Source organism: Halomonas urmiana (genome assembly GCF_005780185.1).
GTDB classification, from domain to species: domain Bacteria; phylum Pseudomonadota; class Gammaproteobacteria; order Pseudomonadales; family Halomonadaceae; genus Halomonas; species Halomonas urmiana.
Genome location: NZ_VBUI01000001.1, coordinates 164,612 through 265,232, shown reverse-complemented (window position 1 = coordinate 265,232; position 100,621 = coordinate 164,612). Strand labels below are relative to the sequence as shown.

At 67.4% G+C, this 100,621-nt stretch carries 93 protein-coding genes, 1 tRNA gene and 1 pseudogene (1 of these 95 only partly in view); 37 read left to right on the top strand and 58 right to left on the bottom strand.

What is annotated here, in order from left to right:
* Window positions 1-60 precede the first annotated feature (60 nt).
* On the bottom strand, window positions 61-519 hold the full coding sequence (locus tag FEI13_RS01300; protein ID WP_158294500.1) for a helix-turn-helix domain-containing protein: 459 nt from the start codon (window positions 517-519) through the stop codon (window positions 61-63).
* Between the two features lie 34 nt (window positions 520-553).
* On the bottom strand, window positions 554-1,015 hold the full coding sequence (locus FEI13_RS01295) for a transposase (protein ID WP_275668702.1): 462 nt from the start codon (window positions 1,013-1,015) through the stop codon (window positions 554-556).
* Between the two features lie 165 nt (window positions 1,016-1,180).
* Between FEI13_RS01295 and FEI13_RS01290 the strand changes: the two are divergent.
* Window positions 1,181-2,385 (top strand): annotated as a pseudogene (locus FEI13_RS01290) (IS701 family transposase).
* A gap of 226 nt (window positions 2,386-2,611) precedes the next feature.
* The gene (locus tag FEI13_RS01285; protein WP_138178858.1) at window positions 2,612-3,772 is read left to right on the top strand and encodes a cation diffusion facilitator family transporter; all 1,161 of its coding nucleotides are present in this window, start codon (window positions 2,612-2,614) and stop codon (window positions 3,770-3,772) included.
* 855 nt (window positions 3,773-4,627) lie between these two features.
* Here FEI13_RS01285 and FEI13_RS01280 read toward each other — a convergent pair.
* A tRNA-Arg gene (locus tag FEI13_RS01280) sits at window positions 4,628-4,704 on the bottom strand.
* 225 nt (window positions 4,705-4,929) lie between these two features.
* Here FEI13_RS01280 and FEI13_RS01275 point away from each other — a divergent pair.
* Window positions 4,930-5,706, top strand: coding sequence for a c-type cytochrome (locus tag FEI13_RS01275; RefSeq protein ID WP_240036381.1), 777 nt, complete (start codon window positions 4,930-4,932; stop codon window positions 5,704-5,706).
* A 103-nt stretch (window positions 5,707-5,809) separates the two neighbouring features.
* Here FEI13_RS01275 and rep read toward each other — a convergent pair whose 3' ends face one another.
* From rep to pyrE, 3 genes are all read right to left on the bottom strand, one after another.
* Window positions 5,810-7,876 (bottom strand): DNA helicase Rep, encoded by a 2,067-nt coding sequence (rep, locus tag FEI13_RS01270; protein WP_138178857.1) that lies wholly within the window; start codon window positions 7,874-7,876, stop codon window positions 5,810-5,812.
* Window positions 7,876-8,424: a tRNA (uridine(34)/cytosine(34)/5-carboxymethylaminomethyluridine(34)-2'-O)-methyltransferase TrmL gene (gene trmL / locus FEI13_RS01265; RefSeq protein ID WP_240036380.1), complete on the bottom strand. Its 549-nt coding sequence runs from the start codon at window positions 8,422-8,424 to the stop codon at window positions 7,876-7,878. Before trmL ends, rep begins: the two co-directional genes overlap by 1 nt.
* A gap of 94 nt (window positions 8,425-8,518) precedes the next feature.
* Complete coding sequence (gene pyrE / locus FEI13_RS01260; RefSeq protein WP_138178856.1) at window positions 8,519-9,211, bottom strand: orotate phosphoribosyltransferase; 693 nt, start codon at window positions 9,209-9,211, stop codon at window positions 8,519-8,521.
* A gap of 91 nt (window positions 9,212-9,302) precedes the next feature.
* Between pyrE and FEI13_RS01255 the strand changes: the two genes are divergently transcribed.
* Window positions 9,303-10,070, top strand: coding sequence for an exodeoxyribonuclease III (locus tag FEI13_RS01255; protein WP_138178855.1), 768 nt, complete (start codon window positions 9,303-9,305; stop codon window positions 10,068-10,070).
* A gap of 122 nt (window positions 10,071-10,192) precedes the next feature.
* Here the strand turns inward: FEI13_RS01255 and rph are convergent, their stop codons facing one another.
* Complete coding sequence (rph, locus tag FEI13_RS01250; RefSeq protein ID WP_138178854.1) at window positions 10,193-10,930, bottom strand: ribonuclease PH; 738 nt, start codon at window positions 10,928-10,930, stop codon at window positions 10,193-10,195.
* A gap of 140 nt (window positions 10,931-11,070) precedes the next feature.
* Between rph and FEI13_RS01245 the strand changes: the two genes are divergently transcribed.
* Window positions 11,071-11,934, top strand: a complete 864-nt coding sequence (locus FEI13_RS01245; RefSeq protein ID WP_138178853.1) for a YicC/YloC family endoribonuclease — start codon at window positions 11,071-11,073, stop codon at window positions 11,932-11,934.
* Window positions 11,935-11,949: 15 nt separating this feature from the next.
* On the opposite strand, the gene FEI13_RS01240 is transcribed toward FEI13_RS01245, so the two are convergent.
* Complete coding sequence (locus FEI13_RS01240; RefSeq protein ID WP_138178852.1) at window positions 11,950-13,158, bottom strand: MFS transporter; 1,209 nt, start codon at window positions 13,156-13,158, stop codon at window positions 11,950-11,952.
* A gap of 196 nt (window positions 13,159-13,354) precedes the next feature.
* Here FEI13_RS01240 and gmk point away from each other — a divergent pair, with 196 nt between their 5' ends.
* From gmk to FEI13_RS01210, 6 genes are all read left to right on the top strand, one after another.
* Window positions 13,355-13,969: a guanylate kinase gene (gmk, locus tag FEI13_RS01235; protein WP_138178851.1), complete on the top strand. Its 615-nt coding sequence runs from the start codon at window positions 13,355-13,357 to the stop codon at window positions 13,967-13,969.
* Between the two features lie 168 nt (window positions 13,970-14,137).
* Complete coding sequence (rpoZ, locus tag FEI13_RS01230) at window positions 14,138-14,401, top strand: DNA-directed RNA polymerase subunit omega (RefSeq protein ID WP_138178850.1); 264 nt, start codon at window positions 14,138-14,140, stop codon at window positions 14,399-14,401.
* Between the two features lie 72 nt (window positions 14,402-14,473).
* The gene (locus tag FEI13_RS01225; protein ID WP_138178849.1) at window positions 14,474-16,609 is read left to right on the top strand and encodes a RelA/SpoT family protein; all 2,136 of its coding nucleotides are present in this window, start codon (window positions 14,474-14,476) and stop codon (window positions 16,607-16,609) included.
* A 92-nt stretch (window positions 16,610-16,701) separates the two neighbouring features.
* Entirely contained in the window at window positions 16,702-17,091 is a 390-nt protein-coding gene (locus FEI13_RS01220; protein WP_138178848.1) for a RidA family protein, read from the top strand.
* Window positions 17,092-17,112: 21 nt separating this feature from the next.
* On the top strand, window positions 17,113-17,655 hold the full coding sequence (gene thpR / locus FEI13_RS01215; RefSeq protein ID WP_138178847.1) for an RNA 2',3'-cyclic phosphodiesterase: 543 nt from the start codon (window positions 17,113-17,115) through the stop codon (window positions 17,653-17,655).
* Window positions 17,637-18,137, top strand: a complete 501-nt coding sequence (locus FEI13_RS01210) for an acyloxyacyl hydrolase (protein WP_138178846.1) — start codon at window positions 17,637-17,639, stop codon at window positions 18,135-18,137. Before thpR ends, FEI13_RS01210 begins: the two co-directional genes overlap by 19 nt.
* 125 nt (window positions 18,138-18,262) lie before the next feature.
* Here FEI13_RS01210 and FEI13_RS01205 read toward each other — a convergent pair whose 3' ends face one another.
* Window positions 18,263-19,138, bottom strand: coding sequence for an SDR family oxidoreductase (locus FEI13_RS01205; RefSeq protein ID WP_420841546.1), 876 nt, complete (start codon window positions 19,136-19,138; stop codon window positions 18,263-18,265).
* Between the two features lie 114 nt (window positions 19,139-19,252).
* On the opposite strand from FEI13_RS01205, the gene FEI13_RS01200 reads away from it, so the two are divergent.
* Together FEI13_RS01200 and recG are read left to right on the top strand one after the other, a co-directional pair.
* Window positions 19,253-20,173 (top strand): hydrogen peroxide-inducible genes activator, encoded by a 921-nt coding sequence (locus tag FEI13_RS01200; RefSeq protein WP_138178845.1) that lies wholly within the window; start codon window positions 19,253-19,255, stop codon window positions 20,171-20,173.
* Window positions 20,170-22,251 (top strand): ATP-dependent DNA helicase RecG, encoded by a 2,082-nt coding sequence (gene recG, locus FEI13_RS01195; protein WP_138178844.1) that lies wholly within the window; start codon window positions 20,170-20,172, stop codon window positions 22,249-22,251. Before FEI13_RS01200 ends, recG begins: the two co-directional genes overlap by 4 nt.
* Before the next feature lie 146 nt (window positions 22,252-22,397).
* Here the strand turns inward: recG and FEI13_RS01190 are convergent, their stop codons facing one another.
* The 3 genes from FEI13_RS01190 to FEI13_RS01180 all read right to left on the bottom strand — a co-directional run bounded on the left by FEI13_RS01190 (window position 22,398) and on the right by FEI13_RS01180 (window position 24,475).
* A complete protein-coding gene (locus FEI13_RS01190) occupies window positions 22,398-22,754 on the bottom strand; it encodes a hypothetical protein (protein WP_138178843.1) in 357 nt (118 codons plus the stop codon).
* A 69-nt stretch (window positions 22,755-22,823) separates the two neighbouring features.
* Window positions 22,824-23,099, bottom strand: a complete 276-nt coding sequence (locus tag FEI13_RS01185) for an HU family DNA-binding protein (RefSeq protein ID WP_089851221.1) — start codon at window positions 23,097-23,099, stop codon at window positions 22,824-22,826.
* Between the two features lie 215 nt (window positions 23,100-23,314).
* A complete protein-coding gene (locus tag FEI13_RS01180) occupies window positions 23,315-24,475 on the bottom strand; it encodes an FAD-dependent oxidoreductase (RefSeq protein ID WP_138178842.1) in 1,161 nt (386 codons plus the stop codon).
* A 160-nt stretch (window positions 24,476-24,635) separates the two neighbouring features.
* Between FEI13_RS01180 and FEI13_RS01175 the strand changes: the two genes are divergently transcribed.
* The 4 genes from FEI13_RS01175 to phoR all read left to right on the top strand — a co-directional run bounded on the left by FEI13_RS01175 (window position 24,636) and on the right by phoR (window position 28,137).
* Window positions 24,636-25,112, top strand: a complete 477-nt coding sequence (locus FEI13_RS01175) for a chorismate--pyruvate lyase family protein (protein WP_138178867.1) — start codon at window positions 24,636-24,638, stop codon at window positions 25,110-25,112.
* A 36-nt stretch (window positions 25,113-25,148) separates the two neighbouring features.
* A complete protein-coding gene (gene ubiA / locus FEI13_RS01170; protein WP_138178841.1) occupies window positions 25,149-26,045 on the top strand; it encodes a 4-hydroxybenzoate octaprenyltransferase in 897 nt (298 codons plus the stop codon).
* An 87-nt stretch (window positions 26,046-26,132) separates the two neighbouring features.
* Complete coding sequence (phoB, locus tag FEI13_RS01165) at window positions 26,133-26,822, top strand: phosphate regulon transcriptional regulator PhoB (protein ID WP_138178840.1); 690 nt, start codon at window positions 26,133-26,135, stop codon at window positions 26,820-26,822.
* A gap of 1 nt (window position 26,823) precedes the next feature.
* On the top strand, window positions 26,824-28,137 hold the full coding sequence (gene phoR / locus FEI13_RS01160) for a phosphate regulon sensor histidine kinase PhoR (RefSeq protein WP_138178839.1): 1,314 nt from the start codon (window positions 26,824-26,826) through the stop codon (window positions 28,135-28,137).
* On the opposite strand, the gene cysZ is transcribed toward phoR, so the two are convergent.
* From cysZ to FEI13_RS01130, 6 genes are all read right to left on the bottom strand, one after another.
* Window positions 28,125-28,877 (bottom strand): sulfate transporter CysZ, encoded by a 753-nt coding sequence (gene cysZ, locus FEI13_RS01155; protein ID WP_138178838.1) that lies wholly within the window; start codon window positions 28,875-28,877, stop codon window positions 28,125-28,127. The genes phoR and cysZ overlap by 13 nt on opposite strands.
* A gap of 81 nt (window positions 28,878-28,958) precedes the next feature.
* The gene (gene phoU, locus FEI13_RS01150) at window positions 28,959-29,687 is read right to left on the bottom strand and encodes a phosphate signaling complex protein PhoU (RefSeq protein ID WP_138178837.1); all 729 of its coding nucleotides are present in this window, start codon (window positions 29,685-29,687) and stop codon (window positions 28,959-28,961) included.
* 24 nt (window positions 29,688-29,711) lie between these two features.
* A complete protein-coding gene (gene pstB, locus FEI13_RS01145; RefSeq protein WP_138178836.1) occupies window positions 29,712-30,530 on the bottom strand; it encodes a phosphate ABC transporter ATP-binding protein PstB in 819 nt (272 codons plus the stop codon).
* Between the two features lie 32 nt (window positions 30,531-30,562).
* Complete coding sequence (gene pstA / locus FEI13_RS01140) at window positions 30,563-32,104, bottom strand: phosphate ABC transporter permease PstA (protein WP_138178835.1); 1,542 nt, start codon at window positions 32,102-32,104, stop codon at window positions 30,563-30,565.
* Window positions 32,101-33,327, bottom strand: a complete 1,227-nt coding sequence (locus tag FEI13_RS01135) for an ABC transporter permease subunit (RefSeq protein WP_138178834.1) — start codon at window positions 33,325-33,327, stop codon at window positions 32,101-32,103. Before FEI13_RS01135 ends, pstA begins: the two co-directional genes overlap by 4 nt.
* Window positions 33,328-33,395: 68 nt before the next feature.
* Window positions 33,396-34,361: a phosphate ABC transporter substrate-binding protein gene (locus FEI13_RS01130; RefSeq protein WP_138178833.1), complete on the bottom strand. Its 966-nt coding sequence runs from the start codon at window positions 34,359-34,361 to the stop codon at window positions 33,396-33,398.
* Window positions 34,362-34,539: 178 nt separating this feature from the next.
* On the opposite strand from FEI13_RS01130, the gene FEI13_RS01125 reads away from it, so the two are divergent.
* On the top strand, window positions 34,540-34,947 hold the full coding sequence (locus tag FEI13_RS01125; protein ID WP_193555705.1) for an acyl-CoA thioesterase: 408 nt from the start codon (window positions 34,540-34,542) through the stop codon (window positions 34,945-34,947).
* Between the two features lie 84 nt (window positions 34,948-35,031).
* On the opposite strand, the gene FEI13_RS01120 is transcribed toward FEI13_RS01125, so the two are convergent.
* The 3 genes from FEI13_RS01120 to hexR form a co-directional block, all read right to left on the bottom strand.
* A complete protein-coding gene (locus FEI13_RS01120; RefSeq protein WP_138178832.1) occupies window positions 35,032-36,132 on the bottom strand; it encodes a TRAP transporter substrate-binding protein in 1,101 nt (366 codons plus the stop codon).
* Between the two features lie 150 nt (window positions 36,133-36,282).
* Window positions 36,283-38,487: a DNA helicase II gene (uvrD, locus tag FEI13_RS01115; protein ID WP_138178831.1), complete on the bottom strand. Its 2,205-nt coding sequence runs from the start codon at window positions 38,485-38,487 to the stop codon at window positions 36,283-36,285.
* Between the two features lie 269 nt (window positions 38,488-38,756).
* Window positions 38,757-39,614 (bottom strand): transcriptional regulator HexR, encoded by an 858-nt coding sequence (gene hexR, locus FEI13_RS01110; RefSeq protein ID WP_138178830.1) that lies wholly within the window; start codon window positions 39,612-39,614, stop codon window positions 38,757-38,759.
* A gap of 237 nt (window positions 39,615-39,851) precedes the next feature.
* Between hexR and FEI13_RS01105 the strand changes: the two genes are divergently transcribed.
* Window positions 39,852-40,067 carry a PA3496 family putative envelope integrity protein gene (locus FEI13_RS01105; RefSeq protein ID WP_138178829.1) on the top strand — a complete coding sequence of 72 codons (216 nt, stop codon included), beginning with the start codon at window positions 39,852-39,854 and terminating at the stop codon, window positions 40,065-40,067.
* Between the two features lie 95 nt (window positions 40,068-40,162).
* Here FEI13_RS01105 and FEI13_RS01100 read toward each other — a convergent pair whose 3' ends face one another.
* From FEI13_RS01100 to argC, 25 genes are all read right to left on the bottom strand, one after another.
* Window positions 40,163-41,503 (bottom strand): sodium-dependent transporter, encoded by a 1,341-nt coding sequence (locus FEI13_RS01100; protein ID WP_138178828.1) that lies wholly within the window; start codon window positions 41,501-41,503, stop codon window positions 40,163-40,165.
* Between the two features lie 437 nt (window positions 41,504-41,940).
* Window positions 41,941-42,810, bottom strand: coding sequence for a DUF72 domain-containing protein (locus FEI13_RS01095; protein ID WP_138178827.1), 870 nt, complete (start codon window positions 42,808-42,810; stop codon window positions 41,941-41,943).
* The gene (gene glmS / locus FEI13_RS01090) at window positions 42,807-44,642 is read right to left on the bottom strand and encodes a glutamine--fructose-6-phosphate transaminase (isomerizing) (RefSeq protein WP_138178826.1); all 1,836 of its coding nucleotides are present in this window, start codon (window positions 44,640-44,642) and stop codon (window positions 42,807-42,809) included. The genes FEI13_RS01095 and glmS overlap by 4 nt, the downstream gene beginning before the upstream one ends.
* A 12-nt stretch (window positions 44,643-44,654) precedes the next feature.
* Window positions 44,655-46,037, bottom strand: coding sequence for a bifunctional UDP-N-acetylglucosamine diphosphorylase/glucosamine-1-phosphate N-acetyltransferase GlmU (glmU, locus tag FEI13_RS01085; RefSeq protein ID WP_166462109.1), 1,383 nt, complete (start codon window positions 46,035-46,037; stop codon window positions 44,655-44,657).
* 30 nt (window positions 46,038-46,067) lie between these two features.
* Entirely contained in the window at window positions 46,068-47,180 is a 1,113-nt protein-coding gene (locus FEI13_RS01080) for an FAD:protein FMN transferase (RefSeq protein ID WP_138178825.1), read from the bottom strand.
* Window position 47,181: 1 nt separating this feature from the next.
* Entirely contained in the window at window positions 47,182-47,985 is an 804-nt protein-coding gene (locus FEI13_RS01075; RefSeq protein ID WP_138178824.1) for an undecaprenyl-diphosphate phosphatase, read from the bottom strand.
* An 87-nt stretch (window positions 47,986-48,072) separates the two neighbouring features.
* Window positions 48,073-49,443 (bottom strand): magnesium transporter, encoded by a 1,371-nt coding sequence (mgtE, locus tag FEI13_RS01070; protein WP_138178823.1) that lies wholly within the window; start codon window positions 49,441-49,443, stop codon window positions 48,073-48,075.
* Window positions 49,444-49,574: 131 nt separating this feature from the next.
* The gene (locus FEI13_RS01065; RefSeq protein ID WP_138178822.1) at window positions 49,575-50,003 is read right to left on the bottom strand and encodes a F0F1 ATP synthase subunit epsilon; all 429 of its coding nucleotides are present in this window, start codon (window positions 50,001-50,003) and stop codon (window positions 49,575-49,577) included.
* A 24-nt stretch (window positions 50,004-50,027) separates the two neighbouring features.
* Window positions 50,028-51,404: a F0F1 ATP synthase subunit beta gene (gene atpD, locus FEI13_RS01060; RefSeq protein WP_138178821.1), complete on the bottom strand. Its 1,377-nt coding sequence runs from the start codon at window positions 51,402-51,404 to the stop codon at window positions 50,028-50,030.
* Window positions 51,405-51,469: 65 nt separating this feature from the next.
* On the bottom strand, window positions 51,470-52,351 hold the full coding sequence (gene atpG / locus FEI13_RS01055; protein WP_138178820.1) for a F0F1 ATP synthase subunit gamma: 882 nt from the start codon (window positions 52,349-52,351) through the stop codon (window positions 51,470-51,472).
* Window positions 52,352-52,422: 71 nt separating this feature from the next.
* Complete coding sequence (gene atpA, locus FEI13_RS01050) at window positions 52,423-53,967, bottom strand: F0F1 ATP synthase subunit alpha (protein ID WP_138178819.1); 1,545 nt, start codon at window positions 53,965-53,967, stop codon at window positions 52,423-52,425.
* Between the two features lie 16 nt (window positions 53,968-53,983).
* Window positions 53,984-54,523 carry a F0F1 ATP synthase subunit delta gene (locus FEI13_RS01045; RefSeq protein WP_138178818.1) on the bottom strand — a complete coding sequence of 180 codons (540 nt, stop codon included), beginning with the start codon at window positions 54,521-54,523 and terminating at the stop codon, window positions 53,984-53,986.
* A gap of 11 nt (window positions 54,524-54,534) precedes the next feature.
* Window positions 54,535-55,005, bottom strand: coding sequence for a F0F1 ATP synthase subunit B (locus tag FEI13_RS01040; RefSeq protein ID WP_138178817.1), 471 nt, complete (start codon window positions 55,003-55,005; stop codon window positions 54,535-54,537).
* A gap of 75 nt (window positions 55,006-55,080) precedes the next feature.
* On the bottom strand, window positions 55,081-55,308 hold the full coding sequence (atpE, locus tag FEI13_RS01035; RefSeq protein WP_138178816.1) for a F0F1 ATP synthase subunit C: 228 nt from the start codon (window positions 55,306-55,308) through the stop codon (window positions 55,081-55,083).
* Between the two features lie 58 nt (window positions 55,309-55,366).
* Window positions 55,367-56,194 (bottom strand): F0F1 ATP synthase subunit A, encoded by an 828-nt coding sequence (gene atpB, locus FEI13_RS01030; RefSeq protein WP_138178815.1) that lies wholly within the window; start codon window positions 56,192-56,194, stop codon window positions 55,367-55,369.
* Between the two features lie 14 nt (window positions 56,195-56,208).
* On the bottom strand, window positions 56,209-56,595 hold the full coding sequence (locus FEI13_RS01025; RefSeq protein WP_138178814.1) for an ATP synthase subunit I: 387 nt from the start codon (window positions 56,593-56,595) through the stop codon (window positions 56,209-56,211).
* A 228-nt stretch (window positions 56,596-56,823) separates the two neighbouring features.
* Complete coding sequence (locus tag FEI13_RS01020) at window positions 56,824-57,738, bottom strand: ParB/RepB/Spo0J family partition protein (protein ID WP_138178813.1); 915 nt, start codon at window positions 57,736-57,738, stop codon at window positions 56,824-56,826.
* A 41-nt stretch (window positions 57,739-57,779) separates the two neighbouring features.
* Window positions 57,780-58,550 carry a ParA family protein gene (locus FEI13_RS01015; protein ID WP_138178812.1) on the bottom strand — a complete coding sequence of 257 codons (771 nt, stop codon included), beginning with the start codon at window positions 58,548-58,550 and terminating at the stop codon, window positions 57,780-57,782.
* A gap of 31 nt (window positions 58,551-58,581) precedes the next feature.
* A complete protein-coding gene (gene rsmG / locus FEI13_RS01010) occupies window positions 58,582-59,244 on the bottom strand; it encodes a 16S rRNA (guanine(527)-N(7))-methyltransferase RsmG (protein WP_138178811.1) in 663 nt (220 codons plus the stop codon).
* Window positions 59,241-61,145: a tRNA uridine-5-carboxymethylaminomethyl(34) synthesis enzyme MnmG gene (gene mnmG, locus FEI13_RS01005; protein ID WP_138178810.1), complete on the bottom strand. Its 1,905-nt coding sequence runs from the start codon at window positions 61,143-61,145 to the stop codon at window positions 59,241-59,243. Before mnmG ends, rsmG begins: the two co-directional genes overlap by 4 nt.
* A 565-nt stretch (window positions 61,146-61,710) precedes the next feature.
* A complete protein-coding gene (locus tag FEI13_RS01000; RefSeq protein ID WP_138178809.1) occupies window positions 61,711-62,484 on the bottom strand; it encodes an amino acid ABC transporter ATP-binding protein in 774 nt (257 codons plus the stop codon).
* A gap of 12 nt (window positions 62,485-62,496) precedes the next feature.
* On the bottom strand, window positions 62,497-63,168 hold the full coding sequence (locus FEI13_RS00995) for an amino acid ABC transporter permease (protein WP_138178808.1): 672 nt from the start codon (window positions 63,166-63,168) through the stop codon (window positions 62,497-62,499).
* Between the two features lie 110 nt (window positions 63,169-63,278).
* On the bottom strand, window positions 63,279-64,046 hold the full coding sequence (locus tag FEI13_RS00990) for a transporter substrate-binding domain-containing protein (protein ID WP_138178807.1): 768 nt from the start codon (window positions 64,044-64,046) through the stop codon (window positions 63,279-63,281).
* Between the two features lie 113 nt (window positions 64,047-64,159).
* Window positions 64,160-64,513 (bottom strand): iron-sulfur cluster insertion protein ErpA, encoded by a 354-nt coding sequence (gene erpA, locus FEI13_RS00985; RefSeq protein ID WP_138178806.1) that lies wholly within the window; start codon window positions 64,511-64,513, stop codon window positions 64,160-64,162.
* 301 nt (window positions 64,514-64,814) lie between these two features.
* Window positions 64,815-65,849, bottom strand: a complete 1,035-nt coding sequence (argC, locus tag FEI13_RS00980; protein WP_138178805.1) for an N-acetyl-gamma-glutamyl-phosphate reductase — start codon at window positions 65,847-65,849, stop codon at window positions 64,815-64,817.
* Between the two features lie 127 nt (window positions 65,850-65,976).
* Between argC and FEI13_RS00975 the strand changes: the two genes are divergently transcribed.
* The 5 genes from FEI13_RS00975 to FEI13_RS00955 all read left to right on the top strand — a co-directional run bounded on the left by FEI13_RS00975 (window position 65,977) and on the right by FEI13_RS00955 (window position 71,788).
* Complete coding sequence (locus tag FEI13_RS00975; RefSeq protein WP_138178804.1) at window positions 65,977-67,746, top strand: chloride channel protein; 1,770 nt, start codon at window positions 65,977-65,979, stop codon at window positions 67,744-67,746.
* A gap of 9 nt (window positions 67,747-67,755) precedes the next feature.
* Window positions 67,756-68,187 carry a protoporphyrinogen oxidase HemJ gene (gene hemJ, locus FEI13_RS00970; RefSeq protein ID WP_138178803.1) on the top strand — a complete coding sequence of 144 codons (432 nt, stop codon included), beginning with the start codon at window positions 67,756-67,758 and terminating at the stop codon, window positions 68,185-68,187.
* On the top strand, window positions 68,187-69,044 hold the full coding sequence (gene thiD / locus FEI13_RS00965; protein WP_138178802.1) for a bifunctional hydroxymethylpyrimidine kinase/phosphomethylpyrimidine kinase: 858 nt from the start codon (window positions 68,187-68,189) through the stop codon (window positions 69,042-69,044). Before hemJ ends, thiD begins: the two co-directional genes overlap by 1 nt.
* A 178-nt stretch (window positions 69,045-69,222) precedes the next feature.
* Window positions 69,223-70,512 (top strand): glutamate-1-semialdehyde 2,1-aminomutase, encoded by a 1,290-nt coding sequence (gene hemL, locus FEI13_RS00960; RefSeq protein ID WP_138178801.1) that lies wholly within the window; start codon window positions 69,223-69,225, stop codon window positions 70,510-70,512.
* Between the two features lie 28 nt (window positions 70,513-70,540).
* Entirely contained in the window at window positions 70,541-71,788 is a 1,248-nt protein-coding gene (locus tag FEI13_RS00955; RefSeq protein WP_138178800.1) for a P-loop nucleotide/nucleoside kinase family protein, read from the top strand.
* Window positions 71,789-71,866: 78 nt separating this feature from the next.
* Here the strand turns inward: FEI13_RS00955 and FEI13_RS00950 are convergent, their stop codons facing one another.
* Window positions 71,867-72,565, bottom strand: coding sequence for a LuxR C-terminal-related transcriptional regulator (locus tag FEI13_RS00950; RefSeq protein ID WP_138178799.1), 699 nt, complete (start codon window positions 72,563-72,565; stop codon window positions 71,867-71,869).
* A 403-nt stretch (window positions 72,566-72,968) separates the two neighbouring features.
* Here FEI13_RS00950 and rdgB point away from each other — a divergent pair, with 403 nt between their 5' ends.
* From rdgB to FEI13_RS00930, 4 genes are all read left to right on the top strand, one after another.
* Window positions 72,969-73,580: an RdgB/HAM1 family non-canonical purine NTP pyrophosphatase gene (gene rdgB / locus FEI13_RS00945; RefSeq protein WP_193555703.1), complete on the top strand. Its 612-nt coding sequence runs from the start codon at window positions 72,969-72,971 to the stop codon at window positions 73,578-73,580.
* Window positions 73,577-74,770 carry a radical SAM family heme chaperone HemW gene (gene hemW, locus FEI13_RS00940; RefSeq protein ID WP_138178797.1) on the top strand — a complete coding sequence of 398 codons (1,194 nt, stop codon included), beginning with the start codon at window positions 73,577-73,579 and terminating at the stop codon, window positions 74,768-74,770. Before rdgB ends, hemW begins: the two co-directional genes overlap by 4 nt.
* 37 nt (window positions 74,771-74,807) lie before the next feature.
* The gene (locus FEI13_RS00935) at window positions 74,808-75,488 is read left to right on the top strand and encodes a YiaD family glycine zipper/OmpA-like lipoprotein (protein ID WP_138178796.1); all 681 of its coding nucleotides are present in this window, start codon (window positions 74,808-74,810) and stop codon (window positions 75,486-75,488) included.
* A gap of 88 nt (window positions 75,489-75,576) precedes the next feature.
* Window positions 75,577-76,431 (top strand): 23S rRNA (adenine(2030)-N(6))-methyltransferase RlmJ, encoded by an 855-nt coding sequence (locus FEI13_RS00930; RefSeq protein ID WP_138178795.1) that lies wholly within the window; start codon window positions 75,577-75,579, stop codon window positions 76,429-76,431.
* 8 nt (window positions 76,432-76,439) lie between these two features.
* Here the strand turns inward: FEI13_RS00930 and mnmE are convergent, their stop codons facing one another.
* From mnmE to rpmH, 4 genes are all read right to left on the bottom strand, one after another.
* Window positions 76,440-77,810, bottom strand: coding sequence for a tRNA uridine-5-carboxymethylaminomethyl(34) synthesis GTPase MnmE (gene mnmE, locus FEI13_RS00925; protein WP_138178794.1), 1,371 nt, complete (start codon window positions 77,808-77,810; stop codon window positions 76,440-76,442).
* 143 nt (window positions 77,811-77,953) lie between these two features.
* Window positions 77,954-79,645 (bottom strand): membrane protein insertase YidC, encoded by a 1,692-nt coding sequence (gene yidC / locus FEI13_RS00920; RefSeq protein WP_138178793.1) that lies wholly within the window; start codon window positions 79,643-79,645, stop codon window positions 77,954-77,956.
* A 206-nt stretch (window positions 79,646-79,851) separates the two neighbouring features.
* Window positions 79,852-80,265 carry a ribonuclease P protein component gene (gene rnpA / locus FEI13_RS00915; RefSeq protein WP_138178792.1) on the bottom strand — a complete coding sequence of 138 codons (414 nt, stop codon included), beginning with the start codon at window positions 80,263-80,265 and terminating at the stop codon, window positions 79,852-79,854.
* A 13-nt stretch (window positions 80,266-80,278) separates the two neighbouring features.
* Window positions 80,279-80,413: a 50S ribosomal protein L34 gene (gene rpmH / locus FEI13_RS00910; protein ID WP_138178791.1), complete on the bottom strand. Its 135-nt coding sequence runs from the start codon at window positions 80,411-80,413 to the stop codon at window positions 80,279-80,281.
* 563 nt (window positions 80,414-80,976) lie between these two features.
* On the opposite strand from rpmH, the gene dnaA reads away from it, so the two are divergent.
* The 4 genes from dnaA (at window position 80,977) to gyrB (ending at window position 87,214) form a co-directional block, all read left to right on the top strand.
* Window positions 80,977-82,446, top strand: coding sequence for a chromosomal replication initiator protein DnaA (gene dnaA, locus FEI13_RS00905; protein WP_138178790.1), 1,470 nt, complete (start codon window positions 80,977-80,979; stop codon window positions 82,444-82,446).
* A gap of 61 nt (window positions 82,447-82,507) precedes the next feature.
* Window positions 82,508-83,611 carry a DNA polymerase III subunit beta gene (dnaN, locus tag FEI13_RS00900; RefSeq protein ID WP_138178789.1) on the top strand — a complete coding sequence of 368 codons (1,104 nt, stop codon included), beginning with the start codon at window positions 82,508-82,510 and terminating at the stop codon, window positions 83,609-83,611.
* A 55-nt stretch (window positions 83,612-83,666) separates the two neighbouring features.
* Complete coding sequence (gene recF / locus FEI13_RS00895; protein ID WP_138178788.1) at window positions 83,667-84,782, top strand: DNA replication/repair protein RecF; 1,116 nt, start codon at window positions 83,667-83,669, stop codon at window positions 84,780-84,782.
* An 11-nt stretch (window positions 84,783-84,793) separates the two neighbouring features.
* A complete protein-coding gene (gene gyrB / locus FEI13_RS00890; RefSeq protein ID WP_138178787.1) occupies window positions 84,794-87,214 on the top strand; it encodes a DNA topoisomerase (ATP-hydrolyzing) subunit B in 2,421 nt (806 codons plus the stop codon).
* Window positions 87,215-87,323: 109 nt separating this feature from the next.
* On the opposite strand, the gene gmhB is transcribed toward gyrB, so the two are convergent.
* The 3 genes from gmhB to glyQ all read right to left on the bottom strand — a co-directional run bounded on the left by gmhB (window position 87,324) and on the right by glyQ (window position 91,207).
* Window positions 87,324-87,893, bottom strand: coding sequence for a D-glycero-beta-D-manno-heptose 1,7-bisphosphate 7-phosphatase (gene gmhB, locus FEI13_RS00885; RefSeq protein WP_138178786.1), 570 nt, complete (start codon window positions 87,891-87,893; stop codon window positions 87,324-87,326).
* Window positions 87,894-88,178: 285 nt separating this feature from the next.
* Complete coding sequence (gene glyS / locus FEI13_RS00880) at window positions 88,179-90,245, bottom strand: glycine--tRNA ligase subunit beta (protein WP_138178785.1); 2,067 nt, start codon at window positions 90,243-90,245, stop codon at window positions 88,179-88,181.
* Window positions 90,245-91,207: a glycine--tRNA ligase subunit alpha gene (gene glyQ / locus FEI13_RS00875; RefSeq protein WP_138178784.1), complete on the bottom strand. Its 963-nt coding sequence runs from the start codon at window positions 91,205-91,207 to the stop codon at window positions 90,245-90,247. Before glyQ ends, glyS begins: the two co-directional genes overlap by 1 nt.
* 92 nt (window positions 91,208-91,299) lie before the next feature.
* Between glyQ and rfaD the strand changes: the two genes are divergently transcribed.
* Window positions 91,300-92,256: an ADP-glyceromanno-heptose 6-epimerase gene (gene rfaD, locus FEI13_RS00870; RefSeq protein WP_138178783.1), complete on the top strand. Its 957-nt coding sequence runs from the start codon at window positions 91,300-91,302 to the stop codon at window positions 92,254-92,256.
* Complete coding sequence (gene waaF / locus FEI13_RS00865) at window positions 92,249-93,289, top strand: lipopolysaccharide heptosyltransferase II (RefSeq protein ID WP_138178782.1); 1,041 nt, start codon at window positions 92,249-92,251, stop codon at window positions 93,287-93,289. Before rfaD ends, waaF begins: the two co-directional genes overlap by 8 nt.
* A 38-nt stretch (window positions 93,290-93,327) precedes the next feature.
* On the opposite strand, the gene FEI13_RS00860 is transcribed toward waaF, so the two are convergent.
* Genes FEI13_RS00860 through FEI13_RS00850 form a run of 3 tightly spaced genes read right to left on the bottom strand, consistent with a single transcriptional unit; the run spans window position 93,328 to window position 96,801 of the window.
* A complete protein-coding gene (locus FEI13_RS00860; protein ID WP_138178781.1) occupies window positions 93,328-94,950 on the bottom strand; it encodes a sulfatase-like hydrolase/transferase in 1,623 nt (540 codons plus the stop codon).
* The gene (locus FEI13_RS00855) at window positions 94,943-95,716 is read right to left on the bottom strand and encodes a glycosyltransferase family 2 protein (RefSeq protein ID WP_138178780.1); all 774 of its coding nucleotides are present in this window, start codon (window positions 95,714-95,716) and stop codon (window positions 94,943-94,945) included. Before FEI13_RS00855 ends, FEI13_RS00860 begins: the two co-directional genes overlap by 8 nt.
* A complete protein-coding gene (locus FEI13_RS00850) occupies window positions 95,713-96,801 on the bottom strand; it encodes a glycosyltransferase family 9 protein (protein ID WP_138178779.1) in 1,089 nt (362 codons plus the stop codon). Before FEI13_RS00850 ends, FEI13_RS00855 begins: the two co-directional genes overlap by 4 nt.
* A gap of 44 nt (window positions 96,802-96,845) precedes the next feature.
* Here FEI13_RS00850 and FEI13_RS00845 point away from each other — a divergent pair, with 44 nt between their 5' ends.
* Window positions 96,846-97,985 carry a glycosyltransferase family 4 protein gene (locus tag FEI13_RS00845; RefSeq protein WP_240036379.1) on the top strand — a complete coding sequence of 380 codons (1,140 nt, stop codon included), beginning with the start codon at window positions 96,846-96,848 and terminating at the stop codon, window positions 97,983-97,985.
* Here FEI13_RS00845 and FEI13_RS00840 read toward each other — a convergent pair.
* Window positions 97,967-98,692, bottom strand: a complete 726-nt coding sequence (locus FEI13_RS00840) for a 3-deoxy-D-manno-octulosonic acid kinase (protein WP_138178778.1) — start codon at window positions 98,690-98,692, stop codon at window positions 97,967-97,969. The genes FEI13_RS00845 and FEI13_RS00840 overlap by 19 nt on opposite strands.
* Between FEI13_RS00840 and FEI13_RS00835 the strand changes: the two genes are divergently transcribed.
* A complete protein-coding gene (locus FEI13_RS00835; RefSeq protein WP_138178777.1) occupies window positions 98,691-99,788 on the top strand; it encodes a glycosyltransferase family 9 protein in 1,098 nt (365 codons plus the stop codon). The two genes, FEI13_RS00840 and FEI13_RS00835, sit on opposite strands and share 2 nt — an antisense overlap.
* Window positions 99,778-100,621 carry the 5' portion of a bifunctional D-glycero-beta-D-manno-heptose-7-phosphate kinase/D-glycero-beta-D-manno-heptose 1-phosphate adenylyltransferase HldE gene (hldE, locus tag FEI13_RS00830; RefSeq protein ID WP_138178776.1) on the top strand. The gene runs 587 nt beyond the window's last position, so the window shows 844 of its 1,431 coding nt (coding positions 1-844); the start codon lies at window positions 99,778-99,780; the stop codon falls past the right edge of the window. Before FEI13_RS00835 ends, hldE begins: the two co-directional genes overlap by 11 nt.

Here is a 100,621-nt window from a genome sequence, read left to right as displayed (position 1 = left end):
CTGCTCGTCATGAAGGTATTCCAGTCATGCTCGTGCCCATTCAGCTACTTCCTGCTGCCTTCAGGGTCGAGGCACACAATACGTCACATCCCAGCTCCAACAGGTGTTGGGACGTGTCACGCGGTGTCGCTGTGGGTCGCCCTTGGGATGTGGGGCACGAGCGCGGCCACGATGTTGCTGCTCGCCATGTGCCCGGAGGATGCGGTAGTAGCTGGACTCTGACGCCACGTAGAGGCCTTCCTCGTCCAGCAGCCTTGGCACAATCTGCCCGGGCGGCAGGCTGGCAAACTCGGGACGATGGCAGATCTCCAGCACCTGCTGACGCTCCTCAGGTGACAGCGCGTGGCGCGGGACCGGCCGCACGGCCTGAGGTCGGCGGTCCTGATCGCCCCGCACCCAACGACGGTAGGTGTTGGTACCGATGCCGAGCTCCGAACATGCGGCTTGCAGGCGGGCTCCCTCGGCACGCGCCTCATCGATCAGCTGTACGGCGTCCTGGCGATCTGAAGTGCTGATCATTCGTCCTCGTCTCCCCAGATCGCTCGGGCCTTTCCTAAGAAACTCCTTTCTCGAAGGCTTGCACGGGAGCCAGCTCATAGCCCAGCGACTTCGCACGGCGGTGGAGGTTACTCACCAGCCGCTGCCGATACCGTGCTTCATAGTGGTTGGCTCCCGGGTCCTGGTACTGCCAGCCGAACCGGAGGGTGTTGTAGAACAATATCGCCATCTTGCGTGCCGTGGCGGTGACGGCCTTGGCCTTTCCGATGCGGCTGTCGAGTCGGCGATAGAAGGCGCCCAACGCCGTCTCCGTTCGTCCGATGACAGTGGCGGCTAAGCGTAACAAGGCCGCCGCTCGACTTTTGGTCCGCCGCGTTCGCGATGACAACAGCTTGCCGCCTGAGATCTTGTTGCCCGGGGACAGGGCGAGCCACGAAGTGAAATGCTTGGCCGTTGGCCAGCGGGCCATGTCGATGCCACATTCGGCGATCAGCTTGAGCACCAGATAGGCCCCCAACCCATGAATCTATGTCAGGTCGGTGCCAAGAACCTTGTACAACAGCTCGCGCAAGCCGAAAGTCGAGGCGTTGGGCTTATTGCCCACATAGCGCCTAGTACTACAGTCGTAACTGAACAAGCTACAATGTATGTGGTTGATATGGAAGCAATCACAGGGTGAAAGATGCAAGAACTGGATCTCTCTGTCTCAGCATTGTTGGATGACCTGGCAGATCGGTTAGGCCCGCTCTTTCCGCGCTCTGAGACGCGCGATCGTGCCCTACGCTACCTCCAGGGGCTGCTCAGTCCGTGCGAACGTAAGAATAGCTGGTATCTTGCCGAGTGGCTCGGAGATGCCACCCCAGATGGGGTGCAGTACCTGTTGGATCGCGCCCGCTGGGATGCGGAGGTGGCGCGCGATGTCCTCCGCCAATGGGTCATCGATACGCTGGGCTCGCCTGAGGGTGTTCTGGTCCTGGACGAGACCGGCTTTATCAAGAAAGGTCAGCACTCGGCCGGCGTGCAACGCCAGTACAGTGGCACCGACGGCCGTATTGAAAATAGCCAGATCGGCGTCTTTCTTCTCTACGCTAGCCAGGCAGGGCATGCCTTCCTGGATCGCGCCTTGTACTCGCCCAAATCCTGGACACAGGACCGCGAGCGTTGTCGGCTTGCGGGCATCCCCGATGACGTCGAATTCGCCAGCAAACCCGAGCTCGCTCGCCGGATGCTAGAGCGTGCGCTGGACCAAGGGATACCCGCCGCTTGGGTGACAGGGGATAGCGTCTATGGCGGCAACCGCAGCCTGCGCCTATGGCTGGAGGAACGCTCGCAACCCTTTGTTTTAGAAGTGGCTTGCAACGAATCCTTATGGTGGCAGAGCTTTCAATATACGCGAGCTGACGAGATCGCAGCGTCACTGCCGGGTGACGCGTGGCAGACCCTATCCGCTGGATCAGGCAGCAAGGGCGAACGCTGGTACGACTGGGCGTTGGCCCCCCTGATGAGGGTGCAACCCACGGCAGAGGCACGCCGCTGGAGACATTATCTCCTGATCCGACGCAGCCTCTCGACACCGGATGAGTTGGCCTATTATGTGGTTCATGCGCCCAGGGACTGGGTGTCGATTGAGACGCTGGTTCGTGTCGCGGGTCAGCGCTGGAAAATCGAGCAGGGTTTTCAGACGGCCAGGGGAAATGCGGCCTGGATGAGTATGAGGTGAGGCGCTGGGCCAGCTGGCATCGCCACATCACCTTGTCGCTGCTGGCCCACGCCCTGTTGGTGGCGATTCAGCAAGCGAGCCATCAGCAAAAAAAGGTTCTTCGTCACTCCCTCATGAATATCCCGGGGTCTACGCATTCGCTCTGCACTGTTGGGCGCTGTTCCTGAGGCCGGGAGTGGGGGCCATGCTTCAGGTCTTCTTCAAGGTCGCAGATTATCTGCGGCGCACCGCCGTGATGAAGGGTATGTCGCCGGCCGCTCGCCTGAAAGCCTACCAACCAGTTAATGGCAATATGTCATCCAAGTCGGTGCATTGTGCCAATCTGCACCAACCCGGTACCATTTCCCGACACCTCATGGTGGCTTGCACCGCGGAGTGCCAAAGGGAACATTCATGCAGACCAACCTCGCGAAGCATCAGGCGACCCGGCGCATTACCTACCTGTCCGCGGCGATCAACACCCTGCTTGGCGTGGCTAAGATTCTGATCGGTTGGATCGCCGGATCCGCTGCCTTGGTCGCCGACGGAATCCACTCCTTTTCTGACTTGGTGACCGATGGCTTTGTGCTTGCCGCGTCCCACTATGGCCATCAGGGACCTGATCACGATCACCACTACGGCCACGGCCGTATCGAGACCCTGGCGACACTGTTCCTAGGCAGCGTGCTGATCTTCGTAGCCGGTGGTATCGCCTGGTCGAGCCTCGAGCGCCTCGTCTCTTCCGCCGAGATTCCGCCGCCCGGCTATTGGGCGATCCTGTTGACCGCTCTGGCGCTGCTGTCGAAGGAGTGGCTCTTCCATCTGACTCGCCGGGTGGCACGGCGCATCGGCTCGAAGATGCTCGAGGCCAATGCCTGGCACCACCGCAGTGACGTGCTCTCTACTGGCGTGGTGATGGTCGCCCTGATCGGCAGCCAGTTCGGCGCCAGCTGGATCGATACCGTTGCAGCAGTGATCGTCGGCCTGATGGTCGGCAAAGTGGGCTGGGATCTCCTGTGGGAGTCGAGCCGGGAGCTGGTGGATACCGCCCTGCCGGTGGCCACCCAGGAGGAGATGCGCCAGGTGGCGAATAGTGTGGCCGGCGTCGAGGGCATCCACGATTTGCGTACCCGCCAGTCTGCTGGGCACACCATGCTCGACCTGCACGTAGTGGTGTCGCCGCGGATCAGCGTCTCCGAGGGCCACGAGATCGGCAACGAGGTGAGCCGCCGCCTGCGCAACGCCTTTCCCGCTCTCACCGACCTCACCTTCCATATCGATCCCGAGGATGACGCCGGCGAAGGCGACCCCAGCCGCTTCCCAGGGCTGCCACTGCGCCCCGAGGTCGAGGCTGCCCTGACAGCATGCTGGGGGCAGCTGGACGTCTGGGCGGCGATTCGCGAGATGGAGCTGCACTACCTGGAGGGGGCTGTCACGGTGGTGATCTGTCTGGACGAGCACTCACCCTTCGAGAGTGACGCCGTGACCCGACGCCTGGAGGACGGTGTCCGGAACATTGACTGGCTCTCCCACGTCGAAGTGCGACGCCTGGCAGGTACACCATATGCCTGGTGACCGGCTCAGAGCACTTCAATATCCCCATGTGTGCCACTGTGAGGCAGATAACCTGCCGAATACCGCAGATTCTCTTGCCGCCATCACGGACCTGGTTACGTGCAGCCCCTCCTGCTCCGAGACACATTCGCCGCGTAGCGCGTCGTTGGCGGAGCGGCTACTCACTGTCCGGGGTTCAGTAGCTGGGGCGCTGTCGGGCACGGGCGGGAGCGCTCCTGGTCGCGGTGACTGTCCGGGTTTCAGCTGGAAGCCAGACAGTACGCTATCACGCTGGCCCCCGAGAACGGGGGCCAGGTCTAGGGCTTAGCCTCGGATCAAGCGCGCACCGAGCGGTACATGATAGCAGAGTACGGCGCTGTCTCCTGGCGGTGGTTGTTGCCCCGCCAGACAGTTGCGTCCTCGATGCATGCCTAAGCCGCCCGGCCCCGGTAAAACGCGACCTCAAGCCCCCACCTGGAAAGGGGAACTTGGGGCATATACTCGCGAAAAGGCCCTTGGAAGTAATTCGCGACCAGAAACACACAGCAGGGCCGCCTGCTGCCTCGTGGCCGGGTGCCTGAGGTCGCGGACCGAATGCTGCGCTGGAGCAGAGAGCCAGCCCGCGGTCGACCAAAGGCCGACGTCAACACCAATCCTGATTACTCATGTTGATCCGCCATCACACCAGCCAGTGGCTATACAGGAGTCATATGGTAGGTCAAGGAGTTTAAGTGGGGGCAATCGAATAGAGCCACATCGTGTGACCATGCCTTGGCCAGATATAAATTAGTTAAAATGCATATTTTCAGCGTCCCATCAGAGATGGTCACAGACAACGAAAAGGGCCTACGACAGTGTCGTAGGCCCTTGAATTCGTGGCGCGCCCGGCAGGATTCGAACCTGCGACCCTCGGCTTCGGAGGCCGATACTCTATCCAGCTGAGCTACGGGCGCACAGCCTGGCGATGGGTGCCAGGCGGACGCCATCCTACCCGCCCACCAGAGCGCTGTCCAGCCGACATCCCGAGCGGCCCGTCGCGTGCCGTGAGCCGGAGGGATTTTCCAGGCGTTGGCGATGCCGGTATACTGTCGCCCACTATATATGCGCGCCGTGGCGTCCACCGTCTGACGTGATGCCGAGCGTGATTCCGATGACAGGACCGTCGAGAGGTGGTGAGAGTGAAATCCAGCAAGCTGATCATGGGGTGCCTGACCGCCCTGGGCCTGAGCACAGGCATCGCCGTTGCACAGGACGACGCGGCGCACGATGCCATCGCGGAACGCCTGAAACCGGTGGGTGAGCTCTGCCTGCAGGGCGAAGACTGTGGCACCGCCATGGCCGCCGCCGGCGGCGACAGCAGCGCCTCCTCGGGGGGCGCCATCGATGGGGCCGGCATCTACAACAACGTCTGCATGGCCTGCCACGAGACCGGCGCCGCCGGCGCGCCCGTGCGCGGCGACGAGGCCGCCTGGAGCGAGCGCACCGGCAAGGGCTTCGAGACCCTGGTGAGCCACGCCATCAACGGCTTCAACGCCATGCCCGCCAAGGGCGGCAACCCCAACCTCTCCGACGATGAAGTCCAGGCCGCGGTAGCCCATCTGGTCGAACCGGTCATGGACGTGCCCGCTCAGGAGAGCGGCGGTGATACCGCCGAGGCCAGTGCCGAGGGCGAAGCGAGCGAGACCAGCGCCAGCGCCGAGGCCGCCACGGCCGGCATCGACGGCGCCGCGATCTACAACTCCGCCTGCATGGCCTGCCATGACACCGGCGCCGCCGGCGCGCCGGTGAAGGGCAACGCCGAGGCCTGGGCCCCGCGCCTCGAGAAGGGCACCGAGACCCTCTATAGCCATGCCATCAACGGCTTCAACGCCATGCCCGCCAAGGGCGGCAACGCGTCGCTGTCCGATGACGAGGTCAAGGCAGCGGTCGATCACATGGTCGGCGCCGTGCAGTAAGCTTCCGCTCATGGAAAGGCCAGCGGGGCGCCCTTGAGGCGCCCCGCTTGCGTTGGCTCGCTCGATATATTGATCAGGGCTTGCGCCATCGCGCAGCATTCCCTCAGCCCAGTAGAGAGCGCAGCCCGGCGATGGCGTCCTGGCCCCGCGCCTGCTTCTTCCCCGGGTCCTCCCGGTCGGCGCGTCCCTCCCACTCGAGATCGCCCTCCGGCAGCTCGTCGAGGAAGCGGCTGGGCGTGCAGTCCATCAGCTCGCCGTAGGCCTTGCGCTGGCGCGCCAGCGTCAGGGTCAGGGTGCGTCGCGCCCGGGTGATGCCCACGTAGGCCAGGCGACGCTCCTCCTCCACCGTGCCCGCCTCCACGGCGTTGCGGTGGGGCAGCAACTCCTCCTCCAGCCCCATCAGGTAGACGTGGGGAAACTCCAGCCCCTTGGAGGCGTGCATGGTCAACAGCTGCACCCGGTCGGAGTCGTCCTCCTCGGCCTGCTGCTCGAGGATGTCGCGCAGCACCAGCCGGGAGATCGCCGCCTCCACGTCGTCGGTCTCGGTTTCCTCGCTGGCCATGTCCTCGGGGTCACGATTCATGGACTTCTCGAGCTGATCGATCAGGATCCAGACGTTGGCCATGCGTCGCTCGGCGATGGTCGGCGCGCTGGCGTTCTGATAGAGCCAGGCCTCGTAGTCCATCTCGTGGAGCATGCCACGGATGGCCTCGATAGCATCGCCCTGGTCCATGCGCCGGCGCACCCCGTCGATGAAGTGGGTGAAACGCGACAGCCGATCCATCGCTCGCTCCGGCAGCTGCTGGGCGAGGCCCAGCTCGTGACAGGCGGCGAACAGCGAGATCGAGCGCCCGGAGGCCTGATCGTTGGCGTAGTTGGCGAGCTTCTCCAGGGTGCTCGGGCCGATCTCGCGGCGCGGCACGTTGACGATACGCAGGAAGGCGTTATCGTCGGCCGGGTTGATCAGCAGGCGCAGGTAGGCCATGGCATCCTTGATCTCGTTGCGCGAGAAGAAGGAGGTGCCGCCGGAGAGCTTGTAGGGAATCTGGTAGTGCTGCAGCTTGAGCTCCAGCAGCCGGGCCTGGAAGTTGCCGCGGTAGAGCACCGCGAAGTCGCGCCACTCGGCGGACTCCTTGATGCGCCGGGTGAGGATCTCGCTGGCCACCCGCTCGGCCTCGGCCTCCTCGTGGCGGTTGACCACCACACGGATCGCCGCGCCCTCGCCCATCTCCGACCACAGGGTCTTGTCGTAGACGTGGGGGTTGTTGGCGATCAGGGTATTGGCGGCGCGCAGGATGGTGCCGGTGGAGCGGTAGTTCTGCTCGAGCTTGATCACCTTCAGGCGCGGGAAGTCCTCGCCCAGGGTGACCAGGTTCTCGGGGCGCGCGCCGCGCCAGGCGTAGATCGACTGGTCGTCGTCGCCGACCACGGTGAAGGTGGCCCGCTCACCCATCAGCAGCCTCACCAGCAGGTACTGGCTGATGTTGGTGTCCTGGTACTCGTCCACCAGCATGTAGTGGATCTTGCGCCGCCAGCGGGCCAGCGCCTCGGGATCGTCACGCAGCAGCACCACCGGCAGCAGGATCAGGTCGTCGAAGTCCACCGCGTTGTAGGCCTTCAGGTGGCGCACGTAGGCCTCGTAGACCCGGGCGGCGTACTGCTCGTCGTCGTCCTCGGCGTGGGAGAGCGCCGGCCCCGGCAGCAGCAGGTCGTTCTTCCACTGGGAGATCTGCTGCTGCACGGCGTTGATCTGCTCGGCGTCGACCTGGGCATCCTTGTTCATCAGGTCGCGCAGCAGCGCCTTGGCATCCTCCGGGTCGAACAGCGAGAAGCCCGGCCGGTAGCCCAGCGCCTTGAGCTCGCGCCGGATGATGTTGAGCCCCAGGGTATGGAAGGTGGAGACGGTCAGCCCGTGCCCCTCCTTGCCCTTGAGCATGCTGCCCACGCGCTCCTTCATCTCCCGGGCGGCCTTGTTGGTGAAGGTCACGGCGGCGATGCGCCGGGCGCTCATGCCGCACTCCTGCACCAGGTAGGCGATCTTGGTGGTGATCACGCTGGTCTTGCCCGAACCCGCCCCGGCCAGCACCAGGCAGGGGCCGTCGATGTAGCGCACGGCCTCCTGCTGGCGGGGGTTGAGGCCGGCGACCCGGCTTTTGATGGACGTGGACATCAGGAGCTCCTCGCAGAGGCGTGGGAGTCGGTGGTCGGGCGGCCGGCCTCAGAAGAATCGCCGCCTGGAAGGCCGGCCCCCGGAAGCCCGGCGCCCACGAACTCGAGCTGGCGCCACGCCTCGAAGACCACCACCGCGCAGGCGTTGGAGAGGTTCAGGCTGCGGCTGTCGGGCAGCATGGGGATGCGCAGGCGCTGGGCCTCGGGCAAGGCCTCGAGCAGTGCCTGGGGCAGGCCGCGGGTCTCGGGGCCGAACACCAGGGCGTCGCCCTCGCGATAGCCAGGCTCGTGGTAGCCCGTACGTCCACGGGTCGAGACGGCGAAGACCCGCACAGGGGCCACGGCGGCGAGGAAGGCGGCCCAGTCGGCATGCACCCGCACCCGGGCCCACTCGTGGTAATCGAGGCCGGCGCGGCGCAGGCGCTTGTCGTCCAGCGTAAAGCCCAGCGGCTCGATCAGGTGGAGCCGGAAGCCGGTGTTGGCGCAGAGCCGGATCAGGTTGCCGGTATTGGGCGGGATCTCGGGCTGGTAGAGCACCACGTCAAGCATCAACGGCTCCTGATATTAAGGGCTGACAACGCGCTCGGGCCCCGTGCGGGGCCCGAGAATGGATCGCCTGGCGCAGGCAACGCGCCGCTGGGCCTCAGTCGGCACGCACGCCGTAGCGGTCGCGGTAGGCGCGGATCGCCTCGGCGTGGCCGCGGAGCGACTCCCCGGCGTGCTGCTCGAGGTACTCGAGCACCAGGTCCAGGGTGACGATGCTGACCACCGGCATGCCGTAGGTGGCTTCGACCTCCTGGATGGCGCTGCGCGGGTCGCTCTCGTCGCGGCCACGCTCCTGGCGATCCAGGGCGATCACCACGCCGGCCGCCGTGGCGCCCGCGTCGTCGATCAGACCCATCACCTCGCGGATCGCGGTGCCGGCGGTGATCACGTCGTCGATGATCAGGATGCGCCCGGCGAGCTCGGCGCCGACGATGTTGCCGCCCTCGCCGTGGGCCTTGGCCTCCTTGCGGTTGAAGGCGTAGGGCAGGTCGCGGTCGTGGTGGTCGGCCAGCGCCACCGCGGTGGTGGCGGCCAGCGGGATCCCCTTGTAAGCGGGCCCGAAGAGCACGTCGATCTCGAGATCGCTGTCGGCGATGGCCTGGGCGTAGAAGCGGCCCAGCTCGGCCAGGGCGCGGCCGGTGCGGAACAGGCCAGCATTGAAGAAATAGGGGCTGACGCGCCCGGACTTGAGGGTGAACTCGCCGAAGCGCAATACCCCCTGTTCGATGGCGAACTCGATGAATGCCTGCTGGTAGGGTTGCAGGGACGATGCAGTGCGCGGGTCCGCCACGGAGCCTCCTATCACGTTTATCGACTGACGCCATTTACCCAAACGTCGAAACGTCGGGTATCATACACGCGCGACGCAAAAGGGACCACGTATGAAAATCGCCACCATCAATGTCAACGGCATCCGCGAAGCGGTCGGACGGGGCTTCCTCGACTGGCTGGCCAACCAGGATGCCGACGTCGTCTGCGTGCAGAACCTCAAGGCCAAGAGCTTCGAGTTGGACGATAGCATCCTCTATCCGGAAGGCTACGAGGGCTACTTCCTCGATGCGGAGCAGGACGGCTTCTCGGGGGTCGGCCTCTACTGCCGCAAGATCCCCAAGGCCATCATGTACGGCCTGGGCTTCCCCCAGTGCGACCACGAGGCGCGTTTCCTGCAGGCCGACTACGACCGCTTCAGCATTGCCAGCTTCCTGATGCCCGACGGCAGCGACTTCGCCGCCAAGCAGGCCTTCATGGCCCAGTACCAGGAGTACCTGTCGAAGATGGCCCGCAAGCGCCGCGAATACATCATCTGCGGCTCCTGGCACATCGCCCACAAGACCATCGACCTAGAGAACTGGGCCGACAACCAGACCACGCCCGGCTTCAAGCCCGAGGAGCGTGCCTGGATGGACCAAGTCTTCGGCCCCACGGGCTTCATCGACACCTTCCGCGAGATCAACCGCGACGCCGGCGAATACACCTGGTGGCCGAAGCTCGACCAGGAGGTGCCGCGCTCCCGCCAGGAGGGCTGGCGCATCGACTACCAGATCGTCGGGCCAAACTTCCGCCGCCACGTGGTGGACGCCTGGATCGACTACGACGCGACCTTCTCGGAGTTCGCGCCGCTGATCGTCGAGTACGACCTGACGCTCTGAGCCCGCTCCCTTCGTCGCCGTTCCGGCCCGTCCGGAACGCAACACGCCGGTCCGAGGGCCGGCGCGTTGCGTTATGGCATGGCTGACAAGGGCTGGTCTACCCTTCGTGGCCAGCAACTCGCTCAGCCGCGAATCCCCAGCGCCTCGCGCTGGTGGGCGAACAGCTCGGCGCCAGCCTTCTCAGCCAGGTCGAGCATGGCGTTGAGCTCGGCGCGGCTGAAGGTGCCGGCCTCGGCGGTACCCTGCACCTCGATCAGCTCGCCGCCCTCGGCCATCACCACGTTCATGTCGGTATCAGCGCTCGAGTCCTCGGGATAGTCCAGATCGACCACCGGCAGGCCCTTGTAGAGCCCCACCGAGATCGAGCCGACCAGCTGATGGAAGGGGTCGCCCTTGATCAGTTTCTCGCGCTGCAGGTAGCGGATGGCGTCGATCAGCGCCACGCAGCCGCCGGTGATGGCGGCGGTGCGGGTGCCGCCGTCGGCCTGGATGACGTCGCAGTCGACGGTGATGGTGTACTCGCCGAGCTTCTTCAGGTTCACCGCCGCGCGCAGCGAGCGGCCGATCAGCCGCTGGATCTCCAGGGTGCGCCCCCCCTGCTTGCCGCGGGTCGCCTCGCGGCCGCCGCGGGTGTGGGTGGCGCGGGGCAGCATGCCGTATTCGGCGGTCACCCAGCCCTGCTTCTTGCCGCGCAGCCAGCGCGGGACGCCGGCCTCGACGCTGGCATTGCACAGCACCCTGGTATCGCCGAACTCCACCAGCACCGAGCCCTCGGCGTGGCGGGTGTAGTCGCGGGTGAGGCGGATGTCGCGGGACTGGTCGGCGGCGCGTCCGCTGGGACGCCGGATCTCCGAGGTCATGGCAGCTCTCTTGAATCGGGAAGATGACGGGAAGACACCCGTGGAATGGCGGCCATTCTACACGCTCTGGTCTACACGGTCTGGCCGCGGAATCGGGTACACTGCGGGCCCCTGCACACCACGCGTCATCGGGAGGCTCCATGGTCCACAGCATGACCGCCTTTTCACGCCAGGATCGCGACGCCGAGGCCGGCCACCTGCAGCTCGAGCTGCGCTCGGTCAACCAGCGCTACCTGGAGCCCCACTTCCGGCTGCCCGAGGCGTTGCGCGACCTGGAGCCGGCCTTCCGCGAGGCGCTGCGCACGCGCCTGGCCCGCGGCAAGGTCGAGTGCACCCTGCGCTTCGAGCCCTCCGGCGACGAAGCCGAGCCGAGCGTCGACCAGGCCCGCCTCGACGCCCTGGCCATCACCCTGGAGGAGGTGCGCCAGCGTGTGCCCGACGCCGCCATGCCCGATGCCCTGCGCCTGCTCGATCATCCGGGCGTGCTCGAGCGTCGCGCCCCGGACCTGGAGGCCGTCAAGCAACAGGGCCTGGCGCTGTTTCAGGCCGCCCTGGACGACCTGATCGCCGGCCGTGCCCGGGAGGGCGAGAAGCTCGCCGCGCTGATCCGAGAACGCCTCACCGCGGTCAACGCCCAGGTGGCCGAGGTGCGCCGACTGATGCCCCAGATTCTCGAGCGCCAGCGGGCCCAGCTGCTGGAGCGGCTCGCGACCGTCCGCGCCGAGCTCGATCCCCAGCGACTCGAGGCCGAACTGCTGCTGCTCGCCCAGAAGGCCGACGTCGACGAGGAGCTCGATCGCCTCGCCACCCACGTCGCCGAGGTGGAACGCCAGCTCGGCCAGAAAGGCCCGGTGGGGCGACGCCTGGACTTCCTGATGCAGGAGCTCAATCGCGAGGCCAACACCCTGTCATCGAAGTCGGTGGTCGCCGAGACCACCCGCTGCGCTGTCGAGCTCAAGGTGCTGATCGAGCAGATGCGCGAGCAGATCCAGAACATCGAGTAGCGCCGCGTCAGGCGCCTAAATTCTCCGCGTCACACCAGGCCCTTGGTCTGGCGTCGCGCGCTCCCGCGCCAGGGCGATCAGGAAGATCGCCAACCCGGTCAACGCCATGACCATGCCCACCAGTCCGGTGGCCGACCAGCCCAGCCCCACCGTCACCGCCATCCCTCCCAGCCAGGCGCCGAGGCCGTTGGCGATATTGAAGGCGGCATGGTTGAGGGTCGCGGCCATGGTCTGGGCATCGCCGGCCACATCCATCAGCCGGGTCTGCAGCGGCGGCACCAGGGCGCCGCAGGTGCCCACCAGGCCCACGAGCAGCAGGCCGCTCCAGATCCGATCGGCGGCCAGGAAGAAACCCAGCTGCACCAGCGCGGCCCAGATCAGCACGCCGGCGATGGCCCGGCGCTGGTTGGCATCGGCGAGCCGACCACCCACCAGGTTGCCGAGCACCGAACCCACTCCGAAGGTCGCCAATACCAGCGGCCCCAGCGCCTCGGGCATGCTGGCCTGATGGGTCAGGGTCGGCATCGCATAGCTGAACACGCTGAACATGCCGGCGAAGCCGATGCAGGCCACGGCCAGGGTATAGAGCACCCGCGGCCTGGTGATCGCCGAGAGCTCTGAGCGCAGGGAGGCGCCATCATTCGGCGGCTGCACCGGCACCCACAGCCGCACCAGCAACGCGGTGGCGAGCCCCAGGGCGCCCACCAGCACGAAGGCGGCCTTCCAGCCCGCGAGGCCACCGATCCAGGTGGCCAGCGGCGCCCCGGCCAGTATCGCCAGGGTCAGGCCCGCCAGCACCCGGCCGACGGCGCGACCCCGCTCATGGGGCTCGGCGACGTTGGCGGCCACCAGCGCCGCCACGCCCAGATAGACCCCGTGGGGCAGGCCGGCGACGAAGCGCAGGGCGACGAAGCCGTAAAAGGAGGGGGCCAGCAGGGTCAGCAGGTTGCCGGCAGCGAACCACACCATCAGGCCGATCAGCAGTCGGCGGCGGGGAATCCGTGCGCCGATCGCCGAGATCAGCGGTGCACCGACCACCACGCCCAGGGCATAGGCGCTGATGGCGAGGCCCACGTCCTGGACCGCGATGCCGTAGTCATCGGCGATGCGCGGCATCAGGCCCATGATCACGAATTCGGTGGTGCCGATGGCGAAGCCCCCCAGCGCCAGGGCCGTCTCGGCCAAGCGAGGGGTCGATCGGGGACGAAAGGTGTCCGTTGGCATGCCGCGCTCCCTGGGGCAGTGATGGCGCCACCGCCGGGTGGCGCGCGAAGGGGCGCCATTATTCCAGAGACCGGGCGGCGATGCGCGAACCGCTCCCGACGACGGCAGGAGCGGCTACAGCCGCGCCGTCATTCTGTGCGATACTCCGCCCCTTCCAGCCGATCACTCTCCGTTTCAACGTCAGGGACCACCGCTCATGGCCCAAGGTACGCTCTTCATCGTTTCCGCTCCCTCCGGCGCCGGCAAGACCAGCCTGGTGCGCGAACTGATCGAAAGCCTCGACGGCATCCAGGTCTCGGTCTCGCACACCACCCGCGAGCGCCGCGAGGGCGAGGTCGACGGCGTCAACTACCACTTCGTGGAGGTGCCGACCTTCGAGGCGATGGTCGAACAGGGCGACTTCTTCGAGTACGCCCGGGTGTTCGACAACTACTACGGCACCTCACGCAGCGCCGTGCAGGCGATGCTCGCCGCCGGCCAGGACGTGATCCTGGAGATCGACTGGCAGGGCGCCCGCCAGGTGCGTCAGCAGCTGCCCGACGCCGTCTCGGTGTTCATCCTGCCTCCCTCCCGGGAGGAGTTGGAGCGCCGCCTCGCCGGCCGCGGTACCGACGAGCACGCGGTGATCGCCCGGCGCATGCGCGACGCGGTGGACGAGATATCCCACCACGACGAGTACGACTACCTGGTGATCAACGACGACTTCACCACGGCCCTACGCGAGCTGCAGTCGCTGGTCATCGCCCGTCGCCTGACCCGCGAAAAGGTGAGCGAGCACCATGCTCCCTTGCTGGCAGCCCTGCTGGACTGACTTCCCGTTCCGCCGCGAGGCATCCGGGCCCTGGCCGAGGCGCTTGTCAGGGCAACCGGGCGTCGAGTAATCTATCCGGTCTACCTGTCGGTGGATATCCCGGGGCGTTTCTGCGCCGCCCGGGCATAGCCCGTCGGTACCTTATTCTTATATTTCAGGAAGGCATCCATGGCACGTGTCACCGTCGAAGACTGTCTCGAAAACGTCGAAAACCGCTTCAAGCTGGTGATGATCTCCACTCACCGTGCCCGTCAGCTGGCCCGCGGCTCCCGTGATGCCCTGCTGCCCTGGGAAAACGACAAGCCCACCGTGATGGCGCTGCGCGAGATCGCCGCCCGCAAGGTCGATTCCAGCGTGCTCGACGAGCCCGTCGAGGCGGCGCCGGTACGCGTGCGCCCCGAGTTCGAGCCGGGCAGCCATCCCGAGGAGTGATCCTGCCCTCTCGACGCAGGAGCGCTTTCCCTCTGTTCGCAGAGCCATCACGCAGCATTCAGGGCGCGCCGCATGTTCACCATCGATGACCTGGCCGATCGACTCGGCGGCTATCTTCCCAAGGACGAGATCCAGCAGGTCAGGCGTGCCTTCTACTATGCCGAACAGGCCCACGACGGACAGCGGCGTCGCTCCGGCGAGCCCTATGTGACCCACCCCCTGGCGGTCGCCAACATCCTCGCCAACATGCACATGGATCACCAGAGCCTGATGGCCGCCATGCTGCACGACGTGATCGAGGACACCGGCATCGCCAAGAAGGCCCTGGCCAGGCAGTTCGGCGAGCCGGTGGCCGAACTGGTCGACGGCGTCTCCAAGCTGACCCAGATCACCTTCGAGGACAAGGCGGTCGCCCAGGCCGAGAACTTCCAGAAGATGGTGCTGGCGATGTCGCGCGACATCCGGGTGATCATCGTCAAGCTCGCCGACCGGCTGCACAACATGCGTACCCTCGGCGCCCTGCGCCCCGAGAAGAAGCGCCGCATCGCCCGCGAGACCCTGGAGATCTACGCCCGCATCGCCAGCCGACTGGGCATCAACACCATCCGCGTCGAGCTCGAGGACCTCTCCTTCCAGGCCCTCTATCCGATGCGCGCCGAGCGCATCAAGCGCGCCGTCTCCAGTGCTCGGGGTCATCGCCGCTCGACGATCCGCCAGCTCCAGACCAGCCTGCAGAAAAGCCTCGACGACGAGGGCCTGACGGGCACGGTAATCGGCCGCCAGAAGCACCTGTTGTCGATCTATCGCAAGATGCGCGACCAGCGGAAGTCCTTCGCCGAGATCATGGACGTGTTCGGGTTTCGCATCATCACCGAGGACGTCGACAGCTGCTATCGCATCCTCGGCGTGGTGCACAACCTCTACAAGCCGGTGCCGGGGCGCTTCAAGGACTACATCGCCATCCCCAAGGCCAACGGCTACCAGAGCCTGCACACCACCCTGTTCGGCCGCGGCGGCATGCCCATCGAGGTGCAGATCCGCACCCGCGAGATGGAGGCCCTGGCCAACAACGGCGTCGCCGCCCACTGGCTCTACAAGGCCGGCCAGACCGATCATCCCATCGCCCAGGGCAGCCATGCCCGGGCCCGCGCCTGGGTCAAGGGCCTGCTGGAGATGCAGCGCCACGCCGGGGACTCGCTGGAGTTCATCGAGCACGTCAAGAACGACCTCTTCCCCGACGATATCTACGTCTTCACGCCCAAGGGCGACATCATGGAGCTGCCCCAGGGCGCCACGGTGATCGACTTCGCCTACAGCGTGCACACCGACATCGGCAACAGCTGCATCGCCTGTCGCATCGACCGCCACCTGGCCCCGCTCTCCACCCGGCTCGAGAGTGGCCAGACCCTGGAGATCATCACTGCTCCCGGGGCGCGGCCCAACCTGGCCTGGCTCAACTTCGTGATCACCGCCAAGGCGCGCTCGGCGATCCGTCACGCCCTCAAGCACCAGCAGCAGACCGAGGCGGTCCAGCTCGGCCGGCGCCTGCTCAACAAGGCCCTGGCCCAGTTCGAGACCAGCCTGGAGGAGCTGCCCGAGGGCGTGCTCGAGCGCCTGCTCGCAGAGCATTCGCTGAAGAGCGAGGCGCCGCTGCTGGAGTCGATCGGGCTCGGCACTCGCGTCGCCCACGTGGTGGCGCGCCGGCTGGTCGGCCTGCTGCAGGGCGAGTCCGGCGTGCCCGCGGGGCAGCCGACGGCGCCTCATCAGCCGATCATGATCAGCGGGGCGGAGGGCATGGTGATCAAGTTCGCCCGCTGCTGCCGACCGCTGCCCGGCGATCCGGTGCTCGGTCATCTCTCGGTGGGCAAGGGCATCGTCGTGCACCGCGCCGAGTGCCGCAACCTGGGCGACCTGCGGGATGATCCCGACAAGCTGTTCGCCCTGGAGTGGTCCCCCGACATCGACGAGGACTTCCCCGCGGCCCTGCGCCTAGAGATGGAGAGCCGCCGAGGCCTGGTGGCGGAGCTCGCCGCCCTGATCACCGACGCCGGCGCCAACATCGAGCGCATCGACATCGAGGAGCGCGACGCGCGGCTGTCGATCGTCAACCTCATCCTCTCGGTCCGCAACCGCGTGCATCTGGCGCGCATCATCAAGCGCCTGCGCAACCTGTCTCACGTGGGACGCATCACCCGACTCGGTAACTGATCCTGCAACGCCCCACCCGTCGCCGACGGCGCGGGTGGGGCGTTGCTTTTCTCGACATGCAGAACACCAATAACGTCACAAGGAGCACCACCATGAGCAACAAGGCCGTGATCAACACCGACCAGGCACCCGCCGCCATCGGCCCCTACTCCCAGGCCATCAAGGCCGGCAATACCGTCTACATCTCCGGTCAGATCCCCCTGGACCCGACCAGCATGGAGATCGTCTCCGACGACTTCGAGGCGCAGGCGCGCCAGGTCTTCGCCAATCTCAAGGCCGTCTGCGAGGAGGCCGCCGGCACCCTGCAGGACGTGGTCAAGGTCAACCTCTACCTAGTCGACCTGGGTCAGTTCGCCGTGGTCAATCAGGTGATGGAGGAGTACTTCAAGGCGCCCTTCCCGGCGCGGGCCGCGGTGGGCGTGAAGGCGCTGCCGAAGGGCGCCCAGGTCGAGGCGGAAGCCGTGCTGGTCATCGGCGACTGATCCTCTCCCTGACCTCCCGGCATGCGCCTCTTCCTGGCCCTGATGCCGCCGCCGGCCCTGCGCCGGCGGCTCGGCGAGCTCGCGGACATCGCCTGGCCCCATTGCGGCGGCCGGCGCGTACCCGACGATAGCCTGCACCTGACCCTGGCCTTTCTCGGCGAGCAGCCGGAACCCCGGGCCACGGAGATCGGCGACTGGCTGGCCCGCCTCACGATCCTGCCGGGGCAGTGGCGGCTGGATCGCTGGGGAGGCTTCCGACGGCCGGGCATCGTCTGGGTCGGCGGAGCCGAGGGCGAAGCGCCCCTGAGGGACCTGCAGTACCAGCTCTGGGATGGCCTGGAGGGGATGGACCTCACGGGACGGCCCAAGCACTTTGCTCCGCACATCACCTTGCTGCGCCGGGCGCCGCGACAGCCGGGCCCCGCGCTGCCGGACGTCTCCCTGACATGGGACTACACTCGGGTTGAGCTAATACAGTCGTTCTTCACCCAGGGAGGCAGCCATTACGTCTCCCTCGCGCGGACGACACTGCCCGAGGAGTCGCCATGCCTCCCAAGCCGCTAGTCTTGCCGTTCGCGGTTTCCGTCGCCCTGCTGGCCTGTGCGCCGGCGAGCGCCGAGCCTAGCCTCGAACTCGGCTCCACCAGCGAGGGCAGTCTCGCCCTGAGCATCGGCGTCGACACCCTGATCGACCTGAGCCACATCCACCCCGCTCTCGATCTGAGGCTCGGCACCGGCCTGCTACTGTTGCCCGGCGATGACGGCGACGACAACGCCGCCTGGCGACTGACACCGGCCCTGCGCTATGCGCTCGGCGAATGGGCCTTCGTCGAGGCGGGCATCGGCGGTGGTCTTTTCATGGAGACGGAACTCGGGAACCGCCGGCTCTCGACGGCCTTCCAGTTCGAGAGCCGCCTGGGAATCGGCGTTCGCCTGGGTCAGGGCAGCGAACTCGGCGCCAGCACGATGCACTACTCCAATGCCCACCTCGGCCGGCCCAACGAGGGCTTCGAGGTCTATTCAATGGTATACCGCCAGGCCCTCTGACCGGTGGCCCGCCCCGTTCCCAGGCTGATCAAGCGTCAGCGCCTCCCCCAGGTCATGGGGAATCATGACCTGGGGGAGGCGCGATCATGCTCGTTTCACCAGCCTACGGCGCCGCCACGTCGGGCTCAGGTGATGGCCGGCAGGAAGCCGCCCTCGCGCAGCACCTGGGCATAGCCCTCGCGAAAGCTCGGATAGCGGAAGCGGTAGCCGCTCTCGAGCAGCCGCGCGTTGTCACACCGCTTGCTGGCGCGGCGACGCAGGGGAGACTGGATGGTCTCGGTGGCCTCGACCTTGAGCTGCCTGGCGAGCCACGCCATCACCTCGTTGAGCGGCGCGGGTTCGCAGTCGCTGCCCAGGTAGAGCGGCTCGAGCGATTCGCCGGCGAGCGACAGGCCGATCAGGTGTGCCAGCACCCCGGCGCAGTCGTCGCGGTGGATGCGATTGGAATACATGACGGGGCTCGCCGGGGCGATGCGTCCCTCGCCGACCTGGCGGATCAGGCGGTCGCGGCCGGGACCGTAGACCCCCGAGAAGCGCACCACCGTGCCGGGCAGGTCGTGGTCGATCAGCGCCTGCTCGGCCTCGCACATCAGGCTGCCCGAGAATCCGGACGGCTCGGCGGGGCTGGTCTCGTCGACCACTTCGCCGTCGCGCTGGGCATAGACACTGGTCGATGAGACGAAGAAGACCCGCCGCGGCGGTCGGTCGCGGCCGGCGAACTCCTGGAGCACGGCCTTCAAGCCGTCGGGATAGGCGGCGCGATAGGCCCCCTCGTCGAAGCGATCGGCGCTGACCACGTAGACCAGGGTGTTGGCGTCAGGCAGCCCGGGAAGGGTGGCCGGGTCGGCGAGGTCGACCGCCACGGCCTCGAGGCCGCTGCCGTCGAGCGCCTGGGGATGGCGGCGCGCCCCGACCACGCGGTGACCCGCCTCGAGCAGCTCGTTCCCCAGCGCCATACCGATGTCGCCGCAACCGAGAATCAGTGTCGTCGTCTTCTTCACCTTTTCTTCACCCCCTGATAAAAAGTCCCTATTGGCATTATTGTGTCCCATCCTATCGGTCATGATCGCCTTCGACCGTCACCCGCTTTAGAAGAGGATGCCTGCCGGCACCACATGACTCTAACAGAACTCCGCTATATCGTGACACTGGCCCAGGAGCGCCACTTTGGACGCGCCGCGGAGCGCTGCTTCGTCTCCCAACCGACCCTGTCGGTAGCCGTCAAGAAGCTCGAGGAGGAACTCGGCGTGGCGCTGTTCGAGCGTTCGAAATCCACCGTGCAGGTCACCCCGATGGGGGAGCGGATCGTTGAACAGGCCCAGCGCGTTCTCGAACAGAGCAGCGTGATCAAGGAGCTGGCCACGGCCGGCCGCGACCAGCTGGCGAGCCCTCTGCGCATCGGCGCCATCTACACCATCGGCCCCTACCTCTTTCCGTACCTGATCCCGGAACTCTCCCGGCAGGCCTCCCAGATGCCGCTCTACATCGAGGAGGGTTTCACCGGCAACCTGCGCCGCAAGCTCAGGAGCGGCGAGCTCGATGCGATCATCATCGCGCTGCCCTTCACCGAGACCGACGTGGTCACCAAGCCGCTCTACGAGGAGGCCTTCGAGGTACTGCTGCCGGCCGATCACCGCTGGGCCGAACGCGAGAGCATCGACAAGGAGGACCTGCTGGAGGAGCGCCTGCTACTGCTCGGCGAGGGTCACTGCTTCCGCGACCAGATCCTCGAGGCCTGCCCGGCCATCAGCCACCAGCTCAACAGCCCCTCCAACACCCTCACCGCCGAGGGGGGGTCGCTGGAGACCATCCGCCACATGGTGGCCTCGAAGCTCGGCATCACCGTGCTGCCGCGCTCGGCCATCGGCACTGGGCACTACGAGAGCGGCATGCTGATCAGCCGTCCCTTCACCGCCCCGGCGCCCGCGCGCACCGTGGCGATCGCCTGGCGCGCCAGCTTTCCGCGGCCCCGGGCCATCGATGCCGTCACCGAGGCCATCGCGCACTGCCGTCAGGCCGAGCTCGACCCGGCATGAGCGAGCTCGATGCCCCCGTCACGGACCTCAAGGGCGTCGGCGAGGCGCTGGCCGGCAAGCTCGCCCGGCTGGGCATCGAACGCGTCACCGACCTGCTGTTCCACCTGCCGCTACGCTATCAGGACCGCACCCGCATCACGCCCATCGCCACCCTGAGCGCCGGTCATGAGGCGGTGGTCGAGGGCGAAGTGGTGGCCGGCGAAGTGGTACACGGACGGCGGCGCAGCCTGCTGGTGCGCCTGCGCGATGGCTCCGGCATCCTCAGCCTGCGCTTCTTCCACTTTTCTCCCGCCCAACAGCAGCAGTTCCAGGCCGGGGCCCGGATACGCGCCTTCGGCGAGGCCCGCGCCGGTGCCACCGGGCTCGAACTCTACCACCCGGAGTATCGCCTGCTGGGCGGCGGCGACGCTCCGGTGGAAGACCACCTGACGCCCATCTACCCGGCCACCGAGGGGCTGCACCAGACCCGCCTGCGGGCGCTGATCGACCAGGCCCTGGCGCGCCTGGACGCCGCCCCCGACGCCCTGCCGGACGGCATTCCCGAGCCGCTGCGCCAACGTTTCGGCCTGCCCGCGCTGCACCACTGCCTGGACACCCTGCATCGGCCGCCGCCGGAGGCCGACCCGGAACAGCTGGCCGGCGGGCACCACCCCGCCCGTCGCCGCCTGGCCCTGGAGGAGCTGCTGGCGCATCGGCTCAGCCTCCAGGAGGTGCGCCAGCGCATCCAGGAGGACGGCGCCCCGGCGCTGCATGGCGGACGCAGCCTGCAGGCCCGCTTCCTGACCCAGCTGCCCTTCTCGCTGACCGGCGCCCAGCGGCGGGTGCTCGACGAGCTCGCCGCCGACCTGGCCCGGGAAGTGCCGATGCTGCGTCTCGTGCAGGGCGACGTGGGCTCGGGCAAGACGGTGGTCGCCGCCATGGCGGCGCTCTCGGCCATCATCGCCGACTGCCAGGCGGCGATGATGGCCCCCACCGAGATCCTCGCCGAGCAGCACTACCGCACCTTCAGCGCCTGGTTCGAGCCGCTGGGCATCGAGGTGGCCTGGCTCTCGGGCAAGCTCAAGGGCAAGGCGCGCCTGGACACCAAGGCGGCGATCCAGGATGGCCGGGCACGCATGGTGGTGGGCACCCACGCGCTCTTCCAGGGCGACGTGCACTTCCAGCGCTTGGGGCTCGCCATCATCGACGAGCAGCACCGCTTCGGCGTCCACCAGCGCCTGGCGCTGCGCGAGAAGGGCGAGGCCGGCGGCCTCACGCCCCACCAGCTGGTGATGACTGCCACGCCGATCCCGCGCACCCTGGCGATGAGCGCCTACGCCGACCTGGACGTCTCGGTCATCGACGAGCTGCCCCCTGGCCGTACCCCGGTGAAGACGGTGGTGATGCCCGACGAGCGCCGCCCCGAGGTGATGGCGCGTATCCGCCACGCCTGCGCCGAGGGGCGCCAGGCCTACTGGGTCTGCACGCTGATCGAGGAGTCCGAGGCGCTGCAGTGCCAGGCCGCCGAGGCGACCCGGGACGAGCTCACCGAGACCCTGCCGGAGCTCGCCATCGACCTGGTCCACGGGCGCATGAAGCCCGCCGACAAGGCCGAGGTGATGGAGCGCTTCAAGGCCGGCGAGCTGGACCTGCTGGTGGCCACTACGGTGATCGAGGTAGGGGTCGACGTGCCCAACGCCAGCCTGATGATCATCGAGAACCCCGAGCGGCTGGGGCTCTCGCAGCTGCACCAGCTGCGCGGCCGGGTCGGGCGCGGGGCCGTGGAGAGCTTCTGCGTGCTGCTCTACCATCCGCCGCTCTCGGCCCACTCCCGGGAGCGGCTGGCGGTGATGCGCGAGACCACCGACGGCTTTCGCATCGCCGAGAAGGACCTGGAGATCCGCGGGCCCGGCGAGGTGCTGGGCACCCGCCAGACGGGTCTCGCGCAGATGAAGATCGCCGACCTGGAGCGCGATGCCGACCTGCTGGAGCGCGTCGCTCCCCTCGCCGAGGCCCTGCTGGCGCAGCACCCCGAGGCCAGCCGACCACTGATCCGCCGCTGGCTGGGCGAGGAAGCGGGGCGCTACGGGCAGGTGTAACGGCGCCAAGCGGCCAAGCGGCCAAGCGGCCAAGCGGCCAAGCGGCCAAGCGGCCAAGCGGCCAAGCGGCCACACAGTGTAGGGCAACGGGACAGGCGACAAGGGGGTTGCTTGTAGCTCGGCGCTCGGCGCTTTCAGCTCGGTGCTTACAAGTGCTTGAGCAGGCGTTGCAGCTTCTTGAGGTCGCCGGAGTCGCCGACCAGACGCACGGTGCCGGCCATCATGCCGTCGAGGAAGGCCTGCTGGGTAGGCGTCTTGAGGACCCGCAGCGCCGTGGCCTCGTCCACGAAGCGCAGCTCGAGGTCGAGATCCACCGGCAGGCCCTGGCCCGCGCGGATGCCACCGGGCGACATGCGGTAGTGCCGGGCGATGGACAGATCCTCGGTGGCGATGCCCCAGTCCAATCCGCGCATCTCGCCCAGCAGTTCACGGAACCGCGCCTTGCGGCGCAGGGCGCGCTTGAGCATCAGCCCGAGCAGCCACAGCATCAGTCGCAGCTTCATATCGGCTCCGGAACCGGAGAAAAGAAAGGGAAGCGTCACGCGGCCCGCGGGTGAGCGGGCCGCAGCGCCTTACTTGCCGACGGCGTCCTTGAGGCCCTTGCCTGGCTTGAAGGCGACGGTCTTGCTGGCCGGAATGGTCAGCGGCTTGCCGGTCTGGGGATTCTTGCCGGTGCGCGCGGCACGCTCGCGCACGGTAAAGGTACCGAAGCCGATCAGCGAAACGTCCTGTCCCTGAGACACGCTCCCGGTGATCTCGTCGAGGATGACGTTGAGCACCTGGCTGGCCTTGTCCTTGGATAGATCCGCACGCTCGGCAATCGCCGCGGCGAGTTCTGGCTTGCGCATACAGCCCTCCTGATATTGGCATCGAAATGCCGGCATTCGTCGCCGACTGGATGATTATTTCATACGCCCCGTCAGCGCATCACGCGCCTGGGCTCCATCGTGCTCATGACGATGGCGCAGCGATCCTCTCCGCGGGATGCGATGCGCATCGCGCGATCGGCAATGCCGCCGGCGCCGCGACCCGATGACCGCGAGCGGCCCGATGGTTGACGAGCCTAGCCTAGCAACGGCGGCGCGGCTCGCGCCAGTTCGACTTTCCGACGCACTGAGCGCCCTGTCAACGCAAAGCCGACCAGCCGGCCCTCCTCGTCCTCGGCCAGCGCCGTCAGGTCACGGCCCTCGCCCTCGAGGCGCCAGCGCGCCGGCGGGCGGGCGGGGGGCAGCGCGACCACCGGCAGCAGGGGCGTCTTGACCAGCACCGGCCAGGGACCGTAGGCCACCGGGGTGGGGGTGCCGGTCAGGGTTCGCGCCAGGGCCTTGGCGCTGGCCAGCAGCGGCTGGACGTACATGGCGCTGACCCCGTCGACGCAGACCACGTCGCCCAGGGCATGGATGCCGGGCGCCGAGGTGGCCAGCCGGCGATCGGTGTGGATGCCCCTCTGGCTGACCGTGAGCCCGGCCGATGCGGCGAGCGCGGTGCGCGGCCGGAGCCCTGTGGCCACCAGCACCAGGTCCGCCGAGACCGACGCGCCATCGTCGAGGCCCACCGCGACCCCCTCACCCTCGCCCTCGAGCCGGGCCAGGGTGCGGCCGGTGTGCAGGCGCATGCCGGCCTCGCGGAAGGCCTCGCCCAAGGCGTGGCCCAGGGCCTCGGGAATCAGTCGCGGCAGGGGCGCCGGTTCCGGGGCCACCAGCTCCACCGCGTGCCCCCCCGCGGCGAGGTCGTTGGCGAACTCGCAGCCCACGAGGCCGATGCCGATGACCGCCACCCGTGCCGGCCGGCCGAGCGCCTCCAGGGCCGCATGGAAGGCGCGGTAGTCGTCCAGGTCGTTGACGCTTAAGACGCGCTCGGCGACGGCCTCGGACACCGTGAAGGGCCACGCCGGCGCCGCGCCGGTGGCCAGCACCAACTCGCTCCAGGGCAGGGTCTCGGCGCCGATCGTCAGGGTCCGGGCCGCGGGGTGGATCGCCTCGACCCGGGCCCGGGTTCGCACCACGACGTCGAGCTCGTCGGCCACTTCGAGGGCCGAGCGCGCCGCCAGGCGCGACGGCGGCAGGCGCTTGGCGAAGCCAGTGGAGAGCAGCGGCTTGGAGTAGTCGTCGCCGCTGTCGGCGGTGATCAGGGTCATCGGTCGCGCGGGGTCGAGCTGGCGCAGCTGACGTAGCAGTCCGAGACCCGCCATGCCGGAGCCGACGATGGTCAGGGGGGCGGTCATGGAACTCCTCGAGTCGGGGGCCCGGGCGGCCCATCACGAAAAAGCGTGTCGATCCAACATGGTACACTAGCCGCCCTCGAAATCGACGCGGAGAGACACGGTGAGCAACGGCTCGGCACGCGATCCACGCTGGCGTCCCCTGGCGGCGGCACGTCCCGCCATGAGTCCCGACTGGTGGCGTTGGGTGGCGTCCCGCGACTCGCTCACCGCCCGGCTGATCGCCGCCGGGGGCCCGCGCGCCTTCCGGGTCCGCCTGCTCGATCAGCGCCTCGGCCGCCCCCACCGCGACGAGGCCCTGGCCCTGGGGCTGCCCCAGAGGCGACTGGCCTGGCTGCGCGAGGTGGCGCTCTGCCTGGACGAGCGCCCCTGGGTCATGGCCCGCTCGGTGGTGCCCCTGGACGGGCTCCACGGCCAGCGCCTCGACCGGCTGGGCGAGCGCTCCCTGGGCCACTGGCTATTCCGCCAGCCCGACCTGGTCCGCGGGCCCCTGGAGGTCACCGCCGACCCGCTGCCCTTCCAGGCCGCCGATGGCCCCTGGGCGCGCCGCTCGGTGTTTCGCCATCGGCGCTTCGCCGTGCTGGTCCAGGAGTCCTTCCTTGCGACCATGATGGATGACCTCGAGCTCCCTTCACGCTAGGCTCTGCCGGCACGTCTTCATAAGTGAGAGACCCAGATGGATCGATCCCTGATGCGCCCCAAGGGACTTGCCCGGCTGCCCGACTTCCTGCACCTAACCCGGCTGGACCGCCCCATCGGCACCTGGCTGCTGATGTGGCCCACTCTGTGGGCGCTGTGGGTCGCCGCCGAGGGGCTGCCCGGCCGCCGGGTGCTGCTGATCTTCATCGCCGGGGTCTACCTGATGCGCGCCGCCGGCTGCGTGGTCAACGACTACGCCGACCGCCACCTCGACGGCCACGTCAAGCGCACCAAAAACCGCCCCCTGGCCACCGGACGCATCGCCGAGGGGGAGGCCCAGGGGCTCTTCGCGATCCTGGTGATGGCCGCCTTCGTGCTGGTCTGCTTCACCAACCTCTTCACGGTGATGCTCTCGGTGGTGGGCGTAGTGCTGGCCGCCCTCTACCCCTTCATGAAGCGCTATACCCACCTGCCCCAGGCGTTTCTCGGCGTGGCCTTCTCCTGGGCGATCCCCATGGCCTTCGGGGCGGTGCTGGGCACGGTGCCGCCGGTGGCCTGGCTGCTGTTCGCCGCCAACGTGGCCTGGACGGTGGCCTACGACACCGAGTACGCCATGGTCGATCGCGACGACGACCTGCGGATCGGCATCAAGTCCACCGCAGTGCTGTTCGGCCGCGCCGACCGGCTAATGATCGGCTTGCTGCAGGGCCTGACCCTGGCGCTGCTGGCCTGGGCCGGGGGGCTGCTCGGCCTCGGCGGCTTCTTCTGGGTGGGGCTCGCGGCCATGGCGGCGACCTTCGTGCACCAGCAGCGGCTGATCCGCGAGCGCGATCGGGAGCGCTGCTTCCAGGCCTTCCTCAACAATCACTGGTCGGGGCTGGTGGCCTTCGCCGGTATCGCCCTCTCGCTGTGGCCGGCGGGGCCGGGCGGCTGAGCGGGCGACAGGCCCCGGGTGTCACGCTATTGTCATCATGACGTGTTGTCATCGTCATCGACCTGCCATAGACCATGAGGCTTCGGGATGAGCGCCAAGACCATACTGATCGTCGACGATGAGGCGCCGATCCGCGAGATGATCGCGGTGGCGCTGGAGATGGCCGACTATCGCGTCCTCGAGGCGGACAGTGCCCAGGCGGCCCACGCCATGGTGGTCGATCACCAGCCCGATCTGGTGCTGCTCGACTGGATGATGCCCGGCACCAGCGGCATCGAACTGGCCCGCCGCCTCAAGCGTGACGAGGCCACCGCGGAACTGCCGATCATCATGCTCACCGCCAAGGGCGAGGAGGACAACAAGATCCAGGGGCTCGAAGCCGGGGCCGACGACTACATCACCAAGCCCTTCTCGCCGCGGGAGCTGGTGGCGCGCCTCAAGGCCGTGCTGCGCCGCGCCACCCCCCAGGGCATCGAGGACGCGGTGGAGATCGACGGCCTGGTGCTCGACCCGGTCAGCCATCGGGTCAGCGTCGACGGCCAGTCGCTTGAGATGGGGCCCACCGAGTACCGCCTGCTGCAGTTCTTCATGACCCATCAGGAACGCGCCTACACCCGCGGCCAGCTGCTCGACCAGGTGTGGGGCGGCAACGTCTATGTCGAGGAGCGCACCGTGGACGTACACATCCGCCGCCTGCGCAAGGCGCTGGGCGAGCCCCACCAGCAGCTGATCCAGACCGTCCGTGGCACCGGTTACCGGTTCTCCGCCAAGGGCTGACGTGGGTCGCCTGTGGAAACGCGAGGGCGGGCGCCTGGCGGCCCTGGTCGCCGCCGGCGCCTTGCTCGGCTGGCCCTTCGGCGCCATCCCGACCGGCATCGCCGCCGGCCTCGCACTCTGTCTGGCCTTCCACCTGCGCCAGCTCCACGCCCTCTACCAGTGGCTGACCCACCGCCCCCAGGAGGAGCCGCCCGCCGCCAGCGGCCTGTGGGGCGAGCTCTTCGATCGCCTCTATCGCTACCAGAAGAGCCAGCGCCTCACCCAGCAGCGCCTGCGCGCGACCCTGCAACGCATCCAGGAGTCCTCGGAGGCGATGCGCGACAGCGTGGTGATGCTCGACCGCCACGGCGACCTAGAGTGGTGGAACAGCGCCGCTGAGCAGATGCTCGGTTTCCAGCCCCACCAGGACCGCGGCCAGCACATCACCAACCTGCTGCGCGACCCGCGCTTCGTCGACTACTTCCACGGCCGCGACTACCGGGAACCGCTGACCCTCGCCTCGCCCATCGACGAGTCGCAGATCCTGCAGTTCCAGATCACCCTCTATGGCGACGACGAGCGCCTGGTGATGGCGCGCGACATCACCCGCCTGCATCGCCTGGAGCAGATGCGCCGCGACTTCGTGGCCAACGTCTCCCACGAGCTGCGCACGCCGCTGACGGTGCTGGCCGGCTACCTGGAGACCTACACGGACATGGCCGATCAGCTGCCGATCCGGCTGGGCCGCGGACTGTCGGCGATGCAGGCGCAGACCGAGCGCATGCAGAACCTGGTCGACGATCTGCTGCTGCTGTCGCGCCTGGAGATCGACCGAGGCGGCCGGCACGATGGCCCGCTCGACATGGCGACGCTACTCGAGGCGGTGCGCCGCGATGCCGACGCGCTCTCCGGCGGGCGTCACGTCATCTCGGTGGAGGACGAGGCACCCAAGACCCTGATCGGCAACGAGAAGGAGGTTCGCAGCGCGCTCTCCAACCTGGCCTTCAACGCCGTGCGCTACTCAGGCGACGGCTGTCATATCGTGCTGCGCTGGCGGGCCCAGGGGGACGGTGCCTGCCTCGAGGTGCAGGACGACGGCGAGGGCATCGACCCGGTGCACCTGCCGCGCCTCACCGAGCGCTTCTACCGGGTCGACAAGGGCCGCAGCACCGCCACCGGCGGCACCGGCCTGGGCCTGGCCATCGTCAAGCACGTCCTGCTGCGCCACGACGCCCGGCTGGAGATCGACTCGCGTCCCGGCCGCGGCGCCACCTTCCGCTGCCGCTTCCCCGCCGAGCGCCTGCGCGACACGATCGAGAACGCTCAGCGCGCCTGAGGCGGCCCGCCAGGTGCCGCGCCGGCCTCAATGCCCCGGTAGTGGCGCTCCCACATCAGCACCGCGGCGGCCACGGCACCGGGCAGCAGGAAGAGGTTGGCCAGCGGCAGCCAGGTGATCAGGGTCACCCAGCCGCCGTAGGTCAGGGTCGGCCAGCGGCGCGCGGCGAGCCGGGCGCGCATGTCGCGAAAGCTGACCTTGTTGTTGTCCATCGGGTAGTCGAGGTAGGTGATCGCCATGATCCAGGCCGTGAAGGCCGCCCACAGCAGGGGCGCGATCAGGTTGAGCACCGGGATCCAGCTCAGCACGAAGAGCAGCGCCATGCGCGGCAGGATATAAGCCAGCTTGACCAGTTCGCGAGCCATGGCGTCCACGGCGGTCTTCGTAAGGCCCCGGTCGTCCAGCGGGGGCCGCCCGGTCACCTCGACCTCCACCCGCGCCGCCAGGAAGCCGTAGAAGGGCGCGGCGATCAGGTGGGTCACCAGGGTGAAGGTGAAGAAGACGATCAGCACCAGGCTCACCACGAACAGTGGCCAGATCAGCCATGAGAGCCAGGAGAGCCACTCGGGCACCATCGCCATCCAGCCGTCGAGCCAGCCGCCGAAGTGGCCCAGCACGTAGCCGAGCATGGTGCCGTAGACCAGCAGGTTGACGAGTATCGGCAGGAATACGTAGCGGCGCAGGCCGGGGGAGTAGACCAGGCGGGTGCCGCGGGTCAGCGCGGTGAAGGCATCGAGCATCCGGACAGTCCTCATCATCACGTAAAGGCCGCCGCCCGAGGGGCGGCGGCCTGCGCATTGAGGGTCAAGCGAGCCGCGCGGTCAAGGATTGCGCTCGAACATGTCCTTGTCGAGGTCCTCGGGATCGGTATGGCGGATATCGAGTCCCTTGACCAGGTAAACGACGTACTCGGCCAGGTTGTTGGCGTGGTCGCCGATGCGCTCCAGGGCGCGCAGGATCCACATCACGCTGAGCACCGGCGAGATCGAGCGGGCGTCCTCCATCATGAAGGTCATCAGCGAGCGCATGGCGCTGCCGTACTCGTTGTCGACCTCGTCGTCCTCGTGGACCAGCTTCAGCGCCAGCTCGGTATCCAGGCGCGCGAAGGAGGTCAGGGCATCGCGCACCATGCGGCGCACGTGCTCGCTAATCATGCGCACCTCGACGAAGCCGCGGTTGCCGCTATCGGACTCGATCAGGTCGATGGCGTTGCGCGCGATCTTGCTCGCCTCGTCGCCGATGCGCTCCAGGTCGGAGGCGGCGCGGATCACCGCCAGCACCAGGCGCAGGTCCGAGGCGGTGGGCTGGCGCCGCGCCAGCACCTGGGTGCACTCCTCGTCGATCTTGATCTGCATGTCGTTGACGGCGCGATCGTTGTCGACCACCCGCTGGCCGAGCTCCGAGTCGCGGTCGAGCAGCGCGCCCACGGCGTCCTGGACCTGCTTCTCGACCAGGCCGCCCATGGCCATCAGGTGCGTCTTGAGCTCGTCGAGCTCCTGGTTGAACTGCCGCGAGATATGCTGGCTGTGGATATCGCTGGTAATGTCCATGGAATCTCTCCTTGGGGCCGGCCGTCAGGCCATGCGCCCGGTGATGTAGTTCTCGGTACGCGCCAGGCGCGGATTGGTGAACAGGGTGTCGGTGGGCGCGTACTCGACCAGCTCCCCCTGCTGCAGGAAGGCGGTGTAGTCGGAGACTCGCGCCGCCTGCTGCATGTTGTGGGTGACCAGCACCAGGGTCAGGTGCGACTTCAGGTTGCGGATCAACTCCTCGATCTTCAGCGTCGAGATCGGGTCGAGCGCCGAGGCCGGCTCGTCGAGCAGCAGCACCTCGGGGCCCACCGCCAGGGTCCGGGCGATCACCAGGCGCTGCTGCTGGCCGCCGGAGAGCGACCAGGCCGAGGCGCGCAGCCGATCCTTCACCTCGTCCCACAGCGCCGCCGAACGCAGCGCCCACTCGATGATGTCGTCACGCTTGCGCTTGCTCAGCCCGCCCTGCAGGCGCAGCCCGAAGGCCACGTTGTCGTGGATCGACATCGGGAAGGGGTTCGGCGACTGGAACACCATGCCCACCCGTCGCCGTAGCTCCGCCACCGACACCTCGGGGGCATGGATGTCCTCCCCCTCGAGCATCACCTCGCCCTCGCGCACCACCTCGTCGTTGAGATCGTGGAGGCGATTGAGCACCCGCAGCAGGGTCGACTTGCCACAGCCCGAGGGGCCGATGAAGGCGGTGACGCGATGCCGTGGCACCCTCAGCGTGAGGTTGTTGAGCGCCGACTTGTCGCCATAGGCGAGACTCAGCCCCCGGATGGCCAGGCTGCTGGCCTCGGGGGGAAAGTCGATGATCGCCGCCGAGTCGGGCGACGATCGCTGTTCCTTCACGAGTGGCATCGAGACTCCCGGGTGGCGCCACGCTTGAGGGCTCATCGACGCGTGAGCGCCCCGTGACGCGTACTCAGATGATGACGCAGAAATATTGCGGTCAGGTTAAGCACCAGGATCACCAGCACCAGCAGCAGCGCCGTGGCATAGACCAGCGGCATCGCGGCCTGGACATCGCCGCCGTGGAAGGCGGCATCGAAGATGTGATAGCCCAGGTGCATGAACTTCCTTTCAAGATGCAGGAAGGGAAAGTCGCCGTCCACCGGCACCTGGGGCGCCAGCTTGGCGACCCCCACCAGCATCAGCGGCGCGACCTCGCCGGCGGCCCGGGCCACGGCGAGGATCACCCCGGTGAGCATGGCCGGGGCGGCCATCGGTAGCACCACCCGGGAGAGCATCTCCAGCCGGGTCGCGCCCAGCGCCAGGGCGCCCTCACGCTGCTGGTCGGGAATCCGCGCCAGCCCCTCCTCGGTGGCCACGATCACCACCGGCAGGGTCAGCAGCGCCAAGGTCAGGGAGGCCCACAGCAGCCCGCCGGTGCCGAAGGTCGGTGAGGGCAGGGACGCCTCGAAGAACCAGCTGTCCAGACGACCGCCGATGCCGTAGACGAAGACCCCGAGGCCGAAGACGCCGTAGACGATGGAGGGCACTCCGGCGAGGTTGCGCACGGCGATGCGCACCAGCCGCGTCAACCGCCCCTGGTGGGCCACCTCGTTAAGATAGATCGCCGCCAGCACGCCGAAGGGCGTCACCAGGATCGACATCAGCATGACCATCAGCACGGTGCCGAAGATCGCCGGCCAGACGCCGCCGGCGGTGTTGGCCGCCCGCGGTCCCTCGGAGAGGAAGCGCCAGACGCCCTCGCCCCAGGCGACGAGCTTGTCGAGGGGCGACATGGCATTGGGGCGACGCGCACCGAGCAGCTGTTCCAGCGGCACCGCGAGCCCTTCTCCGTCAGCGGTCGCCAGAATCAGGCGCCCGCCCGCCATGGCCGACTGCAGCTCGCGCAGCCGGGCGTGGGCCGCCTTAAGCTCGCGTGCCGCCGTCTCGTCGTTTCGCCCGGCGAGCGGCAGGATCACCTCCTCGCGCAGGCGGTCCCGGGCGTCGCGCAGCGTGCCGAGCTCGGCCAGGCGTGCCTCGAGGGCCGGCCAGGCGGCCTCCCCCTCGATCCGCTCACCGCTGGCGCCCTGAAACGCCGACAGCCGGCCGATCGCCTGCCCCCAGCGACGGCGCTCCACCACCACCAGATCCGCGGGATGGCTGACCGCCTCGATGGCCGAGAGCCTCACCCAGGCCCAGCGCCCGCCCTCCAGGTCTTGGTTGCCGATGCGATAGAGCCGCTCGAGGCCGTCGCCGCCGGCGTGCGGCACCTCGCGGACCCGCTCGCCGGCGAGCTGCCGGCCACCCTCGAGCTCGACGAGCTCCACGGGCGATGGCCAGAAGTGCCCCAAGCCACGCACGGTCAGCAGTGCCAGCAGCGCCAGCAATGCCAGCAGCGAGAGCGCCACGCTACCCGCGGCGAGCCAGGCCCCGGCGCCTTCGCCACGGGGCAGGCGCAGCCGGCGAGAAGGTTCTGCCTTCATGATCCGCCTCCCAGCCGCCGATAGCGCCGGCGCAGCCGCGTACGCACCAGCTCGGCCAGGGTATTGACCAGAAAGGTGAAGACGAACAGCGCCAGGGCCGCCAGCAGCAGCAACTGATAGTGCACGCCCCCGGGGCCGGCCTCCGGCAGCTCGATGGCGATGGTCGCCGCCAGGGAGCGCAGGCCGTCGAGGGGATTGAGGGTCATCAGGGCGGCATTGCCACTGGCCATCAGCACGATCATGGTCTCGCCCACGGCCCGCCCGGCACCGATCATCACCGCCGAGAAGATGCCCGGCGACGCCGCGGGCAGCACCACCCTCCAGAGAGTCTGCCAGCGGGTCGCCCCCAGCGCCTGGGCGCCCTCCGCCAGGCTCGCCGGCACCCCCGAGAGGGCATCCTCGGCGAGCGCATAGATACTCGGCATCACGGCGAAACCCATGGCCGCGCCGACGATCAAGGCATTGCGCACGGCGATATCGAGCCCCAGGCGCAGCTCCAGGAAGCGGCGCAGGTCGCCGTCGAACGCCAGCGCCTCGAGCCAGGGGGCGAGCCACACGGACGCGGCCAGCACCAGCGCCAACCAGGGCACCAGCCACAGCCCGGCCCAGCCCAGCGGCAGCGCCTCGCGCCAGCGAGCGGGAAGCCGCGAGCGCAGCCCGCCGGCCAGCAGCAGCCCCGGCACCAGTAGCACCAGGCAGGCGACGACCTCGGCCAGATGACGCTCGACCCAGGGCGCCAGCACCAGGCCGGCGACGAAGCCGACGACCACGCCCGGCAGCGCCTCCATCAGCTCCAGTGTCGGCTTCAGGCGGCTGCGCAGGCGCCGGGACATGAACAGCGAGGAGTGGGCCGCCGCCCCCAGCGCCAGGGGCACGGCGATCGCGAGCGCCCAGGCCGCCGCCTCCAGGGTGCCCCAGGCCAGCGGCACCAGGCTGATCCGCGGCGCCTCGCCTGAGGTCAGTGTGGCCGTGGGCGCCCAGCGATGGCGGGTGGCGTCCTCGGCGGCCGTCTCACCGCCCCCCCAGAGCGCCTCGGCGTGGATCGCACTCGCCTCCCCCGACGGCCAGAACAGCGGCACCACCTCCACCGCCAGGAAGAGCCCGATGGCCAGCAGCGCGGCGATTACGCCGATGCCCCCCGCGGTGATCAGCGCGGTGGCCAGGCGATCGCGCCCCTGACGCAGGCGGCGTCGCACGGCAGTCGGCGGGGGGGAGTCGAGCATGACCGGACCTGTGGAAAACGAGGGCTAAAGTAAGAGTACGACAGGGTGATGACAGGCGGATGACAGCCTCAGCCGCCGTCATCCAGCGCCAGCGCGCGGCGCTGGCGTCGTCGCTGCGCCTCGGGCAGGGCAACGAAGCCGAGCTCCTCGACGACGGCCTGCCCGGCGGGAGACAACACCAGGTCGAGGAAGGCGCGCTCGGGGGCCGGCAGCGCCTCGCCGGGAGGCACGTTGAGATAGAGATAGAGGTCGCGCGACAGGGCATACTCGCCGCGTCGCACCGCTTCGGGGTCAGGGGCGCGAAGCGTCCCGTCATCGATGCGATGGGCCAGCGCCTTGACGCCCGACGTGAGGTGATTGAGGCCGGCGTAGCCGATGGACCGCGGGTCCTCGGCCACCGCCGCCACCACCGCGGCCGAGCCGGGGTGTTCGTTGACGGCCGGACGGAAGAGCCCACTGCAGAGCGCGACCCGCCGGAACAGCGCCTGAGTGCCGGAGGCGGCGTTGCGGCCGTGGAGGCGGATACGCCCCTCGGGCCAATCGACCCCCAGCGCCTGCCAGTCGCGGATCGCGGCCGGCGCCCCGCAGCGCCGCGTGTCGGAGAAGACGGCATCCAGCTCGCGGCGCCCGAGACCCGCGAGGGGGTTGTGACGGTGCACCACCACCACCAGGGCGTCGCGGGCCACCGTGAGCTCACGCGGCGGATAGCCGTGACGCGCGACGAAGGCGTGGCGCTCGGCGTCGCTCATGGGGCGCGACATCGGCCCCAGCCGGGTGGTCCCGGCCACCAGCGCCGGCGGGGCACTGGCCGAGCCGCTGGCCTGCAGCTGCAGCCGAATGCCGGGATGGCGGCGCACCAGGGCTTCCCCCCAGCGCAGCATCAGCCCCGCCATGGTATCGGAGCCCATCGTCCCTAGGGTCCCGACGATCGCCTCTCCCCGATCACGATCATCGGCCTGCGCCTGAGCCAGGGGCACGCAGAACGCGATCAGCAACAGCCAGTGAATCAGACGGCGGAACGGGACGACGGACATGGCGGCTCCTCGAGACGCGAAGATGAAGAAGACGATACCGGGAGATCGTGGCCGGCGGCAGGATGTCGCGCCGCCACGGTGGTGAACGCGGGCCCTCGACGTATACCATGGAGCGGCGATGAACACCTCCACCGCCTCGACGCCCCCCACAACAACAATGCGAGTCGTAACGCCCGCCATGACAGACATCGACGATACCCCCGCCCCGCAGGGTCAGCTGACCCTCAAGCTGCTGGCCACTCGCCAGGATACCAACCTGCACGGCGACATTCCCGGCGGCTGGCTGGTCGCCCGCATGGACGAGGCCGCCGAGGTGGCCGCCGGCCGCGAGGCCCTGGGCCGCACGGCCAACGTGGCCATCGAGGCCATGGATTTCCTCTGCCCGGTGCGGGTGGGCTCCATGGTGAATATCTTCACCCGCGTCAGCGAGATCGGTCACAGCTCGATCAAGATCGACGTGGAGGTGTGGATCCGCGCCCCCCACGAGCGCGATCCCCAGGAGCTGCACAAGGTCACCGAGGCACGCTTCGTGATGGTCGCCCTGGACGAGAACGGACGGATCCGCGGCGTGCGCCAGCACGACTGATATCCCGGCAAGAGACACGCCCCGGCAGCACATGGGCGCCGCGAGGGCGCCCATGGCGGTATCCGAAAGGCTCAGCGGCAGCCGTCAGGCGCCGACCTTTTCCCGAGTCTTCAGGTAGGCGAACTCGCCCACGTCGGTGAAGCGACGCACCTTCTGCTGGAAGGCGGTGTAGGAGTCGTAGACCCGGCGCGACGCCTCGTCCTTCTCCACCTGCTCGGCGAGGACCTGCCGGGCGGCATCGTGAAGCGCCACCAGCACCTCCTCGGGGAAGGTGCGCAGCTGCACACCATGCTCGTCGACCAGGGTCTCGAGGGCCTCGGCGTTGCGCACCGCGAACTCGCTGATCATCGCCAGGTTGGAGGCCATGGCCGCCTCGCTGACCACCGCCTTGAGGTCGTCGGGCAGGGCATTCCAGGCGTCCAGGTTGACCATCCCCTCGAGCACGGCACTGGGTTCGTTCCAGGCCGAGGTGTAGTAGTACGGGGCCACCTGGTGCAGGCCGAAGGCCAGGTCGTTGTAGGGGCCGACCCAGTCGGCGGCGTCCAGCACGCCGGTCTGCAGGGAGGTGAAGATCTCGGACCCGGGAGTGTTCACGGTGGTCACGCCGATGCGGTTCATCGCCTCGCCGGCCAGTCCCGGCAGCCGCAACTTGAGGCCCTGCATGTCGGCAAGCGAGGCGATCTCCTTCTTGAACCAGCCGGCCATCTGGGTGCCGGTGTTGCCCACCGGGAAGGGCTTGAGGTTGTGTTTGGCGTACTCCTCGTCCCAGAGCTCCTGACCGCCGCCGTGATAGAGCCAGGCATTGGTCTCGGTGGTGGTCATGCCGAAGGGCACGGCGGTGAAGAACTGGGCGGCCAGGGTCTTGCCGCGCCAGTAGTAGGAGGCGGAGTGGCCCAGCTCGGCCGTGCCCTCGCCCACCGCATCGAACACCTCCATGGCGGGCACCAGTTCACCCGCGCCGTGCACGCGGATCTTCATGCGACCCCCGGACATCCGCTCGATACGCGCGGCAAAGTCGTTGGCGCCGGTACCGAGTGCCGGGAAGTTCTTGGGCCAGGAGGTCACCATGTCCCAGGTGATGGTCTCCTGGGCGCTGGCCGTGGCGATGAAGGGGACGGTGGCGCCGGCGGCGGCACCGACGCCCACGGTCTTGAGGCTGTTCTTGAGAAATACGCGGCGTTGCATGCGAGCGTGACTCCAGGTGTGATTATTCTTCCCACAGTGCCTGCGGGCTAAACACGTGTCTGTCCACGAGTATGCGACACGGCTGAATTACCCGGCAAGCGCCGCCCCGATCGGGGGCGGGGCGTCACGGCGCGCAGAGGCGGGCAGGCGTCACAGCGGCGTGAGCTTGGCGAAGCCCAGCACCAGCCACTTGTCGCCCTCGCCCTCGAAGCTGACCTGCACCCGCGCACGCTCGCCTTCCCCCTCGGCATTGAGGATCACCCCCTCACCGAAGACCGGGTGATTGACCCGTTGGCCCAGCGACAGGGACGGCAGCTCGCCGCCCCCGTCCACCGAGGTCTGGCGGGAGAGCCCCGCGCTCGGGCGAGTGGTCACCGGCCGGGAGATCTGGCCACGCAGGCGCACCTCCTCCAGGTACTCCTCCGGCAGTTCGCGCAGGAAGCGCGACGGCCGCTGGAAGGTCTCCTTGCCGTGCAGCCGTCGCAGCTCCGCGTGGGTCAGGTAGAGCTTGCGCATGGCGCGGGTCAGGCCCACGTAGCAGAGCCGGCGCTCCTCCTCCAGGCGCCCCGGCTCCTCCATGGACATCTTGTGCGGGAAGAGCCCCTCCTCGACCCCGGCGATGAACACCACCGGGAACTCCAGCCCCTTCGCCGAGTGCAGGGTCATCAGCTGCACGCAGTCCTCGAACTCGTCGGCCTCGTGATCGCCGGCGTTGAGCGCCGCCTCGGAGAGGAAGGCCTCCAGCGCCGCACCGCCCTCACCGGCCTCGGGCGGTTCGAAGCTCTCGCCCTGGGTGAAGGCCTTGGCGGCGGTGACCAGTTCCTCGAGGTTCTCGACCCGCGCCTGCCCCTTCTCGCCCTTCTCGCTGCGGTGGTGCTCGATCAGTCCGGAGGTCGTGATGACGTGATCGATGATCTCGTGGAGCGCCAGGCCCGCGGTGTCGTTGTCGAGCCGCTCGATCAGGTCGGCGAAGGCGCGCACGGCTGTGGCGGCGCGTCCCTTGAGTGAGGCATCCAGCAGGGCATCGTGCAGCGACTGCCACAGCGAGACCTCGGTCTGCCGGGCGCGGGTGCGCAGCACCTCCACGGTGCGCGTGCCGATGCCCCGAGCCGGCACGTTGATCACCCGCTCCAGCGAGGCGTCGTCGTCACGGTTGAGCAGCAGGCGCAGGTAGGCCAGGGCGTTCTTGATCTCGAGGCGCTCGTAGAAGCGCTGACCGCCGTAGATGCGGTAGGGCACGCCCTGGCGAATCAGCGTCTCCTCGAGCACCCGCGACTGGGCGTTGGAGCGGTAGAGGATCGCCATCTCGCGGCGATTGACGCCCTCCTCGACCTTCTCGCGGAGGGTGTCGACGATGAAGCGCGCCTCGTCCAGGTCGTTGAAGCCCGCGTAGACCGAGATCGGCTCGCCGCGGTGGCCGGCCGTCCACAGCTCCTTGCCCATGCGCTCGCTGTTGTGGCGAATCAGGGCGTTGGCGGCGTCGAGGATGGCGCTGGTGGAGCGGTAGTTCTGCTCCAGGCGCACGGTCTTGGTGCCGGGGAACTCCTGCTCGAAGCGGCGGATGTTCTCGATGCGCGCGCCACGCCAGCCGTAGATCGACTGGTCGTCGTCGCCGACCACGGTCATCGGTGTCGACATGCCGGTCAGCAGCTTGAGCCAGGCATACTGCAGGGTGTTGGTGTCCTGGAACTCGTCGACCAGCACGTGGCCGAAGCGCTCCCGGTAGTGGGCCAGCAGCGCCGGATTGTCGCGCAGAAGCTCCAGGCTCCTGAGCAGCAGCTCGCCGAAGTCGACCAGGCCGCCGCGCTCACAGGTCAGCTGGTAGCGCTCGTAGAGCTCGACCATCTGGGCCATGTAGGCGTCGCCATGGGCATCGACCTGATGGGGGCGCAGCCCCTCCTCCTTGCAGCCGGAGATGAACGACTGCACCTGACGCGGCGGGAAGCGCTCGTCGTCGACGCGGTGGTCCTTGAGCAGCCGCTTGACCAGGCGCAGCTGGTCGTCGCTGTCAATGATCTGGAAGTGCTGGGGCAGGCGCGCGTCTTGCCAGTGGGTACGCAGCAGGCGGTGGGCGATGGAGTGGAAGGTGCCGACCCAGACGTTGCGCAGCGAGATGCCGAGCAGCGCCTCCAGGCGGGTACGCATCTCGCGCGCCGCCTTGTTGGTGAAGGTCACGGCGAGCAGCGCATAGGGCGAGAGCCCCTCGGCCTGCATCAGCCAGGCGATGCGGTGAACCAGCACCCGGGTCTTGCCGGAGCCGGCCCCGGCCAGCACCAGCAGGTTGCCCTGGGGGGCGCTGACGGCCTCGCGCTGAGCCGGGTTCATGTGGTCGAGAATCGCCGTGACGTCGTCCATGGGGAAGGCATCGCTGCTCGGAAAATGGGCCGATAGCTTAGCATAGCGGGAAGCGGGAAGCGGGAAGCGGGAAGCGGGAAGCGGGAAGCTCGAAGCTCGAAGCTCGAAGCTCGAAGCTCGAAGCTCGAAGCTCGAAGCTCGAAGCTCGAAGCTCGAAGCTCGAAGGCAGCATGACCCCCACAACTGGGGTCGAGGGTTTTCTTCCAGCTTATGACTTCTGGCTCGGGGCGAAGCCCGGTCGGGTTTTCTTCAAGCTTCCGGCTTAAAGCTTATGGCTTGGGTTCGGGGAAGCGCAGCGGATTGAGACTCTTCTTCACTTCGCGAAGCTGCTCGGCGAGCCGCGGCCCCCGCGTCTTGGCCACGCCCACCGCCAGTACGTCGACCAGCACCAGGTGGGCGATGCGCGAGCTCATGGGGGTGTAGATCTCGGTATCCTCGTGGACATCGATATAGAGCGGCAGGGTGACCTCCTCGGCGAGCGGCGAGCCGCTGGGGCAGAGCCCGATCACCGTCGCTCCGGCCTCGCGCGCCAGGCGCACGCTGGCCACCAGCGCCCGGGTGCGGCCGGTCTGGGAGATGGCCACCACCACGTCGCCCTCCTTCAGGGTCACCGCCGACATGTTCTGCATGTGCGGGTCGGTGTAGGCGGCGGTGGAGATCTGCAGGCGGAAGAACTTGTGCTGGGCATCGGCGGCCACGGCCCCCGAGGCGCCGAAGCCGTAGAACTCCACCCGATTGGCCATGGCCAGGGCGTTGATGGCCTGGCTCAGCGCCTCGTTGTCGAGCCGGTCGCGCACCGACAGCAGGGTGCCCACGGTGGAGTCGAAGATGCTGTGGGAGAATTCCACCACCGAGTCGCTGTCGTTCATCGAGAACTGGGCGAACTGGCTGCCGGAGGCCAGCATCTGCGCCAGCTGGAGCTTGAAGTCCTGGAAGCCATTGCAGCCCAGGGCGCGGCAGAAGCGCACCACGGTGGGCTCGCTGACCTTGGCCTCGGTGGCCAGGTCGACGATGCGCATGTGGATCACTTCCTCGGGGTTACGCAGCACGAAGCGCGCAACCTTCTGCTCGGAGCGGCGAAAGTGCTCCATGCGACGTCTCATCTCATCGAACAGGGCACGGCTCACGCGGAGGCTCCTTGCTGGCGAGCCGCCTCACGGCGAGGCGGCAAAACGATAGGTGGTTTCATGATCACAGTATGCCCCAAGCCGAGGGGCGATGCGCACCCCGTGGGGCATGAAGGCTCGACGACAGATGCGCCGCGCTGACAGCGCGTTGTGCATTTTCAGCATGCGCCTTCATCATTCTGTCAAGTGATATATAGTAAGACATGCATTGTCGCGAATCTTTTAGGAGAGTCGATCATGCGTAATGTCGAACGGTTATCCTCCCTCAAGAGTGAACTCCTCGACATCTTCATGAGCATGGAAGTCGCCGAGCACGAGCAGCGGTCTCGCACCGCCGCCCAGCGCAACCTGCGGGCCCGCCGCGGCATCGAGCTGCACAACGAATTCAAGCGCCTGTCCCAGGAGATTGCCCCGCTCCCCGAGGAGGCGCTGGTGGAAGACGAGATGCACTGACCGCGAAGCGCGGCGCCTCTTCCCCACATGCAACGAGCCCCGCAGGGCGGGGCTCGAAGGAGACGTGACGCGCCGGCGCGAGCCGGCGGTCAGGCTCAGAGGCTGGAGACGAACACCGCGATCACGCCGATGGGCGCGATGAAGCGGGAGATCACGGTCCATACCTTCGCGCCGGTCTCGCCGAGACCCAGCTCCCGACGCACGCCCTCGCGATCCAGCACCCAGGCGACGAAGACGATCGCCAGCAGGCCGGTCAGCGGCAGCAGGAACTTGCTGGTCACCGTATCGAGCAGGTCGAAGATGTTCAGGCCGAAGATCAGCACGTCACTCCAGACGTTGAACGCCAGCAGCGCCGCGATGCCGAGTGCCCAGGTCGCCGCCCCGGCCACCAGGGTGGAGGCGAAGCGCGACAGCGGGGTGCGCTCCTCGACGAACTCCACCACCGGCTCGAGCAGCGAAATCGCCGAGGTCAGGGCCGCGAAGGTGAGCAGCAGGAAGAACATCAGGCTGAGGATGACGCCGCCGCCCATGTTGCCGAAGGCCAGCGGCAGGGTGACGAAGATCAGACCCGGGCCGGAGCTGAGATCCAGCCCGTTGGCGAAGACGATGGGGAAGATCGCCAGGCCGGAGACCAGCGCTACCAGGGTATCGAGGATGATCACGGTGCGCGCGGTCTTGAGCAGGTTGATCTCCTCGTTCAGGTAGGAGCCATAGGCCATCATGATGCCCATGCCCAGCGACAGCGTGAAGAAGGCCTGACCCATGGCCGCCAGGACCACGCTACCGTCCACCTTCGAGAAGTCGGGGTTGAACATGAAGCCCAGGGCCTCGCCGAAGTGACCGGTGGTCATGCCGTAGCCCACCAGCACCACCAGCAGCACGCCCAGTGCCGGCATCAGGCTGCGCACGGCGCCCTCGAGGCCCTTGGTCACGCCGCGGGCGACGATACCGATCACCAGCAGCATGAACACCGAGTGTCCCGCCAGCAGCAGGCCGGGGCTCGCCAGCATGCCGCTGAACAGCGCGCCGATGCCGTCGGCGTCCTGGCCGCTGAAGGCCCCAGTGACCGAACTCAGGGTGTAGTAGAGCGACCAGCCGCCGATCACGCTGTAGAAGGAGAGGATCAGGAAGGCACCGAGGATGCCGCCGATGCCGACGATCATCCAGCCGCGGGAGGCCCCGGCCGACGTGGCCAGATCGGCCATGGCGTTGGCCGGGTTCTTCTGGCCTCGACGGCCGACCAACCATTCGGCGACCAGGATCGGCAGGCCAACCAGGCCGATACAGAGCAGGTAGATGAGCACGAAGGCGGCACCGCCGCTGTCGCCCACCATATAGGGGAACTTCCAGATATTGCCCAGGCCGACGGCGGAGCCGGTGGCGGCGAGAATGAAGGTCAGTCGGGAAGACCAGTGTGCATGTTGCTTGGTAGACATAAATCACCCTGATGGTACGTGTCGTCATCGATCGATCGGATGCGATGACGGCGTTGTGGTTGTAGTCGCCACGTCCACGTCATCCCGGATCGCGGGATGCCGCTTTCAAGGGCATTACGGATGCCAGACAGGATCGCTGCCGGTACAACTTCCGCGGGTCCTTCGCGAGGTGAACCGCGGACACCTCCTGATGGATCACGACGGGGAATCACACGGGATACGTACGGAACCCCACAAGATCCGATGGCAAGTGACGATCGACCCGTAAAAGTATCCGATCATACGCTTGTTGACCAGTCATCCGGGCAAAACCACAGGGCTATCGCAGTTGGCAACATCGCTCAAGGCTTTCCCGGCGCCTTTCGCTTTCGAGGCTGAGCTAACGGCGATAGCCCTGAGCAAAACCACCGGTGTCTTCCGGCACCTGTCAGGATGGATCAGAACAGCGAGGCCTGGGACGTGCCAGCGAAGGCCTCCAGGGGCGGGAGTGAAATGCGCTCGGCGAGCCGTGCATGGAGGCGTCGCGCGAGGTCGGGGGCCTGGCGGTTATCCGGCGTGTGCACAAGTAGGAAAGGGCTTTTCCCCTGTTTTATCCACAGGCAGAGACGCTCGACCCAGGGGGTGAAGACCTGTTCGTTGATGGCGTCGTCGAGGTGGCCGATGAAGCGCACCAGCGGGAAGTCGCCCGTGGAAAGCACGTGTAATGGGAGTCGCGGCTTATCGGCCTGGGCCCGAGCCAGGCCGGCACGCACCTCGGGGGGCGTGGCGAACAGCGGCCGCACATCGAGCATCACCCGATCGGCCCCGTGAGTTATCAACAACCGGTTGAGGGCCATTTCGGCCCTCCCCTTGTGGAAGAATTCCGGGTGGCGGACCTCGACGGCGCAGGGCAGTTCAGTCGGCCAGCGCGCCAGCAGCGCTTCGAGCCGGGGTAGCACCTCGGGACCGACATCCCGGGGCAGCTGCACCATGGTCGGCCCGAGCCGGTCGTGCAGGGGGGTGAGCGCCGCGAGGAAGGCCTCGAGGTCGGCCTCGATGCCCTCCAGGCGCTTCTCGTGGGTCAGGCTCGCCGGCAGCTTGAAGCAGAAGCGGAAGGAGGGCGGCGCCTGGCGCGCCCAGGCGGCCACCGTCGAGGGCCGCGGCGCCCCGCTGTAGAAGGTGGTGTTGCCCTCCACGGTGGAGAATACCCGGGCATAGTCGGACAGCCAGTCATCGCTGCCGCCGTGGGGCGGGTAGAGGCCGCCACGCCAATCGGGATTGGCCCACATGGGCAGGCCCAGATGCAGGCGCGGCGGCGGCATCGTCACTCCACGGTGACGGACTTGGCGAGGTTGCGCGGCTGATCGACATCGGTGCCCTTGAGCACCGCCACGTGATAGCTGAGCAGCTGCAGCGGCACGGTGTAGAGGATCGGCGCCAACGCCTCGTGCACCTCGGGCAGGTGTAGCACCTGTACGCCCTCCTCCTCGGCCAGCCCCACCCCCGCGTCGGCGAAGACAAACAGCTCGCCGCCACGGGCCCGCACCTCCTGGAGGTTGGACTTGAGCTTGTCGAGCAGGTCGTCATTGGGCGCCACCGAGATGACCGGCATCTCGCTGTCGACCAGCGCCAGGGGCCCGTGCTTGAGCTCACCCGCCGGATAGGCCTCGGCGTGGATGTAGGAGATCTCCTTGAGCTTCAGCGCCCCCTCCAGGGCGATGGGGAAATGGGCCCCGCGCCCCAGGAAGAGCGCGTGGTGCTTCTCGGCGAAGGCCGTGGCGAGGGCCTCGATGGCCGGATCCAGCGCCAGCACCCGCGCCACCAGGCCCGGCAGGCCGCGCAGCGCCTCGACCAGGCTCGCCTGCTCGGAGGCCTCGAGGCCGCGGACCCGACCCAGCGCCAGGGTCAGCAGCATCAGGGCGGTGAGCTGAGTGGTAAAGGCCTTGGTAGAGGCCACGCCGATCTCGGGTCCGGCCCGGGTCATCAGGGTCAGGTCCGACTCGCGCACCAGGGAGCTGCCCGGCACGTTGCAGATCGCCAGGCTGCCCAGGTAGCCGCGCTCCTTGGCGAAGCGCAGTGCCGCCAGGGTATCGGCGGTCTCGCCGGACTGGGAGAGCGTCACGAACAGGGTGTCCTCCGGAACCACCACCCGGCGATAGCGATACTCCGAGGCCACCTCCACCTGCACCGGCAGCCCGGTGTAGCGCTCCAGCCAGTAGCGGGCCACCATGCCGGCATGGTAGCTGGTGCCGCAGGCCACGATATGGATCTGCTTGACCCGGCCGAACAGCGCCTCGGCCTCGGGACCGAAGCTCTCCACCAACGCCGAGCGCTCGCCCAGGCGCCCCTCCAGGGCCGCGGCGATCACCGTCGGCTGCTCATGGATCTCCTTGAGCATGAAGTGACGGTAGTCACCCTTGCTGGCCGCCCCATCGCCGTGCTCGAAGGTCTGCACCTCGCGTTCGACCGCCTGGCCCTGGGCATCGACCACCTCGATCACGCCGCCCCGGGAGAGGCGCACCGCATCACCCTCCTGCAGGTAGAGGAAACGGTCGGTGACCTGCAGCAGCGCCAGCGGGTCGGAAGCGAGGAAGGCCTCGTCGATGCCCACGCCCACCACCAGCGGGCTGCCCTTGCGGGCACCGATGATCACGTCGGGCTCGTCGGCATGAATCACACCCAGGGCATAGGCGCCATCGAGGCGCGCCAGCACCTCGCGTACCGCGCCGAGCAGGTCGCCCTCGCGGCGGCTCTCCCGCTCCAGCAGGTGGGCGATCACCTCGGTATCGGTCTCGGAGGTGAAGGCGTAGCCCTCGGCCTCGAGCTCACGGCGCAGGGCTTCGTGGTTCTCGATGATGCCGTTGTGCACCACCGCCAGGCGCTCGCCGGACTGGTGGGGGTGGGCGTTCTCCTCGCTGGGGCGACCGTGGGTCGCCCAGCGGGTGTGAGCGATACCGCTGCGTCCCGGCAGCGGCTCGGCGATCAGCCGCTCCTCCAGGGCGGCCACCTTGCCCAGCGCCCGCTGGCGCTGCAGGCGCCCCTCGGGCGAACGCACCGTCATTCCCGCCGAGTCATAACCGCGGTACTCCAGGCGCTTCAAGCCCTCCAGCAGGATGCCCTGGACGTTGCGCTCGGCAACGGCGCCGACGATTCCACACATACGAAGTTCTCCTCAGGGTTCCTGACGCTTGGTCGGCCGCGGCCAATCGGGCTTGCTGATCTGGCGGCCACGCGTGACCGCCAGGGCATTATCGGGCACGTCCTTGGCGATGGTCGAACCGGCCCCCACGGTGGCACCTCGGCCGACGATCACCGGTGCCACCAGGGCGGTGTTGGAGCCGATGAAGGCCCCATCGTCGATCTCGGTATAGTGCTTGTTGGCGCCGTCGTAGTTGCAGGTGATGGTGCCGGCGCCGACGTTGACGTCGCGCCCTAGCCGAGCGTCGCCGACATAGCTCAGGTGGTTGATCTTGCTGCCCTCGCCCACCTCGGCATTCTTGGTCTCGACGAAATTGCCGACCCTGGCACCGACTGCCAGGCGCGACCCCGGCCGCAGCCGGGCAAAGGGCCCCACGCGGTTATGACCGGCCACCACGGCACCCTCGAGGACGCTATGGGCCTCGATCACCGACTCGGCGCCGACATGACTGTCGCGGATCACGCAGTGGGGGCCGATGCGCACCCCCTCGCCGAGCTCGACGTCGCCCTCGAAGACGCAGCCCACATCGATCTCCACGTCGTGGCCGCAGGTCAGGCGCCCCCGGACGTCGAGCCGTGCCGGGTCGGCGAGCGCCACGCCCTGCTCCATCAGACGCTCGGCGATGTCGTGCTGGAGGGCACGCTCCAGGCGGGCCATCTGGGCGCGGTTGTTGACGCCCTCGACCTCCTGGGGCCGCGCCGGCTGGACGGTAGCGATCCGCACGCCCTCGGCGGCGGCCATGGCGATGACGTCGGTAAGGTAGTACTCGCCCTGGGCGTTATCGGCGGAGAGGCTAGGCAACCAGCGGCGCAGCTGAGCCGCGGTCATGGCCATGATGCCGGTGTTGCACTCGCGCACGGCCCGCTCGGCCTCGGAGGCATCCTTGTGCTCGACGATGGCCACCACTTCGTCATCCTCGTTACGCAGGATACGCCCGTAGCCGCCCGGATCGTCCAGGGTGACGGTGAGCAGGCCCAGATGCTGCTCGTCGACCCGGGCCAGCAGTTCCACCAGCGTCTCGCGGCGGATCAGCGGCACGTCACCGTAGAGCACCAGTACCTTGCCCTCGCCGAGGCCATCCAGGGCCTGGGCCACGGCATGGCCGGTGCCCTTCTGCTCGGCCTGCAAGGCGAAGCGTACGCGGCTCTCGGTCGGCATCTCGGCCAGGGCCTCGCGCACGTGTTCGGCACCATGGCCGACCACCACATGGGTGCGCTCGGCCGCGAGCCCCTCGGCGGTATCGATCACGTGTCGCACCATCGGCTTGCCGGCCAGGCGGTGCAGCACCTTGGGCAGGGTCGAGCGCATCCGGGTTCCCTGCCCGGCTGCCAGTATCACCACGTCGAGCGTCATCATGACTCCTTGTCCGGGTCCATTTGATGGGTTCTATTCTAGGGGGCGGGCAGGCTCATCCGCCATCTCGGCCGACGCGCCGTCGACCACCGTCACGCCCAGCGCCTCGATCGCCTCGCGATCGAAGCGTTCCGCGAAGGCCGGGCTCGCCAGGCTGATCCACCCCCCGCCCTGGCGCACCAGCATCAGTACGGCGAGCTCTCGCTCCCGGGCCAGCGCCATGCCGTCCTTTTCGCCCAGCACCAGCAGCGCGGTGGCCCAGGCGTCGGCCCAGGCATCGGAGGGGTGCACGACCGTCGCCGAGGCCAGGCGATGCTCGATGGGCCGGCCGGTGCGGGGATCCAGGGTGTGGGAATAGCGCTGGCCGTCCTCCTCGAAGTAGTTGCGGTAATCACCTGAGGTCGCCACTGCGATGTCCTCGAGGGCAAACACGTGCTGCGCCTCGGGGCGGCCGTCACGAGGCACCTCGATGCCGATCCGCCAGGGGGCCGACTCGGCGTCGCGGTGGCCGCTCACCTTGATCTCGCCGCCCAGGTTGACCAGGTAGTGGTCGAGCCCCTGGCGGTCGAGATAGCCGGCGACACGATCGGTCGCGTGCCCCTTGGCCACACCGGAGAGGTCGACGAAGACGTCGCGCAGGCGTCGCGCCTGGCGGGCCTCGGCGTCGACCTCCAGGCTGTCGGGCCCGACCTCGGCCAGTCGCGCGGCCAGGGCCGCGTCACCTGGCACCTCCCGGGGTCGCGCCTCGGGGCCGAAGCTCCACAGGTTGACCAGGTCGCCGATGGTCATGTCGAAGGCCCCGCCGCTAGCCTCGGCCACCGACTGGCCGATGGCCAGCACCTCGATCAGGGGGTCGGAGAGCGGCTGCCACTTCCCCAGCGGGGCGCGATTGAAGGCCATCAGCTCGGAGTCGTCGCGCCAGGTGGACATGGCGGCATCCACCGCCTCGAGCTCGGCGAGCAAGCCGGCCTCGAGTTCGTTGGCCTCGCCCTGGGTCAGAGGGTCAGCAATGCTCACCTGATAGAAGGTGCCGAAGATCTCGCCCTCGAGGGTCACCGGAGAGTCCAGCGGGCGGTCGCGTTCGGAACAGCCCGACAGCAGCAGGCCAAGCAGCAGGGACAACAGGAGCGAACGCAATAGCGTCATGTCAGGCGCCTCCGAAGAGCCAGAGCAGTGCGACACCCAGCACGAGACGGTAGACCACGAAGGGCTGCATGCCGATCCGCTTGATGAAGACCAGGAAGAAGTGGATGCACAGATAGGCGCTGATCCCCGAAAGCAGCGCCCCCATGATCAGGGCGCCCCAGTCCACCGGCACGGCGGCGCCGGCGAGATGGAGGATCTCCAGCCCCCCGGCAAGCACGATCACCGGGATCGAGAGCAGGAAGGAGAAGCGGGCCGCCCCCTCGCGGTTCAGGCCAAGCAGCAGGCCGGCGGTCATGGTAATGCCGGAGCGCGAGGTTCCCGGGATCAGCGCCAGCGCCTGGGCCAGCCCGATCCACAGGGCATCCCGCCAGCTCAGGCGGTACTCGTTACGGGTGCCGCGATGCCGCCAGTCGGCGTAGGCCAGCAGCAGCCCGAAGCCGATCAGGCCGCCGGCAATGACCAGCGGCGAGCGCATGATCCCCTGGATGGCGTCCTCGAAGGCCAGCCCCGCCAGCCCGACGGGAATGGTGGCCAGGATCACCCACCAGGCCAGGCGCGCCTCGTCGTCGGTGCCGCGTCCCGCCACGCTGCGACACCAGCTGGTGGTCATGCCGACCAGTTCGTGGCGAAAATAGAGCACCACCGCGCTCAGGCTGCCGATGTGCAGGGCAACATCGAAGACCAGTCCCTGATCGTCCCAGTCGGTGAAGACCGGTACCAGGATCAGGTGGGCGGAGCTGGAGATCGGCAGGAACTCGGTCAATCCCTGAACGATGGAGAGGACGAAGATCTGTAGCCAGTCCATGGAACGGTCCGTGTCGGGGGTAGGATAACGGGGGCAGAGGGCCCCAGAGGATACACCTGTGCGACCCGCCTGTCCGCCGCCGGTGGCTCAGGGTGTTGAGAGCATGGCGGTGGCGAAGCCGAAGTAGATCACCACGCCCGAGGCGTCGATCAGGGTCGTCACCAGCGGCGCCGAGGCGGTGGCCGGGTCCCAGCCTAGGCGATCGAGCACGAAGGGCAAGCACATGCCGAGCAGGCTGCCGAACAGCACGATGGCGATCATGCTCACCGCCACCACCAGGGCCACCGCCTCACCGGCGCGAATCACCCCGATGGGCGCCACCGCCAGCGCCATGGTCAGCCCCAGGGCACCCGCCACCAGCAGCTCGCGGCCGAGCAGCTTGCCCCAGTCCTTGATGCCCACGTCACCGGTGGCCATGCCGCGCACCATCAGGGTGGCGGCCTGGGCGCCGGCGTTGCCGCCGCTGCCAATCAGCAGCGGCAGGAAGAACACCAGCGCCACCTGGGCGGCGATGGTCTCCTCGAAGTAGGCGATGCCCGCCCCGGAGAAGAGGTTGCCGAACACTAGCAGCACCAGCCAAAACACCCGCTTGCGATACAGGCTCCACAGCGGCACCCGGCGCACGCCCCCCTCCAGGGCGCCGATCGACATCCCCTTGTGGATATCTTCGGTGGCCTCGGACTCCACCACGTCCATGGCATCGTCGTGGGTGACGATCCCGATCAGGCGCCGCTCGGCATCGACCACCGGCAGTGCCAGCAGGTCGTAGCGGGCGACGATGCGCGCGACCTCCTCCTGGGGCACGTCCACCCTGGTGTGGATAACTTCATGGATCATCAGGTCGTCGACCCGGGCCCCGGGCCGCGCCACCATCAGCTGGCGCAGCGACAGGGTGCCGGCCAGGCGACCGTCGGGATCGACGATGTAGAGCTGGTAAACGGTCTCGGCATCCGGTGCGGTCTGGCGTACCCGCATCATCGCCCGGGACACCGTCAGGCCGGCGGGAATCGCCACGTAGTCCGAGGTCATCAACGCCCCGGCGGTGCCCTCCGCGTAGCTCGCCAGGCGCTTGAGCGCCTCGCGCTCCTGGCGGGCCATGCGCCGCAGCAGGGCCTCGCGACGGTCGTCACCCAGGGTCTTGAACAGGTCGGTCCGCTCGTCGGCGCCCATCTCCTCGAGGATCGCGAGCAGGACCTCGTCGTCCAGCGCCTCGGTGATCGCCAGCTGCTCGTCGCCTGGCAGGTGGCCGATCACGCTGGCGCGCCGCTCCAGCGGCAGCCGCGAGAAGAGCGCCAGGGCCTGAGGCATGTCCTGATCGTCCTCGACCAGGGTCTCGAGGATCTCGGCGATATCGGCGGAGCGCAGCTCCGGCAGCAGGCCGTGCAGGCGTGCGTCATCGCCCTCCAGGGCGGCGAGCAGCGTCGCCTTGTGCGTCTTCAGGGGTTCGCTCAGTGACATGCAGGGCCTCCCGAGGCGAGGCCGGCCCGGAAGCCGGCGGGAAGAAACCGGTGGCGTCTCAAGGGCCCACAAACGACGACGCCCCCCGGACAGGATCCGGAGGGCGTCGAGGTCGAGACACGAGTCGGGCGTTAGCCGCGGCCGGCCTTGCGACGCACCTGCTGGATGGTACGCAGCTGCGCCATGGCCTCGGCCAGCTCTGCGGCGGCGTGACTGTAGTCGAGCTCCGCAGACTTGTCGCCCATCTCCTTCAGCGCGTGCTGACGGGCCTCCTCGGCGGCGGCCTCGTCGAGGTCGTCGGCGCGCACGGCGGTATCCGCCAGCACCGTGACCACGTTGGGCTGTACCTCGAGGAAACCGCCCGAGACGTAGAAGTGATCTTCCTCACCCCCGCCATGGACGATCCTTACCGGACCCGGCGCCAGCTCGGTGAGCAACGGCGTGTGCCCGGCCAGGATCCCCAGATCCCCCATGGCACCGGCCGCCACTACCTGCTCGGCGGACCCGGAGTAGATCGACGCCTCGGCGCTGACGATCTCGCACTTGAAGCTTTTCGTCATGATGACGTCTCCCAGGTGGAGGGATTACTTCATCTGGTTGGCTTTCTCGACGGCCTCGTCGATGGTGCCGACCATGTAGAAGGCCTGCTCGGGCAGCTCGTCATACTCACCGTCGAGGATACCCTGGAAGCCGCGGATGGTGTCCTTCAGGGACACGTACTTGCCGGGCGACCCGGTGAAGACCTCGGCGACGAAGAACGGCTGCGACAGGAAGCGCTGGATCTTACGCGCCCGGGAGACGGCCAGCTTGTCCTCGTCGGACAGCTCGTCCATGCCCAGGATGGCGATGATGTCCTTGAGCTCCTTGTAGCGCTGCAGCACGCCCTGCACGCCGCGAGCGGTGCCGTAGTGCTCGTCGCCGACGACCAGCGGGTCGAGCTGGCGCGAGGTGGAGTCCAGCGGATCGATGGCCGGGTAGATACCCAGCTCGGCGATCGAGCGCGCCAGTACCACGGTCGCATCCAGGTGCGAGAAGGTGGTCGCCGGGGACGGGTCGGTCAGGTCATCCGCGGGCACGTAGACGGCCTGTACGGAGGTGATCGAGCCATCCTTGGTGGAGGTGATGCGCTCCTGCAGGACGCCCATCTCCTCGGCCAGGGTCGGCTGGTAGCCCACCGCGGAGGGCATGCGGCCCAGCAGGGCGGAGACCTCGGTACCGGCCAGGGTGTAGCGGTAGATGTTATCGACGAACAGCAGTACGTCGCGGCCTTCATCGCGGAACTTCTCGGCGATGGTCAGGCCGGTCAGGGCCACGCGCAGACGGTTGCCGGGCGGCTCGTTCATCTGACCGTAGACCAGCGACACCTTGTCGATGACGTTGGATTCGGTCATCTCGTGATAGAAGTCGTTACCCTCACGAGTCCGCTCGCCCACGCCGGCAAACACGGAGTAGCCGCTATGCTCGGTGGCGATGTTGCGGATCAGCTCCATCATGTTGACGGTCTTGCCGACGCCGGCGCCGCCGAACAGGCCGACCTTGCCGCCCTTGGCGAACGGGCACACCAGATCGATGACCTTGATGCCGGTCTCCAGCAGCTCCTCGGACGCGGCCTGATCGGCATAGCCCGGCGCCTTGCGGTGAATCGGCATGCGCTCTTCTTCGCCGATCTCGCCCGCCTCGTCGATGGGCTCGCCCAGCACGTTCATGATGCGGCCCAGGGTCTCCTTGCCGACCGGCACGGAGATGGGGGCACCGGTGCCGACCACGTTCAGGCCGCGCTTGAGGCCTTCGGTGGTGCCCATGGCGATGGTGCGCACCACGCCGTCACCCAGCTGCTGCTGGGTCTCGAGAACGGTCCCGGTGTCCGAGACCTTCAGCGCGTCGTAGACCTTGGGCACATCGTCCCGCGGAAACTCTACGTCAATCACCGCGCCGATGATTTGTACGATACGTCCGCTCATCTTGGTTCCTCTCAAATACCTGCAAATGAAACCTGCTTGCCGGGAGGGCAGTGCCCTCCCCGACGCTAAACGGCGGCGGCGCCACCGACGATCTCGGAGATTTCCTGGGTAATGGCCGCCTGACGGGCCTTGTTGTACACCAGCTCCAGGTCGTCGATCAGATTGCCGGCGTTGTCGGTGGCGCTCTTCATGGCGATCATCCGAGCGGCCTGCTCGCACGCCACGTTCTCGACCACCGCCTGATAGACCTGCGCCTCGACGAAGCGCACGAGTAAGCTATCCAGCAGCGCCTTGGCATCCGGCTCATACAGGTAGTCCCAGCTACCGGGACGCTTGTTTTCTTCGGTGGACGCTTCCGTCCCCATCTCGGCCGACAGGGGCAACAGCTGACGCACCACCGGCTTCTGGGTCATGGTGTTGACGAACTCGTTGAACACCACGTAGAGGCGGTCCAGCTTGCCCTCGTCGTATGCATCCAGCATGACCTTCACGCTGCCGATCAGGTCCTCCGGATCCGGCGCCTCGCCCAGGCCACTCTTGGCCGCGACCAGGCTGCCGCCGAACTTGCGGAAGAAACCGGTGGCCTTGCTGCCCAGGGCACAGAAGTCGAGTTCGGCGCCCTGCTCACGCTGGGCCTTGGCATCCTTCACCACGGACTTGAACAGGTTGACGTTGAGGCCACCGCACAGCCCGCGGTCGGAGGAGACCACGATGTAGCCGACCCGCTTGACCTCGCGCTCTTCCATCCACGGATGCTTGTACTCCGGGTTGGCATCGGCGACGTGGCCCACGACTTTGCGGATCTGCTTGGCATAGGGCTGGCTGGCCTTCATCCGGTCCTGTGCCTTGCGCATCTTCGACGCAGCCACCATTTCCATGGCGCTGGTGATCTTCTGCGTGTTCTTGATGCTCCCGATCTGGGTGCGAATCTCTTTTGCAGCTGCCATAGCGATCTACCTTATCGTTCGTGGCCCTCAGAAAGCTCCAGGGCCCGCCCCGGAGGAGCGGGCCGTCGGCATTACCAGCTCTGAGTGGCCTTGAACTTCTCGAGACCAGCCTTGAGGCCCGACTTGATCTCGTCGCTGTAGTCGCCGGTCTGGTTGATCGTCTCGAGCAGCTCGGCGTGCTCGGACTTCATGTAGTCCTGCAGCGCGCGCTCGAAGTCCAGCACCTTGTTGACCTCGACGTCGTCCAGATGCCCCTCGTTGGCGGCATACAGGGAGACGGCCATCTCGGCCACGGACATCGGCGCATACTGATGCTGCTTCATCAGCTCGGTGACGCGCTGACCGTGCTCGAGCTGCTTGCGGGTGGCCTCGTCCAGGTCGGAGGCGAACTGGGCGAAGGCCGCCAGCTCGCGGTACTGGGCCAGGGCCAGACGCACGCTGCCGCCGAGCTTCTTGATGATCTTGGTCTGGGCCGAGCCGCCGACACGCGACACCGAGAGGCCGGCATTGATGGCCGGACGGATGCCCGAGTTGAACAGGTCGGTCTCGAGGAAGATCTGTCCGTCGGTGATCGAGATCACGTTGGTCGGAACGAACGCGGAGACGTCGCCGCCCTGGGTCTCGATGATCGGCAAGGCCGTCAGCGAACCGGTCTTGCCCTTCACTTCGCCATTGGTGAACTTCTCGACGTAGTCGGCGTTCACGCGAGCGGCACGCTCGAGCAGGCGGGAGTGGAGGTAGAAGACGTCGCCCGGGAAGGCTTCGCGGCCCGGCGGACGACGCAGCAGCAGGGAGACCTGGCGATAGGCCACGGCCTGCTTGGAGAGATCGTCGTAGACGATCAGCGCGTCTTCGCCGCGGTCGCGGAAGTACTCGCCCATGGTGCAGCCGGAGTAGGCGGCGAGGAACTGCATCGGGGCCGGATCGGCAGCGCCGGCGGCGACCACGATGGTGTGTTCCATGGCACCGTGCTCTTCGAGCTTGCGCACCACGTTGGCAATGGTCGACTGCTTCTGGCCGATCGCCACGTAGACACAGGTGACGCCCTTGCCCTTCTGGTTGATGATGGCATCGATGGCGATGGCCGACTTGCCGATCTGGCGGTCGCCGATGATCAGCTCACGCTGGCCGCGGCCGATCGGCACCATGGCATCGATGGACTTGAAACCGGTCTGGATCGGCTGGTCGACGGACTGACGGGTGATGACGCCGGGGGCGACCTTTTCCACCGCGTCGGTCAGCTTGGTGTTGAGATCACCCTTGCCGTCGATGGGGTTGCCCAGGGCATCGACCACGCGACCGGCGAGCTCGGGACCCACCGGCACCTCGAGGATGCGCCCGGTGCACTGGGCGGTCATGCCCGCTTCGAGCTTCAGGTAGTCACCCAGCACCACGGCGCCGACGTTGTCGCGCTCGAGGTTCAGCGTCATACCGTAGATGCCGCCGGGGAACTCGATCATCTCGCCGAACATCGCGTCGGCCAGGCCGTGGATCTGCACGATACCGTCAGACACGCTGACGATGGTGCCCTGATTACGGGCTTCGGATGCGACATCCAGCTTTTCGATACGCTGCTTGATGATGTCGCTGATCTCGGAAGGATTCAGTTGCTGCATGCCATGTCCCTCAGACTCAGGCGGAAAGGGCCTCGTGGAGGCGATTCAGTCGACCGCGTACCGAGCCGTCGATGACGGTGTCGCCGGCACGCAGGATGACGCCTCCCAGGAGGGTGGAATCCACCTGAGTGGTAATGGAGATTTCGCGGTTCAGACGCTTGGCCAGTGCACTCGCGAGCTTGTCCTGCTGCTTATCATCCAGCGGGAAGGCGGAGACGATGTTCACGTCCATGCGCTTCTCCTGCTGGGCCTTGAGCATGGTGAACTGCTCGACGATGGCCGGAAGCGCCGCCAGGCGGCCCTTCTGGCCCACCAGGCGCAGGAAGTTGCGGACGGCGTCGCTCACGGCGTCGCCACAGACGTCGACGACCACATCGGCCTTCTGGGTGCTCGACAGCTTCGGGTTGCCGAGCACGAGGCGCTGCATGTCGTCGTCTTCGACGACACGCGCCGCGGTCTCGAGCATTCCGGCCCAGCCATCCAGTGCCTGCTGCTCAACGGCGTACTCGAAGGCCGCCTTGGCGTAGGGTCGTGCGACGGTAGACGTTTCCGCCATGGGTCACCTCCTCAAAGCTCGTTGGCGAGTTCGTCGACGAGCTTGCCGTGCTTCTTCTCGTCGATGGAGGCTTCCAGGATCCGCTCCGCACCCACGATGGCGAGACGCGACACCTGCACCCGCAGATCTTCCTTCGCGCGATTCACTTCCTGATCGATCTCGGACTTGGCCTGAGCGATCATCCGCTCGCCTTCCTGACGCGCCTGGTCACGCGCCTCCTCGATCATCTGGCTGGACCGCTTGTGGGCCTGCTCCAGGATTTCGGCGGCCTGCTCCTTGCTCTCGCGCAGCGTCTCGCCAGCCTGTTCTTCGGCCAGCTCCAGGTCACGCGAGGCGCGGCTAGCCGCGTCCAGGCCGTCGGCGATCTTCTTCTGACGCTCATGGAGCGCGTTGCTGATCGGCGGCCACACAAACTTAATGCAAAATCCGACGAAGATCGCGAAGGCGATCATCTGTCCGATTAGCGTCATGTTGATATTCACAGGGACGTACCTCTGACAGATTCGTGGCGTCCGGAAACAAGCAAACCGAGCGCGGTGCGCTCGGTGTGCCAAACGTTAACCGGCGACGACGAAGATCAGGTACATCGCGATGCCGACGCCGATCATGGGCACGGCGTCCAGCAGGCCCGCCATCAGGAAGGTCTTGGTCTGCAACTGGTCGCCCAGCTCCGGCTGGCGAGCGGTAGTCTCGAGCAGCTTGCCACCCAGCAGGGCGAAGCCGATGCCGGTACCCAGTGCGCCCAGGCCGATCATGAGAGAGGCAGCAATGTAGATGAGTTCCATGGTGATGCTCCTATCGAGTTTAAGTTAAGGTTCAAGGGTTTAGCGGGTGTTACGTGATTCAGTGATGCTCATGTGCCGCGTTCAGGTAGACCACCGTCAGGACGGTGAAGATGAACGCCTGCAGGGTGATGACCAGGATGTGGAAGATGGCCCAGGGCACGTTCAGCGTCCAGGAGACCCAGAACGGCAGCAGCGCGATCAGCAGGAAGATGACCTCGCCGGCGAACAGGTTGCCGAAGAGTCGCAGGCCCAGGCTCAGCGGTTTCACCAGCAGGCCGATGAGCTCCATGATCAGGTTGAAGGGGATCAGCAGCCAGTGATTGAACGGGGTGAACGAGAGCTCCTTGATGAAGCCGCCGGCGCCCTTGACCTTGATGCTGTAGTAGATGATCAGGCAGAACACGCCCAGCGCCATGCCGAGGGTGATGTTGGGATCGGTGGTCGGCACGAGCTTCATGTACTCGACGCCGAACTTGGCGAACAGCTCCGGCATCAGGTCCACGGGCACCAGCTTCAGCAGGTTCATCAGGAAGATCCAGACGAACAGCGTCAGCGCCAGCGGGGCGATCACCGGGTTCTTGCCGTGCAGGAAGGCGCCGCGCACCGTGCCCTCGACGAACTCGAAGATCATCTCGATGGCGCACTGCAGCTTGCCGGGCACGCCGGTGGTGGCGGCCTTGCCGACCATGCGGAACAGCCAGATGAACAGCGCGCCCATCGCCAGCGACCAGCCCATGGTGTCCAGGTGGATCGCCCAGAAGCCCATTTCCTGAGCTTCGCCGGCCGACTGGGCCAGCGACCAGCCATTCTCGGGATGGTAGCCGTAGGTCAGATTCTGCAGGTGGTGCTGAATATACTCCGTGGGAGTCGAGTTGTTGCCTGCCATGAGCTGCCTCGATTTCAGTTGGGTGTCTGTCGCGTCATCTGCCAGGAGGCCAGCCAGTACGCGAACAGGGTCACCACATAAGCGCCAAAGAATAAAGCATGATTTGAGAGGGGCACTGTGACGAACACCAGTGTGAAGAGTGCCACTGTCAAACCAAACTTTCCGGCCGCCGCGCGGTAGAGACCGTGGACCGCTCGGCGTGCCTGGCGACCGCCGCGGTGGCGAAACATGCGCCAGGCGAAGTAGACGTTAGGCAGCAGCGCCACGGCGCTCCCCACCAGGGCCGAGACGGCATCGGCGGGACCTTGGAACCCGGCGGCAAGCCCGACCATGACCGCCATGGCGGCAAGCTGTGCGATCCACAGTGGTCGCAGGCTGGGACGCCTAATCCTGGCTGCCATGAGGGTCTCCGTTCGCGCTACCGATGGTCGGCGACCCGTCTGCTTCGCTGATCCTCGCCGCGCGCGGGCCAACGAAAGGTCCGGCGCGATTATAGGGAAGGCCCACCCAGGCTTCAACCGAGAACGCCGCCATTGGACGCGATATCTCGTTGCTCTACGACTAAAAGTCGATAAATTCGCCCAGCACGTTTAGCCGGCTAATGGCCGTAACGTCTCGTCAACGCCCCGCTAGCGGATGTGCTCGAGGATCCCGTCGAGCTCATCGAGGCTCGCATAGCGGATCGTCACGCGCCCCTTACCGCCGCGTCCGTGCTGAATCTTCACCGGCGCCCCCAGCACCTCGGCGAGGCGCGTTTCGAGGCCGGCCACGTCGGCGGACGGCGCCTCGGGGGCGGGCTTCGCCGGCTCGCCATTGGCCAGGCGCTTGACCAGCGCCTCGGTGTCACGAACGGTGAGGTCCTTGTTGACCACCTCATGGGCGGCCTTGCGCTGCTTGGCCCCCGACAGCGCCAGCAGCGCCCGGGCATGGCCCATGTCCAGGTCGCCGCGCTCGAGCAGGGTCTGCACCTCGGGGTCCAGCGTCAGCAGGCGCAGCAGGTTGGCCACCTGGGCGCGGGAGCGGCCTACGGCATCGGCGGTCTGCTGCTGGGTCAGCGAGAACTCCTCGAGCAGCCGCTTCAGCGCCATCGCCTCCTCGATCGGGTTGAGGTCCTCGCGCTGGATGTTCTCGATCAGCGCCAGGGCCAGCGCCACCTCGTCGCTCACCTCACGGATCACCGCGGGAATCACGTCGAGCTCGGCGAGCTGGGCGGCCCGCCAGCGGCGCTCACCGGCGATGATCTCGTAGCGCGCCTCGCCCACGGGGCGCACCACGATCGGCTGCATCACGCCCTGAGCGCGGATCGAGTCGGCGAGCTCCTCGAGGGCCTCGGGCTGGATGTCGCGACGCGGCTGATACTTGCCGCGTGAGAGCTGCCCCAGCGGCAGGCGCTCGAGGCGCTCCTCGGGCTCGGGCGCCCGAGGCGCCGAGGGTTCGAGGCCCTCCTCGATCTCGACCTCGGGCAGGTCCAGGCTTTCACGACGGCGGGCGTTGGCACCGATCAGGGCATCCAGGCCACGTCCCAGGGCGCGTTTACGCGTCATCGACATTCCCTCATCACTACCAGCGGTGTGCGACGGCCGGCCTACAGCGACAGGCGTCGGATCAGTTCCTTGGCCAGCACCCGATGGGCCTGGCTGCCTCGCGAGAAGCGCGCGTACTTGGTCACCGGCAGCCCATGGCTGGGGGCCTCGGCGACCCGAATATTGCGCGGAATGGTGGTCTTGAGCAGCGCGTCACCGAAGTAGTCGCGCAGCTGCTTGCTGACGTCCCGGGTCAGGCTGTTGCGGGCGTCGAACATGGTCCGCAGGATACCGAAGATCTCGATCTGCGGGTTCACGCTGTCCTTGATCTGCTCAACGGTATCGAGCAGCGCCGAGAGCCCTTCCAGGGCATAGAACTCGCACTGCAGGGGGATCAGAACCCCGTCGGCGGCGGTCAACGCGTTCACGGTCAGCATGTTCAGCGACGGCGGGCAGTCGATCAGCACCACGTCGTATTCGCCGGCAAGCTCGGCCAGGGCCGTGACCAGTTTGCGCTCCCGGCCGTCGCCACCGCCGAGCAGCTCCACTTCGGCGGCGGTCAGGTCGCCGTTGCCGGGCAGCAGGGCGTAGCCGGCCTGGGGGCAATCGAGGATCACCTCGGTGGGTTTCTTGTCGCCCAGCACCACGTCGAGCACGCTGCCGTCCAGGTCATGCTTGTCGGCGCCGCTGCCCATGGTGGCGTGCCCCTGGGGGTCCAGGTCGACCAGCAGCACGCGGCGATCCAGCGCAGCCAGGCTGGCGGCGAGGTTGACGGCGGTCGTGGTCTTGCCCACGCCGCCCTTCTGGTTGGTCAAGGCAATGATCTTGGTCACGTGCAACTCCCTTGCTGGGGAAACAGACGCCTCAGGGGCAGGCCCCGTCGGACGTCCGGTGGCGCAGGACCACCAGCGGTCGACTGCCGGTCTCGAAGGGGACCGCGAGGTCATGACGGGCCGCCACGGCGATCGTCTCGGGCAGGCCGGCCAGCTCATCATCCACGGCGGGGCCCTTCATAGCCAGCCACTCGCCGTCGGGTCCCACCAGGGATGCGGTCAGGGCGACGAAATCGCCGAGGCTCGAGAAGGCCCGCGAGATCACCTGCGCGTAGCCGCCGGCCACCGGCGTGAAGGCTTCTACCCGCGCCTGCACCGGGGTGACGTTGGTCAGGCCCAGCTCCATCACGGCCTGACGCTGGAAGCGCACCTTCTTGCCGTTGCTGTCGAGCAGCGTGACCGCCAGCGACGGCCGGAGGATGGCCAGGACCAGCCCGGGAAGCCCCGGACCCGAACCCACGTCGAGCAGCGTCGGCCCTTCGACGAAGGGCAGCACCGCGGCGCTGTCGAGCAGATGGCGGCTGACCATCTCCTCCGGCGCGCGTATCGCGGTGAGGTTATAGGCGCGGTTCCACTTGTGCAACAGCCCCACCAGCCCCAGCAGGCGTGCGCGCTGCTCGGCATCCACGGAGACGTCCAGCGCGGCCAGGCCGTGGTCGAGGCGCGCCTCGACGTTCGCGTCGACGCCGATCATGTGTTGACCGCCCGGCTGTCGTCGAGTAGGCGTCGCTTCTTGAGGTGGATCAGCAGGATCGACACCGCGGCCGGTGTCACGCCGGAGATGCGCCCCGCCTGGGCCAGGGTCCCGGGGCGCGCGTCCTCGAGCTTCTGGCGAATCTCGTTGGAGAGACCCTCGACACGCTGGTAGTCCAGGTCGGTCGGCAGCGGGGTCGCCTCGTGGCGCTTGAGCTTATCGATCTCGTTCTGTTGACGATCGATGTAGCCCTGGTACTTGGCCTGGATCTGCACCTGGTCGGCCACCGCCTCGTCCTCGACGGGAGCGCCCTCGATGCCGGGCAGGTCGGCGAGGTCCGTGTAGACGAGCTCGGGGCGCTTGAGCAGGTCCAGCAGGCTGTACTCGCGCGGCAGCGGCGCGCCGGTCCTGGCCTCGACCCGTGCGGCCGCGGGGCTGCCCGGCTGCACCCAGCTGGCCTTGAGGCGGGCGCTTTCGCGCTCCACGGCGTCGCGCTTGGTGGCGAATGCCGCCCAGCGGGCGTCGTCGACCAGGCCGAGCTCGCGGCCCAGCTCGGTGAGCCGCATGTCGGCGTTGTCCTCGCGCAGCAGCAGCCGGTATTCGGCCCGAGAGGTGAACATCCGGTAGGGCTCCTTCGTCCCCAGGGTGATCAGGTCGTCAACCAGCACGCCCAGATAGGCTTCGTCACGACGCGGCGACCAGGCCTCCTGTCCACGGGCCCGGCGGGCGGCGTTGAGCCCCGCCAGCAGCCCCTGGGCTCCCGCTTCCTCGTAGCCGGTGGTGCCGTTGATCTGGCCGGCGAAGAACAGGTTGTGGATGAATTTGGTCTCCAGCGAGTGCTTGAGGTCGCGTGGGTCGAAGAAATCGTACTCGATGGCATAGCCCGGGCGGGTGATATGGGCGTTCTCGAAGCCGTTGATCGAGCGCACCACCTGCAGCTGCACGTCGAAGGGCAGCGAGGTGGAGATGCCGTTGGGATAGAGCTCATGGGTATCGAGGCCCTCGGGCTCGACGAACACCTGGTGGCTGGCCTTGTCGGCGAAGCGGTGCACCTTGTCCTCGATGGACGGGCAGTAGCGCGGCCCGACGCCCTCGATCACCCCCGAGTACATCGGCGAGCGATCGAGATTGGCGTGGATGATCTCGTGGGTGCGCTCGTTGGTGTGCGCGATGTGGCAGCTCACCTGGCGGGGATGCATCTCGCGGCTGCCCTGGTAGGACATCACCGGGGTCGGCGTGTCGCCGGGCTGCTCCTCGAGCGAGGCCAGATCGATGCTCTTGGCATCGAGCCGCGGCGGTGTGCCGGTCTTGAGGCGATCGACCCGGAACGGCAGTGCCCGCAGCCGCTCGGCCAGGCCGTTGGAGGCGGGATCCCCGGCGCGACCGCCGCGGCTGGTGTCGAGCCCGATGTGGATCACGCCGCCGAGGAAGGTGCCCGTGCACAGCACCACCGTCTCGGCGAGGAAGCGGATGCCGGTCTCGGTGACCACGCCCCGCACGGTGTCGCCGTCGACGATCAGGTCGCCCGCCGCCTGCTGGAAGAGGGTCAGGTTGGCCTGGTTCTCCAGCATGGTGCGGATCGCGGCCTTGTAGCGGACCCGGTCGGCCTGGGCGCGGGTGGCCCGGACCGCCGGCCCCTTGCGGGCATTGAGCACGCGAAACTGGATGCCGCCGTGGTCGGTTGCCAGGCCCATGGCACCGCCCAGGGCATCGATCTCCTTGACCAGATGACTCTTGCCGATCCCGCCGATGGCGGGATTGCAGGACATCTGGCCGAGCGTCTCGATGTTATGGGTCAGCAGCAAGGTCCGGCAGCCCATGCGGGCCGAGGCCAGGGCGGCTTCGGTTCCGGCATGGCCGCCGCCGATGACGATGACGTCAAAGCGGTCGGGGTACTCCAAGGGTCACCTCTTGGCGCGGTGCGCCGATGTGGCTGTCAGGGGTGGAAATCAGCGGGCCAGTATAAACCCCCTGTGGGTAATCGTCAGGGTTTTCCACACCCGAATTCCTTCCCGGTGGCCGTCATCTCTCTTCATATACAATAAAACAGAATATAAAAGAGAAGTTCTGTTGTAGTTGTAACTACTGGTGTGGACATTTTTAGTGGATAAGCTAATAAATCTTACTTTTATCAACAGCTTGCATTGTTGATCCCTCGTCGGAGAAAGGCGTGACAGCCTGCGGACGAGGTGTCCGGAGGCTGTGGACGGAATGGCGACTTGTCCACACGGGAAAAAGATCACCGCTTGTCCACCGTTCTCTACCGGGCTTGTTACCGTGGCTGTGAACACTCGAGAGCCAGGCGTCCATCTCCGCGTATGACGGGGCCTGCAGGCGGATCTAGGCAGGTTCCAGAAAACTTCTGTCCACAGGCAAAAAAAGGCCCTGTCGATAACGACAGGGCCTTTTTTGGAGGGATGCTGAAGGGCTGGTTAGAGGCTCCCGAGGGGATCGGAGGAGGCAAGATCAGTGCTTGAGGACGCGCGAGAGGAAGCTCTGGGTGCGTTCGTTCCGAGGTGAATCGAAGACCTCCTCGGGCGGCCCCTCCTCGGTGATCTCACCCTTGTGAATGAAGATCACTCGGTCGGCGACCTCACGGGCGAAGCCCATCTCGTGGGTCACGATCAGCATGGTCATGCCTTCCTTTGCCAGTTCCCGCATGGCGTCCAGGACCTCGCCGATCATCTCCGGATCGAGTGCCGAGGTGGGCTCGTCGAACAGCATCAGGCGCGGCTCCATGGCCAGCGCACGGGCCAGGGCTACGCGCTGCTGCTGGCCACCGGAGAGCTGACCAGGATGCTTGGCGGCCTGGTCGCTGATGCCGACCCGCTCGAGCAGGCGCTCGGCGGTCTCGATAGCGTCCTCCCGGCTCCAGCCGCGCACCTTCATCGGCGCCAGGGTCACGTTGTCCAGCACGCTCAGATGGGGGAAGAGGTTGAACTGCTGGAAGACCATGCCGACCTCGGTACGGATCTTCTGCAGCGCCGCCGAGGCCTTGCCGTGGGGCACCAGCTGGCTGCCATCGACCTCCAGGTAGCCCTGCTGGAACTCCTCGAGGCCGTTGATGCAGCGGATCAGCGTCGACTTGCCCGAGCCGCTGGCACCGATGATCACCACGACCTCGCCGGGGGAGACCGACAGGTCGATGTCCTTCAGCACATGCAGGCTGCCGAAATGCTTGTTGACCTTGTCCATGCGCACGATGGGATCGCTGCCGGACGTGGACTTCTCGTGTGTCATGTCGCGCGTTCCTTATTGTCCGACCAGGCCTCTGCGCTCGAGCTGGCGCAGCACGAACGAGAGGGTCAGGGTGATCGCCAGATAGAGCAGGGCGACCATCAGGTAGACCTCGAGGGCATTGAAGGTGGTCGCGATGTAGACCTGGCCCTGGCGGACCAGTTCGCCGACCCCGATCACCGAGAACAGCGAGGTGTCCTTGATGCTGATGATGCCCTGGTTACCGAGCGATGGGATCATGCGTCGGAAGGCCTGGGGCCAGATGATGTAGCGGAAGGTCTGGCGGCGTGAAAGGCCGAGTGACAGGCCCGCCTCGCGCTGCCCGCGCTCGATGGACTGCACGCCGCCGCGCACGATCTCCGAGATATAGGCGCCGGAGTTGACGGCGATGGCGGCGATCCCGGCCACGAGGGCGTTGATCGGGCCGCCCAGCAGCTGCGGCAGACCATAGAAGATGAACAGCACCTGCACCAGCACCGGGGTGCCGCGGAAGATCTCGATGTAGGCCACGGCCGGGATCTTCAGCCAGGCGAGGCGACTGATGCGCAGCAGGCCGAAGAGGATGCCGATCAGAAAGCCGATGGCCAGGCCACCGAAGGAGATCAGCAGGGTATAGGGGATACCCTTGATCAGGAAGGGAATGGAGGCAAAGGCCGCCTGCCAGTCGAATTGGAAGGTGACGTCCACAAGATTTCTCCGTCAAGACGCGGGGGATGACGACGGGGGAAGGTACCGGGGGCACAACGCAGCGGGGTCGGGCCTCATGACCCGACCCCGCTGACGGAAGTCACCGGGCATCACTCGCCGCTGGCGCTACCGAACCACTTGGCGTGGATCTCGTCGTAGGTGCCGTCTTCCTTCATCTCGGCCAGGGCCTCGTTGACGGGCTCGACCCACTCGCTGCCCTCGACGAAGACGATGCCGTACTGCTGGCCCTCGTAGAGGTCGCCCACGACCTTCACGCGACCCTCACCCTTGGTCTGGGAGAAGTAGCCGACGTTGGGCGCATCGTAGAAGACCGCATCGACGCTGCCGCCGAGCAGGGCCATGTACATGTCGCTGCTGCCCGGGTAGGGGGTGATGTCGGCGTCCTCGCCGAGGTTTTCCTGGAGGAAGTCGTAGCTGGTGGAGCCGACCTTGGTGCCGATCTTCTTGCCGTTCAGGTCCTCGAGCTCTTGGACGCTGTCGTCGTTGGCACCGACCAGGATGCGCAGGCCGCTGTCGTAGTAGGGATCGGAGAAGTCGACGATCTCGGCACGCTCGTCGGTGATGGTGATGCCGGCGATGGCGATGTCGACGTTGCCGGTCTGCACGGCGGGAATGATGCCGTTGAAGTCCATCGTGCGCAGGTTGTACTCGAAGCCGGCCCGCTCGGCCAGTTCGCTGATGATGTCCATGTCGAAGCCGACCATCTCGCCGGATTCCTGATCCATCATCTCGAAGGGTACGAAGCTCGGGTCGGTGACGACCTCGAGCACGTGCTCATCGGCATTGGCAAGCGTAGCACCACCCAGTCCAATGGCGATGCTGGCGGCCAGCGCGGCTTGTTTCAGTTGCGGTTTCATAGCATTCCCCGTGGAAGGATTTCTTATCATTCGCGCCATCAACGATGGCGAGTTCCCGGAGAAGCGTCAAGTGACGGGCCAGGCGGCTTTGGCCGCTGAGCCAACGTTGTCGCTCAGACCATGAAGGAGGCGCCGCACCCGCAGGTGGTGGTGGCGTTGGGGTTCTGGACCAGGAAGCGGGCACCGGCGAGGCCCTCCTCGTAGTCGACGGTGGAGCCGACCAGGTACTGATAGGAGAGCGGGTCGACCACCAGGGCCACCGCGCCGAACTCGACGAGGGTATCGTCCTCGGCGGTCTCCTCGGCGAAGTCGAAGCCGTACTGGAAGCCCGAGCAGCCACCGCCGGTGACGTAGACGCGCAGCTTGAGCCGGGGGTTACCCTGTTCCTCGATCAGCGCCGCGAGTCGTGCCCGGGCGCCGTCGGAGAGCATCAAGGGGGTGGGAACGAAGGATTCGGCACCGCTCATGGGTGACCTCCCCTGGATCGATGAATGTCGTGGCAGCAGACGATTATCCACATTCCCCAGCAAAAGGGTCAACTTTTGTGGGACTAACTACGGGCTGTGCCGGGGAAGGTCCCGAAGTGTCGGACCATCGAGGAGGCACTGTGAATACTTCCCTGACGCTACCTACGCCCTGCTCCGCTCGCAGGACCGGTGCTGGCCATCCATGGCCAGCCCGTTCGGAGTGATGCTCCTCACCCATGGCGTGGACCTCCTCTTCGACCATCTCCCGGCGCCCTCTGGTGCTGGGATCTGACTGCTGCAATCAGGGCATCATCGCCGGGGCATCGAGGCCGGCGGTCTCGTCGAGGCCGAACATCAGGTTGAGGTTGTGCACGGCCTGGCCCGAGGCGCCCTTGACCAGGTTGTCGATCACCGAGAGCACCACCACGGTGTCGCCGTCGCCGGGGCGATGCACCGCCAGCCGGCAGACGTTGGCGCCCTTGACGCTGCGTGTCTCGGGGTGGCTGCCGGCGGGCATCACGTCGACGAAGGGCTCGCTGGCGAAGCGGCGCTCGAAGAGCGCCTGGAGATCGCCCGGCTCGCCGGTGAGGCGCCCGTAGAGGGTGGCGTGGATGCCGCGGATCATCGGCGTTAGGTGTGGCACGAAGGTCAGGCCCACTGGGCCGCCGGCGGCATCGCCGAGCCCCTGGCGGATCTCGGGCAGGTGACGGTGGCCTGAGGCGCCATAGGCCTTCATGGACTCGCTGGCCTCGGCCATCAGCGAGGGTACCTTGGCGCCGCGTCCGGCCCCGGTCACGCCGGACTTGCAGTCGGCGATCACGTGCTCGACATCGATCAGGCCGGCCTCCAGCAGCGGCAGCAGGCCGAGCTGCACGGCGGTGGGATAGCAGCCGGGAACCGCGATCAGCCGGGCCTCGCGGATGCGCTCGCGGCGGACCTCCGGCAGGCCGTAGATCGCCTCGCCGAGCAACGCCGGGGCGCCGTGGGCCTGCCCGTACCAGTGCGCCCACTCGTCGGCGTCGCGCAGCCGGAAGTCGGCCGACAGGTCGATTACCCGGGTGCCGCGCTCGAGCAGCTCGCCCGCCAGCGCGTGGGCCACGCCGTGGGGGGTGGCGAAGAAGACCGCGTCGCAGCGTCCCAGCCGGTCGGCATCGGGCAGGCTGAAGGCCAGCTCGTCGTAGTGGCCACGCAGGTTGGGGTACAGCTCGCTGACGGCCATGCCCGCCTCGGAGCGCGAGGTGATGGCATCCACCTCCACGTCCGGATGACGAGCCAGCAGCCTGAGCAGTTCGACGCCGGTGTATCCGGTGCCGCCGACGATTCCGACCTTGATCACGATGGACTCCTGGGAACGGGGCTGGGATGGGAAGCGCTGAGACCTCTGTGTCTGGATATGATACACAAGAGGGCAGGGTCCACCCAGACGGGGGGCCCCGATGCTCAGGCCGAACAGGAACGTCGCCGTGCCACGCTTCTCGCTACCCGACTTCAGCCTGGATGGCTTCCGTCGCCAGCTGGCCAATGTGGATGCCCTGCCCCAGCTGTGCGTGCTGGGCGTGGTCTCGGGGTTGATCACCGGGGGACTGATGGTGGTGTTCCGGCTGCTGCTCGCCCTCGGTGCCCTGGCCTTCATGCCCGACGGCAATCCCGAGGCCTTCGAGCAGCTCCCGCCCTGGGGGCGTGCCCTGCTGCCGCTGCTGGCGGTGACGCTGATCGGCCTGTGGCTGTGGCGCCAGCCGGTCGCCAACCGCAAGATCGGCGTGGCCCACGTGATCGAGCGGCTGACCTACCACCAGGGACGCTTCCCGCTGCGCAACTGGATTACCCAGTGGTGGGTCGGGCTGATCTCGGTGCTCGGCGGCCTCTCCGCCGGGCGCGAGGGGCCGGCCATCCACTTGGGGGCCGCGGCCGTCAGCGGCCTCGGCCAGCGCCTCAAGCTGCCTCACAACAGCCTGCGGGTGCTGGTGGCCTGCGGCACCGCGGCGGGCATCTCGGCCTCCTTCCATACCCCCATCGCCGGGGTCATCTTCGCCATGGAAGTGGTGATGATGGAGTACACCATCGTCGGTTTCATGCCGGTGATCCTGGCCTCGACCATGGGGGCGGTGGTGGCTCAGCTAGTCTTCGGCACCGAACGCGCCTTCCAGGCCTCCGACGTGGCGCTGGGCTCGCTGGTCAATCTGCCGTGGCTGGTCATCTGCGCCCTGATCATCGGTCTGCTGGCCGGGCTCTTCGTCAGGGTGGCGCGCTCCGGACGCCGCCTGGAGCGGCTGCCTTGGGGCGTGCGCTGTGCGCTGGTCGGAGTGGTAGTGGGCGGTGTGGCCTGGTGGTACCCCCAGGTGCAGGGCATGGGCTATGACACCCTGGCCCTGACCCTCTCGGGAGGCCTGCCGCTGGACGTGCTGCTGGCGGTGGCCATCGGCAAGCTGCTGCTCACCGCCGGCGCCGTGGCCTGCGGCATCCCGGTCAGCATCATCGGGCCGGTGCTGGTGGTGGGTGCCGCGGCCGGCACCCTGCTGGGCCTGCTCGGTGCCCAGCTGATGCCGAGCCTGGCCGCCGGTCCCGAGATCTACGGCATGCTCGGCATGGCGGCCATGATGGGCGCGGTGCTGCAGGCCCCGCTGGCTGCGCTGATGGCGCTGCTCGAGTTGACCAACAACCCCAACATCATCCTACCGGGCATGCTGGCGGTGGTGGTCGCGGGGCTGACCTCCCGCCAGCTGTGCCGCTGCGACGGCTTCTTCATCAGCGTCACCCGACACGGCCTGCACCCCCTGCAACAGCCGCTGATGCAGGCACTCTCCCGGGTGTCGGTGCCGGCGGTCATGGAGCGTAGCCTGGTGCGCAGCACCCGCATGGTGACCCGCGACCAGGCCCGGGCCCTGCTCGAGGCCAATCCCGTTTGGGTGCTGATCGAGCGCTCCTCCGCCGACAAGCCGCTGCTGGCGCTGAAGGCCGCCGATCTGGCGCGCTGGCTGCTGGAGCACGATGAGGAGAGCGCCGATGACAGCGCGCTGCTGGACCTGGTCGAGATCCCCGGCCAGCGCCTGGACTTGGCGCCGATCCACCTGCAGGCGACGCTGACCGAGGCCTTCGACCGGCTCAACGACAAGGCGGTGGACGCCCTCTACGTGGAGCACGGTCATCGGCCGAAGAACAAGCGGATTTCCGGTATCATCACCCGCGACGCCATCGAGCGACACTATCGTTTTTCCGATTCATCAAACGGCTGAGGAGTCGTCATGTACCTGTGGATGAAGGCCCTGCACCTGGTGGCCATGGTGACCTGGTTCGCTGCCCTCTTTTATCTCCCGCGCCTCTACGTCTACCACGCCCAGGCCCGTGACCGCGGCGAGCAGCAGGCGATCGACCACTTCCTCGTCATGGAGCGCAAGCTCTATCGCGGCATCATGACCCCGTCGATGATCGCCGTGCTGCTCTTCGGTGGCGCCATGCTGGCGCTCAATCCCGCCTGGCTCGGCCAGGGCTGGCTTCACGCCAAGCTCGCGCTGGTGGTGGTGCTGGTGGCCTATCACCATGTCTGCCTGATCTACCTGAAGCAGTTCGCCGCGGCGCGCTGCACACGCGGCCACGTCTTCTTCCGCTGGTTCAACGAGCTGCCGGTGATCGCCCTGCTGCTGATCATCTTCCTCGCCGTGATGAAGCCCTTCTGATGGCCGATGACGCGGAACTGACTCCTCACCTGCCGACCGTGCTGGTGCTGGCCGGCCACGATCCGACCGGCGGCGCCGGCCTGGTCGCCGACAGCGAGGCGGTGGCCGCCTGCGGCGGCTGGGCCTTGACGCTACCCACGGCGCTGACGGTGCAGAACTGTCGCGACGTCAGCGCCGTGCGCCCCGTCGGCGCCGATGACCTGCGCGCCATGGCGGCGGCCCTCGACGAGTTCGAAATCGCCGCCATCAAGATCGGCGTGATCCCCGACGTCGCCGTCCTGGATGCCGTGGTGGACATCGTGCGGCGGCGTCCGGGCGTGCCGGTGGTGATGGATCCGGTGCTCAGCGCCGGCGGCGGCAGCGAGTTGTCCACAATCGAGCTGATCGACGCCATCCGCCATCACCTGCTACCGCTTGTGGATATCCTGACGCCCAATCGGCGCGAGCTGGCTCGGCTGGCCGACCCCGACGGCGACGACGATACCGAACGGGCGGTGGCGCTGATGTCACTGGGCTGCCAGGCGCTGTTGGTCACCGGTACCGACGATCCCGAGGGGCGGGTGCCGGCCGATCGCGTGGAGCACACCCTGCACGCCCCGGACACCAGCCGCCAGTGGACCTGGCCGCGCCTGGCCGGCGTCTTCCACGGCTCCGGCTGTACCCTGGCGAGCGCCCTGGCGGCGCGTCTGGCCGCGGGGGAGTCGCTGGTCGTCGCCTGCGAGCAGGCTCAGGCCTTCACCTGGCAGGCGTTGGCACACGGCTGGCAACCCGGCAGGGATCAGCGCCTGCCCCGTCGCCTCTGGGAGCTGCCGGCGCTGCCCGCCGGTCTCGCTCCCGGAGCGACGAGCGGGTGCTGATGCCGGACGGGCTGGTCATCGCCCCCCCCGGCAGACGAGAATAGGGACGAATTCGGGCCCCGCCGGTCGCCTGTCGTTCGGCGACATTCACCGGCTTTTCACCGCCCGTCACAGTTTTATCCAGAGAACTATCCATAGCCTGCCCGACGGGCAGGCCTCAACAGGGCAAGAGGTTGACATGACCACATCCGCACAGCTCTTCGAACAGGCCTGCCGGCACATCCCCGGCGGGGTCAACTCGCCGGTGCGCGCCTTCAAGGGCATGGATCGTCCCCCGGTGTTCATGGAGCGTGCCAAGGGCGCCTATCTGTTCGATGTGGAAGGCAAGCGCTATGTCGACTACGTCGGCTCCTGGGGGCCGATGATCACCGGGCACGCCGATCCCGAGGTGCTGGGCGCGGTGCGTGAGCGCCTCGATGCCGGCCTCTCCTTCGGCACCCCCACGGCCGTCGAGACCACCATGGCCGACCTGATCTGCGAGATGATCCCCTCCATCGAGATGGTGCGCATGGTCAACTCCGGTACCGAGGCCACCATGTCGGCGGTGCGCCTGGCGCGCGGCTTCACCGGTCGGGACAAGATCGTCAAGTTCGAGGGCAACTATCACGGTCACACCGACTCGCTGCTGGTCAAGGCGGGCTCCGGCGCCCTGACCCACGGCGAGCCCAGCTCACCGGGAGTACCGGCGTCTCTGGCCGAGCATACCGTGACGCTCTCCTTCAACGATCCCGATGCCGTCGAGGCCTGCTTCGAGGAGATCGGCAGCGAGGTGGCCTGCATCATCGTCGAGCCGGTGGCCGGCAACATGAACTGCATCCCGCCCCAGCCGGGCTTCCTGGAGACCCTGCGTCGGGTCTGCGACCAGCACGGCAGCGTGCTGATCTTCGACGAGGTGATGACCGGCTTCCGGGTGGCCATGGGCGGTGCTCAGGCGTACTACGGCGTAACGCCCGACCTGACCTGCCTGGGCAAGATCGTCGGTGGCGGCATGCCGGTGGGGGCCTTCGGTGGGCGTCGCGAGATCATGGAGGTCGTCTCGCCGCTGGGGCCGGTCTATCAGGCCGGCACCCTCTCGGGCAATCCGCTGGCCATGGCTGCCGGCATCGCCCTGCTCACCAAGCTGCAGGCGCCCGGCTTCCACGATGCCCTGGCGCAGCGGGTCGAGACGCTCTGTCATGGCCTCGAGGCGCGTGCCGAGGCGGCGGGTATCGACATGATCACCCAGCGCGCCGGCGGCATGTTCGGGCTCTTCTTCACCGGTCAGAGCCGGGTCGACAACTTCGCTCAGGCGACCGCCTGCGACGGGGACGCCTTCCGTCGCTTCTTCACCGCGATGCTCGACGAGGGGGTCTACCTGGCGCCGTCGGCCTTCGAGGCCGGCTTCATGTCCAGCGCCCATGCTCCGGAAGACATCCAGCTGACCCTGGATGCTGCCGAGCGCGCGTTTGCGGCGATGCAGCGTAGCTGATTCCCCCTCACTGACCGGGAGACCCGAGATGGGCCAGAGAGATGCGCAACACGAGGTGGCATGCGAAGACGCCCTGCCGCTGGAGGCACTTATCGATCGACTGGTGGCCTTTCACGGTCGCGAAAGCGTGGCGTCTCTTCCCGATGATGCCGGCCTGGTGGCCTTCCAGGAGCGCATCGAGGGTGAGGCGGCGGCCCTCGAGCCGCTGCTGATCGGCGAGGAGGATCGCCATCGCCTCGCCTCGCTGCGCCAGTGGCTCGACCAGGACGTGCAGCGCCTGGCCCCGGTCTTTTTCAAGCGCCGGGATCGACTGCTGTCGGCCAGCTGGGCCGTCGAGCATCCCGACAGTCGGCTGTGCGACGAAGGCCGGGTACTGCTCGCCAATGCCATCGGCCGCGACCTGCAGGGGCCCGGCGCCGAGGATGTTATCGATCCCGGCAACGATCTGGCCGCGCTGCTGGTCGGGCTGGACGCCCGAGGCGAGACCGACCTGGCCCGCCAGGCGCTGGATCGCTACCTGCGCCTGTCCGGCGACTACGGCATGGCGCGGCTGCTCTCGGTGTTTCGCGTCGTCGAGGCCCTCGCCGGTGCACGGCGTGCGCTGGCGCGCCGGCGCGCGGCGGGAGAGGACGCCGAGCGTCCGGCGCTGCTGGCCGAGACCATGCGGGCGTGTCACGGGTATCTGAGCCTGGCCGAGGCCTATGCCGAGTTCCGCTTTCCGCCGCTGGTGATCGGCATCGGCGTCTCCGGCAGTGGCAAGAGTCGCTTCACGCGCACCCTGGTGACCCGACTGGGCGCCGTGCGGATCTGCTCCGACGTAGAGCGGCGTCGCGTCCACGGACTCGATCCTCAGGCACCGTCGACATCACCGGCTGTGGATATCTTCAGCCGGGAGACCACCGCGCGGACCTATCGCCGGATGGCCGAAAGCGCCGGCATGCTGCTGGAGGCCGGTTTCCCGGCCTGTGTCGATGGCACCTTCCTGAAGCGCGAGCAGCGTGACCTGCTGCGCCAGGAGGCCGAGGCCCGTGGCCTGCCGGTGCTGCTGGTCAGCTTCGAGGCCGATGAGGTCACCCTGCGCCGACGTATCGAGAAGCGGGCCGGGCGTCAGGGCGTCGAGGCTCGGGAGAGTCTGGCGATTTTGGAGGCCCAGCAGGCCGGCTTCGAAGCGATCGGCGACGAGGAGCGGATGCACCTGCTACGCCTGGACACCACCGCCGATAATGCCGCCGAGACCCTGGCGGGGCTCATCCAGGAGCATGTACGCCTGATCTGAACGGGCGCGAGGCGATCTGATCCGACGCGACCCGGGCGGGCGCAAGAGGGGGCGGCCAGGTCGTCCAGGCCTGATCGCTCAGGAGTGGGAGGAAACGTCCGGCGAGTTATCCCGCTGGCGCCGTCCGACCAGCGGTGGCGGGGCACCGAGGTTCTGGCGCGCCCAGTTCACCGCCTGCAGGCGATTGTGCACCTTGATCTTGCGAAAGATGTTGTAGAGGTGGGACTTGACGGTGTGCTCGCTGACGAAGAGCTGATCGGCGATCTCGATGTTGGAGGCGCCCGTGCCGAGCATGGCGATGATTTCCAGCTCTCGATGCGTCAGGCCGCAGACCGGCCGATACGAATTGAGCTGCTGGCGACGGAAGAACTGGATCATCCGGGTCATCAGCGAGCGCGACATCCACAGGTTGCCTTCCAGCAGGATGGTCAGCCCCTTGCAGATCATCTCCAGCGAATCGCTGCGATAGAACACCCCCTGCAGGTTCATGGCCGAGAGGATCTCGACGGCATGCTCCTCGTCGCGAAGGTTGAAGGCGGCCAGGGACATGTCATCAGCCTCGGCTGCCCTGACGTGCCACTCCTGCATGGTCGCCTCGTCGATATGATCCGCATCGAGCAGGACCACCGTCGGCGAGGCCCCCTTGCCCTTCCACTCCGCGGCGGGGGCGACGACCGACACCTGGCAGTCGAGCTGCTGGTGCAGGTAGTCGATGAAGAGTTGTGACTGAGGGTTGTTGGCGGTGACCAGCAACACCAGGCGCTGCCCCTGCTCCATGATCCCGTTCCCCTTCGTACGTGCGATGATGTTTCAGATTTGCAATCAGCCGAATGTGGCAGCTTTGCCACACTGTGAGTAAGTCTCGGTCATATTGTAATTTTTAGTTACTAACTTTTGGTTATGTGAATATCTTCCTTTATTCTTCTTTGTAAAGTCACGAGGCTTAATGCTTTACAAACAACGGGTTTTGTCTGTTCACGGAATCGGTATTTCCGCCATCGAGATTCCCCTTCAAGGAAATTCACCCTCTAGCGCATCATTTCTCAACGGATATATCACTCTTAATTATTAGAACAGTCGTCACCAAGCATGTCATTCGTTTGGCGCATGATACGGGCGTTTCCCAGGCGGAAGGCGGGCTCGTAGAATGGGGGCTCCCTGTTGTCATGGAGAGTCGATCATGAGTCCAGCCCAGCTGGTCCTGGCCAGCGGCAACGCTGGCAAGCTGCGCGAGTTTCACCAGCTGCTCGTGCCGTTGGGCATCGAAGTGCACGCCCAGGCCGATTACGGCGTGGCCGACGTCGAGGAGACCGGCCTGACCTTCGTCGAGAACGCCCTGCTCAAGGCTCGGGAAGCCAGCCGCCTCAGCGGGCTGCCGGCGCTGGCCGACGATTCCGGCCTGGAGGTGGATGCCCTGGCGGGGGCGCCCGGCATCTATTCGGCCCGCTATGCCGGCGAGCCCAAGAGCGATGCTCGCAACAATGCCCGGCTGCTCGAGGCCCTGGCCGAGGTACCGGAGGGGCGCCGTCGCGCGCGCTACTGGTGCGTGCTGGTGCTGCTGCGTCATGCCGAGGACCCCGTGCCGCTGATCGTGCAGCGCAGCTGGGAGGGCGAGATCCTGCAGGCGCCGCGGGGCGAGGGCGGCTTCGGCTATGACCCGCTGTTCTGGCTCCCCGACCAGCAGGCCAGCGCCGCCGAGCTCGATGCCGAGCAGAAGAACCGCCTCAGCCATCGGGGCCGGGCCCTGCAGGCGCTGGTGGCCGCCATGACGCCGGAGCCTGCGCGCTCATGAATGAGTCGCTGCCGACCACCACCGGCCTGCCACCGCTGTCGCTCTATGTGCATGTGCCCTGGTGCGTGCGTAAGTGCCCCTACTGCGACTTCAATTCCCACGGCGTCGGGCGGGGGGCCGAGCTGCCGGAAGACGTCTATCTCGAGGCGCTGATCGCCGATCTCGAGGCCGACCTGCCGCACGCCGCGGGGCGTGAGCTGGTCAGCCTCTTCATCGGCGGCGGCACCCCGAGCCTGATGTCGGCCGGCTTCTATGAACGATTGCTGCAGGCTGTGTCGGACCGCTTGCCGCTGGCCCGGGACATCGAGATCACCCTGGAGGCCAATCCCGGCACCCTGGAACGTGGGCGTTTCGCCGGCTATCGGGCGGCGGGGATCAATCGCCTGTCGCTGGGGGTGCAGAGCTTCCAGGATACCCAGCTTTCGGCCCTGGGGCGCATCCATGGCGGCGACGATGCCGTGGCGGCCTTCGACGAGGCGCGTCGGGCCGGCTTTGACAACCTCAACCTCGACCTGATGCATGGACTTCCCGACCAGACGCCGGCGCTGGCGCTGGCGGATCTGGAGCGGGCCCTGGCGCTCGCCCCGGAGCATCTCTCCTGGTATCAGCTGACCCTGGAGCCCAATACCGAATTCCACTCCTTCCCGCCGGCCCTGCCGGAGGAGGAGGTGCTATGGGACATCCAGGACGCCGGGCACGAGCGTCTCGAGGCCGCCGGCTTCGCGCGCTACGAGATCTCCGCCTATGCGCGCCCGGGTCGGGCGTCGCGGCATAACCTCCACTATTGGCGCTTCGGCGACTATCTGGGCATCGGCGCCGGCGCCCACGGCAAGCTCAGCGCGCCGGGACCCACGGGCCTCGAGATCCAACGGCGTTGGAAATCCCGACGGCCCGAAGATTACCTGCGCCGCATCAACGATCCCCGCGGTTTCGTGGCCGGCTGTACCCTCATCGACGAGCGGGAGCTGCCCCTCGAGTTCGCCATGAATGCTCTGCGCCTGGTGGAGGGCGTGCCGCTCTCGATATGGCAGGCCCACACGGGCCGCGACGATTCGGCGCTGCTCTCGAGGCTCTCGGAGGCGCGGGAAAAAGGACTTCTTGTGGAAGATGCCGATAGGCTTGGGGCCTCGCCTCAGGGTCTATTATTCTTGAACGAACTGCTGGCCATGATGGACGATGTCGGTCAGTGAAGGATGACCACGTATCACCCAAGGAGGAGAGGACACGATGAGAAGAGCAATGCGATGGATGGCCCCCCTGGCCGCTTCGGCGCTGCTGGTGGGCTGCACCACGACCGATCCCTATAGCGGTCAGACCGAGCGCAGCCAGACCGGCACCGGTGCGGCCATCGGCGCGGCCATCGGCGCGGCCGCCGGTGCGCTCAGCGGCGACGGCAGCACCAGCCGACGCGATCGGGCCCTGATTGGTGCCGCCGTGGGGGCCGCCGCCGGCGGCGGCATCGGCGCCTACATGGACAAGCAGGAAGAGCAGCTGCGTCAGAGCACTCAGGGCACCGGCATAGGCGTCGATCGTCGCGGCGATGACATCGTGCTCAACATGCCGAGTGAGGTGACCTTCGCCTTCGACTCCAGCGACCTCACCCCCAATGCGCGAAATGCCCTCAATGACGTGGCCAGGGTGCTCCAGCAGTACCCGGACACCCGGGTCAACATCGCCGGCCATACCGACAGCACCGGCGACGCCGGGTACAACCAGCGGCTCTCCGAGCGGCGGGCCAATGCGGTGGGCAACTACCTGGCTCAGTCCGGCGTGACGCGCAACCGTCTGTACATGACCGGCTATGGCGAGAACCAGCCCGTCGCCAGCAATGACTCCGAGCAGGGGCGCGCCCAGAACCGCCGGGTGGAGATCACCCTGACGCCGATTCAGGAGCGCTTCCAGCAGTAATCGGCGCATGCCTGTCATCACGCACCCCCGGGCCCGCCACTGCTGAAGTGGCGGGCCTTTCTGTCTCGACGACCCACGGATCCCTTTCATGCTCTCCTACCAGCATGCCTACCATGCCGGCAATTTCGCCGACGTTCACAAGCATCTGATACTGTTTGCCGTCATCGATCACTTGTTACGTAAGGAATCATCGGTTACGTACATGGATACCCATGCCGGTCGTGGCCTCTATCCCCTGGCGGCCGAGGAGACGTCGAGGCTGCAGGAGTATCGTGAGGGAGTCGCTCGTCTATGGCAGGCGCGGGAGCGCCTGGAGCTGGAGAGAGATCCGTTGCTCGGCGACTGGCTCGCCGCGCTGGGCGAGGTGCAATCGCTCGCCGGTGGGCTCGATCACTACCCCGGCTCGCCCTGGTGGCTGTCGGCGCGCTTGCGCGCGCAGGATCGGCTGATGCTCTTCGAGCTCCATCCCGGGGAGCATGGCCACTTGGCCCGCCAGGCACTGCCGGACAACGTGCAGCGTATCCATGGCGACGGGCTCCAGGGGCTGGTGAAGGGGCTGCCGGTGCCCTCGCCACGGCTCTGCGTGCTGGTCGACCCCAGCTACGAGCGCAAGGCGGAATACGCCGAGGTAGCCGAGGCCGTGTGTCAGGCCATGCGCAAGGCACGCCATGCGGTGGTGCTGGTGTGGTACCCGCTGCTGCCGGCGGGCCGCCACCGTGACCTGCTGGAGGGGCTGCGCGACGGCGGGGTACGCAAGATCTGGCGCAGCGAATTGAGGCTGCGTGAGCCGCAGGAGGGCGAGCGGGGCATGGTCGGCAGCGGCCTGCTGGTGATCAATCCGCCCTGGGGACTCGATGAACGCCTGGAGGCCGCGATGGCCAAGGTCCTGCCGCTGCTGGGCGAGGCCAGCCGCCACAGCGGCGACTGGTGGGTGGGGGAGTAAGGGACGGGCTACTTGCCGATGCAGAAGCTGCCGAAGATCTCGCCCAGCAGGTCATCGGCACTGAACTCCCCGGTGATCTCGCCCAGCGCCTGTTGGGCATCGCGCAGGTCCTCGGCCAGCAGCTCACCGGCCCCGTGACCGGCCAGCTGTGCCTCGCCATTACAGAGCGCCGCGTCGGCGCGATCCAGGGCGTCCAGGTGGCGCCGGCGCGCCGAGAAGCGGCCCTCGGGGGTCGCCGCGAAGCCCATCACCGCCTTGAGATGCTCCTTGAGACTGGCGATTCCGGCGCCGCTCTTCGCCGACAGCCGGATCACCGGCCGCTCGCCGCTGGTATCGAGCCCGGGCGTTTCGTGGCTGGCATCGATCTTGTTGCGCACCAGGGTCAACCGCGAGGGAGCGGCCAGGCGGGCGACGAACTCCGGCCAGATCGCCATGGGGTCCACGGCCTCGGTGGTGGCGGCATCGACCATCAGCAGGACCCGGTCGGCCTTCTCGATCTCCTCCCAGGCGCGCGCCACGCCGATCTTCTCGACGGCGTCCGGGGTGTCGCGCAGGCCCGCGGTATCGATCACGTGCAGCGGCATGCCGTCCAGGTGGATGTGCTCGCGCAGCACGTCCCGGGTGGTGCCCTCGATGTCGGTGACGATGGCGGTCTCCTGCTCCGTCAGCGCATTGAGCAAGCTCGACTTGCCGGCGTTGGGGCGTCCGGCGATCACCACGCTCATGCCCTCTCGCATCAGCGCTCCCTGGCCGGCGGCGGCCCGCACCGCGGCCAGGTCGGCCTGGATGGCGGCGAGCTTGCCGGCCACGTGCCCGTCGGCGAGGAAGTCGATCTCCTCTTCGGGGAAGTCGATGGCCGCCTCCACGTAGATGCGTAGCTCGATCAGCCGCTGGACCAGCGCCTGAACGCGGTGCGAGAACTCGCCCTGCAGGGAGCGCAGAGCGTTCTCGGCGGCCCCCCTCGAGCTCGCCTCGATCAGGTCGGCGATCGCCTCGGCCTGGGCCAGATCCAGCTTGTCGTTGAGGAAGGCCCGCTCGGAGAACTCGCCGGGCCGCGCCAGCCGGGCGCCGAGCTGCACGCAGCGCTCGAGCAGCAGGTCCATGATCACCGGCCCCCCATGCCCCTGGAGTTCCAGCACGTCCTCACCGGTGAAGGAGTGGGGGCCTTCGAAGTAGAGCGCGATGCCCTCGTCGATCACCTCGCTGGCGCCCTGGAAGGAGCCGTAGTGGGCCTGGCGCGGGGCGGGGCAGTGGCCCAGCATCGCTTGGACGATCGTCGTGCAGGCGGGCCCTGAGACGCGGATGATCCCCACGCCACCGCGGCCTGGCGGCGTGGCCAGGGCGGCGATGGTGTCCTGATCGTAGAGGCTGGCGGCCATGGACGGTTCCTGTGGTCGAAAGGCGAATGATCGAGGGGCCTTAACAAGGGACATTGTCCGGGGCGGGACGGCCAAACGCTAGACCCCTCAAACGCCAGACCCCCGCCGAGGCGGGGGTCTGGAGACGCGGGATGAGACCTCGTCTACTTGGTCTTCATGCCCTTGCCGATACTGGGATCGGCCTCGATCTTGCGGGTGATGGTGTACTGCTGAATGATCGAGATGCAGTTGTTGACCACCCAGTAGATGACTAGGCCTGCCGGGAACCACAGGAAGAAGAAGGTGAAGACGATCGGTAGCATCTTCATGATCTTCGCCTGCATGGGGTCCGGAGGCGTCGGGTTGAGCATCTGCTGCACGAACATTGAGGCGCCCATCAGGATCGGCAGGATGAAGAACGGATCCTTCACCGACAGGTCCTGAATCCAGAACATGAAGGGCGCGTGGCGCAGCTCGACGGATTCCAGCAGCATCCAGTACAGGGCGATGAACACCGGCATCTGCACCAGGATCGGCAGACAGCCCCCCAGAGGATTGATCTTCTCCTTCTGGTAGAACTTCATCATCTCCTGGGACATCTTCTGACGGTCGTCGCCGAACTGCTCCTTGAGGCGCTGCATCTCCGGGCCCAGCTTGCGCATGCGGGCCATGGACTTGTAGGCCTTGGCGGAGAGGGGCCACAGCGCCGCCTTCACCAGCATGGTCAGCAGAACGATGGACCAGCCCCAGTTGCCGATCAGGTCATGGATGTGGTCGAGCAGCCAGAACAGTGGGTTGGCGATGAACCACAGCCAGCCGAAGTCCACCGTCAGTTCCAGGTTGGGTGCCACGGCCTCGAGGCGATCCTGCACCTTGGGACCCATGTAGAGGGTCGCGCCCAGCGTCGCCTCGCCGTTACCGGTCACGTTGCTGGTTGGGCCCGCAAAGGCCGCCACGTTGCGGTCTCGCGCATCGGTGGTGGCGTAGTAGAGGTTCTGCTGCTTCTGCGCGGGTACCCAGGCCGAGGTGAAGTAGTGCTGGATGATGGCGACCCAGCCCCCCTCGACGTCGCGGTTGTTGAAGGCGCCTTCCTGGACCTCATCGAAGTCGACCTTGAGGTAGCGGTCCTCCGGCGTGGAGTAGGCGGCGCCGAGGTAGGAGCGCATGCCCATCTTCGGGCCGCTGGAGGGGTCGCTGCTGTTGTCGCGGACCAGCTGGCCGATGAAGCGGGCGGTGACCGGTTCCTCGGTGTTGTTGGCCAGGAAGTAGTTCACGTCGACCGCGTAGCTGTCACGCTCGAAGGTGAGTCGCTTGATCACCTCGACGCCGTTGACCTCGGCGGTCATGTCGACCTCGAGGCGATCGTCATTCTCACCCAGCCGGTACTCGGTGGCCTCGGGCGTGAAGGTGATGCGGCCCTCATGCCCCTCGAGTTGCAGCCCCGAGCGCGCCACGTAGCTGCGCGTCTCGCTGTCGGAGAGCAGCACGTAGGGGCGCTCGGAATCGAGGCTGAAGCGATGCTGGGGCAGCGCCGCATAGACGATGTCGCCGCCCTGGGGGTCGATGCGCACGTCCAGCACGTCGGTGACCACGGCCACCAGGTCGCGGCTGCCCGCCGGTGTCTCGGCCTCACCGGGAATCCCGCTGGCCATGTCGCTCGACGACGAGGCGCTGGTGGGTACCGAGAGATCATCGCCGCCGTCGGTCGACGAACGAGCGCCGTCCGACGCGCTGCTGGTCATGGCGGGGGCTTGCGGCTCAGGGGAAACCTGGCCGTAGTCCTGATTCCACTGGACCATCAACAGGTAGGCGAGTACCGCCAGGGGAATCAGCAGGAGTAGTCGTTTTACGTCCATGAGGGGTCTGCCCGATGGGTAGTGAACATTCCGATGGCGCAACGCAGGTCGCACACCCGAGATACACGAAAGCCTGCCGGAGGCAGGCTAGGAAACGCACGCTGGTCGGCGGCATCCGACGCGTCGGCGCGGAGAGGCGCGGCAAAGAGCGAGGTGATCATGCTCATGCAGGCTCCGGGATGCGCTGGCGCTTGGGGGGTCGGTCATCATATGCGGTGCGTGTCTTCGCTCCGCGTCCCGTGTCGGTCCGGCTCGCGGGCGGACTTGCTCGCCTCGCGCTCGAGGCGGCGCCACATACCCTGGAGCTGGCGATGTACGGTGGCGTTGTCCAGCTCGTGGACTCCCCGTCTGGCCAGTACCACGATATCCACGGCGGGAAGGCGCTGCTGCTGGAGCCGGATGGAGTCACGCACGATGCGCTTGAGGCGGTTGCGATCGACGGCCCGGCGCACGTTCTTCTTGCTGAAGATCAGGCCGAGTCGCGGGTGGCCGAGTGCGTTGGGCGAGGCCAGAGCCATCAGCCCCCTGCCATGGACCTTGAAAGCCGCCGTTTCGAAGACACGACGATAGTCCCCAGCAGTCAGCAGTCTCAGCTGCCGGGGATAGCCCTGACGTGACACGCGAGGGCCGCGATCAGGCGCTCAGGCGCTTGCGGCCCTTGGTGCGGCGGCGAGCCAGCACGGCACGACCGTTCTTGGTGGCCATGCGAGCACGGAAGCCATGTGCGCGCTTGCGCTTGAGGACGCTGGGTTGAAAAGTACGTTTCATAACTCGTTATTCCCACGTGGTTTTCTGAATGACTGGATCACTCGTAGAGATCCGGATGCCGCAGGCGGATCCGGGGGTATTCGACTCAAGACCGGAAATTGTAGTGATTTCAGCCCTGCGGTGCAATTCTTACCTGCGCTTTGCGCCCCCTGCTGACGCGGCTTTCCGCGTGGTCACTCGGCCGCCATCCACCACCCGTTCGCCCGCTCGGCATACCGTAACGCTCCAGGCCCTGTGGTCACTCCTGGGGATGGGTATTGTGAATAAGTCGTTTTATTCCATGTTTATCATCGTATTGAGGCGTTATTCCTGCTGTGGAAAAAGTGGGGATTAGGTGGGGTGAGGTGGTGAGGCCCACCGCGATGCCGCCCTGTCGGGCGTGGCCCGAAGCTCGGCGCTGTCTGAGAGGGTTGTCGCCGTTCCCTGCTGCCAGCGTCCGGGCGGAAGTCAGCGGACATGGCGGCCGGGTTTTCCACAGGACGAAGCGATAGGCCGGTCATGTGGATAACCCGTGGCCCGAACGATACAATAGGCGGTCGTTTTCTACGCAAAGGTGAGGTCGCGTGTCACTGGCTCTCTGGCAACAATGTCTGGATACCCTGCAGGATGAACTGAATTCGCAGCAGTTCAATACCTGGATCCGTCCGCTGCAGGCGGAGGAAGGGGAGTCCAACCAGTTGCGCCTGTTGGCGCCGAATCGCTTCGTGCGCGACTGGGTCAGCGACAAGTATGCCAAGCGGATCAGTGAGCTGATGCGCGAACTCTCGCCGGCCAAGCCGCCCAAGGTGGTCTTGACCGTGGGCAGCCGGCGCAGCGCGGCGCCGAACCCGCAGCCCCGAGAACTGGGCAACCCGGTCTCGGCCGCCCGCCGGGCGCCGGCGGCGCCCGCCGTGCAGGTGCCCCCCCGGGGAGACGTGGGCGATGAGCGTGAGATCGATCAGCTGCGCGAGGAGGGGGCCGGCCAGCGCCGTGGCGGTGAGCGCCAGGTGCAGGTAGAGGGCAGTCTCAAGCACAATAGCGGCCTCAATCCCAACTTCACCTTCGAGACCTTCGTCGAGGGCAAGTCCAACCAGCTGGCGCGCGCCGCCTCCCGTCAGGTCTCCGAGAATCCCGGCGGGGCGTACAATCCGCTGTTCCTCTATGGCGGCGTCGGCCTGGGTAAGACTCACTTGATGCATGCCGTCGGCAATGCCCTGGCGACCCGGCGCGAGAACGCCCGTGTCGTCTACCTGCATTCCGAACGCTTCGTGGCCGATATGGTGAAGGCGCTGCAGCTCAACGCGATCAACGACTTCAAGCGTTTCTACCGCAGCGTCGATGCCCTGTTGATCGATGATATCCAGTTCTTCGCCGGCAAGGAGCGCTCCCAGGAGGAGTTCTTCCACACCTTCAATGCGCTGCTCGAGGGCGGCCAGCAGATGATCCTGACATCCGACCGATATCCCAAGGAAATCAGTGGGGTAGAGGAGCGATTGAAGTCTCGTTTCGGCTGGGGGCTGACGGTGGCCATCGAGCCGCCGGAGCTGGAAACGCGCGTGGCCATCCTGATGAAGAAGGCCGATCAGGCCAAGGTCGACCTGCCTCATGACGCCGCCTTCTTCATCGCCCAGAAGATCCGCTCCAACGTTCGCGAGCTGGAGGGCGCGTTGAAGAAGGTGATCGCCGACTCTCACTTCATGGGCAAGACGATCACCCAGGACTTCATCCGCGAGTCGCTCAAAGACCTGCTGGCGCTGCAGGACAAGCAGGTCGGGGTGGATAACATCCAGCGTACCGTGGCCGAGTATTACAAGATCAAGCTCTCCGATCTGCTCTCCAAGCGTCGCTCGCGCTCGGTGGCTCGCCCCCGCCAGGTGGCCATGGCGCTGGCCAAGGAGCTGACCAACCATAGCCTGCCCGAGATCGGCGATGCCTTCGGCGGCCGCGATCACACCACGGTGCTGCATGCCTGTCGCAAGGTGAAATCGCTGCAGGAGGAGAGCGCGGACATCCGCGAGGACTACAAGAATCTGCTGAGGCTGTTGACCAGCTGAACGGAACACCAGCGGTCGGGACGCCGGCCTCAATCCCTCCAGGACAAGTAGTGGAGTCGACATGAAATTTTCCATCTCCCGAGAAGCGCTGCTGCGCCCGCTGACGCTGGTTGCCGGCGTGGTGGAGCGGCGTCAGACCCTGCCGGTACTCTCCAACGTGCTGATTCAGGTCGACCAGGATCAGGTGTCGCTGACCGGCACCGACCTCGAGGTCGAGCTGATCGGGCGTACCGTGGCTAGCCTCGTGGAGGAGCCAGGGTCCGCCACCGTGCCGGCCCGCAAACTGATGGATATCTGCAAGTCGCTGCCGGATCAGTCGGAGATCCAGCTGACCCTCGAAGAGGGCCGGGCCGTGCTGCGCAGCGGTCGCTCGCGCTTCACGCTCTCGACCCTGCCGGTGGCCGAGTTTCCGAACATCGAGGATGACCAGGGCAACGTGCAGCTGAGCCTGCCGCGGGGCACGCTCAAGCATCTGATCGATGCGACCTCCTTCGCCATGGCCCAGCAGGACGTGCGCTACTACCTCAATGGCATGCTGCTCGAGATGGGCCCCAACCTGGTGCGTACCGTGGCGACCGATGGTCACCGCCTGGCCGTCTGCTCGCGCTCCGCGGACATTCACGTGGAGCCGTCCCAGAAGCTGATCGTGCCGCGCAAGGGCATCATGGAACTGGTGCGCCTGCTCGACGATGGTGAGGAGCCGGTCAGCCTGACCCTCGGCGCCACCCATGTGCGCGCCCACACCGGCGACTTCACCTTCACCTCCAAGCTGGTGGACGGCAAGTTCCCCGACTATGAGCGGGTCGTGCCGCGCGGCGGCGACAAGGTCTTCATTGCCGATCGTGCCGAGCTGCGCCAGGTGCTGTCGCGCACCGCCATCCTCTCCAACGAGAAGTACCGCGGTGTGCGTCTGCATCTCGAGGAGGGCAACCTGCGGGTCATGGCCAACAACCCCGAGCAGGAGGAGGCCGAGGAGAACGTGGCCATCGAGTACAGCGGCCCGGCCATGGAGATCGGCTTCAATGTCGGCTATCTCGTCGACGTGCTCAGCGTGCTGGACGAGGATCGCGTGCAGATGACCCTGGCCGATCCCAACAGCAGCGCGCTGATGGAAGAGCCCGGTGGCGGTGATGCCATGTACGTCGTCATGCCCATGCGCCTCTGAGACGCCGTCCGGCAGTGCCTGACGCGGGTGCTGCCGACGCTGTCGAACCTCGCCAATGCCTCTCGATCGCCTTACCTTGCAAGGCCTGCGCAACCTGCAGGCCGTCGACGTCTCGCCCGGTCCACGCATCAATCTCATCACCGGAGCCAACGCCAGCGGCAAGACCAGCCTGTTGGAGGGCATTCATGTCCTCGGCATGGGGCGCTCCTTCAGGGCGCGCCAGCTGCGCCACGCCATCGCCCATGAGGCCGACGCCATGACGTTGCACGGGCGGCTGGCCGGCGACCCGGTCGTGACCATCGGCGTGCGCCGCCACCGTGACGCCACGGAACTCGAGATGCGCCTCTCCGGCGAGCGTCTCGACCGGGTCTCGCGGCTGGTGGAGACCCTCCCGCTGCAGCTGATAAATCCCGATGCCTTTCGCCTGCTGGAGGGCCCGCCGGCCGGTCGCCGCGAGTTCCTGGACTGGGGTGTGTTTCACGTGAAACACGACTTTCTCGACGCTTGGCGACGCTTCCGGCGCGCGCTGAAACATCGGAATGCCCTTCTCAGGCATGGTAGAATGTCGGATGCTTCACTGGATGCCTGGGAACAGGAGCTGGTGCACTGGAGCGGTCTGCTGGACGGCATGCGCCGTGAATGGATCGAGAGGTTCCTGCCGGTGTTCGAGGACACCCTGCGGGAGCTCATCAGGCTGCCCGGCCTGGCCGTGCGCTACGCGCGGGGCTGGGACCGCAAGCGTGAGCTGAGCGACATCCTTCGCCAGGCGCGACATACCGACCACCAGATGGGCTTCACCCAGCAGGGGCCGCAGCGCGCCGAGCTGGGCATACGGCTCGGCAAGCGGCCGGCGGTGGAGGTGCTCTCGCGCGGCCAGCAGAAGCTGGTGGTGAGCGCCCTGAAGCTGGCCCAGGGGCGTCTTCTCGAGCAGCTGACCGGGCAGACCTGCCTCTACCTGATCGATGACCTGCCTGCCGAGCTGGACAGCGACCACCGGCGCGTCTTCTGCCAGTGGCTGGAGCGCATGCATTGCCAGGTCTTCATTACCAGCGTCGACCCCGATGCCCTGGCGGGCCTGTGGCAGGCGGACACCCAGTTGACGATGTTCCACGTGGAACATTCCGAATCAGGCCAGGGGCAGCTGCTGCCAATGGACAGACAGACTTCATGACGGAGTAGTCAATGAGCGAACAGGCTTACGACTCATCGAGCATCAAGGTTCTCAAGGGCCTGGATGCCGTACGCAAGCGGCCGGGCATGTACATCGGCGACACCGACGACGGCACGGGCCTGCACCACATGGTGTTCGAGCTGGTGGACAACTCCATCGATGAAGCGCTGGCCGGACACTGCAGCGAGATTCGGGCGATCATCCACCCCGATGAGTCGATCACTGTGACCGACAACGGCCGCGGCGTGCCGACCGATATCCACGAGGGAGAGGGGGTATCGGCGGCCGAGGTGATCATGACCGTGCTGCACGCCGGCGGCAAGTTCGACGACAACTCCTACAAGGTGTCCGGCGGCCTGCACGGCGTCGGGGTCTCGGTGGTCAATGCCCTGTCCGAGGAGCTCAAGCTGACCATCTGGCGCGCCGGCCAGGTGTATGAGCAACTCTATCACCACGGCGTGCCTGACGCCCCGCTGGCGGTGGTCGGCAAAACCGAGCAGAGCGGTACTCGTGTGCATTTCCGGCCCTCTTCCGAGACCTTCCACAACATCGAATTCCACTACGATATCCTCGCCAAGCGACTGAGAGAGCTCTCCTTTCTCAACTCCGGCGTGGCGATTCGCCTGATCGACGAGCGCAGCGGCAAGGAAGAGCTGTTCCACTATGAGGGCGGCCTCAAGGCCTTCATCGATCACCTGAACACCAACAAGACGGTGCTCAACCCGGTGTTCCACTTCAACGCCGAACGCGAGGATGGTGTGGGCGTCGAGGTGGCGATGCAGTGGAACGACACCTTCTCGGAGAATATCTTCTGCTACACCAACAACATCCCGCAGCGGGATGGTGGCACCCACCTGGCCGGCTTCCGCGCCGCGCTCACACGCTCGTTGAACCACTACATCGAGGCCGAGGGGCTGCTCAAGAAGGCCAAGGTCAACACCTCCGGCGACGATGCTCGCGAAGGCCTCACGGCGATCATCTCAGTCAAGGTGCCGGACCCCAAGTTCTCGGCCCAGACCAAGGACAAGCTGGTCTCCTCGGAGGTCAAGACCGCGGTGGAGCAGGAGATGGGTCGCCTGTTCGCGGACTACCTGATCGAGAAGCCCAACGAGGCCAAGGCGATCGTCAACAAGATGTTGGACGCCGCCCGTGCCCGCGAGGCGGCGCGCAAGGCGCGCGACATGACGCGCCGCAAGGGCGCGCTGGATATCGCCGGGCTGCCGGGCAAGCTGGCCGACTGTCAGGAGAAGGATCCCAGCCTCTCCGAGCTGTTCCTGGTCGAGGGTGACTCGGCCGGCGGCAGCGCCAAGCAGGGGCGCGATCGTCGCACTCAGGCGATCCTGCCGCTCAAGGGCAAGATCCTCAACGTGGAGAAGGCGCGCTTCGACAAGATGCTCTCATCGGCCGAGGTCGGCACGCTGATCACGGCCCTGGGCTGTGGCATCGGTCGCGAGGAGTTCAATCCCGACAAGCTGCGCTACCACTCGATCATCATCATGACCGACGCGGACGTGGACGGCTCGCACATTCGCACGCTACTGCTGACCTTCTTCTTCCGCCAGATGTCGGCGCTCATCGAGCGCGGCAATGTCTTCATCGCCCAGCCGCCGCTCTACAAGATCAAGCGCGGCAAGCAGGAACTCTACCTGAAGGATGAGCAGGCGATGGTCGACTACCTGACCACGACCGCCCTGGACGGGGCCCGCCTGCACGTCAACGCGGATGCCCCCGGCATCGCCGGCGCCCAGCTCGAGGAACTGGTCAACCAGTATCGCGACGTGATGAAGCGCATCGAGCGCCTGTCACGGGTCTATCCCGACGTCGTGCTGCGCAAGATCGTGCATGCCGCCCAGCTCGACGGCGAGCAGAGCCTGCGCGATCGTCTCACCATGCAGAACTGGATCGACTACCTGCAGCAGGAGATGGACGCCCTGGTCTCCTACGAGGGCGGACCGCGCTACACCTTCCACCTCGAGGAAGATGGCGAACGCGGCTTCTTCCTGCCGGCTGTGTCGCTGACGGCGCACGGTGTCACCACCGACTACGTCTGGGGCGTCGAGTTCTTTACCAGCGCCGACTATCGTGCCATGGCGACGCTGGGCGAGACGCTGGACGGCCTGCTGGAAGAGGGAAGCTACGTGGCGCGCGGTGAGCGCAAACGCCCGGTGACGAGCTTCTACGATGCGCTGGCATGGTTGATGGCCGAGGCCCAGCGAGGCCTCTCCATCCAGCGCTACAAGGGGCTAGGCGAGATGAATCCGGATCAACTCTGGGAGACCACCATGAACCCCGAGACCCGGCGTATGCTGCGGGTCTCCATCGAGGACGCGGTCGCCGCCGACATGATGTTCAACACCCTGATGGGCGACGAGGTGGAGCCGCGGCGAGACTTCATCGAGCGTAATGCCCTGGTGGCGAACCTGGATATCTGACCCCTCAGGCGATGTTCCACGTGGAACATCGCGGTTCTCCGCCATCAACGACGAGGCCGGCTATCAAGCCGGCCTCGCTGCGTTCGGGGCGCCTGGCTGGCGTGTCGCGTCAGTCCTCGTCGCTGCCTTCCGCGGTCAGCAGCCAATCCACGAAGGCGGCCAGATCATCGAAGATCATCGCCCGGGCCAGGCCTTCCCCCTCCGCTTCCGTGTGACGCCCCTTGCCGGTCCTTACCAGCACCGGGCGGCACCCCATCGGCTCGCCCGCCTGCAGGTCGCGCAGGCTGTCGCCGACCATCCAGCTTCCGGCCAGTGTCTCCAGGTCGAGCGCCTGGCGGATCTGTTCGAGAAGCCCCGTCAGTGGCTTGCGGCAGTCGCAGCCATCGTTCGGGCCATGAGGGCAGTAGGCGATGTGGGCGATCTCCCCGCCGGCCTGGTGGACCAGCTCGTGGAGTCGTTGATGCATGCTCTCCAGCATGCTTTCGCTGTAGTAGTCTCGGGCGATGCCGGACTGGTTGGTGGCAACGGTGACAGTCCAGCCGGCCCGGCTCAGCCTGGCGATGGCCGCGATGGCGGTAGGGTAGGGGATCCACTCGTCCAGGGATTTCACGTAGGCATCGGAGTCGTGATTGATGACGCCGTCGCGATCGAGGATCACGAGCTTCGAGGGTTGGGGCATGTGGGGAGTCCAGTCGGTAGCAGCCAAGAGATGGCGGGAGTGTTTCACGTGGAACATCGTCTTCCAAGCCTGCCCGGCTACGCCGGGAGCTATAAGCCTTAAGCTGTAAGCCAACCCTTGGCACAGGTTCTGGAGGCAAGATGCTGCCTTCCAGCTTCGGCAAAGCCGGTCTGTTCCACGTGAAACATGCCATGGCCGGCCAGGGAAAGGGCCGGACATGAAAAGCCGGGGATGAAAAAGGCCGGCGATCGCTCGCCGGCCCTTGGGTTCCCGAGGGGGAGTTCGCTACTGCTGGAGCAGGGCGATGTCGGCCACCTCCAGGAACAGTGACTGGAGCCCGGCCAGCAGTGCCAGGCGATTGCGACGCACGGCGGGATCCTCAGCCATGACCATCACCTGGTCGAAGAACCGGTCCACCGGTTCGCGCAGGCTCGCTAGGGCATCCAGGGCCTGGCTGTAGCGGGACTCGGCGAACAGCGGCATGACCTGGCCTCGGCACGTCTCCAGCGCCTCGAAGAGTGTCTGCTCGGCGGCTTCCTGCAACTGGTCGGCATCCACGCGAATCTCGCCGTCATGCTGCTGCTTGGCGAGGATGTTGGAGACGCGCTTGTTGGCGGCGGCCAGGGCGGCGGCCTCCTCGCGGCGCGCGAAGCCCTGCACGGCGCGCAGGCGGCGGGCGAAGTCGAGGGGCTCGGTGACCGGGCGAGCCCGCACGGCCAGATAGACCTCGGTGGCGATCCCCTCGTCGCTGGCCCAGGCGCGGAAGCGGTCGAGCATGTAGGTGAGGACCTCGTCGACGAGTCCCTCGGCGTAGGGCAGCTCCTGGTGCTGAGCGGCCGACAGCTCGAGCAGCTCGCGCAGGTCGAGGCTGAGCTCTCCCTTGACCAGGATGTTGATCACGCCGATGGCTGCGCGGCGCAGGGCGAAGGGATCCTTGGTGCCGCTGGGGCGTTGGCCGATACCGAAGATGCCGGTCAGGGTGTCGAGGCGATCGGCCAGAGCCAGTGCCAGGCCGGTGCGGCCCTGGGGGATAGCATCGCCGGCGAAGCGTGGCAGGTACTGCTCCTCCAGCGCCTGCGCCACTTCGTCGGGCTCGCCGTCGTTGAGCGCGTAGTAGCGGCCCATGGTGCCCTGCAGCTCGGGGAACTCGAGGACCATCTCGGTAACCAGGTCGCACTTGGCGAGCTCGGCGGCACGCCGGGCATCGTGCACGTCGCCCTCGATGCGGCCGGCGATGAAGGCGGCCACGGCGGCGTTGCGGTGCGCCTTGTCGGCCAGGCTGCCCAGCTGCTTCTGGAACACGACGTCGGCCAGCGCCGGCGCGCGAGCGGCCAGGGACTGCTTGCGGTCGGTGTCGTAGAAGAAGGCGGCATCGGCGAGGCGCGGGCGGATCACCCGCTCGTTGCCCTGGATCACCTGGTCGGGATCGGCGCTGTCGATGTTCGAGACGGTGATGAACAGCGGCTTGAGTCGCCCCGCCTCATCCAGCACGTGGAAGTACTTCTGGTTGGCCTTCATCGATGAGATCAGGCACTCGGGCGGGACCTCGAGGAAGCGCTCGTCGAAGCTGCCGGTCAGGGCGACGGGCCATTCCACCAGGCCGCTGACCTTGACGAGCAGCTCTTCATCGATCACCGCCGTGGCCTCCTGGACCTCGGCCTCGGCCAGCACCTGCTCGCGGATGCGCTCGCGGCGCTGCTCGCGATCGACCAGCACCCAGGCGCCCTCGAGGGCGGCGAGGTAGTCGTCGGCATGGGCGAGCTCGATGGGCGCGGGGGCATGGAAGCGATGGCCGCGGGTGGTGCGGCCGGCCGCGAGGCCCAGGGCGCTGGCCTCGACCACCTGGCTGCCGTAGAGCATCACCAGCCAGTGGACGGGGCGGGAGAATTCGATCCGCGAGGCGCCCCAGCGCATGTTCTTGGGCACCGGGAGGGCGCCGATGGCCTTCTCGACGATGGCAGGCAGCAGTGCGGTGGTGGCCTCGCCCGGCTGGTGCTCCCGGTAACCGAGCCAGGTGCCCTTGTCGGTCTCCAGGTGGATCAGCTGGTCCACGGCGACTCCGCAGGAGCGGGCGAAGCCCTCGGCGGCCTTGGTCGGCTGACCCTCCTTGAAGGCAGCGGCCAGGGCCGGGCCGCGGCGCTCGACCTCGCGGTCGGGCTGCTTGTCGGCCAGTTCCCGGATCTGCACGGCCAGGCGACGCGGGCTCGCGTAGGCGAGTACCTCGCCGGCGTCGATGTCGGCATCAATCAAGCCACGGCGGATGCCGTCGGCCAGCGCGTCGGAGAGTTCATCGATGGCGCTCGGCGGCAGTTCCTCGACGCCCAGTTCGACCAGTAGGGTGTTGGCAGCCATCAGACATCTCCCTGTTCGGCAAGCGGCTCGTCGGCCAGCAGTTCATGACGCAGGGCCTCGGTGGCCAGCGGGAAGCCGGCGGCCTTGCGTGAGTCGTAGTAGGCCTGGGCCACGCTCCGGGCCATGGTGCGCACGCGCAGGATGTAGCGCTGGCGTTCGGTGACCGAGATGGCGTGGCGGGCATCCAGCAGATTGAAGGTGTGCGAGGCCTTCAGCACCTGCTCGTAGGCGGGCAGCGGCAGCCGGGTGTCCAGCAGCTTGGTGCACTCGCGCTCCTGGTGGTCGAAGGAGGCGAACAGGAAGTCGACGTCGGCATGCTCGAAGTTGTAGGCCGACTGCTCGCGCTCGTTCTGCAGGTAGACGTCGCCGTAGGTCACCTTCGAGCCGTCCGGGGCCACCGTCCACACCAGGTCGTAGACGCTGTCGACGTCCTGCAGGTACATGGCGATGCGCTCGAGGCCGTAGGTCAGCTCGCCGGTGACCGGGTAGCACTCCAGGCCGCCGGCCTGCTGGAAGTAGGTGAACTGGGTCACCTCCATGCCGTTGAGCCAGATCTCCCAACCCAGTCCCCAGGCGCCCAGGGTCGGGGATTCCCAGTTGTCCTCGACGAAGCGGATATCATGGACCAGCGGATCGAGCCCCAGGCGCTGGAGCGACCCCAGGTAGAGCTCCTGGAACTCGGCGGGGGAGGGCTTCATCACCACCTGGAACTGGTAGTAGTGCTGCAGGCGGTTGGGGTTCTCGCCATAGCGGCCATCGGTGGGGCGGCGGGAGGGCTGCACGTAGGCCGCGTTCCAGGTCTCGGGCCCGATGGAGCGAAGGAAGGTGGCGGTATGGAAGGTGCCGGCACCGACCTCCATGTCCAGGGGCTGGAGGATCACGCAGCCCTGTTCGGCCCAGTACTGCTGCAGGGCGAGGATCAGGCCCTGAAAGGTTGTCACGTCTGGCGTCGACTGTGTCATTGGAAGCACCGTTGGCCATGAATTCACGAGCCGTCAAGTATACAATTACTGGCAGATCGGTTATAGGCGCAGGCCTGGAGAAGAGGATTCCCATGATCGTAGTAACAGGCGGAGCCGGCTTTATCGGCTCGAATCTAGTCAAGGCGCTCAACGCCCGTGGCCGCGACGACGTCCTGGTGGTCGACGACCTCAGCGACGGCACCAAGTTTGTCAACCTGGCTGACTGCACGCTGGGCGACTACCTGGACAAGGATGATTTCCTGGCCCGGGTGAAGGCGGCGATGAACGGCGAGGAGTCACATCTGCCGCCCATCGAGGCGATCTTCCACGAGGGCGCCTGCTCGGACACCACCGAGTGGGACGGCCGCTTCATGCTCGAGAACAACTTCGAGTACTCCAAGGTGCTGCTGCACTTCTGCCAGCGCGAAAGCATCCCCTTCATCTACGCCTCCTCGGCCGCCACCTATGGCGGCAGCGAGGTGTTCTATGAGGCGCCGGAACACGAGAAGCCGCTCAACGTCTATGGCTACTCCAAGCTGCTGTTCGACCAGTACGTGCGGGCCCGTCACGATGACTTCGAGAGCCAGGTGGTGGGCTTCCGTTACTTCAACATCTATGGGCCCCGCGAGCAGCACAAGGGCAAGATGGCCAGCGTCGCCTACCATCACCATACCCAGATCCGCGCTGGCCATAACCTCAAGCTGTTCGGCGCCTGGGACGGCTATGAGGCCGGCATGCAGAGCCGCGACTTCGTCTATGTGGGCGACGTGGTGGACGTGAACCTGTGGTTCCTCGATCACCCCGAGGCCTCCGGCATCTTCAACCTGGGCACCGGCCGCGCCGAGCCCTTCAAGGCGATCGGCGAGGCGGTCATCGACCATTACGGCAAGGGCGAGATCGAGTACATCGACTTTCCCGACGAGCTCAAGGGACGCTACCAGAGCTATACCCGGGCCGATATCTCGCGGCTTCGCGAGGCGGGCTACGACCGCGAGTTTTGCACTGTGGCCGAGGGCGTGAGTGCCTATCTGGAGTGGCTGAATGGCTGAGGCCGCAGGGCCGCTCGACGGTGAGGGGGAGCGCATCCTGGTGGTGGGCCCCTCCTGGGTCGGCGACATGGTCATGGCCCAGAGTCTGTTCAAGACCCTCAAGGCGCGTCGCCCGGGCTGCCGCATCGGCGTGGTGGCGCCCGGCTGGTCGCGGCCGATCCTCGAGCGCATGGACGAGGTCGACGAGGTCGCGGGCCTCGAGGTGGGGCACGGCGAGTTCGGCCTGGCGAGCCGGCGGCAGCTGGCCGCCTCCCTCAAGGGACGCTTTGATCGGGCGATCGTGCTGCCGCGCTCCTGGAAGTCGGCCTTGGTGCCCTTCCTGGCGCGTATTCCCCGGCGGACGGGGTTCACCGGCGAGCAGCGCTTCGGCCTGCTCAACGATCGCCGCGCCCTCGACAAGGCGACGCTGGATCAGACCGTCAAGCGCTTCGTGGCGCTGGGGCTGCCCCGCGAGGTGGCCGAGACCGGTGACTTCGCGCTTCCCCGGCCCTCCTTGCGCCTGGATATCGACAACCTGGTCGAGCAGCGAGTCGCGCTGGGGCTGTCGTCGCGCCCGGCCATCGGCATGATGCCGGGCGCCGAGTACGGCCCCGCCAAGCAGTGGCCCCTCGCGCATTTTCGCGGGCTGGCCAGGGCCCTGGTGGTGGAGGGGTTCGAGGTGCGGATACTGGGCGGGCCCAAGGATCTCGACGCCGGCGAGGTGATCGCCGAGGGGCTGCCCCATACCCACAACCTCTGCGGCAGGACCCGGCTGGCAGATGCTGTCGATCTGCTCGGCGACTGCCGGCAGGTGGTGACCAACGACTCCGGGCTGATGCACGTGGCCGCGGCGGTGGGGACTCGGGTCCAGGCCCTCTACGGCTCCTCGTCGCCGGCCTACACGCCGCCGCTGACCGAGAACGCCGAGATTCACTACCTGGCCCTGGACTGCTCGCCCTGTTTTCAGCGCACCTGTCCGCTGGGGCATACGGACTGCCTGAAGCGACTCACTCCGGAGCGTGTCCTCAAGGCGGTGCTGGCGGCGATGCCCTAGGGCCGCGCCTCCGAGCCGTGCCATGGGTGAGCGGCGGATCAGCCTCGGGGCACGACTACTGCCTCTGTCGCCGCGGCGCGCTGCGAGGGGGCCAGGCCCTCCCACAGCCGCTCCTGGAGAGCCGTCTCTTCCCGCAGGCGGGCGTTCAGGGTCTCCAGCCCGTGCTCCTCGATCAGCGTCGGCTGGTCGGAGAGCAGCGAGACGCCGAGTCCCGCCCGGTGCCAGTCGATGACGAATCCCATGGCCTCGAGCACCGTCGGCAGGATATCCATGGTCGACGCCTCGACCCTGACCCGGCGCGGCGCGACCCGCTCGCCCATCAGCATGAGGGTGTTCTCCCGCTCCTCCGCGACCAGCTGCTCCCAGGCGGAGACGCGCATGGTCAGATGGTCGCTGGCAACCACCACCAGGGTGTTCTCCAGCAGCCCCTCGGCCTCGAGCCGCTGCACCAGGCGGCGCGCCAGCCACGCCGAGCACTCCACCGAATAGAGGATGTCGGTGCCGTCGAACTCGCCCTGACGCTCGCGGCAGGCGCGCGCCGGATAGCCGTTGGGGGCGTGGCCGGAGATGCTCAGGTTGACCAGCCCCCAGGGGCCTCCCTGGCGCTCCAGGCGGCGGATCTCCTCGACCGTGAAGTCATAGAGCGTATCGTCGTAGAGGCCCCAGCTGTTGACGTAGTCGGGATCCGGAAGCCGCGGCTCCAGCTCCTCGCGCCCCATCACCCGATCGAAGCCGTGATCGCGGTAGAAGACGCCCTTGCCGGCGAAGCGGGTGCTGGCCCCGCCCAGATAGGAGAGCGCATAGCCGCGCTCGGCGAGCAGGTCCCCCAGGCAGTCGACCCCCGGCACGACCCGCCCGAGCGGCTCGAACTGGCTGTCGTGGAGCAGGCCGGCCGGCATCAGCGGCGTGCCGCACTGGCTGGCGATCATGCCGGCCATGGTCCAGCCGGTGTTGTCGAGCTGGCGCACGCCCTCGACGACCAGGGCCCGCTCGCCAAGTGCCTCCAGGGGCGCGTAGGCATCGCCGAAACGCTCCCGATCGGCGTAGGTGCGCTCGATGCTCTCCAGGTAGAGCAGCAGCAGGTTGGGCGGTGCGCGGGGCGCGTCGAGGATCACCGGTGCCACGTACTGCCGATCGAGCCAGGCACCGTCATCGGTGACGATGGCGGCGCCGCGTTGGCCGAGCCCGTAGAGCATCGGATTGCCGGCCAGCAGCACTACGGCTAGCAGGCGCTCCGTCGTGCGCCAGCGGCGATCGACCCGCACCAGCCAGGTGAAGGAGACGAGCAGCAGCAGCATGCTCAGGGTGTGGAGGAGGGCGGAGACGAGCCGCCCGCTCCCCCCGTGCTCCGAGATGCCGGCCTGGAGGTGGAAGAATACCGCCCCGAGGTCGACCTCCCCGAAGCTGGCGGCCAGGTAGACATACAGGCCCCACAGGACCAGGGGAACGAGCGACCAGGGCCAAACGCGTGCCACCGGCCGGGGGCACGCGGGCGCTCCCCAGCGACGCCAGCGCGCCAGGACCAGCCAGCCCACGGTGACAAGGGGAAGGGCCCAGGTGGGCAGTCGGGTCAGCATGGCCAGGGCATAGCCCAGCCACAGCCCGATGACGAGCAGGGCCCACCAGCGGGGATGGCGAAGTTTCGGTGCCGCGCTAGGCATGGTGCGAAGAGGCGTTGGCCCGTTCATTCTCGTGGAGTTCGTTCAACTTCGCATACTTCATGTAGACATGGAATGCCGTCGTGATGGCCACCGTCATGCCATCCGTGCCCTGGAACAGGCCGCCCTTGAGGATCAGCTTGCGCAGCATGGCGCTGGCGGCATGCAGGGTGGGGCGCCAGGGCGACGGACCCTTTCCCCTCTCCTTCATCGCCCAGGCATCACGGCTCGAGAGTTGGTCGATGCGGGTGATCCAGTGCGACAGGTCACGATAGGTGAAGTGCCGGATATGGCTGCCCGTGTCCACGGTGTCGGGTGCCTGCACCGAGGAGTGGGCCTTCTTCGACAGGTAGCCGGAGGTGGTGCGGTTGTAGAGTCGCGTGACCGGGTCGGGATAGAAGCCGGCCGCCTTGATCCAGTGGTGTCCGGCAAAGTTGCGGCGGTTGAAGCGATACGCCTTGTCGGGGTCGTCCAGCGCCAGGGAGCGGATCGCCGCGACCGCATCGTCGTCGAGCCGCTCGTCGGCATCGAGGGCCAGGATCCAGTCGTGCCGTGCCCGGGGGACGGCGAAGGCCTTCTGGGGCCCGTCACCCAGGTAGGGCTGGTGGATGACGGTGGCGCCCAGCGACTCAGCGATGGTCACGGTGTCGTCCCGGCTGCCCGAGTCGACGACAATGATCTCGTCGCAGACCGGTTGCAGCGAGGCGATGCAGTCGGCGATGTTCTGCGCCTCGTCGAGGGTGATGATGATTCCGGTGATGGGCGTCATGGGGTCGTCTCGCGGGTCGGGAGGTGCGGCAGGCGTTCGGCGATTCGGCTCGCCGCGGCCTCGAGGTCGATGCTCGACATGTCGCGCTCGTCTGCGCCCTCCGGGGGACAGAAGGCCAGGCGGTGAGCCTCGGCGTTGCAGGTCTGCCAGCGCAGCGGGGTGGCCGAACGGCGCGAGGGATAGAAGCCCGCCGTCGGTCGGTCCAGGGCACCGGCGATGTGCAGCGGGCCGGTGGAGCCGGCGATGAACAGGTCGGCGGCCGAGAGGCTCCGGGCGAAGTCGTCGATGCCGCGGCGCGCCGGCAGCCGATGGGCGGTGATCCCCGCCTCGGCGAGCCGCTGTCGAAGCCGGTCGGTCGCCGCTTCCTCGCCCGGCCCTGCGGTCAGCACCCAGTGTGGCGAGGCGGCGTCGAGGCGCGCGTCGATCGCAGCCACCAGGCCCGCGTACTGCCCGAGGGTGAGATTGACCGCCGAGCCGCCGCTGCCCGGGTGCAGGAAGACCCAGGGCGACGAGGCCTCCAGGGCGAGTTCGTCGACGAGGCGCGCACGCTCGGCGTCACGGGTGCCGGGCGGCAGCGGCCAGAAGGGCGGCGCGGGGCGCGGCGGCACGGCGAGGCCCAGGGCGTCGAGCAGGGCGTCGGCCAGCTCCATGTTATAGACGTATTCGGGTTTCTCTGAGCGCGACCTGCGCTGGGTGACCCGGCGGTTGTAGAATAGCTGCGCCCACTTGGTGGCCGGGGCCAGGCGCAATGGGATGCCGGCGCGCCAGCCCAGCCAGCCGATGCGTGGGGTGGAGAAGAGCGTCAGCAGCGCATCGAAGCGGCCTGCGCGCAGGGTGCTCAGCAGGTCGCGCCGCGCCTCGCGGCCGGCGTCTTCGCCGGGGTCGAGCAGCACCTCGTCGATCCACGGGCACTGTCGGGCGAGCGGCGCGGTGTAGCCCGGCACCAGCACGCTGACGTGGGGGGCCGGGTCGGCCGCCTTGAGGCAGGCCAGCGCCGGCCAGGCCAGCATGAAGTCGCCGAGCTTGTCGTTGCGAACGATCAGCAGGCGAGGGCGGTCGCCGTCCCTGGCAGGGGAAAGTGTCATCATCCGGGCTCCCGGGGCCCGCAACCGCAAGTAAGGAGAGCGCCTTGTCCTGCAAGTCGTCCCGCAAGGTCCTGCATATCTGCCTCTCGAACGGCTGGGGCGGACTGGAAATGTATCCGTCGCGCATTATACCCGAGCTGAGGCGACAGGGGTGGGAGGCCCACGGCTTGGCCCTGGCCGGCTCCCGGGTGGCCGAGAGCCTCACCGAGGTCGGCATCACGCCGCTGACGGTGCCCTCGCGCGGTCGCGCGCTGCTGGGCCTCGGCCGGCTGCTGGCCTACCTGAAGGTCCACGAGATCGGCGTGCTGCACTGCCACAAATCCAGCGACCTGCGCCTGGGCGCCCTGCTGGTGAGCCTGCGTCCGTCCCTGCGGCTCTTCTTCACCGACCACATGGGCGTCACCCGCCCCAAGAAGGATCCCTACCACCGCTGGGCCTATGGTCGCGTCACCCGGGTATTCTCCATCAGCGAGACGACCCGCCGGCGCAACCTGGCGGCCTTCCCCCTGCCCGCCGCGCGTATCCAGCGTCTCTACCTGGGCATCGACCCGGCGCCCTATGCGCCGCGCCTGTCGCCGGGCGAGCGGGCCGCGCTGCGCGATGAGCTCGGCGTGGCGCCGGGCGCGGTGGCGATCGGCCTGGCGGGGCGGTTGACCCCGGGCAAGGGGCAGCGGGTGTGGATCGAGGCGCTGGCCTGGTTGGCCGAGCATCGGCCGGCACTGGCCTGGCAGGGCCTGCTGGTCGGCGGGCTCACCGCCGATGAGGGCAGCAGCGAGGCCTTCGTCGCGGAACTTCGCGACCGGGTCCGCGCGCTCGGCCTGGAGGAGCGCATCACCTTCGTCGGCTTTCGCCGCGACCTGCCGCGGCTCTTCGAGGCGATGGACATCGTCTGCGTGCCCTCGCGTAACGAGGCCTTCGGGCTGACGGTGATCGAGGCCATGGCGGCCGGCAAGGCGGTGGTCGGCAGCGACAGCGGCGCCATCCCCGAGCTGATCGACCCCGCCACGGGGCGCCTCGCCGCACCGGACGATCCCGCCGCCTGGGGCGAGGCCCTGGCCGAGCTGGCGGACGACGCGGCCCTGAGGGAGGCGCTGGGGGCGGCGGGACGCCGGCGCGTTGAGTGCGACTTCACCCTCGAGGCGCACGTGGCGGGGCTCGTGGCCGCCTACGCCGAGGCCTCGTAGCCGCGGCGCACGGCCGCCATGGCCTCGGCGGCGCCGAACTTCTCGAAGGAGCGCTGCAGGCGCGCCAGGTTGGCCGCCTGCCAGCGGCCGGGCCGCCGCAGCCGACAGCGGTCCAGGTCGATCAGCCAGACCCGCCCCTCGGGGTCGATCAGCAGGTTGCGGGCGTTGAGGTCGACGTGGTCGAGGCCGGCGTCGTGGAAGCGTCGCACGGTGGCGCCGACCCGCTCTAGCAGGGCGTCGTCGGCCGGCTGCCGCGAGAGGAGCTCGGCCAGGGCGCGGGCGCCGGGAAGCCGCACGGTGATCAGCGCCGCCTCGTAGGTGAGGCCGTGACGCGTCACCCGGGCCGCCACCGGGCGGGGCACCGGCAGGTCTTGGTCGTGCAGGTGGGCGGTGAGGCGCAGCTCGCGAAAGGCGCGGGTACGCTCCAGGCCGGTCCAGAGGTAGCGGGCGTCGCTGAGTCGAGCGACCAGGCCGCCGCGGCGATAGGGGCGCAGCACCCACTCAACGCCCTCGCCGGCGTCCAGGAAGAGGCTGGCGCCGCGACCCGGCGCCTCACCGGTGACCCGGCCGGCGTCGCGCCACCAGCCGGGGTCGAAGCCCTCGAGCGTGAGCGGCGGCGCGGTTTGTGGCGCCCGGCTGGCGTCACATAAACTGTCCGCATCATATAGAATGCAACTCTTTCCCGCTCGATACGTTGCCAACCGCATGAAGCATCCTCTGCCCGATCGACCCCAGCACATCTGCGTGCTGCGACTCTCCGCCCTGGGCGATGTCTGTAACCTGGTGCCGACAGTCCGTGCCCTGCAGCGTCAGTGGCCCGAAGCGCGGATCACCTGGATCGTCGGCAAGGGCGAGCACAGTCTACTGGCGGGCCTCTCCGGGGTCGAGTTCGTCGTCTACGACAAGGCGACGGGCCTGGCCGGCATGCGGGCCCTGTGGCGCCAGCTCTCCGATACGCGCTTCGACGTGCTGCTGCACATGCAGCAGGCGCTGCGCGCCAGCGTGCTCTCCCTGGGGCTCAAGGCCGACCTTCGGGTGGGCTATGACAAGGCACGCGCCAAGGATGCCCAGCACTGGTTCACCCAGCGTCAGCTGGCGCCCCATTCCCGCGCCCATGTGCTCGAGTCCTACCTCGACTTCGCACGCCTGCTGGGCGTCGAGGATCTCTCGCTGACCTGGGACCTGCCGGTGCCCGAGGCCGCGGTCGAGGAGGCGCGCGGCATCACCGGGGAGGCGCCTTTCCTCGTGATCAGCCCCTGCGCCAACCCCCGGCTGCGCAACTTCCGCAACTGGTCCGCCGAGGGCTATGCGGCGGTGATCGAGCACGCCTGGCGCCAGCACGGCCTGAAGGCGGTGCTGACCGGCGGCGGCAGCACCCAGGAGCGCGAGCTGGGCGAGCGCATCCAGGCCCTCTGCTCGCCGGAGGTGGTGATCGACGTCATCGGCGAGACCTCGCTGAAGGGCCTGTTGGCCCTGATCCAGGGTGCCCGGGCGGTGATCGCCCCGGATTCGGGGCCGGTGCACATGGCCAACGCCCTGGGGGCGCCGGTGGTCGGGCTCTACGCCACCACCAATCCCGATCGGGCGGGCCCCTATCGGTGGCGGGAGTACGTGGTCGACCGCTACCCGGACGCCGTGCGCAGCTACCTGCACAAGTCGCCCGCGGAACTCCCCTGGGGCCAGCGGGTCCGCCACCCCGACGCCATGTCGCTGATTCGTGCCGAGGACGTGATCGACCGCCTCGAGGCACTGCTGATCCACCCCGAGTCCCCCATCGAGACGGAGTCCCCCGATGAAGCTTGATCTGACCGCCCTGGAGCGCTCCCGCCTGCTGGTGGTGGGCGACGTGATGCTCGACCGCTACTGGCATGGCGGCACCTCCCGTATCTCGCCGGAGGCCCCGGTGCCGGTGGTCAGGGTCGACGAGTCCGAGGACCGTCCCGGCGGCGCCGCCAACGTGGCCCTCAATATCGCCTCCCTCGGGGCCCATGCTGCCCTGGCCGGCCTGGTGGGTGACGACGACAACGCCGACCGGCTGGTGACCCGGCTCGAGGATTCCGGAGTGAGCACTCGCTTCGCGCGCAGCCCCGGCATTCCCACCATCACCAAGCTGCGTGTGATGAGCCGCAACCAGCAGCTGATTCGCCTGGACTTCGAGGAGGGACTCGGCGAGGTGGATACCTCGGGGCTGCTGGCGCAGGTCGAGGCGGCCCTGCCCGGCTGTGACCTGGTGATCCTCTCCGACTACGGCAAGGGCACCCTGAATCGCGTCGAGGAGCTGATCCGGATGGTCCGGGGCGCCGGCAAGCGGGTGCTGGTCGACCCCAAGGGCAGCGACTTCCGCCGCTACCGCGGGGCCAGCGTGATCACCCCCAACCTCGGCGAGTTCGAGGCGGTCATGGGCCACTGCCGCGACGACGCCGAGCTCGCCGCCCGGGGCGAGGCGCTGCGTGCCGAGCTCGAGCTCGAGGCACTGCTGATCACCCGCAGCGAGAAGGGCATGACGCTGATCCGCGAGGATCATGAGCCGCTGCACCTGCCGACCCGGGCCCGCGAGGTCTACGACGTCACCGGCGCCGGCGACACCGTGATCGGCGTGCTGGGCCTGGCGCTCGCCGCCGGGCACGGCTTCGCCG

What these genes read in the sequence shown, in the direction of transcription:
- FEI13_RS00990 (WP_138178807.1), bottom strand. Translation starts at nt 64,046, where the DNA reads ATGAAACCGCAACTGAAACAAGCCGCGCTGGCCGCCAGCATCGCCATT.
- uvrD (WP_138178831.1), bottom strand. Translation starts at nt 38,487, where the DNA reads ATGGACGACGTCACGGCGATTCTCGACCACATGAACCCGGCTCAGCGC.
- FEI13_RS01025 (WP_138178814.1), bottom strand. Translation starts at nt 56,595, where the DNA reads ATGGCAGCCAGGATTAGGCGTCCCAGCCTGCGACCACTGTGGATCGCA.
- rsmG (WP_138178811.1), bottom strand. Translation starts at nt 59,244, where the DNA reads ATGATCGGCGTCGACGCGAACGTCGAGGCGCGCCTCGACCACGGCCTG.
- FEI13_RS01080 (WP_138178825.1), bottom strand. Translation starts at nt 47,180, where the DNA reads ATGACGCTATTGCGTTCGCTCCTGTTGTCCCTGCTGCTTGGCCTGCTG.
- FEI13_RS00935 (WP_138178796.1), top strand. Translation starts at nt 74,808, where the DNA reads ATGAGAAGAGCAATGCGATGGATGGCCCCCCTGGCCGCTTCGGCGCTG.
- FEI13_RS00950 (WP_138178799.1), bottom strand. Translation starts at nt 72,565, where the DNA reads ATGGAGCAGGGGCAGCGCCTGGTGTTGCTGGTCACCGCCAACAACCCT.
- rpmH (WP_138178791.1), bottom strand. Translation starts at nt 80,413, where the DNA reads ATGAAACGTACTTTTCAACCCAGCGTCCTCAAGCGCAAGCGCGCACAT.
- FEI13_RS01000 (WP_138178809.1), bottom strand. Translation starts at nt 62,484, where the DNA reads ATGACACACGAGAAGTCCACGTCCGGCAGCGATCCCATCGTGCGCATG.
- trmL (WP_240036380.1), bottom strand. Translation starts at nt 8,424, where the DNA reads ATGCTTGACGTGGTGCTCTACCAGCCCGAGATCCCGCCCAATACCGGC.
- FEI13_RS01105 (WP_138178829.1), top strand. Translation starts at nt 39,852, where the DNA reads ATGCGTAATGTCGAACGGTTATCCTCCCTCAAGAGTGAACTCCTCGAC.
- FEI13_RS01045 (WP_138178818.1), bottom strand. Translation starts at nt 54,523, where the DNA reads ATGGCGGAAACGTCTACCGTCGCACGACCCTACGCCAAGGCGGCCTTC.
- atpD (WP_138178821.1), bottom strand. Translation starts at nt 51,404, where the DNA reads ATGAGCGGACGTATCGTACAAATCATCGGCGCGGTGATTGACGTAGAG.
- hemJ (WP_138178803.1), top strand. Translation starts at nt 67,756, where the DNA reads ATGTACCTGTGGATGAAGGCCCTGCACCTGGTGGCCATGGTGACCTGG.
- glmS (WP_138178826.1), bottom strand. Translation starts at nt 44,642, where the DNA reads ATGTGTGGAATCGTCGGCGCCGTTGCCGAGCGCAACGTCCAGGGCATC.
- hemW (WP_138178797.1), top strand. Translation starts at nt 73,577, where the DNA reads ATGAATGAGTCGCTGCCGACCACCACCGGCCTGCCACCGCTGTCGCTC.
- FEI13_RS00930 (WP_138178795.1), top strand. Translation starts at nt 75,577, where the DNA reads ATGCTCTCCTACCAGCATGCCTACCATGCCGGCAATTTCGCCGACGTT.
- FEI13_RS00850 (WP_138178779.1), bottom strand. Translation starts at nt 96,801, where the DNA reads ATGACACTTTCCCCTGCCAGGGACGGCGACCGCCCTCGCCTGCTGATC.
- atpG (WP_138178820.1), bottom strand. Translation starts at nt 52,351, where the DNA reads ATGGCAGCTGCAAAAGAGATTCGCACCCAGATCGGGAGCATCAAGAAC.
- FEI13_RS01255 (WP_138178855.1), top strand. Translation starts at nt 9,303, where the DNA reads ATGAAAATCGCCACCATCAATGTCAACGGCATCCGCGAAGCGGTCGGA.
- FEI13_RS01240 (WP_138178852.1), bottom strand. Translation starts at nt 13,158, where the DNA reads ATGCCAACGGACACCTTTCGTCCCCGATCGACCCCTCGCTTGGCCGAG.
- thpR (WP_138178847.1), top strand. Translation starts at nt 17,113, where the DNA reads ATGCGCCTCTTCCTGGCCCTGATGCCGCCGCCGGCCCTGCGCCGGCGG.
- FEI13_RS01300 (WP_158294500.1), bottom strand. Translation starts at nt 519, where the DNA reads ATGATCAGCACTTCAGATCGCCAGGACGCCGTACAGCTGATCGATGAG.
- rdgB (WP_193555703.1), top strand. Translation starts at nt 72,969, where the DNA reads ATGAGTCCAGCCCAGCTGGTCCTGGCCAGCGGCAACGCTGGCAAGCTG.
- mgtE (WP_138178823.1), bottom strand. Translation starts at nt 49,443, where the DNA reads ATGTCACTGAGCGAACCCCTGAAGACGCACAAGGCGACGCTGCTCGCC.
- FEI13_RS01285 (WP_138178858.1), top strand. Translation starts at nt 2,612, where the DNA reads ATGCAGACCAACCTCGCGAAGCATCAGGCGACCCGGCGCATTACCTAC.
- FEI13_RS00855 (WP_138178780.1), bottom strand. Translation starts at nt 95,716, where the DNA reads ATGACGCCCATCACCGGAATCATCATCACCCTCGACGAGGCGCAGAAC.
- FEI13_RS01200 (WP_138178845.1), top strand. Translation starts at nt 19,253, where the DNA reads ATGACTCTAACAGAACTCCGCTATATCGTGACACTGGCCCAGGAGCGC.
- glyS (WP_138178785.1), bottom strand. Translation starts at nt 90,245, where the DNA reads ATGGCTGCCAACACCCTACTGGTCGAACTGGGCGTCGAGGAACTGCCG.
- glmU (WP_166462109.1), bottom strand. Translation starts at nt 46,037, where the DNA reads ATGATGACGCTCGACGTGGTGATACTGGCAGCCGGGCAGGGAACCCGG.
- waaF (WP_138178782.1), top strand. Translation starts at nt 92,249, where the DNA reads ATGGCTGAGGCCGCAGGGCCGCTCGACGGTGAGGGGGAGCGCATCCTG.
- atpB (WP_138178815.1), bottom strand. Translation starts at nt 56,194, where the DNA reads ATGGCAGGCAACAACTCGACTCCCACGGAGTATATTCAGCACCACCTG.
- FEI13_RS01065 (WP_138178822.1), bottom strand. Translation starts at nt 50,003, where the DNA reads ATGACGAAAAGCTTCAAGTGCGAGATCGTCAGCGCCGAGGCGTCGATC.
- FEI13_RS01130 (WP_138178833.1), bottom strand. Translation starts at nt 34,361, where the DNA reads ATGTCCGTCGTCCCGTTCCGCCGTCTGATTCACTGGCTGTTGCTGATC.
- FEI13_RS00860 (WP_138178781.1), bottom strand. Translation starts at nt 94,950, where the DNA reads ATGCCTAGCGCGGCACCGAAACTTCGCCATCCCCGCTGGTGGGCCCTG.
- FEI13_RS01020 (WP_138178813.1), bottom strand. Translation starts at nt 57,738, where the DNA reads ATGACGCGTAAACGCGCCCTGGGACGTGGCCTGGATGCCCTGATCGGT.
- FEI13_RS01125 (WP_193555705.1), top strand. Translation starts at nt 34,540, where the DNA reads ATGACAGACATCGACGATACCCCCGCCCCGCAGGGTCAGCTGACCCTC.
- FEI13_RS01100 (WP_138178828.1), bottom strand. Translation starts at nt 41,503, where the DNA reads ATGTCTACCAAGCAACATGCACACTGGTCTTCCCGACTGACCTTCATT.
- pstA (WP_138178835.1), bottom strand. Translation starts at nt 32,104, where the DNA reads ATGAAGGCAGAACCTTCTCGCCGGCTGCGCCTGCCCCGTGGCGAAGGC.
- FEI13_RS01245 (WP_138178853.1), top strand. Translation starts at nt 11,071, where the DNA reads ATGGTCCACAGCATGACCGCCTTTTCACGCCAGGATCGCGACGCCGAG.
- gmhB (WP_138178786.1), bottom strand. Translation starts at nt 87,893, where the DNA reads ATGCCCCAACCCTCGAAGCTCGTGATCCTCGATCGCGACGGCGTCATC.
- gmk (WP_138178851.1), top strand. Translation starts at nt 13,355, where the DNA reads ATGGCCCAAGGTACGCTCTTCATCGTTTCCGCTCCCTCCGGCGCCGGC.
- glyQ (WP_138178784.1), bottom strand. Translation starts at nt 91,207, where the DNA reads ATGACACAGTCGACGCCAGACGTGACAACCTTTCAGGGCCTGATCCTC.
- FEI13_RS01210 (WP_138178846.1), top strand. Translation starts at nt 17,637, where the DNA reads ATGCCTCCCAAGCCGCTAGTCTTGCCGTTCGCGGTTTCCGTCGCCCTG.
- recG (WP_138178844.1), top strand. Translation starts at nt 20,170, where the DNA reads ATGAGCGAGCTCGATGCCCCCGTCACGGACCTCAAGGGCGTCGGCGAG.
- mnmE (WP_138178794.1), bottom strand. Translation starts at nt 77,810, where the DNA reads ATGGCCGCCAGCCTCTACGATCAGGACACCATCGCCGCCCTGGCCACG.
- FEI13_RS01135 (WP_138178834.1), bottom strand. Translation starts at nt 33,327, where the DNA reads ATGCTCGACTCCCCCCCGCCGACTGCCGTGCGACGCCGCCTGCGTCAG.
- FEI13_RS00835 (WP_138178777.1), top strand. Translation starts at nt 98,691, where the DNA reads ATGAAGCATCCTCTGCCCGATCGACCCCAGCACATCTGCGTGCTGCGA.
- FEI13_RS01190 (WP_138178843.1), bottom strand. Translation starts at nt 22,754, where the DNA reads ATGAAGCTGCGACTGATGCTGTGGCTGCTCGGGCTGATGCTCAAGCGC.
- FEI13_RS00840 (WP_138178778.1), bottom strand. Translation starts at nt 98,692, where the DNA reads ATGCGGTTGGCAACGTATCGAGCGGGAAAGAGTTGCATTCTATATGAT.
- FEI13_RS01075 (WP_138178824.1), bottom strand. Translation starts at nt 47,985, where the DNA reads ATGGACTGGCTACAGATCTTCGTCCTCTCCATCGTTCAGGGATTGACC.
- rep (WP_138178857.1), bottom strand. Translation starts at nt 7,876, where the DNA reads ATGTCCACGTCCATCAAAAGCCGGGTCGCCGGCCTCAACCCCCGCCAG.
- rph (WP_138178854.1), bottom strand. Translation starts at nt 10,930, where the DNA reads ATGACCTCGGAGATCCGGCGTCCCAGCGGACGCGCCGCCGACCAGTCC.
- FEI13_RS01175 (WP_138178867.1), top strand. Translation starts at nt 24,636, where the DNA reads ATGAGTCCCGACTGGTGGCGTTGGGTGGCGTCCCGCGACTCGCTCACC.
- erpA (WP_138178806.1), bottom strand. Translation starts at nt 64,513, where the DNA reads ATGAGCGGTGCCGAATCCTTCGTTCCCACCCCCTTGATGCTCTCCGAC.
- thiD (WP_138178802.1), top strand. Translation starts at nt 68,187, where the DNA reads ATGGCCGATGACGCGGAACTGACTCCTCACCTGCCGACCGTGCTGGTG.
- phoU (WP_138178837.1), bottom strand. Translation starts at nt 29,687, where the DNA reads ATGGACATTACCAGCGATATCCACAGCCAGCATATCTCGCGGCAGTTC.
- FEI13_RS01185 (WP_089851221.1), bottom strand. Translation starts at nt 23,099, where the DNA reads ATGCGCAAGCCAGAACTCGCCGCGGCGATTGCCGAGCGTGCGGATCTA.
- rfaD (WP_138178783.1), top strand. Translation starts at nt 91,300, where the DNA reads ATGATCGTAGTAACAGGCGGAGCCGGCTTTATCGGCTCGAATCTAGTC.
- recF (WP_138178788.1), top strand. Translation starts at nt 83,667, where the DNA reads ATGCCTCTCGATCGCCTTACCTTGCAAGGCCTGCGCAACCTGCAGGCC.
- rpoZ (WP_138178850.1), top strand. Translation starts at nt 14,138, where the DNA reads ATGGCACGTGTCACCGTCGAAGACTGTCTCGAAAACGTCGAAAACCGC.
- FEI13_RS01120 (WP_138178832.1), bottom strand. Translation starts at nt 36,132, where the DNA reads ATGCAACGCCGCGTATTTCTCAAGAACAGCCTCAAGACCGTGGGCGTC.
- yidC (WP_138178793.1), bottom strand. Translation starts at nt 79,645, where the DNA reads ATGGACGTAAAACGACTACTCCTGCTGATTCCCCTGGCGGTACTCGCC.
- FEI13_RS01220 (WP_138178848.1), top strand. Translation starts at nt 16,702, where the DNA reads ATGAGCAACAAGGCCGTGATCAACACCGACCAGGCACCCGCCGCCATC.
- pstB (WP_138178836.1), bottom strand. Translation starts at nt 30,530, where the DNA reads ATGCCACTCGTGAAGGAACAGCGATCGTCGCCCGACTCGGCGGCGATC.
- atpE (WP_138178816.1), bottom strand. Translation starts at nt 55,308, where the DNA reads ATGGAACTCATCTACATTGCTGCCTCTCTCATGATCGGCCTGGGCGCA.
- cysZ (WP_138178838.1), bottom strand. Translation starts at nt 28,877, where the DNA reads ATGCTCGATGCCTTCACCGCGCTGACCCGCGGCACCCGCCTGGTCTAC.
- ubiA (WP_138178841.1), top strand. Translation starts at nt 25,149, where the DNA reads ATGGATCGATCCCTGATGCGCCCCAAGGGACTTGCCCGGCTGCCCGAC.
- phoB (WP_138178840.1), top strand. Translation starts at nt 26,133, where the DNA reads ATGAGCGCCAAGACCATACTGATCGTCGACGATGAGGCGCCGATCCGC.
- dnaN (WP_138178789.1), top strand. Translation starts at nt 82,508, where the DNA reads ATGAAATTTTCCATCTCCCGAGAAGCGCTGCTGCGCCCGCTGACGCTG.
- hemL (WP_138178801.1), top strand. Translation starts at nt 69,223, where the DNA reads ATGACCACATCCGCACAGCTCTTCGAACAGGCCTGCCGGCACATCCCC.
- FEI13_RS01180 (WP_138178842.1), bottom strand. Translation starts at nt 24,475, where the DNA reads ATGACCGCCCCCCTGACCATCGTCGGCTCCGGCATGGCGGGTCTCGGA.
- atpA (WP_138178819.1), bottom strand. Translation starts at nt 53,967, where the DNA reads ATGCAGCAACTGAATCCTTCCGAGATCAGCGACATCATCAAGCAGCGT.
- gyrB (WP_138178787.1), top strand. Translation starts at nt 84,794, where the DNA reads ATGAGCGAACAGGCTTACGACTCATCGAGCATCAAGGTTCTCAAGGGC.
- FEI13_RS01225 (WP_138178849.1), top strand. Translation starts at nt 14,474, where the DNA reads ATGTTCACCATCGATGACCTGGCCGATCGACTCGGCGGCTATCTTCCC.
- FEI13_RS00955 (WP_138178800.1), top strand. Translation starts at nt 70,541, where the DNA reads ATGGGCCAGAGAGATGCGCAACACGAGGTGGCATGCGAAGACGCCCTG.